Source organism: Streptomyces sp. NPDC027672 (assembly GCF_055566335.1).
Genome location: NZ_JBVHSO010000012.1, coordinates 115,344 through 226,140 on the forward strand (window position 1 = coordinate 115,344; position 110,797 = coordinate 226,140).

Consider the following 110,797-nt stretch of genomic DNA (forward strand, 5'->3'; position numbering starts at 1 on the left):
TCCGGATCGTGGACGGCGAGGTGACGGAGGAGGAGGTCACGGTCGTCGACGCCTACTGATCTCGCCCACCGGACGAAATCGGTCCGGCATGCGGAATCACACTCCGGGACCAGGAGGGGGAATCGATACGATGAGCCCATGGTTCTTCTCGACGTGGGCGACAAGGCGCCGGGCACCCTGCTCGTGGCGCGGCTCCACGTCGACCTGTGCAGGCTGAACAGCGCCATCTGTTGACCCACCCCGCTGCCGCCGTCCGGCCGTGAGCCACGGTGTCCCGCCTCCGGCGCGCGCCTGACCGAACCGACGACACTTTCCGACAGGAGCCCTGAGCCATGGCCATCGAGGTCCGCATCCCGACCATCCTCCGCCCGTACACCGACGGTCAGAAGGCGGTGGAGGGCAGCGGCGAGACCCTCGCCGAGCTGTTCGCCGACCTCGAGACCCGGCACGCGGGCATCCAGGCCCGCATCGTGGACGGCGACCAGCTGCGCCGCTTCGTCAACGTGTACCTGAACGACGAGGACGTGCGCTTCATCGACGGCATCAACACCAAGCTGGCCGACGGCGACAGCGTGACCATCCTGCCGGCCGTGGCCGGCGGCATGCGCTGATCGGCTCCCGAGCAGCGATGCGCTACGACTCCCCGCTGGCCGCGGTGGGCAACACCCCCCTGGTGCGCCTGCCGCGGCTGTCGCCGTCCCCGGACGTGCGGATCTGGGCCAAGCTGGAGGACCGCAACCCCACCGGCTCGGTCAAGGACCGCCCCGCCCTGCACATGATCGAGCAGGCGGAGAAGGACGGCCGGCTGACCCCCGGCTGCACGATCCTCGAACCCACCTCCGGCAACACCGGCATCTCCCTGGCCATGGCCGCCAAGCTCAAGGGCTACCGGATGGTGTGCGTGATGCCGGAGAACACCTCCCAGGAGCGGCGGGACCTGCTCGCCATGTGGGGCGCCGAGATCATCTCCTCGCCGGCCGCCGGCGGCTCCAACACCGCGGTGCGCGTGGCCAAGGAACTGGCCGCCGAGCACCCCGACTGGGTGATGCTCTACCAGTACGGCAACCCGGACAACGCGGGCGCCCACTACGCGACCACCGGCCCGGAGATCCTCGCCGACCTGCCCTCGGTCACCCACTTCGTGGCGGGCCTCGGCACCACCGGCACCCTCATGGGCGTCGGCCGCTACCTGCGCGAACACCGGCCGGACATCCAGATCGTCGCCGCCGAGCCGCGCTACGACGACCTGGTCTACGGCCTGCGCAACCTCGACGAGGGCTTCGTCCCCGAGCTGTACGACGCCTCCGTGCTCACCACCCGGTTCTCGGTCGGCTCGGCCGACGCGGTCACCCGCACCCGTGAACTCCTCCAGCAGGAGGGCATCTTCGCGGGCGTCTCCACCGGCGCCGCCCTGCACGCGGCGATCGGCGTCGGACGCAAGGCCCTCAAGGCGGGGCAGAGCGCCGACATCGTCTTCATCGTGGCCGACGGCGGCTGGAAGTACCTGTCCACCGGTGTCTACACGGCGGCCACCACCGAGGAGGCCATCGAGACCCTCCACGGCCAGCTCTGGGCGTAGCGGGGGATCCGGGCGCGCCGGTGGTACGTCACATCCGTACCAGCACCCCGGCAGAAAGGCGGACCCCATGCGCCGTACGACGCCCCTCGCCCTCGCGGCCGCAGCGCTGCTCCTCGCGGGCTGCGGCACGCACCAGTCCACCGGGAGCGGCGGCGACGCCCCGGCGCCGTCCGGCGGCACCCCGTCGGCCGGCCGCTCCGCCGCCTGTTCCGGCCGGGCGGAGCTGACGGCCGCCGATCACGGCCGCCAGGTCTGTGTCACCCGGGGCGGCGAGGTCCGGCTCACCCTGGACGGCACCAAGGACCGCCCCTGGAAACCGGTCACCGCCAGCGGCACGGGACTGGAGGCGGTCAACGCCGGCCTCGTCCTCCAGCCGGGTGACGCCACGGCCGCCTACCGGGCGGTGGCCGCCGGCACGGTGCGCCTCACCTCGTCCCGGCCGCCGTGCGCGGGCTGCGCGGACGGCGGAGAGGACTGGGCGGTCACCGTGCGGGTCGGCTAGGGCCTGACGCTATGGGCTGGGGCCTAGCCCGCCAAGTGTCGTACCTGGTCCCATAGGACCGGGTCGACCACGCCCACCCGGCGCCGGAAGCCGGCCACCGGCACCTCGCGCAGTTCGTCGGTCTCCAGGAAGCTGGGCCGGCCCTGCGCGTCCCCGACCGCGCCGGGCGGCAGCGGGATCACCCCGCTGCGCTCGTCGTGGTACTTGCTGGTGATCTTCGCGACCGTGGCCCGGTCGCCGCGCACGGTCAGCACCAGACAGGGCCGGTCCTTGCGCCCGGCCCGGTCCTCGTACGGGACGGCCGCCCACCAGATGTCCCCGGGCGAGGGCCGCGTCGCGTGCGCGGTGCGCGGGCCCGGCCGGCCCGGCGGCCGCAGGCGCCGCCCGGCGGGCCGGCGGCCGCGGCCCCAGCCGTCGACCAGCGCGGCGACCAGCGCGAGCAGCACCACCGCGGCGAGGGCGAGCCACCAGGACGTGTCCATACGACGACGTTACCGGCGCGCGCCGCTCAATGCGCGCCCTCTTCTGACCCTGGTGCGCCCCGCGTCCAGCCGAACCGGTGACAGCACAGGTGAGTTCGCCCACAACGGCCCCTGGCAAAGGAGCGACCCGCCCTCTCGCGCCTTACGCTCGACGGACCGCACGACCCCCGACAGCCCTCATCCCGAGTGGCCTCCCGCACCCGCCCACCGCTCTTTCCGCCAACGGAGGTTTCTGCTTCATGAAGCTCACCGTCGTCGGCTGCTCGGGGTCGTTCCCGTCCGCGGAATCGGCCTGTTCGAGCTACCTCGTCGAGGCCGACGGCTTCCGGCTGCTTCTCGACATGGGCAACGGCGCCCTGGGCGAGCTGCAGCGCCACTGCGGTCTCTACGACCTCGACGCGATCTTCCTCAGCCATCTGCACGCCGATCACTGCATCGACATGTGCGCGTACTTCGTGGCGCGCTACTACCGCCACGACGGCGGCCGGTGCGCCCCGCTCCCGGTCTACGGCCCCGAGGGCACCGAACACCGCCTCACCACGGCCTACGCGGACACCCCCTCCGCCTCCTCCATGAGCGAGGTGTTCGACTTCCACACGGTGAAGCCGTCCACGTTCGAGATCGGCCCGTTCACCGTGCACACCGAGCGGGTGCGCCATCCCGTGGAGGCGTACGGCATCCGCGTCGAGCACGGGGGCGTGTCGCTGACGTACTCCGGGGACACGGGGGTCACCGAGGCGCTGGACGGGCTGGCCCGGGACACCGACCTGTTCCTGTGCGAGGCCGCGTTCACGCACGGCAAGGAGACCATCCCCGATCTGCACCTCAACGGGCGCGAGGCCGGCGAGACGGCCGCCCGCGCCGGTGCCCGCCGGCTGCTGCTCACCCACATCCCGCCGTGGACCGACCCGGAGGTCAACCTGCGGGACGCCCGGGAGGTGTTCACCGGCCCGGTGGAACTCGCCGCGCCGCGGGTGACGTACGAGATCTGAGCCCGGACGGACCGAAGGGCCCCGGAACCTCCTCGGTTCCGGGGCCCTTCGGCATGCAGTGCCGGCCGGGTCTCACGCCTTGGTGAGGTCCTCGACCTCCTCCTCGGGCTCGCGGCCCGGGGTCTTCAGGTCGAACTTGAGGATCGCGAACCGGAAGACGGCGTAGTAGACCGCCGCGAACACCAGGCCGACCGGGATGATCAGCCAGGGCTTGGTCGCGAGGTTCCAGTTCAGCACGTAGTCGATCGCGCCGGCCGAGAAGTTGAAGCCCGCGTGGACGCCGAGCCCCCAGGTGAGCGCCATGGACACGGCCGTCAGCACCGCGTGGAGCACGTAGAGCACCGGGGCGATGAACATGAAGGTGAACTCGATCGGCTCGGTCACACCGGTCACGAAGGAGGTCAGCGCGAGCGAGACCATCATGCCCATGACGGCCTTGCGGCGCTCGGGGCGGGCGCAGTGCGCGATGGCGATCGCGGCGGCCGGCAGACCGAACATCATGATCGGGAAGAAACCGGTCTGGAAGAGACCGGCGGACGGGTCGCCGGCCAGGAACCGGGTGATGTCGCCGTGCACCATGTCGCCGGCGGCGTTCTTGTAGTCACCGAGCTGGAACCACGCCACGGTGTTGACGAACTGGTGCATGCCGATCGGGATCAGACCACGGTTGACCAGGCCGAACAGGGCCGCGCCGACGGAGCCGAGGCCCGTCATCCACTCGCCGAAGTTCGTGATGCCCTTGCCGATGGGCTCCCAGACGAGGCTGAAAAGGACACCGACCAGCGTGCCGACGAAGGCCATGATGATCGGCACCAGCCGGCGCCCGTTGAAGAAGCCGAGCCAGTCCACCAGCCGGGTGCGGTGGAACCGCTGCCACAGCACGGCGGCGAGCAGGCCCATGATGATGCCGCCGAGCACGCCGGGGTCGTTGTACGTCGCCCCGACGATGCTGCCCTTCTCGATGTGCTCCTCGGTCACCGGGAAGGCCTGGAGCACCTTGCTGTAGACGAGGAAGCCGACCAGCGCGGCGAGCGCGGTGGAGCCGTCCGCCTTCTTGGCGAAGCCGATCGCCACGCCTATGCAGAACAGCAGGGGCAGGCTGCCGGTGATGGCGCCGCCCGCGGCGTTGAAGACGGTGGCGACCTTGTCCCAGCCCAGTCCGTCCTTGCCGAAGATGTCGTCCTGGCCGAGGCGGACCATGATGCCCGCCGCCGGCAGGACGGCGATCGGCAGCTGCAGGCTGCGGCCGACCTTCTGCAGGCCCTGGAACAGGCCCGCTCCCCGCTTTTTGGCCGGCTTGGCCGCCGGGGCCGCCGTCTCGCTGGCGGTGCTCATACTTCCTCCATCGGGCAAGGCGCCGCCCGGGAACCAAGGAAGGGGACGGCAGCGTCTCTGGTCTACACCACCTGTGGTGTAGACCTGTTGTAGCACGATGAAGGCGGCGTAAGGAACCCGCGAATCCGCTACGACAACGCTACGCGCCGTATCAGACCTTGGTGACGTCCTCCACCTCCTCCGCCGGCTCCCGCCCCGGTGTCTTCAGGTCGAACCGGCCGATCGCGACCCGGAACACGGCGTAGTACACGGCGGCGAAGCACAGCCCGATCGGGACGACGGCCCACGGCCGTCTCGCCAGGTTCCAGTTGATGACGTAGTCGATCAGGCCCGCGGAGAAGCTGAAGCCGTCGTGCACCCCGAGCGCCCAGGTGACCGCCATCGAGACACCGGTGAGCACGGCGTGGACCGCGTACAGCGCGGGCGCGATGAACAGGAACGAGTACTCCAGCGGCTCGGTGATGCCGGTCACGCACGAGGTCAGCGCCACCGACAGCATCAGACCGCCGACCTCCTTGCGCCGCTCCGGACGCGCGCAGTGCGTGATGGCCAGCGCGGCGGCCGGCAGCGCGAACATCATGATCGGGAAGAAGCCCGAGGTGAACTGCCCGGCGGCCGGGTCGCCCTGGAGGAACATGTTGATGTCGCCGTGCACCACCGTGCCGTCGGGCTTGGTGTAGCTGCCGAACTGGAACCAGACGGGCACGTTCAGGAACTGGTGCAGCCCCACCACCAGCAGCGCCCGGTTGGCGAGCCCGAAGAGGCCCGCGCCCCAGGCGCCCGCGTCCCGCAGCCACCCGCTGAAGCTCTCCAGGGCGGCGCCGACGGGCGGCCAGACGAACAGGCACACCACGGCGAACAGGATCGCCACGAACGCCATGATGACCGGCACCAGCCGGCGCCCGTTGAAGAAGCCCAGCCAGTCCACCAGCCGGGTGCGGTGGTACCGGGCCCAGAAGCGGGCCGCCAGCAGGCCCATGACGATGCCGCCGAAGACGCCCGGGTTCTGGTAGGTGAACGCGGTCACCGTGCCGTCCGCCCCCTGGCAGCCCGTCGCCACCACCCTCCCGGCCGCCGGGCACCCGAGCGGGAACTGCCGCAGCACGCCGTAGTAGACGAGGAAACCCGTCACCGCGGCGAGCGCCGTCGAACCGTCCGCCTTCTTCGCCATGCCGATCGCCACGCCCACGCAGAACAGCAGCGGCAGCCCGAGCTGGCCGTCCAGCAGCGCCCCGCCCGCGCCGCTCATCACCTTGGAGACGTCCGTCCAGCCCAGGCCGTCCGCGCCGAACAGGTCCGGCTGCCCGAGCCGGTTCAGGATGCCCGCCGCCGGGAGCACGGCGATGGGCAACTGGAGGCTGCGCCCCATCTTCTGCATGGCCTGGAAGAGGCGGTGGAAGCGGGTCCGGACGGGAGGGGCCGTAGTCTCGGCGGTCATGGGTTTGGCGACCCTCCCCACGGTGGTGTAGACCAGTCGGCGGACGGTTCCGCTGTCGTGATCGCCATCATCGGACACGGACGGCATGACCGCTCGCGAAGAGGGGCCAACTGTGGGTTACTGCGACAAAGCGGTTCGGATCAGGGAGAAGGAACATGGCCAGCAAGGCTGAGAAGATCGTCGCCGGGCTCGGCGGCATCGACAACATCGAGGAGATCGAGGGCTGCATCACCCGGCTGCGCACCGAGGTGGCCGACCCCGAGCTGGTCGACGAGGCCGCCCTGAAGGCCGCCGGCGCCCACGGTGTGGTGAAGATGGGTACCGCCATCCAGGTCGTCATCGGCACCGACGCCGACCCGATCGCCGCGGAGATCGAAGACATGATGTGAGCCTCCGGTTCACCCTGAAGGGGCTCTTCCCGACGCGGGAGGAGCCCCTTCCGCCTGTGCGGCTAGGCTCGGCGCATGTCTCGCATCGACGGCCGTACGCCCGAACAGCTCCGCCCGGTCACCATCGAACGCGGCTGGAGCAAGCACGCCGAGGGCTCCGTGCTCATCTCCTTCGGCGACACCAAGGTCTTCTGCACCGCCTCCGTGACCGAAGGCGTCCCGCGCTGGCGCAAGGGCAGCGGCGAGGGCTGGGTCACCGCGGAGTACTCCATGCTGCCCCGCGCCACCAACACCCGCGGCGACCGCGAGTCCGTCAAGGGCAAGATCGGCGGCCGGACCCACGAGATCTCCCGGCTCATCGGCCGCTCCCTGCGCGCCGTCATCGACTACAAGGCGCTCGGCGAGAACACCATCGTCCTCGACTGCGACGTCCTCCAGGCCGACGGCGGCACCCGCACCGCCGCCATCACCGGCGCCTACGTCGCCCTGGCCGACGCCGTCGCCTGGGCCCGCGGCAAGAAGCTGGTCAAGGCCGGCCGGCAGCCGCTCACCGGCACCGTCAGCGCCGTCTCCGTGGGCATCGTCGGCGGCGTCCCGCTGCTCGACCTCTGCTACGAGGAGGACGTGCGCGCCGACACCGACATGAACGTCGTCTGCACCGGCGACGGCCGCTTCGTCGAGGTCCAGGGCACCGCCGAGGCCGAGCCCTTCGCCCGCGACGAGCTGAACGCCCTGCTCGACCTCGCCGTCACCGGCTGCACCGAACTGGCCGCGCTCCAGCAGGCGGCGCTGGCCGACGCGCGGGCGTAGGGCCTCTCGTCCGGATCAGGCCGGGCCCGGCGAACCCGCCCCGGTCCCGGGGCAACCCGCCCCGCCCCGCGGGCGTCCCTCAGGGTACGGGCGCGCGGCCCGCCGCCGCGCGCCCGGCCAGCCGTACCAGGGGAGGGAACCCGCCATGCCCGCCAGCCGACGCCCACGCCCACATCGGGGCCGGGCCACCGTCGTCGCCGTGGTGGCCGCCGCCGCGCTCACCGCCGGCCTGACCACCGGCTGTGACGCCGTGGACAAGGCGCTGGACTGCGTGCAGACCGCCGACACCATCGCCGACCACGTCACCGAACTCCAGCAGGCCGTGGAGAACGCCGCGAACGACCCCGCGCAGGCCGACGCCTCGCTCGACTCCATCGACAAGAGCCTGCGCGAGATCGGCGGCAAGACGGACGACGCCGACGTCGACAAGGCCGTGGACGACCTGCGCCAGGCCGTCGGCGACGTCCGTACGGCGATCCAGGACGGCGACCGGACCCCGGACGTCAGGCCGGTCACGGCCGCGGCGGGCGAACTGACCAAGGTCTGCACGGCGTAGGGCCGCCCGGGGCGGGCGCGCCGGCGGGCCGTGGGCGTGGGCTACGACAGCGCCTTCTCCGCGTACATCCGCGCGATGACCGCCTCGATGTCCGGCTCCCGCACCGACAGGTCCACCAGCGGGTACCGGGCCGCGAGATGCGCGACGACCGGCGCCGCCGACTGCCCCGCCGGGAACGCCAGCCACTGCCGCGGCCCCTCCACCCGCACCACCCGCGCCGACGGCACCTCGACCGGCGGCAGTTCCCGCTCCAGGTCCACCACCAGCGTCCGCTCGCTCCCGCCCGCCTCGTGCAGCTCCGGGAGCGAGCCGTCGTACACCAGCCGCCCGTGGTCGATCACCATCACCCGGGAGCACAACTGCTCGATGTCGGTCAGGTCGTGCGTGGTCAGCAGCACGGTCGTGCCGCGCTCGGCGTTCACCTCGCGCAGGAACTCCCGCACCTTGGCCTTCGACACGACGTCCAGGCCGATCGTCGGCTCGTCCAGGTACAGCACGTCCGGATCGTGCAGCAGCGCCGCCGCGATGTCCCCGCGCATCCGCTGCCCGAGCGAGAGCTGCCGCACCGGCACGTCCAACAGGGCGCCCAGCTCCAGCAGTTCCACCAGCCGGTCCAGGTTGCGCCGGTAACGGGCGTCCGGGATGCGGTACATGCGGTGCGCCAGCCGGTAGGAGTCGATCAGCGGCAGGTCCCACCAGAGCGTGGTCCGCTGCCCGAACACCACCCCGATCCGGTGCGCTAGACGCGTCCGCTCCCGCGCCGGGTCGATGCCCGCCACCCGCAGCCGCCCGGCGCTCGGCGTGAGGATCCCGGTCAGCATCTTGACGGTGGTCGACTTCCCGGCGCCGTTCGGCCCGATGTACCCGACCATCTCCCCGCGGGCCACGGTGAACGACAGCGAGTCCACCGCCCGCACCTCGCGCCGCTCCCGCCGCAGGAACCCGGTCCTGCGGCGCACCCGGAAGATCTTCTCCACCCGCTCCAGGACGATGAAGTCCTCGCCCGCGGCCACGTCGTCCACGCTCAGCTCCCTGTGCTGCGATACGAACGGAGTCCCGCCCGCCAGGCCAGTCCCGCCAGCGCCCCGCACCCCGCCGCCACCAGCGGCGGCGTCCACGCCACCCACCCCGGCAGCCCCAGCGGGTACGGCCGCCCCAGCACCCGGGTGGCGGGCAGCCAGTTGACGAAGGCCAGCGGCAGTACGAACGTCACCCCGCGGACCAGTTCCTTGCCGAACACCGTCGGCGGGTACTGCAACAGCGTCGTACCGCCGTAGGTGAAGGCGTTCTGCACCTCCGAGGCGTCCTGCGCCACGAACTGGAACCCGGCCCCGGCCACGAACACCGCGCAGAAGATCCCGCAGCCGCTCACCACCATCACCGGCATCAGCAGCAGCCGTTCCGCCGTCCAGTCGACGTCCACCCCGGTCAGCGACCAGCCCAGCACCAGCGCGCCCTGCGTCACCCGGCCCAGCCGGCGCAGCGCGAACCGGTCCGCCGCCACCTGCGCCAGCACCGGCACCGGCCGCACCAGCAGCGTGTCCAGCGTGCCGTCCCGCACCCGCCGGCCCAGCCGGTCCATCGACCCGATCAGCAGGTCCGCCAGCCCGAAGGAGGTCGCGGACAGCCCGTACAGGAACGCCACGTCGGGCAGCGGATAGCCGCCCAGCGCGTCCACCCGGGAGAACATCAGCATGATCGCGACGAAGTCCAGGAAGGTCGCCGCGAAGTTCCCGACCGTGGTCATGGCGAACGATGCCCGGTACGCCATCGTGGAGCGCACCCACATCGCCGCGATCAGCCGGTACGCCCGCAGCCCCTCGGCCAGTCGCCCCCGGCCCTCAGCCACCCTGCACCACCACCCGCCGCGTCGCCGCCGACTGCGCCAGCCGCCCGGCCGCCAGCAGCACCACCGCCCACGCCGCCTGGAAGAGATAGGTCGGCAGCGGGTCGCCCCGCCCCAGCAGGATGTCCGCCGGGGCCTGCAGCAGCGAGGACCAGGGCAGCAGCCGTACGACCTCGCCGAGCACGCCTGGGAACACGTTCAGCGGCAGCAGCATCCCCGAGCAGAAGAACCCCAGCAGCCACGCCATCTGCACCACTCCGGTGCCGTCCAGCAGCCAGAACGCGCTCAGCGCCACCAGGTACCGGATGCCGAAGCCGACCGGCATCGCCAGGACGACGGCGACGAGGAACGCCACCCAGGTGCCGACGTCGGACGGCAGGTACACGGGGAAGCACAGCGCGCCGAACACGAACGGCACGAGGCCCCGGCCCAGCAACTGGAACAACGCCCGGCCCAGGTCCGCCGCCAGCCACCACAACTGGAGGTCGGCCGGCCGGTACAGGTCGATCGCCACGTCCCCGGTGCGGATGCGCTCCATCAGCTCGTCCTCGACACCGCCGCCCCCGAGCGCCAGCGTCGACAGGAACGCCTGCCCGAGCCAGACGTAGGTCGTCGCCTGTGCCTGGTCATACCCGCCCAGGTGGGGTCGCTCCGACCACAACGCCTGGTAGGTGTAGACGAGGATGAGACCGAAGACGGTGTTCGTGAACACCCCTGCCGCAGTGGCGGCGCGGTAGGTCGCGTACCGTCGGAACCCCCCTGCCGCGACCGCCGCGTACAACCGTCCCGCGCCCACGCAAGTCGACCTCCTCGGACCACTCGACACCGAAGCGCAGGAGCCTAGTCCGGAGGCCCGGTGGCCGGCCACGCGTTTTCCGCCGGAAGCGTGCCGGAATCCGGGAACGGAACGCCAGGTGCGGGAGTCTCAGACAGGGGGAGCGCAGAAGCGTATGAGGCGTACGGGAACGTACGACGCGAAACAGGAGTCCGTGCACGACATGAGCGACGAGCCGCAGCCGCAGCAGCCGAACGAGGGCGTGGCACCGGAAAAGCCGCTGCCGGCTGAAGGGCCCGGGAAGCCGGGGGGCCACGAGGAGAAGTCCTCCGGACGGCCCGGGAACCGGCCCCGGCACAGGCCGGTGGCCGAAAGCCGCCCTGCCGTCCGCCCGGAAGCCGCCGAGGGCACCGAGAGCACCGGAAGCACCGGAAGCACCCGCAAGGGTGACCGGGGTGCGGGCCCGGCGGCCGGGAACGGCTCCGGACCGGCGGCCCCGGACCGGACGGCGTCCACGGCCCGCGCCGCCCGGCCGGAGGGGCAGGTGGACCGGAAGGGGACCGCGGGAGCCGGCACCGGTCCGGCGGGCGCGCAGTCCGCCGAGAGCACCCAGGTGCTGCGGCGCATCACGCCGCCCAAGGCACCCCGGACGTCCCCGGAGGAGTCCGGCCCGCCGCCGGAGACCACCCAGGTGCTCCGCCGGGTCACCGCGCCCCGCGCGGGGAAGCCGGCCGGACCGGAGAAGCAGGGCAAGCCGGCCGGGCCCACTCCGCACGCCGACGGGAACCGTCCCACGGACGGGAACCGTCCCACGGACGGGAACCGCCCTGCGGACGGGAAGCAGCCCGCCGACCGGAACCGGTCCGTCCGGTCGGCCGGTGCGGCTGCCGGTGCAGCGGCCGGTGCCCAGGGCGCCGCGTCCGCCGGTGGCGCCTCCGCGGCCGGTGCCGCCGCCGGTGCCCAGGGTGCCAAGGCCACTGGTGCCGGTGCCGCCGCGTCCGCGCCTCGCGCCGGAACGGGCGCCACGGGCGCGGAGCGTACGACCGGCGGGGCCTCCTCGTCCGCCCCGTCGTCCCCGGCCGCCGCGAGAGCGGCCCGGGCCGCCCGTGCGGCAGGCACCGCGGGCGCCGCCGGTGCCGGTGCCGCCGCCGGTGCCCAGGGCGCCCAGGCCGCCGGTGCAGCGGGTGCCGCGTCCGCCGGTGCCGCCGTGCCCGCGCCCCGCGCCGGAACGGGAGCCAAGGGCGCCAAGGGTGCCAAGGGCGTGGAGCGTACGACCGGTGCGACTCCGTCCGCCCCGTCGTCCCCGTCGTCGTCCCTTTCCTCCCCGGCTTCCTCCCCGGCCGCCGCGAGAGCCGCCCGCGCCGCCCGCGCGGCGGGCACTGCGGGCGCCGCCGGTGCCGGCGCTCAAGGCGCCCAGGCCCCCGGCGCCGGTGCCGCCGCGGAGGCGGAGGGCACCGAAGACGCGACCACCGTGCTCGCCGCCGCCGACGGTGGAGCCGGTGGCGGCAAGGGCAAGGGCGGGAAGAAGGACAAGAAGGGCAAGCGGCCCAAGCGGACCGGCTGGCGGCGGATCTTCCCGACCTGGCGCATGGTGCTCGGCACCTTGGTCGTCGGCGTCCTGCTGCTGATCGGCGTGTTCTTCGTCGGCTACTCCCTGGTCCAGATCCCGCCGGCCAACGCGTTCGCGACCAAGCAGGCCAACATCTACCTCTACGCCGACGGCTCCCAGATAGCCCGCGACACACGCGACAGCCAGGTCAACCGCGAGAACGTCGGGCTCGCCGAGATCTCCAAGGACGCCCAGCACGCGATCCTGGCCGCCGAGGACCGCGACTTCTACAGCGAGTCCGCCGTCGACCCCAAGGCGATGCTCCGCGCCGCCTGGAACACCGCGACCGGCAAGGGCAAGCAGTCCGGCTCCACGATCACCCAGCAGTACGTGAAGAACTACTACCTCGGCCAGCAGCAGACGGTCACCCGCAAGGCCAAGGAGTTCTTCATCTCGATCAAGCTGGACCAGAACAAGTCCAAGGACGAGATCCTCCAGGGCTACCTCAACACCAGCTACTTCGGCCGCAACGCCTACGGCATCCAGGCCGCCGCCCAGGCCTACTACAGCCGGGACGCCGCCGGCCTCGACCCGGCCCGCGCCGCCTACCTCGCCGCGCTCGTCAACGCGCCCAGCGAGTACGACGTCGTCGCCCACCCCGAGAACAAGAAGGCGGCCGTCGCCCGCTGGAACTACGTGCTGGACGGCATGGTCAAGAAGGGCTGGCTCAAGGAGTCCGAGCGGGCCGGCATGAAGTTCCCGATGCCCAAGGAGCAGACGATCTCCACCGGCATGTCCGGCCAGCGCGGCTATCTGGTGGAGGCGGTCAAGCAGTACCTGACCAGCAACGACATCATCGACTCCGACCACCTCGCGGCCGGCGGTTACCGCATCACCACGACCATCCAGAAGGACCGTCAGGACGCCTTCGTCAAGGCGGTCGACGACCAGCTGATCAGCAAGCTGGACAAGGAGAACCGCAAGGCCGACACCTACGTCCGGGCCGGCGGCGCCTCCGTCGACCCCAAGACGGGCAAGGTCGTCGCGATGTACGGCGGCATCGACTACGTGAAGCAGTACACCAACGGCGCGACCCGCGGTGACTTCCAGGTCGGCTCCACGTTCAAGCCGTTCGTGTTCACCTCCGCCGTGCAGAACGGCTCCACCACCCAGGACGGCCGGCGGATCACGCCGAACACCATCTACGACGGCACCAACCAGCGCACCGTCCAGGGCTGGAGCGGCACCCCGTACGCTCCCGAGAACGAGGACCAGAAGTCCTACGGCCCGATCACCGTGCGCAAGGCCACCGATCTGTCGGTGAACTCGGTGTACGCGCAGATGGCCGCCGACGTCGGCCCCGGCAAGGTCAAGGACACCGCGGTCGCCCTCGGCATCCCGGCCGACACCCCGGACCTCTACCCGTCCCCGTCCATCGCGCTCGGCACCGCCAACGCCAGCGTCCTGGAGATGGCGGAGGCCTACGCCACGCTCGCCAACCACGGCAGGCACGGCACGTACACCCTGGTCGAGAAGGTCACCAAGGACAACCGGGAAGTGCTCAAGCTGCCCGGGCAGCCGGCCAAGCAGGCCGTCAGCCGCGAGGCCGCCGACACCACCACCTCGGTGCTGCGCAGCGTCGTCGAGAGCGGCACCGCCACCGCCGCGCAGGCCGCCGGCCGCCCGGCGGCCGGCAAGACCGGCACCGCCGAGAGCGACACCGCCGCCTGGTTCGCGGGCTACACGCCCGACCTCGCCACGGTGGTCTCCGTCATGGGCCAGGACCCGGTGACGGCCAAGCACATGCCGCTCTACGGCGCCCTCGGCGCGGCCCGCATGAACGGCGGCGGCCCGCCCACCCAGATCTGGGCCCAGTACACGCACGACGCGCTGGCGGACAAGCCGGCCGCCGACTTCGACCTCCAGCTCGAACAGGGCGCCGACGAGATCCAGGAGCCGCCCGCCACCGCCACGGCCGAGCCCGGCACCGACGCCGGCCAGGGCGACGCCGGCACCACCACCACCGACGGCGGCCAGGCCACCGGCGGCGCGACCGCCACGCCGACCACCGGCGGCACCACCGGCACGCCCGCCACCGGCGGCACGACGACCGGCGGCGGCACCCCGGCCACCGGCGGCACCACCACGGACGGCGGCGCTACGGCGACCGGCGGGGACGCCGCCACCGGCGGCGCGACCACCGGCGGCGGCACCCCGGGCACCGGCGGCGCCACCACGGACGGCGGCGGTACGGCGACCGGCGGCGGCACCCCGGGCGGCGGCGGTGCCGGCACCGGCGGCGACACCGGCACGCTCGCGGGACCGGGAGGCGGCCCCGGCACCTGACGGCCCGGCTCAGTGACCGCTGGTCGCCTTCAGACCCACGACGGCGACCAGCAGCAGGCACACGAAGAAGATCCGGGCGGCGGTGACCGGCTCGCCCAGCACCACCATGCCGAGCACCGCCGCCCCGGCCGCGCCGATGCCCACCCAGACGCCGTAGGCCGTGCCGATGGGCAGGGACTTCGCGGCGTAGGACAGCAGGACCATGCTGGCGACGATGCCGGCGCCGGTGAACAGACTCGGGACCAGCCTGGTGAAACCCTCGCTGTACTTCATCCCGATCGACCAGGCCACTTCCAGCAGACCGGCGACGACGAGCAGAACCCAGGCCATGACAGACACCTTCCGGGACACGACGGCATTTCTCCGCGGGTGCGTCGTCTTTGCCTTCGACCCGGTACGGCGCGTCTCGTCGGGTTCCCTTCGAACATAGCAAGCCCACGCCGAAGAGGGCCGGTGACGATGGTCACCGGCCCTCTGGCGGTCCGCCGGGAGGGGTCCCGGTCCTACAGGTACAGCCCCGTGGAGTCCTCCGACCCCTCGAACCGGTCCGCGGCCACGGCGTGCAGATCACGCTCGCGCATGAGGACGTAGGCCACGCCCCGCACCTCGACCTCCGCCCGGTCCTCCGGGTCGAACAGGACCCGGTCGCCGGGCTCCACCGTCCGTACGTTCTGCCCGACCGCGACGACCTCGGCCCAGGCCAGCCGCCGCCCGACCGCCGCGGTGGCGGGAATCAGGATGCCGCCCCCCGACCGCCGCTCGCCCTCACCGGTCTCCTGCCGCACGAGAACCCGGTCGTGCAGCATCCGGATGGGCAGCTTGTCGTGATGGGGGGTGCTGTGCTCGTTTCTGTTGGCGCTCACGCGTCGAACCTACCTGTCCCGGTCAGTCCCGGCGCCGCCGGGCCCCGAGGGTGAGCAGCCCCACGACACCCACGACGACGAGCGCGACGGGCACGACCCGCTCCAGCCGGGGCGCCCCCTCCTCGTCGACGAACCGGGCCCGCACCTCGCTCACGACCCGGTTCACCTGCACGTACGCCCGGCCGACCGTGTGGTCGACGTTCGCGACGACCTTGGCCTTCGCATCCCCGACGATGGTCTTGGGATGCACGCGCACCCCGATCTCGTCGAGCGTCTCGGCCAGCACTTCGCGGCGGCGCCTGATGCCCGCCTCGATCTGCGCCGGGGTTCTGGTGTCCGACGTGTCCGCCACCGTACGGCCTCCGAAGTCTCTGCTGCTGTTGCGGACAGTCTGTCAGCTCACGGCCGCATCGCACCCCAAGGGCCCCCGGTTACGCTGGTCCGATGAGCGAGCGACTGCAGCCCGGGGACGTTGCCCCCGCCTTCACCCTCCCCGACGCCGACGGCAACGAGGTGTCCCTGTCGGACCACAAGGGCCGCAAGGTCATCGTGTACTTCTACCCGGCCGCCCTGACGCCCGGCTGCACCAAGCAGGCCTGCGACTTCACCGACAACCTGGAGGTCCTGGCCTTGGCCGGCTACGACGTCATCGGCGTCTCGCCGGACAAGCCGGAGAAGCTGGCGAAGTTCCGCGACCAGGAGTCCCTGAAGGTCACCCTGCTGGCCGACCCGGACAAGCGGGTCCTGGAGGCGTACGGCGCCTTCGGCGAGAAGAAGCTGTACGGCAAGACGGTCGTCGGCGTCATCCGCTCCACGGTGGTCGTGGACGAGGAGGGCAAGGTCGAACGCGCCCTGTACAACGTCAAGGCCACCGGGCACGTAGCCAAGATCATCAAGGATCTCGGCATCTGACGTCCGAGGGCGCTGCCCGGCCGCTAGCATGGCCGGGCAGCACCAGGCGGCCGTGGTGGAATTGGCAGTCACGCTGGGTTTAGGTCCCAGTGGGGTAACTCCCGTGAGGGTTCGAGTCCCTCCGGCCGCACCAGCGTTCAGCCCAGCAGCTCCCGCACGACGGGCACGAGGGCCCGGAACGCCTTGCCCCGGTGGCTGATGGCGTTCTTCTCCGCCGGACTCAGCTCGGCACAGGTGCGCGTCTCGCCCTCCGGCTGGAGGATCGGGTCGTAGCCGAAGCCGTGGGTGCCGGCCGGGGTATGCCGCAGGGTGCCGTTCAGCCGGCCCTCCACCACCCGTTCCGTGCCGTCGGGCAGGGCCAGGGCCGCCGCGCAGGCGAAGGAGGCCCCGCGGTGCTCGTCGGCGATGTCGGAGAGCTGGGCGAGCAGCAGGTCCAGGTTGGCCTGGTCGTCGCCGTGCCGGCCGGCCCAGCGGGCGGAGAAGATGCCGGGGGCGCCGTTCAGGACGTCCACGCACAGGCCCGAGTCGTCGGCGACCGCGGGCAGTCCGGTGGCCTGGGCGAGCGCGTGCGCCTTGAGCAGGGCGTTCTCGGCGAAGGTGACGCCGGTCTCCTTGACGTCGGGGACCTCGGGGAAGGCGTCGGCGCCGATCAGTTCGTGCGGCAGTCCGGCCTCGGCGAGGATCGCCCTCAGCTCGGTGATCTTTCCGGCGTTGCGGGTGGCGAGGATCAAGCGGGTCATGCCCGCCAGTATTCCTCCCCGCACCGCGTTCCCCGGCGCCCGGTCACAGCCGGGCCTGTCCCGCGCCTCGCAGCGCCCGCAGGTCGAAGACCTCCGCCATGGTGCGGTAGCCCAGGTCGGAGGGGTGCAGATGGTCACCGGAGTCGTACTCGGGGCGCAGCCGGCGCGGGTCGTAGGGGTCACGCAGGGCCCGGTCGAAGTCGACGACCGCGTCGTACACGCCGCCCGCCCGGATCAGGGCGTTGATCCGCTGCCGCACCTCCTCCCGGGCCGGCGTCCAGCCGCGGTGGCCGCGGAAGGGCATCAGGGTGGCGCCGACGGTCCGCAGGCCGCGCTCGTGCGCCCGGCGGACGAGGGTGCGCAGGCCGGCGACGATCCGGTCGGGGTCGGCGAGGGTGCGCCGGCGCAGGATGTCGTTGACGCCGAGGTCGACGACGACGACCCGGGCGCCGGTGCGGTCCAGGGCGTCCCGCCCGAAGCGGCCCAGACCGCTCTGGTTCCGGGCCGGCCGGCCGGGGCCGTCGGCGAGGACCTGGTTGCCGCTGATGCCCTCGTTGACGATGCCGTAGCGCGGCAGCCGCCGCCCCTCCGCCAGGGCGCCGCGCAGCCGTCCGGCCAGGACGTCGGGCCAGCGGCGGTTGGCGTCGGCGGTGGAGGTGATGCCGTCGGTTATGGAGTCGCCGAACACGACCACCGTGCCGTCGGCCTCGTCGCCGAACACGTCGAGGGCCGTCACGTAGCGCCAGTACGGCGTCCGTCCGGTGTACGGGGTGCCGGTCGTGTCCTCGGTGCGGTCGCCGGTGGCGGCGTACGAGGTCTGCCGGGCGTGCGGGTGGTAGGTGACCGGCCCGGACGGGGTGGGGGAGTAGGTGGTGACCAGGACGTCGGCGCCGTACGGGACGGTGAGGCGCACGGCGTCGCTCACGGCCTGCCCGCCGGCGGGTATGACCACGCCGGTGCTGCCGCCGAAGGTGAGCCGCCGCATCGTCCCCGCCTCGGCCGCGGCACCGCCGTCGCCGGCGGCCAGGGCGAGGGAGGCGTGGGTGAGGGTGAGGGCCGACCGGCCGTAGAGGTTGGACAGCGTGACCCGGGCGCCCGTCCCGCCGGCGCTGGTGTGCACCACGTTGCGGACCGAGCGGCCCGCGAGGCCGGCCGCCTCGGTGCCGGGTTCCCCGCCGACCGGCGCGGCGGCCCAGGCGGCGGCCCAGGTGCCGGTGGAGGCGGGAGCGGCGTCCGGGTGGCCGTAGGCGTCCGAGGCGAGCGTGCCGCGAGGGCTGCCGTGGCCGGCGGCGACAGCGCCGTAGATGGCGGCGGACAGGGCCACGACCAGCGCGACGAGCGCGCTCAGGACGGCATAACCATGACGCTTGGTCACGCTGAAGTTGTTCTCCTCGGAAGGGGAGCCCGAGGCTCCGGTCTTGCCGCACCCATGATGCGATACGGGCCGGGAAGCCTGACAGGACCCTGCCACCGCTCCCGTCGTACAGACGCCGGGACCCCCTGTCGCGTTCCGCGAGCCGGCCGGGAAGGGACAATTGTGGGCGGGATCACCGAACGGGTGGAGCTGATGGAACCTACCGAGACCGGAACACCGGAGCGGGCCGCGTCGTACCGCACCATGACGGCGTTCACCCCGGCCGACGAGGAACGCCGGCGCGGGGTGCGGCGCATGAAACGCACGGCGACGGGCCTGCTGCTGTGCGTCGCGGTGGTGTACGTCCTGGCGAAGACGGCCGGGAACGCGGGCGCCGGGGCGTGGACCGGCTATGTGGCGGCGGCGGCCGAGGCCGGCATGGTGGGCGCGCTCGCCGACTGGTTCGCGGTCACCGCCCTGTTCCGGCACCCGCTCGGGCTGCCCATCCCGCACACCGCGATCATCCCCACCAAGAAGGACCAGCTTGGCGTCTCGCTGGGCGAGTTCGTCGGCGAGAACTTCCTCTCCGAGGACGTCGTACGGCAGCGGCTGCGCGCGGTCGGCATCGGCGGCCGGCTCGGCGCCTGGCTGGCCGAGCCCGAGCACGCGGACCGGGTGACGGCGGAACTGGCCACCGCCCTGCGCGGGGCGCTGACCGTGCTGCGCGACTCCGATGTGCAGGCGGTCGTCGGCGAGGCCATCACCCGGCGGGCCGAGGCCCAGGAGATCGCGCCCGGCATCGGCAAGACCCTGGAGCGGATCGTCGCCGACGGCGGGCACCGGCGGGTGGTGGACCTGGTGGTGAACCGCGCGCACGACTGGCTGGTGGTGCACCGGTCCGATGTGATGGTGGCCGTGGAGGGCGGGGCGCCCGGCTGGACCCCGCGGTTCGTGGACCGCAAGGTCGGCGAGCGGGTCTACAAGGAACTGCTGCGGTTCGTCACCGAGATGCGCGACATGCCCTCGCATCCGGCGCGCGGCGCGCTGGACCGCTTCCTCACCGACTTCGCCTCCGACCTCCAGTCGGACACCGAGACCCGGGCGCGGGTGGAGCGGCTCAAGGGCGAGGTGCTGGGCCGGGGCGAGGTGCAGGACCTGATCGCGTCCGTGTGGACGGCCGTACGGTCGATGATCGTGGCCGCGGCCGAGGACGAGCGCAGCGAGCTGCGGCTGCGGGTGCGGGCCGCGCTGCTGTCGCTGGGCTCCCGGATGGCGACCGAGGCGAGGGTGCAGGACAAGGTCGACTCCTGGGTGGAGGGCGCGGCGGTGCACGTCGTGACGACCTACCGCAGGGAGATCACCTCGCTGATCACCGACACCGTGGCGGGCTGGGACGCCGAGCACACCACCCGGAAGATCGAGGCGCACATCGGCCGCGACCTGCAGTTCATCCGGATCAATGGCACGGTGGTGGGATCCCTGGCGGGACTGGCGATCTACGCCCTCTCGCGCGGGCTGGGGGCCTGACCGGACTGTTCCGGCGAGGTCAGGGCACCCGATGATCCGTCCTTCGAGGAGGAGGGAGCCCCTATGAGCACTGCTCAGACGCCGCCCGCCGAGGCCGGCCGGACGATCACCACGAACATCCCGGCCCGGCTGGACCGGCTGCCCTGGTCGCGCTGGCACTGGACGATCGTGATCGGTCTGGGCACGGTGTGGATCCTGGACGGCCTGGAGGTCACGGTCGTCGGCAACATCGCCGGCCGGCTGGCGGAGCCCGGCAGCGGCCTGTCGATCTCCTCCGGGCAGATCACCGGTGTCGCCGCGGCGCTCTATGTCGCGGGTGCCTGCGTCGGAGCCCTGTTCTGGGGCCGGCTGACCGACCGCTTCGGCCGCAAGAACCTCTTCATGATCACCCTGGCGGTGTATCTCGCCGCGACGGCCCTGACCGCCGTCTCCTGGGAGGCCTGGTGGTTCTTCCTGTTCCGCTTCCTGACCGGCTTCGGCATCGGCGGTGAGTACGCGGCGATCAACTCCGCGATCGACGAGCTGATCCCGGCCGACTACCGGGGCCGCGTCGACCTGATCATCAACGGCAGCTTCTGGCTGGGCGCCGTCGGCGGTTCCCTGCTGTCGATCGTCGCGCTGGACACGAACCTGCTGGCCGCGAACGTCGGCTGGCGGCTGACGTTCGCCCTCGGCGCCGTCCTGGCACTGGTCATCCTGCTGGTACGGCGGCACGTCCCGGAGAGCCCGCGCTGGCTGCTGATCCACGGCCGGGACCGGGAGGCGGAGGAGATCGTCTCCGCCATCGAACGGCAGGTCGAGGCGGACCGCGGCGAGCCGCTGCCCGAGGCCGAGGGCGAGCTGGAGATCCGCCAGCGCAAGAGCGTGGGCTTCCTGGAGATCGCCCGCACGGTCTTCGGCCGCTACCGCAGGCGCGCGGTGCTCGGCTTCTCCCTCTTCATCGGCCAGGCCTTCCTCTACAACGCCATCACCTTCGGCTTCGGCGCCATCCTGACCAAGTTCTTCGACGTGCCCACCGGCCGCACCGGCTATTACTTCGCGGTGATCGCGGTCGGCAACTTCTGCGGTCCGCTGCTGCTCGGCAAGCTGTTCGACACGGTCGGCCGGCGCGTGATGATCTCCTCGACCTACCTGCTGTCGGGCGTGCTGCTGTTCGGCACGGCGTACCTCTTCGACCGGGGCGCGCTGAACGCGGTCACGCTGACCGCCTGCTGGTGCGCGGTGCTGTTCTTCGCCTCGGCGGGCGCCTCCAGCGCCTACCTCACGGTGTCGGAGGTCTTCCCGATGGAGACCCGGGCGATGTCCATCGCCTTCTTCTACGCCCTCGGCACGGCGGCCGGCGGCATCAGCGGCCCGCTGCTCTTCGCCGACCTCACCGGCACCGGCCGGGTCGGCGACACGGTCCTCGCCTTCTGCGTCGGCGCGGCGCTGATGTGCGCCGCCGGTCTGGTCGCCGTGTTCCTCGCGGTACGGGCCGAACGCCGCTCCCTGGAGGACATCGCCCGCCCGCTGACGGCGGTGGCGGGCCGGGCCAAGTCGGCGGCCAAGGGCACGCGCCCGGGCTCCCAGGGCCGCGGCCCGACGGCGCCGCCGGCGGTGGGCAGGCCGTGAGCGGAGGGGGCTGACCGCGGTGACGCGGCCGGTGCCGGCAGGGTGCTGGTTCGGTGCCTGTGGTGCCGACGCCGGCCGCGTCAGGCGGACTACGGGGGGCTGCTGGGGGCTACGGCGCACTGCCGCGGGCTGCGGCGGACTGTCGCGGGCTGCGGCGGGCGCGGGCGGGCTCAGGCGCCGGTCGTGGAGCCCGGCCGTACGATCATCAGCACGGTGACGGCGGCCCACAGCAGGTTGAACAGCCCGGTGTACATCCCGAGCCGCGCGGTCGTCCGCCGGGTGCCCGCGCCGTCGAGCAGCGCCGACTGGGCGGGCAGCACCAGCGCGGCCAGGACGAGGGCGGCGAGGGCGGTCAGCGCGATCGACACGATCAGCCAGGCACTGCCGAGCACGCCCAGTCGGCTCGCGGTGGCGAACCCGAAGACCGGGACGACGACGCCGACGACGGCGTAGACCCGGCAGATCCGGTGCAGCACGTGCGGTGTTCCGGCGGCGTCGGACCCGTCCGAGAATCCGGCACCGGCACCGGCACCGGCACCGGTGGCGGTGGCGAGGGCCCGGCGCGCGGCGGGCGGGAACATGCTGGCGGCGACGGCGACGGGACCGATGGCGAGGATCGCGGCGATGACGTGGACGGCGAGCAGGAACTTGGTCACGGGCCGACGCTAGGGGCCGCGAGGATCATGGAGAACCGGCAGGACTGCCACACCCCGACGGATTCCCGCCACCCGGTACCCGCCCGGCCGCGACGGCACCCCCGCTGGTCGGCCGACTTGGCGACAACCCGTCGTACGGCTAGTTTCCCGCCATGCACACCGTGGCCGTACTGGCGCTGGACGGCGTCATCCCGTTCGACCTCTCCGCACCCGTCGACACCTTCGGCCGGGCCCGGCTGCCCGACGGCCGCGAGCCGTACCGGGTGCGGGTCTGCTCGCTGCGCGAGGAGGTGAGCGCGGGCGCCTTCACGGTCCGCGCGCCGTACGGACTGGAAGCGCTCGCCGAGGCGGACACGATCATCCTGCCCGGCGTCGCGGAACCGCCGCCGGAGCTGCCGCCCGGGGTCGCCGAGGCGCTGCGCGCGGCGGCGGCGAACGGCACCCGTATCGCGTCGATCTGCGTCGGCGCGTTCCTCTTCGCGGCGACGGGCCTGCTGGACGGACTGCGCGCGACGACCCACTGGGTGGCGGCCGGCCACCTGGCGGCGCGGTACCCGGAGGTGACCGTCGACCCGAACGTCCTGTACGTCGACAACGGCCAGTTCCTCACCTCGGCGGGCGCGGCGGCGGCCCTGGACATGTGCCTGCACATGATCCGCGCCGACTTCGGCTCGGCGGTCGCCGCGCACGCGGCCCGGATGTCGGTGATGCCGCTGGAACGGGAGGGCGGGCAGGCCCAGTTCATCGTCCACGATCTGCCCCCGGCCCCGGCCGGCGCGACCCTGGAGCCCCTGCTGCACTGGCTGGAGGACCACTGCGACCGCGATCTGACGCTGGAGGGCATCGCGGCCGAGGCCGGCATGAGCACGCGCACCCTCAACCGCCGCTTCCGCGAGCAGACCGGTACGACACCGCTGCAGTGGCTGCACCGGGCGCGGGTGCGGCGGGCCCAGTACCTGCTGGAGACCACGGACCATCCCGTGGAACGCATCGCCGCGCAGACGGGCTTCGGCTCGCCCACGGCCTTCCGGGAACGCTTCCGGAAGGTGGTGGGCACGAGCCCGCACGGCTACCGGAAGGCGTTCCGGGAGACGGTGCCGTGAACGGCGCCGCAAACGATGGCGTGAACGGTGTCGTGAACGCTGTCGTGCACGGTTGCGCGGGGGAGGGGCGGGCCGGGCGCTGCCGGTGCCGCCGCGCTCACTCCTTGCCGCGGTCGGCGACGGCCCAGGAGGCGAGGGCGACGGCGCCGGCGACACCGAGGACGGAGGGCCAGGCGCCGACCTTCTTGGCCAGCGGGTGGGAGCCGGCGAAGGCGGCGACGTACGCGGCGGTCAGCGCGCCCGCGGCCTTCCCGCCGGCCCGCGCGCGCCACTGCTGCGCCGCCGCGGCGCCCGCGACGGCCAGAACGGCCCCGCCGAGCTGCCGCTTCTTGGTCCAGCGGGCGACGCCGTAGCCGCCGACGAGCCCGGTAGCGGCGACGACCGCGCTGGGAACCCTGGCCATGAGTGCCTCCTCGTAACCCTCGTCATCCCTTATGTCTGTCGGTCCGCTCCCGAGACTAACGCGGGGGACCGGCGGAACCGACGCGGGGACCGGTGGACGGAGCGGACCTGAGTCGAGGGTTGTCAAGTTTTCGGCGGAGAGTTATATAAGAAGCCGTAGGGCATCGCACACAGCGCCTGAAGAGAGGAGTGACCTGTGATGCTCATGCGCACGGACCCCTTCCGTGAACTCGACCGGCTCGCGCAGCAGGTGCTCGGCGGCGACGCCGCCCGCCCGGCCGCGATGCCGATGGACGCCTACCGGTCCGGAGACGAGTTCCTCGTCCACTTCGACCTGCCCGGCATCGACCCCGAGACGATCGCGCTGGACGTCGAGCGCAATGTCCTCAGCGTCCGCGCCGAGCGCCGCGGACCCGCTCCCGAGGGCGCGGAGGTACTGGTCGCGGAACGGCCTACGGGCACCTTCACCCGCCAGCTGTTCCTGGGCGAAACGCTCGACACGGACCGCATCGACGCCTCGTACGACGCCGGCGTCCTCACCCTGCGCATCCCGGTGGCCGAACAGGCCAAGCCGCGTCGCATCCCGATCACCGGCGGGGGCGGCGGCCCGAGGCAACTGAGCGGCTGACCCCGCACCTTGCCGAACCGAACGCGTCCCGGAACCGGCCCGGGACCGGGACGCGACCGGCACCCACGTGCGGATGCGCCCGAGATGCCGGTGCGCCGGAGATGCCGGATGCCCCGTGCACCCCAATCCACCCGCGCACCCCCGTCCGCTCACACCCCACACCCCATGCCCCAGGCACCCCAGGCACCCCACACCCCCAGGCACATCCCAGGCCACAGGTTGGCCGAACTCCCGCTCATGCCCGCCGCGTTACGGGGTACCGGGGGTTGCGGTGCCCCGAAGCGTCCCGGAGGAGGAGCCAGCACGATGACCGTGACGACCCCGCAGCCCAGAACCACCATTCCCGCCCCGGCCTCTTCCCCGCGCCCCCGCGCCCGGGACGCGGCCGAGGACACCGGCTGGCTGAAGCTGACCGAGGCGGTAAGGGAGGCGGGCCAGTACCCGACGAGGGCGGAGGCGGAACGTATCACCCGCACCGTCCTGGCGGCCCTGGGCGGCCACGTCACCGGCGAGGAACGCGTGTCCCTGGCCCAGGCGCTCCCCCGGGAGGCGGGCCGGGTGATCGCGTCCCAGATCCCCGCGGTCCACCCGCTGACGGCACGCGAGTTCGTCGAGTCGGTGGCCACCCGCCTGGAGGACGCGACCCCGGCGACGGCCCGCTGGGACGTCAGCTCGGTCCTGAGCGTCCTGTCCACCCACATAGGCGAAACCCTGACCACCCGAGTCCTGACCCAACTCCCCCCGGGCTACGCCCTCCTGTTCGGCCGAGCGGAACTGGCGACGACGGCGTAGGCAGTACGAGGATGCTGGGCGCCGCGATATCCATGGGCGGCGCCCAAGGGAACGTTCCGAGACGTCAGCCCTTGCTCCAGAAGGCCAGAGCTTTACTGATCAGGTCACCGGCGGCATCTCCGTAGCTGGCCGCGCTGCTCAGGGCAGCGAAGGCCCTTTCGTGTAGGGCGACCTCATCAGGGTCGGTCACGTCCACGCCGGACGAGACGAGTTCGTAGTGGACTCGCTGGCCGTCGTACATGTTGAAGCCGGGCATGGGGACGACGCCCACCTCGGTGGTGGCCGGCAGGATGCCGAGATGGAGCGAGGACAGGTCCAAGTCGCGGAGCAGGCGTTCCATCTGCCCGCGCATGACCTCCGGTCCTCCGACGTTCGTATAGAGGGCCTGCTCGCCGAGGATCACGTCGTAGTGATGCTCTCCGTCGTAGAGAACTTGCTGACGCTCCATGCGTTTGGCCACCCCGGCAGCCACGTCGTCCGGCACTCCAAGGAAGGTGACGACCCTGCGGAGGATCACACTCGCGTAGGCGTCGGTCTGGAGCGTTCCCCAGATCATGCTGGGGACGTACGCCTTGCCGTGCCGCGTCTGCTGGTACCAGCGGATCACTTCGTCCTGGATGTCTTCCGTGCCGGTGGACAGTCGCTGCTGCCAGGGGATCGCGCTGGTCACGGTGTTTCTCCTTACGAGCATCCCGCCCGGGCTCAGTGGCTACAAAGGTATGCGACGAACTGTTCGGCCACGATGTGCGCGGTTCGGTTTCGAGTGCCTGTACAGCAAGAAGGATCACCGAGCACACGAACAACGCCACCACTTGCCGTCCCGGCTCCAAGACGGAGCGTCGCTCCCGCCGTGCGCGATCGGCGGGAGCCGGAACGGCAAAGGACATTGCCCAGCGAGGTGAGTCGACCCCCGCAAGCCATGTGAGTTGTCGACCTGCACGGTGCCTAGCAGCTCTGTCGATGCATCTGCTTACACAATGGTGTTTGTCTCAGGGGGACGGAATACCACATAGTGACGGGGCGATCCGGCCACGACGTCGACATCACCAAACGGACCACAATCCGGATCAGCGTGCGGCCCGGCTGATGAAGGCCAGCAGTCTACCGGAGCCACGATGCATGGCCTCGGACCGAGCGGCTCTTCGGTAGCCGGAGTGGTTATACCTGGGTTCAGTCTGATGGCAGATCCCCTGAGTGCTCTTCGGCTCTGCTGTTTAAGCCGGGTAGCTGTAGCGGCTACGGGCGCTGCCTAGCGCGCCCGATCCCGCGCTCACTGCTGAGCGGCGCTGCGGCGTACGGCTCAGCCCTCACATCAGCCCGCTCAGGGAGCGGCCTGGAGGCGCCCGTAGACGCGATGACAGGCGTCGACGCTGCCCACGTCATGTCCTTGTGGCGCTTGGTGGATCGCTGGGATGCCGCCCGGAGCGTCGGAACTGAACTGCAGCGAGCAGCAGCAAGTTCCTTTGGCGCACAGCGGTTGGCCTCACAACGCATCGGCACCCCTGTGCAGAGGAGGATACCTGAGGCTATGGTGCTTCCCGGGCAAGGGTGTTCGCCCTTGCTGGAATCTTCTAGGGCCAAGGCTCTAGGGGGAAGGGAGAGTTCATGCCTAGGTACGTACATGTGCCGACGGAAGCAACGCACCAGCTCATCCGGCAGGCATATGAGGCGGGCGGGCCCTACCAGTGGGCTAGGGAAGCGTGGAAGAACTCAGAAGAGAGCCACGCGTCGATCATCCAGTTCGGGATCGAAGAGCAAGCTGCTGAGCGCCTTGGTGTCCTGCGGCGGACGATCATGGACAACGGCGAGGGCATGGAGCCCGAAGATCTGAAGATCTTCCTCACGACCTTCGGTGGCGGGGGGAAGCCGATCGGGATGGACCAGAACTTCGGTCAAGGTTTCAAGTCGGCGGTGCTGCCTTGGAACCCCTATGGCGTGGTTGTTATCAGCTACACGCGGAATAATCCCGACGGTGCTATGTTGTGGATCTATAGGGACGGAGAGGGAAACTACGCCCTGAAGGAGTGGGCGGCGCAGGACGAGGATGGAGATTTCGTCTCCTACATGTCTACACCTCGGCCGTTCAACGACGAGCAGCACGGTTGCGACTGGGGTGCTATTCGGCCTGAGTGGATGGAAACGGGCACCATCATGGTGCTGCTCGGCCAGTCGGCGGAATCGAGTACCTGGCATGGAGATCCGGACCCTTCCCGTAACGAAAATGTCGACGGCCTGATCAGATACCTCAATGGCCGACTGCTTGATGTACCTGAACGAAACGGTGCTCCTATCGAGACCACAGTATTTGATCTCTACGAACGTAAGAGTTCGGAGAGGCGCGCCAGCAAGGACAAGACTGTGGTCCTGCCGATCGGGCAGGAGATGGTGTGGCGGCCTCGACGGATCTACGGCTTGAGGCACTTCGTTCCCGAGACTGAGATCACCGGGACCGTTATCGTCGATGAACACGGCACGAAGGCTGAGTGGTTTTACGTACCTGAGCCTGAAGATCCGGTAAAGGGTTCCAAGGACTACGTTCACCAGCGTCCAGTCGTAGCAGTTGACTATCAGGGGGAGCTGTACCACGCGGACTCCGCCAAGAGCCGATACCGACAGTTCGGTATTACCGATGAGATCCGAGGTCGGACCTGGATGATCCTGCATCCTCCTGTCTACAGCGACAGTCGGCCCATGGACTGGGGCGTCCTGACTCAAGCATCACGGAACATGCTCATGGCCAAGGGAGGCGTAGACCTTCCCTGGGAAGAATGGGGTGATGCGTTCTTCGCCCGCTTCCCTGAGGAGCTTGCCCGCGTACGGGATGAGGCGCGATCCGGCGGTCGAGGGCAACGCGACGAGTCGATGGCCAAAAATCTGTCCCGCATCTTGGATCGATTGAATCCTCGGTACAAGGCATCCAGGATCCTATCCTCGGCGGCTGGCATGGTCATGGGATCGCCCAGCGGCGCAACCGCAGGTATTTCAGGTAGCCAGCGAACTACTAGGAACACCGGAGGGAAGGGAACGACTGGTGGTCCTGGCGGCAGCGCCGGTCCCCAGCAAGTGCTCATTCCTGCTGTCGGGGGAAATGCGACCGGACGGCCATCGCGAATCAAAGGTGGGTTCCCGGCGTATGACTGGGGGAAGTTCGAGCTGGATGAGGCGAAGTTCCTGGCTCGATATGACCAGAACGACACAATGACCTTGCCTGACGGACTGGTGTCTCATGGCGTCGTCTTTTTGAACGAGACTCATCCCGTCTTCGTTCAAGAGTGCAATTACTGGGTGAACAGCGTGTGGCCTAAAGCAGATCCAAAACAGGTCCAAGCTCTAGTTCACAGGGTGTACGGTGAGGAAGCAGTGGCCCATGTGGTGCATGCCCAAAGGCTCAACGGGACCATAGTTGCCAACGATGGCGGAAAGCCGGAAGTGATCAGCGAAGACGATGTCCAACGCCTACTAGAGCCGATCGCCTTGTCTTCTGCTCTGCTTGGATTGGTGAACGTCGAGCAGCGGATTCTAACACAGGGCGGTGGACTTTTCGGCAGCCGAGCAAACGCTCAATAGGGCTTGTATTTCACATTGTGCTGGCGTCTTCGAGAGATCAAAGATGCCAGCACAGGTGTTCTGGCTCATATGGCGTCGTTTGCGGCCAGGTGGTGATGAATGTGCCTGGCCAGTTGCTCCGCTAGACCGACCGGAACTGCATTGCCGATCTGCCTGGCAATCTGCACTTTAGTGCCGCACCACTTGTAGTCCTCGGGGAAGCCCTGGATCAACGCAGCCTCGTAGTGTGTGATTGGGCGATTCAGGGTGGGGTGTAGGTAACGGCCTTTCTCCGGCTTGAAGAACTCTGTGCGGATGGTCACGGACGGCGCATTGATACGAAGCCGGCCCATGACATCCCCAGTGCCGGTGTTATGGCGATCCCAGCTTTCGGTTGACAGGGAGACGACTTCACCGTCGATTACGGCAGTCTTACCGCGTAGATCCTTGCGGTTGCCGCCTTCCGGGATAGCTGCGTACCTAGCGATCGAGAGAGGGGTGGGATTCCTCCCGATGTGGAGTTCGCTGGTTCGATAGACTCCGGGAATAATGCGCCCGAGAATCTTGGCCTCCCTTGAAGGGAGTGAATTTGTGAGTGGCACTGCCGGGCTCTTCGAAAAGATCTCCTCGACGGTTACCCATGGCAAGCGATTAGGGGATTCGAAAAGTGCTGAATACCCCTTGGGTTCCCTTTCGTGGGTGGGGATCGGGTTAGTCAGCGGAGGCAAGTCTTTGTGTGTTGCAATCACGATTGCGCGTTTACGTGCCTGAGGAACACCGAAGTCTGCGGCGTTCAGCACGTTTCGCACGGAAAGATTGTAGCGGCGCAGCAGGCCTTGCTTATTCGATGCGAGAAGGGCGCGATATTCGGGCGAGTTGAAGAAGCGGTCAACGTTTTCGATCACGAACATCTTTGGCTCGATCGCAGCAACCACTCGAACGTACTCGCGCCACAACTTGTTTCTCGGGTCGAGCGGGTTTTCTTCTCCAAGCCCGGAAAATCCCTGGCAGGGCGGACCGCCGAGTATTAGATCTACTTGACCTCTATACGGACTTGGATCCCACTTCTTAATGTCGTCCGCAAAAACCTCACAGGCCGTTTCGGTTTCTTCGCCAAAATTGGCTGCATACGTTGCTGCGGCGGCCTTGTCGAACTCGACAGCCGCCACCGACCGATACGGGGAAACCTGGCCAGGCGTGGGCTTGTACGAGTGAAACCCTTGAGTGAAGCCGCCGCAGCCAGCAAACAGGTCGACGACGTTGATCGTGGCAGTGTTGCGGGCGGTCATGGCGGACAGACTACAGACTCTCCAGGCTCCCTCGCGTGCAGGGCGGGAGGGAGCAGACTGCCGTCCGCGGCGCTGGACCCCGCTTGCATCTTACGCGGCCTCCGTTGCTGGGGAGTCTAGAAGGACTTCGGCTATCGCTGCCGCGACGGCTTGAGCCACCGGTGGGGGGAAGGCGTTGCCGATCTGTTTGTACCGAGCCGTCCGGCTCCCGGCGAAGACCCAGTCGGCGGGGAAGCCTTGAAGCAGGGCAACTTGCTCGGGAGTGAGCTTCGGATAGCCCTTCCATCCCCCTCTGCCGACGCCGTGGCGGAGGACGAAGTCGGGGTCGGGTGCCTCAGCCGCTGTCGAGTCGCCGTTGACGGCCAGTTGACCCCATCGCTGCTTCGCCCGGTCGGGTCCGAGGTCTCCGCCGCCATGCTTTTCTGAGCCGCCGACGATGGTAGGGGCAATTCCATTGGCGAGATCGGCCCACTCGTCCGCACCGGCCCAGCCCCTTGCTTTCATTGAATCCCTCAATGTCTCGCCCACTGTCTGCGCTAGTTCCCAGGATCCCATTGGCCATTGAAAATGTTTGAGGCCCTGCTGTACGGCGACTATCAGTGTTCTTTTCCTGGCCTGAGGAACGCCGAAATTTTGGGCATCTAGGACTTGAAATTGTACATCATACCCCAAATCGCCGAGTGTGTTCTCGATGTGCTGCCGGACACCAGCGAAACTTTGACTGCTGGCTAGAGTTTTTACGTTTTCAAGCATGACCGCCCGGGGGCGAAGTTTCTCAGTCAGCTGCAGCGCCGCTGGAAGAAGATCGCGCTCGTCGCCAGCGCCTTTTCGTAGTCCCGCGATCGAGTATGGAGTGCATGGCACACCTCCTGCCAGCAGATCCACAGTGGCGAGGCCAGCATCTCGTTCCGGTTCGAAGTCCCGTAGATCCTTCTCGAACACCCTCCAGGAGGGTCGATTGAGACGCAGCGTTGCGCATGCATGCGGGTTGCGTTCGACCAGTGCAACGTGCTGGAAACCCGCTCGTTCGACCCCGATGGCCTGCCCGCCGCCACCTGCGCAGATCTCAAGTGAAGTCAAAGCCCCACTGCTCAGCAAGATCATCCCTCCCCAGTCAGACGACTCTGGTGAGAGAGAGTAGACGATGAGTCTGACAATCGTTCAGGGGGACGTCGCTGACAGAGTCATGAGGTGTCCTGCACGATGGGCCGACCGCTCAATCCCCTAGCTGCTGGCGCTCTCGGACAAGTTGAATGATCTGCGCAGCCGTCTCTTCTGGTGGAGTGTGCTCCCAGAATCGGAGGACGAGCCAGCCTGCCCTGCGTAGTCGATTGTCTGTGTCGCGGTCACGTGCGATGTTGCGAGCCACCTTCTCGGACCAGTACAGGGGATTAGTCCTGGGGGAAACGTAGTGCTCCGGGCATCCGTGCCAGTAGCAGCCATCGATGAACACTGCAACCTTGACCGGGCGGAATACCATGTCGGCTGTACGGCGAAGATCGGGAACGGGTCTCTGAGCGACGCGGTAGCGCAAGCCGTTGGCGTGCACCAGGCGGCGAACAAGAAGTTCTGGCTTGGTATCTCGGCTGCGTACCGCCTGCATGTTGCGCCGCTTGGCAGCGGAAGAGGCCCAAGAGCCCTCGGGCGGGGTCCAGGGCTCGGGCTCTTCTGTTATTTTCCTCCGCGACATGGCGTCCTACAGGCTGGGTCTACGGCCGTGGCAGAAGGCAACGCTAGCCGATTGGGCGTTGCTCGGCTGCGGCAGAGCTGGACGAAACGGTTGCCCCGTGACACCCCCCGTACTGCTTCCCCGACTCGCACCAGCACTCCGCCCCCCGTTCCGGTGGCCAGGCTGTTGCTCGGCCTCGGGAGGCCAGGGTCGTCGCGTACTGCGGGAGCAGGGTGGCGTCCGTCGGAGGGGTGGCCTCCGAGGCGGCGAAGGCCTCGTAGGACGGGACCGTGCCGGTGACGATGCCGAGGTTGGGGGTGCCGGAGGCGGCGAGTTCCCGGAGGGCGGACTCTATGGTCGCCAGGTGCTCGGAGTGGGACGGGTACTCCGTGGACAGCGCCGGGTACGCCGACACCAGTTCGGTCAGCTCCGGGGCCGGCCAGTGCAGGACCGCCACCGGGAACGGGCGGGACAGGGCCTCCCGGTAGGCGCCCAGTTCGGCGCGGAGGCGGGAGATCTCCGCCTCCAGTTCCGCCGGGTTGTCCGAGCCCAGGGACCACACCCGTTTCGGGTCGTGGAGTTCGTCCAGGGAGACCGGGGCCGTGTGGAGGGTGTCCGCCAGGGTGTCCCAGTCGTCGTGCGGCAGCCCGAGCATGCGGCGGACGCGGTGGCGGCCGTAGAGGACGGGGTGGGTGGCGGGGGCCGGGTTCGCGGAGTCCGGCAGCAGCAGGCGCGCGGCCTCCGTGAACGTCTGCTCCGCCGCCTCCAGCTCGTCGTGCGACTCCAGGGCCTCGGCCACGATCACCCAGGGCGCCGGGTCGCGCGGTGCCGTGGTGCGGACGCCCTCGATGATCGCCCGCGCCTCCGCCTCGTGGCCGTACTCCCACAGGTTCGACGCCTTCAGGGCGCGGACCAGGGCGGGGTTGTCCAGCTCTCCGGCGGAGGCCAGCAGGCGGTCGTAGAGCGTGGTCGCCGCGGGGCGGTCGCCGGACAGTTCCAGGTGGGCCGCCGCCCGCAGCAGAAGGGTCTCGGCGTCCTCGGGATACAGGCCGGCGGTCCGCTCCAGGCGTGCCGCTTCTGCGGTGTGGTCGACGTTCTCGGCAGGCGTGTCGGGGCGCATGGGGGACACCGTACTGCCGGCCGGTGACAAACGGGCGGTGCGGAGGGGGTGGGAGGCGGCGCCTACACCGTGACGCCGTCGATCTGGAGTGTCTGGACCGACTTCGCCGCGAAGGGGACCGACACCGACCTGCCGTTCAGGTAGGTGTCCGCGTGGGCCGTGTAGCGGTCGCCGCCGGTCGTGACCGTGTTCCAGCGCGGGACCAGGCCGCCCGGGCCGCCGGTGACGGCGGAGAAGCGGGAGAGGTCGAAGGTCAGGGTCTGGGCGGCGGCGGAGGTGTTCGCGGCCACGATCACCAGGCGTCTCGCCGTACGGTCCAGGGCCGCGGCCGCAGAGCCGGCACCGGTGTCCAGGATCGTCATGCCGGGGCGGATGTGGCGGGTGAACTGGGCGAGGACGTAGTACTTCGTCTGCACCGCGCCCGGCCGGAGCGTGCCCGGGTCGTAGGCGATCGCCGCCCAGCCCGGGCTCGGGTCCATCACCTGCCAGTACACCCAGGCGGTGGGGTGCAGCCAGCGGAAGTCGTAGAGGAGGTTGCCGGCCGTCGTCAGGCCGGTGGCGTCGCCGTCGCCGGTCTCCGAGTTCCACAGCGCCTTGCGGGCCGTGGAGACGACGTCCGTGTACAGCAGGTCGCGGCGGCCTCCGGAGCCCTGGTAGCCGTGCACGCCGACCCGGTCGACGTAGCCCTTCGTCGTGGCGGAGAAGGAGTTCCAGGTGGTGCGGGCCAGGTCGTAGCTGGTCTCGTCCGACGCGGCGATCCGGGTGCCCGTCAGACCGCGCTTGTCCAACTCCGCGCGCAGATACGGCAGTACGGCCGCCTGCACGCTCGCGTCGACGTGGCAGCCCTCCTGGGTGCCGGTCGCCGTCCACCAGGACGAGGACGGCTCGTTGAAGGCCTCGACCGTCGCGAAGGTCACGCCCCAGTGCTGTTTGGCGTACAGGGCCACGGCGGCGAGGTGGGCGGCGTGCTGGCGGTGGTTCCAGGACTGGAGGTTGTTGCCGCCGTCGGCCGCACCGGACGGATTGTGGTTGGCGCACATCCACCACATCGGGGAGTTGGCGAACAGCTCCGAGGTCGCGCCGCGTCGGGTGGCCTTCACCAGCATGGCCCGCTGGGCGGCGTCCGCCGTCCACTTCCAGGCCGCGGAGGCGGGGTCCTCGTTCGTCCAGTCCTGCCAGTAGCCCTCGATCTGCTTGTAGGCGGGGATGTTCGGGGAGACGGCCATCGACGCGCCGTTCACGCTGTTCCAGCCGCACCCGCCCAGGTTGTACCGGGCGATGTTCAGCCCGAGGCCGGGCAGCGTGGTGCCGTTGTACGTCGTGTTCCCGGTCGTGAAGAAGATGTCGGCGAAGTCGTCGCGGGCGCCGAAGACGTTCGCCCACCAGGCCAGGGAGGTGCCCCAGCCCTCCCACGTGCCATAGGTGGCGGCCGGGTTGACGGCGATGGTCGCGTCCGCCCGGGCCGTGCCCGTGGCCAGGGCGCTGCCGAGGAGGCCGCCGCCCGCGGCGGCCAGGAGTGTTCTGCGTCGGATCATGGGTCGTTCGCTGCCTCTCCGTACGGCTTTCGGCACCGCGTTCCCGAGAGCGGTGCCGACGCGTCCCCCGGCATGCCAACAGGCAGCATCGAGCCGCCGCAGGAGGTTGTCGAGAGTGATGTCGGCCCTTCCGCCGCCCAGTTGAGCAAGTCGGTCCGCAGACTCGCGGGCCCGGGTGTCTGGCAGACTGGGGCAGTCGGAGAAGGAGGGGGGAGCGGCGATGCGCGGTAGTGCCGTCACGCGTCCCCTCGCCCTGCTGCTGTTCCTCGCGCAGGTGTCGGTGCTCCAGGCCGCGCTCCTCGGCGCCGGCGGCCTCACCACCGCCGTCGCCCTCGCCGCGACCGCCACCGCCGCCGCCACGCTCACCGTCTGCACCCTGCTGGCCGCGCGCAGCGTGCCCGCCGTACCGCCGACCCGGGTCCGCACCGCCATCCGCGACCGGGCCCGCCGTACGGCCTTCCTGCCACAGCGCGATCCCGACGCGCCCGGCCGGCGGCGGCCCAGGGCACCCGGACGGGCCGGTCCGGCGACCGCCGCGTAGGGCACCTCCGCACCACAGCGCCGACGTGTGACCCGCGCGGGTCGTCATGCCGTTCCCGATCTTCCGGCACGACGAGACCCCCTCGGAGGGCTCACCCATGTCCTTTTCCGCTGTCTTCTCCGTCTTCGCTTCCCTGGTCGAGCACCTCGCCGGCCTGCTGACCCCGCTCTTCCACGCCTCCGCGGCGGCCGCCGCGATCGTGCTGTTCACCGCGCTGGTACGGCTCCTCGTGCACCCGCTGTCCCGGGCCGCCGCGCGCGGCCGGCGCGCCCGCACCGCGCTCCAGCCCCGCATCGACGCGCTGCGCGCCCAGCACGCCAAGGACCCGCAGCGGCTCCAGCGGGCGGTGCTGGAACTGCACGCCCAGGAGAAGGTGTCGCCGCTGTCCGGCTGCCTGCCCAGCCTGCTCCAACTGCCCGCCTTCTTCCTGCTGTACCACCTCTTCTCCAGCACCACGATCGGCGGCGAGGGCAACAGCCTGCTCGGTCACCGGCTGCTCGGGGCGCCGCTCGGCGGGCACTGGACCGACGCGCTCGCCGACGGCGGGGCGTTCGGTCCGGCCGGACTGGTCTACCTCGCCCTGTTCGCCCTCGTCGCGGCCGTCGCCACCGTCAACTACCGGCGTGCCCGGCGGACGACGGCCGGACAGCCCGCCCCGGCCGTCGGCGGCGAGCAGGTACCCGGACTCGCCGCGGTCACCCGGGTCGCCCCGCTGATGTCCTTCTTCACCCTCGTCACCGTGGCGGTCGTCCCGCTGGCCGCCGCGCTGTACGTCGTCACGAGTACGGCGTGGAGCGCGGCGGAACAGTCCCTGCTGTACCGCTGACTACTGACCGCTGACCGCTGACCGCTGACCGCCGAGCCGGGCGGCCCGGTTACGGTCCAGTAGCTGAACAAGGTCTTGCGGAGTGGACAGGGGAATTGGAGGATCAGCCAGTCCTCCGATGGCCGCACACATCCGGCGGGCGACCGCGACCGAGGGAGATGGTGACCATGAAGCTGCTGCGAGTCGGTACGGCCGGGGCCGAGCGTCCGGCACTGCTCGACGCCGGGGGGACGCTCAGGGACTTGTCCGGCCTCGTGGACGACATCGACGGCGCGTTCCTCGCCGACGACACCGCGCTCGGCCGGGTACGGGCGGCGGCCGAGGCCGGCGAGCTGCCCGCGCTGGACCCGGCCGGACTGCGGACCGGGCCCCCGGTCGGCCGCATCGGGAAGGTCGTGTGCATCGGGCTGAACTACCACGACCACGCCCGCGAGACCGGGGCCGAGGCGCCCGGGGAGCCGGTCGTCTTCCTCAAGGCGCCGGACACGGTCGTCGGGCCGCACGACACGGTGCTGGTGCCGCGTGGCTCGGTGAAGACCGACTGGGAGGTCGAACTCGCGGTCGTCATCGGCCGTACGGCCCGCTATCTGCGCTCGGTGGACGAAGGGCTCGCGCATGTCGCCGGGTACGCGGTGGCGCACGACGTCTCCGAGCGGGAGTACCAGATCGAGCGGGGCGGCACCTGGGACAAGGGCAAGAACTGCGAGACGTTCAACCCGCTGGGCCCGTGGCTGGTGACCGCCGACGAGGTGGCCGACCCGCAGAACCTGCCGCTGCGCCTGTGGGTGAACGGGGAGCTGAAGCAGGACGGCACGACGGCCGAGCAGATCTTTCCCGTGGGCGAGGTCGTGCGGTACCTCAGCCACTTCATGACCCTGTACCCCGGTGACGTGATCAACACGGGGACGCCGGCGGGAGTGGCCATGGGGCAGCCCGAGCCCAAGCCGTATCTGCGCGCCGGCGACGTGGTCGAGCTGGAGATCGAGGGGCTCGGCCGGCAGCGGCAGGAGCTGAAGGACGCGTAGTCGGTTCGGGAGCGGGAGTGGTGGCGGGGGCGGCCGCGGCGGAATCGCCGCGGTCTCGCTTCCGGGCGCGGGCGGTGCGCGGCCGGAAGCGAAGCAAGCGGAGCCGCGGTTGCTCCCGCCTCCCGGCGGTCCGGGTGACCGAGCCGGGTCAGCCGGGTCGGGTGACCGAGCCGAGCCGGGCCGGCCGAGTCGGGTGACCTGAGCGCCGGTCAGCCGGGCCTGGTCATCCGAGCGGAGGCCGAGCCCGCGCCCGGTCACCCGAGTCAGGTGACCCGAGCGCCGGTCACCCGTGTCCGCGCACCCGAGCGCCGGTCATCCGTGTCCGGTCAGCCGGGCGCCGGTCAGCCGAGCAGGGAAGCCAGGCGGCGCCAGCCCTCGCGTGGCAGCACCTCGCCCGTGTTCTCCGTCACCACCTGGAGGGCCACATGGTCCGCGCCCGCCTCGTGGAAGGCGGCGATCCGCGCGCGGATCCGGGACTCCTCGCCCCAGGCGAAGACCGCGTCGATGAGCCGGTCGCTGCCGCCGTCGGCGACGTCGTCCTCGGTGAAGCCGGTGCGCAGGAAGTTGTCGGTGTAGTTCGGCAGTCGCAGATAGCGGCCCAGGTAGCCGCGGGCGGTCTCGCGGGCGGTGGCCGGGTCGGACTCCAGGACCACCTTCAGCTCCGGGGCCAGCAGCGGACCGTCGCCCAGGATCTCCCGGGCCCGCGCGGTGTGTTCGGGCGTGACCAGATACGGGATCGCGCCGGCCGAGCGGTCACGGGACAGCTCCAGCATCCTGGGGCCCAGCGCGGCCAGGACCCGGCGGTCGGCGGGCACGCCCGCCTTGTCCAGCTCGTCGAGGTAGCCGACCATCGCCGCGTACGGCCGGCTGTAGTCCTTCACCAGCGGGCCGTGGCTCACGCCCAGGCCCAGCGCGAAGCGGCCGGGATGGGCCGTCTCCACCTCGATGAAGCCGGCCGCCGACGTGGCGGCGTCCTGCTGCCAGATGCTCTGGATGCTGGTGCCGACGACGAGGTGCCGCGTCGCGCCGATCAGCGGGGCCGCGTGGTCGGCGGTGCTGTTGCCGCCCAGCCAGATCGCGCCGTACCCGAGTTCCTCCAGCTCGGCGGCGGCCTCGTCCAGTTCGCCGCGCCGGTCCGGGTCCTCGGCGCGCAGCTCGACGCTCCAGACGCCGTACCGGCCGACGGCCTGCTTCAGTGGGGTGGTCATCGGGGTGATCCCTCCGGTGGTGGGCCTGCCATGATCATCGGTCCTCGGCCAGTGCCAACCGGAGGGCGTCCCGGGTGATTCCCGCCGTTCCCTCAGTCGGCCGAACGGCCCAGGAACTCCTCCAGCGCCTCCACCACGAACCGGTGGTCCTCGAGCTGCGGCAGACCGGAGACGGTCACCGCGCCGATCACGCCGGCGCCCTCCACCGTGAGAGGGAAGGAACCGCCGTGGGCCGCGTACGTGTCGGGGTCCAGCCGGGAGGAGTCCTCGAAGGTCGTGCCCTTGGCGCGGAAGCGGGCGCCGACCAGGTAGGACGGGGCGCCGTAGCGCTCCACCACCCGGCGCTTGCGGGTGATCCAGGCGTCGTTGTCCGGGGCGGAGCCCGGCAGGGCGGCGTGGAAGAGCTGCTGGCCGGCGCGGTGGATGTCGATGGCGACCGGCGCCCGCCGCTCCCGGGCCCGCTCGACCAGGAGGCAGCCGAGGTCCCAGGCGTCCTCGTGGGTGAACCGCCGGAAGACCAGGCGCCGCTGCTGCGCCTCCAGTTCGGCCACGGACGGGACCGGCTCGGACGGGGGACCGGGGGTGGCCCCGGACGGGGTACCGGGGGTGGTCTCAGGGGTGGTCCGGGTCATCAGAGGGTCACCGTCACCTTGTCTCGGGCGGACCTGCGGGCCGCTTCCAGTACGTCGAGCGCGGCGGCCGCCTCCAGGGCGGTCACCGGGTTGGGGCCGGCGCCGCGCAGGGCGGCGGCGACGGCGGCGTAGTAGGCGGGGTAGTCGCCCGGCAGGGTCGGGACGGGGGTGCCGCCGCCGGACAGCGGCGACTCCCCGGAGCCGATCCGGCCCCACAGCGACTCGTCCTCCGCGCCCCAGTCGGCGAGGGCGGCGGGGCGGCTGCCCTCGCGCAGGGCCGCCTCCTGCGGGTCCAGGCCGTACTTGACGTAGCCCGCGCGGGAGCCCAGCACCCGGAAGCGGGGGCCGAGCTGGGCGGTCGTCGCGGAGACATGGAGGTGGGAGCGGACACCGTTCGCGTGGGTGAGCGCGAGGAAGGTGTCGTCGTCGGCCTCGGCGCCCGGGCGGCGCACGTCCGTCTCGGCGTAGACCTCGGTGACCGGGCCGAAGAGGACCAGGGCCTGGTCGACCACGTGGCTGCCGAGGTCGTAGAGCAGACCGCCGATCTCCGCCGGGTCGCCGGACTCGCGCCAGCCGCCCTTGGGCTTCGGCCGCCAGCGCTCGAAGCGGGACTCGAAGCGCCAGGCGTCGCCGAGCGCGCCGTCCGCCAGCAGCTTGCGCAGGGTGAGGAAGTCGTTGTCCCAGCGGCGGTTCTGGAAGACCGACAGCAGCAGGCCGCGCTCCTCGGCGAGGGCGGCGAGCTGCCGGGCCTCGGCCGCGGTGCCGGCGACCGGCTTGTCCACGACCACCGGCAGGCCCGCTTCGAGGGCGGCCGTGGCCAGCGGGACGTGCGTCTTGTTCGGGGCGGCCACGACGACGAGGTCCAGCTCGTCCGCGCGGTCGAACAGCTCCTCGGCGGTGGCCGCGAGCCGCACGTCCGGGAACTCGGCGCGGGCCTGCCCCTGCCGCTCCGGGTTGGCGGTGACCACGGTGTCCAGGGCCAGGCCCTCGGTGGCGGCGATCAGCGGTGCGTGGAAGACGGAGCCGGCGAGGCCGTAGCCGATCAGGCCGACGCGGAGGGGAGTAGCAGTCATGCGCTCCACTTTGGCAACGCTGTTGCGAAAGTGCAAGCGGTGGGGAGAATGGTGGCGTGGACAGGACGAGGCCGACGGCGGGCACGACGGCGAGTACGGCAGACACGACGGCGAGTGCGGCAGGCACGACGGCGAGTACGGGGGCGAGTGCGGCGCCGGGTACGGCGGCGCGCGCGACGGGGAAGACGGGCACGGCACGGGCCGCCGGGGCGAACCTGGGTCTGGTGCGCAGCCACAACACCGCGCTGGTGCTGGGGCTGCTGCGGGACGCCGGCCCGGAGGGCATCAGCCGGCTGGAGCTGGCCGAGCGCACCGGGCTGACCCCGCAGGCCGTCAGCAAGATCAGCGCACGGCTGCGCGAGGCCGGACTCGCGGCGGAGGCCGGCCGGCGGGCGTCGACCGGGGGCAAGCCGCGGACCGTACTGCGGCTGGTGCCGGCGGCCGGACACGCGGTCGGCGTGCACCTGGACCGCGACGAGCTGCGCGTGGTCCTCGTCGACCTGGACGGGACCGTGGTCGGGGAACGGCGCGGCGCGCTGGATCTGGGGGCCGGGGCGGAGGCCGTGCTCGGGGCGGTGTGCGCGGCGGTCCGGGAACTGGCCGGGGAACTGGCGGACGCGGGACGGGCCGGTGCGGCGGGGCTTCCCGGCGCCGGCGGAGTCGCTTGGGCCGGGACCCTGCTCGGGGTCGGGGTGGCGCTGCCCGGGCCGCTGGACCACACGCGGGGCGTGCTGCACCGGGTCACCGGGTTCCCCGAGTGGGACGGCTTCCCGTTGCGGGACGCACTCGCCGGACGGCTCGGGGTGCCGGTGGTGGTGGACAAGGACACCAACGCGGCGGCGCTCGGGCTGGCGACCGGCGCGCCGGACGTGGCGGGCGGATCGTTCGCCTACCTCCACCTCGGCACCGGGCTCGGGGCCGGTCTGGTGATCGACGGCGGTGTGCACCGCGGGGCGCGGACCGGGGCCGGGGAGTTCGGACACCAGGTCCTCCAACTGGACGGACCGCTGTGCGAGTGCGGGAACCGGGGCTGCGTGGAGGTGCTGTGCCTCGGCGCGGCGGCACGGGGCGAGACCGGCGAGGCGGCGCGGGTGCTGGGAGTGGCGGCGGGGAACCTGGTGGGCCTGCTGGACATCGACGTGGTCCTGCTCGGCGGACGTACGGTCGCCGAGGCACCGGAGGTGTACGTACGGGGCGTCGCGGAGACCCTGGCCGCACGGGCCCGGCGGGTCGCTCCGCGAGGCGAGCCGGTGCCGGTCCGGGCCGCACCACGCGGGGAACGACTGGTGGCCGAGGGAGCCGCGCAACTGCTACTGGCACCAGTGTTCGGGCGGGGAAGGTGAGGAGGCGGACATCCATCCGGCCGACACCGGAGCTGGGCGGTGCCGCTGCCGTCCGGGATGGGACGACCGGTCCCCGAGCGGGCAGGGTGCCGTGGCCCCGAGCGGTGACGGGACGATCAGCCCCGGGGAGGGCAAGCCGCCCCGGCCGAACCGGGGCCGTGGTCGCTCCTGCCTGCAAGCGGGCGAGGTTCTGGCCCTTTGGTCAGCTTGGCCAGCGACGGGTCCGGATGAGGATGCCCGCGAGGCGGAGGGCGGTCTGGTACGACCGCCTGCACGAGCAGTGTGGCCGCGCTGCGCCGCCCGTCGGCGGCAGCAGGGCGATCGCCGCGGCCGGCAGCAGCGCGCGGGGGTCGGTGAAGTCGACCGCACCGAAGACGCTGTACAGCACGTCATAGGTGCCGGCCGCGTCCCGCAGGTGCCGCACGGCGTCGGAGCGGAGGATGCGCAGGCGCGGTGCCAGGTGGCCGGACAGATCGGTGGCCATGGCGTACTGCGCGGGCGAGGCGTCGACGGCGTCGACGCGGGCGGGGGTGTGGCGGGCAGCCAGACAGGCGGCCTGCCAGGCGGCGCCGGCGCCGAGGTCACCGACGACGCCGCCGGTCAGGTCGCCCAGGACCTCCGGGCCGGGTCCGCCGTCCTGGCTCCAGCTCCAGTGAAAGGTCCTCGGGACGGCGCGGTCGCGTCCGGCGCGGGTGCGGCCGTAGTGGTGCCAGAGGTCTGGGGTGGTCGACACCCGCGGCATCCTGGCAGGCGCAGCCCGGGACCGGGGCGACTCCGCAGAATTTCGTCCCTGCGAGGAGCCGGGTCCGCGACCGGCCACCGGTAGGCCCGGCCGATGTCGTCCACGGCCAGGACGGCGTGCCCGCCGCGTCGCCGTTGCCCCCGCTGTTCGAGGGGACTTCCCGGAGGGATCGGCATGGCGTCGGCGTTCGTCCGGTTCGTCCGGCATGGTCATGTGTTCATGCGACTGTGCACGCCCCTGTCCCTCTGCCTCGCCGCAGCCGCCGCCACCGTCGTCGTCCCCGTGTCGCCGGGAGCCGCCCAGGCCGACGCGGGCCCGTCCTGTGCCGGTGCCGACGTGGGGACCTTCCCGCTGGCCGGCCGGATCCGGGGCGGTCCCGCTTCCTACGAGGCCGGCGGCGGCTACGGCACCTGGTACATCGACCTCACCAACACCACCCGCCGGAGCTGCGCCGGCATCCACCCGGTCGTGGTCCTCGTCGACGACGCACGCGCGCTGCGGCCGGGCCAGCCCCGGCTGGACTTCTACGAAGGCTCCCGGGTCCGGCCGGTCACCTTCGAGGCCACCGACGCGCAGGAACTGGTCGGTGTGCTGGACGGCGCCGGCTTCGCCGGGTTCACCGTGCCGCCCGGCCGGACCGTCAGCGTCCGCGTCCGGCTCTCGTTCACCTCCGAGGCCGTACCCGGCCGGGTCACCGCCAACGCCGCCGTGGTCCAGCGGCGGGGCGAGGACGGGGACTGGGTCGGCGCGTCCGGCGCCTACCGCTTCCAGGTCACCCGCGACGGGGACGGGCCCCCGCAGCGCACCGGGGACCCTCGCAGGACCCCGGACCCCCACGACACCCGGGACCCCCGGGGCACCGACACCCCGCAGGACGCCGAAGGTACGCAAGACCCGGACGCCGAAAGCACCCGCGACCCGGATACCGCAGGTACCCAGGACCCGCAGGGTGCCGAGCCCACCCCCAATTCCCTGGACGCCGCGGCCGTACCCCCCGCCCCGGCCTCCGCCGCCCCCTCGGCCCCCGCCGGCACCGGCGCCGCGGACCCGTCCCCCGACTCCTCACCGCACTCCCCGCACTCCGACTTCCCCCTCGCCCGGGAGGCGCGGGACGCCGGGGAGCGGCCGCACGAGCTGGCGCGCACCGGCGGGCTGGGACTCGCCCAGGGGCTGCTCGCCGCCGTCACCGCCCTGATCGCCATCGGCACCACCGCCTACCTCCGCTCCCGCGCCCGCCGCTGACCCCGTTCCCGCCCCCGCCCCCGGCCCGCCATCCGCGCCCGCCTGACCCCGCGCCCGCCGCTGACCTGCCGCCGCCTACCCGTTCCCGCGGCCGCCACTGAACCCGATCCGCCCCCCCAGCCCGCCACCCGCGCCCGCCGCTGACCCCGACCCGCCCCCGCCCCCGGCCCGCCACCCCCGTCTGCGACGATCCCTCCCGTGGACTACCCGAACGACCAGGCCCCCGGTGCCCCCGTCCGTGCCGGCATTCCCGAGCACGGGCGCATTCCCAAGTACTACGCGGTGAAGGCGCGGATCGCCGCGCTGCTGGAGGAACTGGGGGAGGGGGGTCTCATCCCCACGGAGCGGGACCTCGCCGAGCGGTACGACGTGGCGCGGGAGACCGTGCGGCAGGCCGTGCGGGAGCTGGTGCTGGAGGGGCGGCTGCGGCGCCAGGGCCGGGGCACGGTGGCCGCCGGGCCCAAGCTGGCCCAGCCGCTGTCCCTGGCCAGCTACACCGAGGGCGTGCGCCGGCAGGGGCGGACGCCCGGCCGTACCCTCGTCACCCTGGACCGGTTCCCGTGCCCCGAGGCGCTCGCCGCCGAGACCGGGCTCACCCGGGGCGAACCCGTCTGGCACCTGGAGCGCGTGCTGCTCGCCGACGAGGAGCGGGTCGGCCTGGAGAGCACGTACGTCGCCGTCGCGCGGGTGCCCCGGCTGGACCGCGACTTCGACCCGGACTCGTCCTTCTACGGCTATCTCGCCGCCCAGGGCATCTCCTTCGGGGACGCCGACGAGCGGATCGAGACCGTGCTGGCCACGCCCCGCGAGGCCCTGCTCATCGGCACCCCGCCCGCCCTGCCCATGCTGCTGATCCACCGGGTGTCCCGGGACACCGGGGGCCGCCCGCTGGAGCGGGTGCGGTCGCTGTACCGGGGCGACCGGTTCTCCTTCACCGCCCATCTCACGGGCTGAACCGTCCGCGTATGGCCGGGAATCACCCCTCCCGGAACATCACGAAAACGTAACGGGTCTAGCCCAAACTTGCGAGGTCGTTCACGCTCTCGTCGTCAGCCGGATGTCTCCGGTTCCCGGACAGCGAGGAGCGTTGCCGCCGTGAGAGTGACAGTCGTCGGAGCAGGCGTGGTGGGCACCATGCACGCCTGGCACGCAGTGGAACGCGGCCACCAGGTCGTACAGATCGAGCGCGAGGCCGAGGCGCGCGGCGCCTCGCTGCGCAACTTCGGGCAGATCTGGGTCAGCGGGCGCGCCGCCGGCGCGGAGCTGGAGGCCGCGCTGCGGGCGCGGGAGCTGTGGGAGGGGATCGGCGGCCGGGTCCCGGCGCTGGGGTTCCGGGCCAACGGCTCGCTGACCCCGGTCCGCGGACCGCTGGAACTCGCCGTCGCCGAGGCCGCCGTGGCCCGCGCCGACGCCGCCGCCCGGGGCTACAAGCTGCTCACCCCGGCCGAGGCCCGCGCCCTCAACCCCGCCCTGCGCGGCGACTTCACCGCCGCCCTGTACTGCGAGCGGGACGCGGCCGTCGAACCCCGCACCGCCCAGCTCGCCCTGCGCGCGGAGCTGCTGAAGTCCCCCGCCTACACGTTCCTGCCCGGCCGGGAGGTGCGCGAGGTGACCGGCCCCGGCACCGTGCGCGACGACCACGGGGACGTGCACCGGGCCGACGCCGTCGTGCTGTGCACCGGCGCCTGGCTCGGCGGCCTGGTCCGCGAACTGGCCGGGCCCGCACTGCCGGTGCGCCGGGTGCGGCTGCAGATGATGCAGACCGACCCGCTCGGCGAGCCGCTGACCACCTCGGTCGCCGACGCCGACAGCTTCCGCTACTACCCGGCCTACGCCTCCCCGGCGCTGGACGAGCTGAACGTCCGGCAGCCGCAGCCGGAGACCGCCGCCGCGCACCGGATGCAACTGCTCATGGTGCAGCGCGCCGACGGCGGCCTGACCATCGGCGACACCCACGAGTACGAGCACCCCTTCGCCTTCGACACCGTGGAGGAGCCGTACGAGCACCTCACCGGTGTCGTGGAATCCCTCCTCGGCCGGCCGCTGCCGCGCGTCCGGCGCCGCTGGGCGGGCGTGTACGCGCAGTGCACCGAACCCGGCAAGGTCGTGCACCGCCAGCGGGTGCACGACGGGGTGTGGCTGGTCACCGGGCCCGGCGGGCGCGGCATGACCTGCGCCCCCGCCATAGCCGAGACCACCGCGAACGAACTGGGCTGGTGAGCACCGACATGACCCCCGTCACCACCGACATCCGGCTCGTCGTCCTCGACATGGCGGGCACGACCGTCGCCGACGGCGGCCTGGTCGAGCGCGCCTTCGCCGCGGCCGCCGCCGAACTGGGCGTCGAGCCCGGCTCCCCCGAGCACGCCGATCACCTGGCCTACGTCCGCGCCACCATGGGCGAGTCCAAGATCTCCGTCTTCCGGCACCTGTTCGGCGACGAGGACCGCGCCCGGCGCGCCAACACCGCCTTCGAGAAGGCGTACGGCGCCCTGGTCGACGACGGTCTGATCGCCCCGGTGCCGGGCGCCCGCGAGGCCATCGAGGAACTGTCCGCCGGCGGCCGCACCGTCGTGCTGACCACCGGCTTCGCCCGGGTCACCCAGGACGCCATCCTGGACGCCCTCGGCTGGCGCGGCCTGGTGCCGCTCACGCTGTGCCCGGCCGACGCCGGCGGGCGCGGCCGGCCGTACCCGGACATGGTGCTGGAGGCGTTCCTCCGGACCCGGGCCGCGCAGGACGTACGGCAGGTCGCCGTGGCCGGGGACACGTCGTACGACGTGCTCAGCGGCGTACGCGCCGGGGCCGGCCTGGTCGCCGGGGTGCGCACCGGCGCCCACGGGGACGCGGAGTTCACCGCCGCCGGCGCCACCCATGTCCTCGACTCCGTCGCCGGCCTGCCCGGTCTGCTCGCCGGAGCCCGCTGACATGAGCATCCGCTTCGACTCCGTCACGGTCGCCTACGACGGCCGGGTCGTCCTCGACTCCCTCGACCTGACCGTCGAGCCCGGCGAGGTCATGGCGCTCCTCGGGCCGTCCGGATCCGGCAAGACCACCGCGCTGCGGGCGGTCGCCGGGTTCGTCCGGCCCGCGTCCGGGCGGGTGTACCTCGGCGGCGAGGACGTGACGGACCTCCCGCCGTACCGGCGCGGCATCGGCATGGTCGTGCAGAGCTACGCCCTCTTCCCGCACCTGCGCGTGGAGGACAACGTGGCCTTCGGGCTGAAGGCCCGCCGGACACCCCGGGCCGGGATACGGCAGCGGGTCGCCGAGGCGCTGGAGCTGACCGGCATGGCCGGCCACGCCCGCCGCTACCCGCGCGAGCTGTCCGGCGGGCAGCAGCAGCGCGTCGCCATCGCCCGCGCGCTCGCCATCCGGCCCCGCGTACTGCTCCTGGACGAACCGCTGTCCGCGCTGGACGCCCGGCTGCGCTCCGGGATGCTCGCCGAACTGGCGCGGCTGCACCGCGAGCTGCCGGACGTGTCGATGCTGTACGTCACCCACGACCAGATCGAGGCGCTCACCCTGGCCGACCGGATCGCGGTGATGGACACGGCACGACTGCGGGCGTGCGGGACCCCGCGGGAGCTGTACCGGGCGCCCGCCGACGAGTTCACCGCGTCCTTCGTGGGCGGCGCCAACCTGCTGCCGGTCACGGTGGCGGCCCGGGGCGTCGACTTCGCGGGGACCGGGCTGGAAGCCGACACCGGGGACGCGGCCGCGGGAGCGCGGGCCACGCTGTGCGTACGGCCGCATCTGGTCGGGCTGGGGGAGGGGCCCAACCGGATCAGCGGCACGGTCACCGACATCCAGTGGCGGGGCGCCACGCACCGGCTGTACGTGCGGGTCGCGGGCCACTCCGTCATGGCGGACGTGCGGGAGCTGAAGGACCCGCCGGCCCACGGCGACCCGGTGACCCTGCACTTCGCCCCCGAGGACGCGGTGCTGCTGCCGGCCGGGGTCTCCGCATGACCCGGCGCGTCCTGTGGGCCCTCCCCCCGGCCGCCCTGCTCGGCCTCTTCTTCCTCTACCCGCTCGCCCTCGTCGTCCGGCAGTCCCTGCGCCCCGACACCGGCGGCACCTCCGTGCGGCCGTACACCGACGTCTTCGCCTCCGGGGCGTTCCGGCACGCGCTGTGGACCACCGTGTGGCTGGCGCCGGCCGCCACCGCCGGCTGTCTGGTGCTCGGCTTCCTGCTGGCGCTGGTCATCGCCTTCGTACCGTTCCCGGGCGCGAAGGCGGTGGCGCGGTTCGTCGACGTGTACCTGTCCTTCCCGTCCTTCCTCATCACGCTGGCGCTGCTGTTCCTCTACGGCACCACCGGCATCCTCGGCTCCGTCCCGTTCCTCACCACCCCGTGGGGCGTGCTGCTGGCCGAGGTCACCTACTTCACTCCGTTCGTGATGCGCCCGCTGCTCGCCGCCTTCGCGCAGCTCGACACCGCCCTGCTGGAGGCGGCCGGTTCGCTGGGCGCGCGGGCGCCGCGCGTGGTCCGGCAGGTGATCCTGCCCGAGGCGCTGCCCGCGCTCGCGGCCGGCGGCAGCCTCGTCCTGGTGCTGTGCCTCAACGAGTTCGGGATCGTGCTGTTCACCGGCGCGAAGGGCGTCACCACCCTGCCGACGCTCGTCTACAGCAAGGCGATCCTGGAGTCCGACTACCCGGGCGCCTGCGCGGTCGCCGTCGTCAACGTCCTGATCTCCGTGGGCCTGTACGGCCTGTACCGGGTGGTGAGCCGTCGTGCTGGTGCATAGCCGCAAGGCCCGGTGGGCCGTGTGGGCCGTCTTCCTCGTCCTCTTCCTGCCGCTGTTCGCGCTGCCCCTCCTCGTCGTCCTGGGCGCCTCCTTCGCCACCCACTGGTCCGGCGCCCTGCCCTCGGGCCCGACCATCGCCCACTACCGTGCCGCCACCCGGGGCGAGTCCCTCCAGGCGCTCACCACCAGCCTGCTCACGGCCGCCGCCGCCAGCCTGCTCGCGCTGACCGCCGGCACCTGGGCCGCGCTGGCCGGAGCGGCCCTGCGCAAGCGCCACCGCCGGGTGCTGGACGCCCTGTTCGTGCTGCCGGTCGCGGTGCCGTCGGTGGTGGTCGGGCTGGCGGTGCTGGTGGCGTTCTCCCAGCCGCCGCTGCTGCTCAACGGCACCCGGTGGATCGTGATCACCGCGCACACCGTGCTGGTCACCGCCTTCGCCCACCAGTCGGTGTCGGCGGCCCTGACCCGCCTGGACCCGGCCTACGAGCAGGCCGCCGCCTCCCTCGGGGCCCGGCCGGCCACCGTCCTGCTGCGGGTGCGGCTGCCGCTGCTGCTGCCCTCGCTGACCGCCGCCGCCGGTCTGTGCTTCGCGCTCTCCATGGGCGAGCTGAGCGCCACGATGATGCTCTACCCGCCCGACTGGACCCCGCTGCCCGTCCTGGTCTACGCGGCCACCGACCGCGGCGCCCTGTTCACCGGCTCCGCCGTCGCCGTGGTCCTCATGGCCGCGACGCTGCTCGTCCTGTTCGCCGTCTCCCGGGTCCGCACCCGGGCGTCGTACCGCTGACCCACCCCGGTCCTTCCCGCCACCACGCCAGGAGTCCGTCCCGCCATGCCCAGAACCCGTCCCGCGCTCGCCGTGGCCCTCGCCCTCCTCGCCGCTCCCGCGCTGTCCGCGTGCGGCGGCTCCTCCGCCGCCTCCGACGCGAAGGTCGTCACCGTCTACAGCGCCGACGGCCTCAAGGGCGAGAACGGCGACGGCTGGTACGACCAGGTCTTCGAGGACTTCGAGCGGCGGACCGGCATCAAGGTCGCCTACGTCGAGGGCGGCTCCGGCGAGATGGTGCAGCGCGCCGTCCGGGAGCGGAGCAACCCGCAGGCCGACGTGCTGGTCACCCTGCCGCCGTTCATCCAGCAGGCCGCCGGCAAGGGCCTGCTCCAGAAGTACGTCCCCCGCGGCGCCGACCAGGTCGCCGGCGCGGACAAGGCCGCCGACGGCACCTGGACCTCGGTCGTGAACAACTACGTCGGGTTCGTCTACAACAAGAAGGAGCTGAAGCAGCCCCCGAAGACCTGGGACGACCTGCTCGGCCCCCGCTACAAGAACAAGCTCCAGTACTCCACGCCGGGCGTCGCCGGCGACGGAACGGCCGTACTGATCAAGGCGATCCACGACTTCGGCGGCAAGGACCGGGCCCTCGCCTACCTCAAGCGGCTCCAGGCCAACAACGTCGGCCCGTCCGCCTCCACCGGCAAACTGGCGCCCAAGGTGGACAAGGGCGAACTCCTCGTCGCCAACGGCGACGTGCAGATGAACCACGCCCAGACCAAGACCCTGCCGAACCTCGGCATCTGGTTCCCGGCCGGGCCCGGCGGCAGGCCCACCACCTTCGCCCTGCCCTACGCGGCCGGCCTGGTCACCAAGGCCCCGCACAGCGCGAACGGCAGGAAGCTGCTCGACTTCATGCTCGCCCGCAAGCAGCAGCAGGAGGCCGGTCCGGTCGGCGGCGGCTTCCCCGTCCGCCGGGACGTCGGGGCCGCCGGCGCGGGCGCCGCCGAGCTGACCCGGCTGATGGACGGCGTCGAGGTGTTCCAGCCCGACTGGGACGACATCGAGGAGAACCTCACGTCGTACGTCGAGGACTGGAAGTCCGCCACCGGCAGCTGAGCCGGCGGCGGTCCACCGGCCCGGCAGGTCCCGCCCCGCCGCCGCGGCCGGCCGCGCGACTCCCCGCGCCCCAGGGGCGGCACCGCACGCACCGCACCGCCCCTGGCACCACCGGGGGCGGTGGCACGACCGCAGCGCTCCGCACGCCCGCCCTTCCCCGGAGGTCCTCCGTGCCCCTGTCCCGTCGTACCCTCCTGCTGTCCGCCGCCGCGGCGGCCGCGTCCGCCGGTCCGCTCGCCGCCGTCGCCCGCGCGGCCGCCCGCACCCCCAAGGTCCTGGTCATCGGCCTGGACGGCGCCCTGCTCGGCCGGATCAAGGAGGCCGACGCGCCGAACCTGGACGCCCTGATGGCGGCCGGTCTCACCGCGCCCAGCAGCATCTACGCCAACCCGCTCGCCCCGACCCTCTCCGGGCCCGGCTGGTCGACCATCCTCACCGGGGTCTGGCCCGACAAGCACAACGTCAAGGACAACAGCTTCACCGGCTCCCGGTTCGACCGGTACCCGGACTTCCTCACCCGCGTCGAGACGGCCAGGCCGGCCCTGTCCACGTACGCCGTCTCCTCCTGGGCGCCGCTCACCGACACCGTGTTCTCCGCGAAGGTCGACACCCGCGTCTCCACGCCCGGCGCCGAGTACGACACCGGCACCACCGCCCGCGCGGTCGCCCGGCTCCGCGACGCGAATCCGGACGCGGTCTTCGTCCACCTGGACAACATCGACCACGCCGGCCACACCTACGGCGCCGCCTCCTCGCAGTACCTGGACGCCATCCACGGCGCCGACGCGCAGGTCGGGCAGCTCGTGGCCGCCGTACGGGCCCGGCCCGGGTACGCCGCCGAGGACTGGCTGATCATGGTCACCGCCGACCACGGCCACACCGACGCCGGCGGCCACGGCGGCTCCACCCTCCAGGAACGGGGGACCTTCCTCATCGCCACCGGCACGGCGCTCGCGCCCGGATCGGTGCGCCACGACGTGAAGATGCCGGACGTCGCCGCCTCCGCCCTGGCCCACCTCGGCATCCCGCTCGACCCCGCCTGGGACCTGGACGGCCGCCCGGTCCAGCGGCCCGCGCCCGACGACTTCGACGCCCTGCGCGGCTCCCTGGGCACCCGCGTGGACGAGACGGGCATCCCGGCGGCCACCGTGGGCTTCACCCACACCCCGCCGCCCGGCTGGTCCGTCGACGACTCCGCGATGGGCGGCGGCGGGGTCACCGAGTGGCGCGGCTGGACCTTCACCACGGACGAGTTCTGGACCCAGGCCCAGCGCGACCAGAACCGCGAGGGCAACATCCGGGCCCGGAACGTCTTCGCGGTGGCCGACGGCGACGAGTGGAGCGACAAGGCGGTCACCGGCACCTTCGACTCCACCCTGGTCAGCCCCGCCTACCCGGTCACCGGCGGCGGCCCGGCCGTCCTGACGTACACCACCTACTACCGGCACGAGGCCCCGCAGAAGGGCCAGGTCCTCGTCTCCTACGACGGCGGCACCCCGGTCACCGTGCGCACGTACACCGCCGACGTGCCCTCGCGCACCGAGACCGTCGCCCTCCAGGTGCCGGCGGGCGCGAGCAGCGCCCGGGTCCGCTTCCGGTACACCGGCGGCAACAACTGGTACTGGGTGATCGACGGGGTCGGGATCGAGCGGGCTTGATTAGGGTGGGGGCGTCGGTACGCCGTGGTTCCGGCGCCCCCGTTCCCGACCGCTGACACGCCAGGAGACGCAACACATGGCAGACCGCAAGCCCATCGAGTCGTGGCTCACCGACATGGACGGCGTCCTGATCCACGAGGGCGTGCCCATCCCCGGCGCCGACGCCTTCTTGAAGAAGCTGCGCGAGTCCGGCCGGCCCTTCCTGGTGCTCACCAACAACTCCATCTACACCGCCCGCGACCTGCACGCCCGGCTGCGCCGGATGGGCCTGGACGTGCCGGTGGAGAACATCTGGACCTCGGCCCTGGCCACCGCCCAGTTCCTGAACGACCAGCGGCCCGGCGGCAGCGCCTACGTCATCGGCGAGGCCGGCCTGACCACCGCGCTGCACGACATCGGCTACATCCTCACCGACCACGAGCCCGACTTCGTGATCCTCGGCGAGACCCGCACCTACTCCTTCGAGGCCCTGACCAAGGCCGTCCGGCTGATCAACAACGGGGCCCGGTTCATCGCCACCAACCCCGACAACGTCGGCCCCTCCACCGAGGGCGACCTGCCCGCCACCGGCTCGGTCGCCGCGCTGATCACCGCCGCCACCGGCAAGAAGCCGTACTTCGTGGGCAAGCCCAACCCGCTGATGATGCGGGCCGGACTGAACGCGATCGGCGCGCACTCCGAGTCCTCGGCGATGATCGGCGACCGGATGGACACCGACGTCCTCGCGGGCCTGGAGGCCGGGATGCGCACCTTCCTGGTGCTGACCGGCGTCACCCGGCCCGCGGACGTCGACCGCTACCCCTTCCGCCCGTCCCGGGTCGTCGACTCCATCGCGGACCTGGTCGACCTGGTCTGAGCGCGGTCGGCCGGCGGAACCGGCCTCACCCGATCGGAGCACCGGGCGCCTCCCGAGGATGCGGGGGCGCCCGGTGCGGGGGAGCCTCCTGGTAACTGGAGGTTCACGATGGGCTCAGCACGCCTCACTGTCCGCACCGCACTGTTCGCCGCCGCGCTCACCGCGGCCGCTCCCGCGGCCCACGCGGCGGACGGCGGCGCGGTCGCCGTGACCCCGGCCTCCCCGGCGCCGGGCGCCGACATCACGCTGACGGCCGACGGCTGCGCCGGCGACCAGGGCACCGCCGTCTCGGCCGCCTTCGTCTCCGACGCCCGGCTGACCGGCACCCCGGGCGCGCTGAGCGGGCAGACCCGCGTCCGGTCCGGTCTTCCGCCGGGCGCCTACCCCGTGAAGGTGACCTGCGCCGGCCGCATGCTCACCGGCAGCCTCACGGTGGGCGGCCCGGCGGGCGCCCGGATCGCGGCGCCCGCCGGCCCGCCCACCGCGCCCGCCTCGCCGGTCGCCCCGGTGCCCGCGGGCGGCGGCGGCAGCGCGCACTTCGCCACCGTGGCCACCGGCGGCTCCGGGCCCGCCACCGGCCAGGCGGTGACCGGACTGGCCCTCGCCGGGATCGCCGCGGTCGCGGTCGGGCTGCGCGCCCGCCGGAGCCGCGGGACCCGCTGACCGCCCGTGTCCGACGACGACCGGGAGCGCGGCGCCGGCTCCGGGCGGCTGGCCGCCGGCCTGGTCTGGACGCTGCTGCTGTGCGGGCTGTGGCTGTGGGGACGGGCCGCCACCGACGTGCCGCCGAGCGGGGACGGCCCCGCCACGGGTGACGTCTTCGCCGTGGGCCGCGCCGCCGACGGCACCCGGCTGCCGCGCGCGGTACGGCCGCTGTCCGGCGCGGTGCCCCAGCGCGTGGACATCCCGGCCCTGGGCGTCCAGGCCCCGGTGGTGGCCCGCGGCCTGGACGCCCACGGCGCCGTCGACCCGCCGCCCTACGACCAGCCGGGCGTGGTCGGCTGGTACGGAGCCGGTCCCCTGCCCGGCGCCGCCGGACCGGCGCTGCTGGTGGGCCACGTCGACACCGCGTCCCGGCCCGCGGTGTTCCACCGGCTCGGCAGCCTCAGGCCCGGCCGGCGGGTCCGGGTGTTCCGCGCGGACGGCAAGGTCGCCGAGTTCACCGTGGACGACGTCCGCGTCCTGCCCCGCGAGGGCTTCGACGCCCACCAGGCGTACGGTCCCCGGGAGCCGGGCCGCGCCGAACTCCGCCTGATCACCTGCGGCGGCACCTTCGACCGCGCGAGCCGCAGCTACACCGCGAACGTGGTCGTCTCCGCGTACCTCACGGGCCTGACGGGGGCGGTGGGACCGGCCGGGTGAGCGGGTCCGGTCAGCGGTCGGCGGCGGCCACCCGGGACAGCCGGGCGCGGAGGTGGCCGAAGTGGTCCCGGATGGCCCGCTCCGCCCGCAGCGAGTCCCCGGAACGCACCGCGTCCAGGATCTCCCGGTGCTGGCGGCAGGTGACCCGCGGATCCTGCGGCGCGGCCACCAGATCCCGCTGCACCCGGTGGAAGGCGTCCCAGAACGCCTCCAGCACCTCGCCCAGCAGCACGTTGTCCAGTCCCCGGTAGAGCGTGGCGTGGAAGGCGCGGTCGGTGGCGGCGAGCCCGGTGCCCTCGGCGGCCTCCCGCTCCATCCGCTCCACCAGCGCCTCCAGCGCCACCAGGTCCGCCTGCGGCAGCCGCCCGGCCAGCCGGGACACCAGTCCGGTCTCCACGGCCTCGCGCAGCTCCAGCAACTGGAGCAGGGAGTCCTCGCCGCGGTAGTGGCCGGCGACGGTCCGGAAGGCCAGCCCCTCGATCATCGGCGCGAACGACATCGAGCCGACGTACGTCCCGAACCCGTGCCGGATCTCCACGATGCCCATCGCCTGGAGCGCCTTCAGGGCCTCGCGCACCGAGTTCCGGCTGGCCCCGAGGAGCCGCATCAGCTCCGGTTCGGTGGGCAGCGGGGCCCCCGAGGGCAGCCGCTCGTCCACGATCAGTCTCTTGATCCGCTCCTGAAGGTCCCGGGCTGCCATGGCCAGAGCGTAACCGGCCGTTCGGGACTCCGGGCAGACGAAAAGCCCCCCGCTCGCGCGAGGGGCTTCTTTCGTCGGTGCGCCGCCAGGGACTCGAACCCCGGACCCGCTGATTAAGAGTCAGCTGCTCTAACCAACTGAGCTAGCGGCGCCTGCTGACAGGGAAAACTCTACCCGAATCCCAGGGGTGCTCCGCACCACCTCCGGGCGGGTCCGTCCGGCGTCCGGGGGGCCCGCGTACATCATTCGGACCGTCAGAATGCGCGTTCCGAACGCGGTTGGGAAACTGATCAACGTGCACCCTCGCGGACACGTCCCCCCCGAATGTGAGGCAGATCGCATGACCGCTCCGATGTTCGAGGAAATCGATCCCGCGAGCGACTGCGACTGTCCCGGCTGCCACCGCACCCGGCGGACGCCCCCTCCGGCCCGGCCCGGCCGCGGCCACCCGGCGGCCCGGTCGGTGGTGGTCGTGGCCGCCGCCTCCGCCGCCCTCGGCGCGGCCCCGGCGGCCGCGGCCGCCGCCCCCGGCCACGCCCCGCACCGCGAGGCCCGGCCCGGCGACGGCGTGCCCGCCACCCCGCAGGGCCCCAGGGCCCCGCTGCACGGCCCGGCGGGCAGCCCCGCGAAGTCCCCGGCCGTCCCGACCCCCGCCACCACCCGCACCGAGATCATCAACCGGGCCAAGACCTGGGTCGCCGCCAAGGTGCCGTACAGCATGTACGCCTTCTGGTCCGACGGTTACCGGCAGGACTGCTCGGGCTATGTCTCCATGGCCTGGGGCCTGCCCGACAACGAGTGGACGGGCAGCCTCGGCTCGTTCGGCGTGAAGATCACCAAGGCGGAGCTGCAACCCGGGGACATCCTGCTGTACCACAACCCCGACAACCCCGAGAAGGGCTCGCACGTGGTGATCTTCGGCGGCTGGACGGACCACACGCACACCTCCTACACGGCCTACGAGCAGACGCCCCCGCACGCCCGGCGCCAGTCCACCCCGTACCCCTACTGGAACAACACCGGCAAGTACGTCCCGTACCGCTACAAGGGCCTGCCCAAGGGCGCGGCCGGCGCCCGGGCGGCCCGGCCGGACCAGGGCGCGGCCGGCACGGAGGGACGGCCCGCCTCGCACGGGGTGCCCGGCTATCCCGGCCGGCACCACTTCCGGCCGGGCGCCGCCGGCGACCACGTCACCCGGCTCGGCGCCCAGTTGGTGCGCAAGGGCTTCGGCCGGTTCTACCCGCTGGGCCCGGGCCCGCGCTGGGGCGACGCGGACCGGCGGGCCGTCGAGGCGTTCCAGCGCACCCAGGGCTGGCGGGGCGGCGCGGCGGACGGCTATCCGGGGCCGGAGACCTGGCGCCGGCTGTTCGCCTGACCGGTCCGGCCGCCGCCCCGGCCGGCCCCGGCACCTTCCCGCACATCCCACCCCCCTTTCATGACGCGTCTGGCGCGGAGGCTGGAGCACGCATGAGTACGACCACATCCCACACGCCGTCCGGTGCCGAGGGGCAGTCGGACGGTTCCGGGGCCGGTCCCGGAGTCCGGCCGGCCCGTCTGATCCAGAACGAGGCGACCACCGAGATCCCCGTCCACCTGCTCTTCCGGGACGATCCCGACCCGGTGGCGATGCCGCTGAGACCGGCCGTGGTGGCCCGCCGGCAGGGCACCGGAGAGCAGCCCCGGCTGCGCCGCCCGGCGGCGGTGCGCAGACGGCCGCTGCCCCGGGCCGACCCGGAGCTGGCGGAGCGCCCGGCGCGGGTGCTGCCGGGGGCGGCCGGGCTGCTCGCCGGGGTGTGCGGACTCACCGGCTGCGCGGCCACCACCTGGTGGGCGGGGCTGCTGCCGGCCGGGGCGCTGGGACTGCCGGCGCACGCGGGCGCGGGCCTGGGACCGGCGCAGTGGGCCGCGTACGCCGGGGCCGGGCTGCTCGGGGCGTTCGGCCTCGGCGGGCTGACCCGGGGGCTGACCGGGCGGGCCTGGGTGCTGGGCCTGTTCGGGCGGTACCGCGGCACGGTCCGGCGCACGGGGCTGCTGTGGGTGAACCCGCTGGTGCCGCGCCGCCGGGTGGACGTGCGGCTGCGGCACTGGCGCAGCGAGACCATGCCGGCCACCGATCCCGACGGGCTGGCGCTGCGGGTGGTGGTGCTGGTGGTGTGGCGGGTGCGGGACACCGCGCGGGCGCTGCTCGGCGTCGACGACCACGAGACGTATCTGCGCGAGTGCGTGGAGGCGGCGCTGGCCCGGGTGCCGGTGGAGCCGGCGGGCGGGACGCGGGGCGGGACGACGGCGGCCGGGGACGCGCTGACCCGGCTGGTGGCGGAGGAGACGGCGCCGGTCGGCGTGGAGGTGTTCTCGGTGCAGCCGGTCCGGGTGGAGTACGCCCCGGAGGTGGCCGCCGCCGTGCACCGGCGCCGGATCGCCGCGCTGGACGCCCGGCAGCGGGCCAGCATGCTCGGCTCGGTGGTGGACTCGGTGGAGGACACGGTGACCCGGCTGACCGTGCGGGGGCTGGTCGAACTGGACGACTACGAACGCAAGGTGCTGGTCCGCGATCTCACGGTGGCGTTCTGCTCGGGGCGCGGGGAGCCGGTGTAGGGAGGGTGCGCGGCAGCCTCACGTTTGGTATGGACATGTTCATCTAGCGGCCATAATCTGTGGCTTGGTCTAGACCTACCGGCACGGCTCACCGAACTCCTCACCTCCTCCAGGAGCGGCAGCATGCGCACCAAGACCAAGTTGTCCGCGGTCGTCCTCGGCGCGGTCACCGCCGGAGCCTTCGCGCTCTCCACCGGCGGCGCCAGCGGCCACGGCTACACCGACCTCCCCATCAGCAGGCAGAAGCTCTGCCAGAACGGCACCGTGGCGAACTGCGGCCAGATCCAGTGGGAGCCGCAGAGCGTCGAGGGCCCCAAGGGCTTCCCGGCCGGCGGTCCCGCCGACGGCCAGATCTGCAACGCCGGGCTGGGCCAGTTCGCCCCGCTCAGCGCGCCGAAGACGCCGTCCGGCACGGACTGGCCCACCACCAGGGTGACCGGCGGCCAGTCGTACACGTTCCGCTGGCAGTTCACCGCCATGCACGCCACGACGGACTTCAGGTACTACATCACCAAGCAGGGCTGGAACCAGAACCACAACCTGTCCCGCTCGGACCTCAACCTCACGCCGTTCCTGACGGTGCCCTACAACGGCCAGCGCCCGCCGTCCACGCTCAGCCACAGCGGCACCCTGCCGTCCGGTCTGAGCGGGCACCACGTCATCGTCTCGGTGTGGACGGTCGCCGACACGGGCAACGCGTTCTACGCCTGCTCGGACGTCACCTTCTGACCGGTACGCCGAAGGGCCCCTCGCACCGGCGAGGGGCCCTTCGATCACGTGCGCCGCCAGGGACTCGAACCCCGGACCCGCTGATTAAGAGTCAGCTGCTCTAACCAACTGAGCTAGCGGCGCATGACTCCCGCCGACCGCGGACTTCCTGCTCCCGCGGCTGGCGACGAAGAAAATACTACCCGGTCCCGAGGGGTGCTCGTGACCGCCCCGGACGGCCCCGGACGGGTCTAGAGCGTCAGCGAGAGCAGCACCGGCGCCGCGTGGCGGTTCAGGGTGTCCGCGGCCCGCTTCAGCCGGTGCGCGTGCGCCACCGGCAGGGACAGGGCCAGGCAGCCGGCCGAGGAGCCCGCGGTGAGCGGCACGGCCGCGCAGACCGTGCCGACCGCGTACTCCTGGAGGTCGAGCACCGGCACCGAGGGCGGCTGGCACTCCAGCCGGGACAGCAGCAGCTTGTCGCTGGTGATGGTGCGCGAGGTGAGCCGGGCCATCCGGTACCGGGCGAGATGGTCGCGCCGGGCCTCGTGGTCCAGCTGGGTCAGCAGGCTCTTGCCGAGGGCGGTGGCGTGGGCGGAGCAGCGGAAGTCCACCCATTCGTTGACCGCCGGGGTGGCCGGCCCCGCCGCGTACTGGGTGACCCGGACCTCGCCGTCGACGTACCGGCTCAGGTAGACGGCCGCGCCGACCGCGTCGCGCAGCCGGTCCAGGAGGTGCTGGAGCTGGTCGTGCAGGGCCCGCTCCCGGTCGTGCGCCGAGGTGAGCCGGCGCAGGGTGGCCCCGGTGACGTAGGCGGCCTCGTCGACCTGCTCGACGTAGCCCTCCCGGCGCAGCATCCGCAGCAGGCCGGCGAGCCGCTCGGGGCCCAGGCCGGTGCGGCGGGCCAGCTCGGTCACGGTGGCGCCGGCGGGGTGCCTGGCCACGGTCTCCAGCACGCGCAGCGCGTCCTGGGCGGAGTCGTACGGGGCGGTCGGCTCGATCCTCATTCGGTCCCCCTGGGCCGCGATCCGGTCGGCGGATCGTGCCCACGATAGCCGGGAAGGGGCGGCCGGGGAGAGGGGGTCGGCGCGATCCCGTCCTGCCCACCGGGACGGAGATCCCTGGGCATATGCCCCCAGCATGGGCCGGCGCCGAACCCCGGCCGGCCTGCGCCCAGGGGACTTCGCTGAGGCACTCCGGGGACCTCCGCCGCGTCCGTGCGCGGCCGGGCCGGGCTCAGTGGCCGGGCACGTACCCGCGCGTCTTGTCGACCACGTTCGGCAGCGGCCTGCCCACCGCCCAGCGGTCGTACAACTCCACGAACTGCGCGGCCAGTTCGTCCCGCAGGCCGACCGTGCCACCGCTCATGTGCGGGGACACCAGCAGCCCCGGCAGCTCCCACAGCGGACTGTCCGGCGGCAGCGGTTCGGCCGCGAACACATCGAGCGCGGCGCCCGCGATCCAGCGCCGGGACAGGGCGTGGACGAGCGCGTCCTCGTCGACCAGGGCGCCCCGGCCGACGTTCACGAAGAACGCCGACGGCTGCATCACGTTGAACCGGTGCGTGTCGAACATGCGGTACGTCCGCTCGGTCAGCGGCGCCGCGGCGATCACCCAGTCCGCGCGGGAGAGCAGCCGGTCCAGGTCGTCCGGGCCGTGCACACCGGTCCGCGGCACCCGTCCGACCAGCGCCGTCGTCATCCCCAGGGCCTTCAGCGTGCGCGTGACGGCCCGGCCGACCGGACCCGAGCCGACCACGCACGCGTACGTGCCCGCCACCGGCCGGGTCTCCCGGGGCCGCCAGCTCCGCTCCCGCTGCGCCGCGAGGGTGCGCGGCAGGTCCTTAGCGGCGGCCAGCACCAGCGCCGCCACGTACTCGGCGACCGGCTGCTCGAAGATCCCGCGCGCGGTGGTCACCACCGTGTCCGACGCGACCAGTTCCGGACCCAGCAGATGGTCCACGCCCGTGCTCGCCGTGTGCACCCAGCGCGGCCGGGGACCGCCGCCGGGCCACGCCTCGCGCACGGCCTGGGAGGCGACGTCCCACACCAGCAGCACGTCCGCGCCGGGCAGCCGCTCCGCCAGGTGCGCCGCGTCCGTGCGCACGATCCGGGCGCGTCCGGTGAGGCGGCCGAGCCGGGGCGGCGGGTCGGCGTCGAGGACCACGACGGTGGGGTGCGGCGGCGTCATGCGGGGCGGCTCCCGGCGTCCGGCCTGAACGGATGGTGCGCGGGCTGTGCGCGGTGGGCGCGCGGAGCACGCGTGGGGCGCGCGTGGCCGGACCACGCTCGCACCCGCGCCCACCCCCGTCAACCAGGCCGTACGGCGGGTACGGGGTTCTCGGCCAACCGGGGCAGCGGGCCGGGGAGCACCCGGGTGCGCGGGTTCCCGGCCAGCCGGGACCCGCGGGTTCTCGGCCAACCGGGGCAGCGGGTGGGCGGCGCCGCGCGGGCGGGGTACCCGGAACACCGGGCCGTCCCGGGGCGCCGCCGGACGGCGCTGCCCGGAACCCGGCCCGCACCGCCGGAAGCGACAGCAGGAAGGCTGGACATGACCGCACTCGGATTCCTCTACCCGGGCCACTTCGCCGAGGACGACTATCCGCGCATCGAGCAGCTCCTGGGCAGCGACATCCGGGTGGACCTGAGCCACACCGACCTCGGCGAGGACGCGTACGGCCCGTCGGCGCCGCGCGGGCCGGGCTCCGCCGAACGGCTCGCCGAGGAGGTGGCGGGGCTGCGGCTGGCCGGTGCCGAGACGCTGGTGTGGGCGTGCACCAGCGGCGGCTTCGCGCACGGCTGGGACGGCGCCCAGGACCAGGTGCGGACCCTGGCTCGGCTGGCCGGGATGCCGGCCTCCTCGACGTCGTTCGCCTTCGTGCACGCGGCCCGGGAGATCGGCGCCCGCCGGGTCGCGGTCGGCGCGCCCTACCCGGAGGACCTCGCCGCGCTGTTCGCGGACTTCCTGCGGGCCGGCGGCCTGGAGGTGACCGGGGTGCGGGCCTCCGGGCACGTCACCGCGGCGGAGGTCGGCACCTGGGACGAGGAGGACGTGCTCACCCTGGCCCGCGCGGCGGACACCGCGGACGCCGAGGCCGTGCTGCTGCCGCACACCGCCCTGCACACCGCCGCGCACCTCGGGCTGCTGGAGAAGGCCCTGTCCAAGCCGGTGCTCACCGCCAGCCAGGTCACGGTCTGGGAGGGCCTGCGGCTGGCGGACCGCCGGGTGAACGCGCCGGCCCTGGGCGCCTTGTTCACCCGGGAGCCGCTGGTGCAGGGATAGAGCCGCCGCCTCCTCACCCGGGGACCTCGCCGCCTCCTCACCCCGGGGCCTTCCCGCCTCCCCACCCCGGGGTCTCCCCGCCTCCTCACCCGGGGCCTCTTGCGCGGGCGCGGGACAATGGACGGTGGCCCACCCGAAGGCGGTGCCCGTGAACCGGTACGAGGAGGAGACCAGACATGGCGGAGCCCACGCCGCGTCACCACGAACCGCGGCTACGCCCCGCGCCCCTGCTCTTCGAGCCCGCGGAGGCGGCCGCCGATCCCGAGCACTTCTTCGACCTGGAGTCGATCGAGGATCCGCGGGAGCTGCTGGCCCGGGCGACGGAGCTGGCCCAGGCCTTCCGCGCGGCCGCCGACCGGGCCGTGGAGTTCCAGGCCGTCGCGGCGGCCCAGCTCGCCGACCCGCGCCGGTTCGACCGGCTGACCCCGGCGGACATCGCCGAGCGCGCGGAGTGGACCGAGGACTACGCGAAGAAGATGGTCGAGTTCGGCCGGGACCTGATGCGCGGCGACGGCGACGACCGCACCCCGGCCGACCTGCGCTAGCGGCCCGGAGCCCGGGCCGCGGCGCCGATCCGGGCCCGGCGTCCGGGCCGCGGTGCCGACCCGGGCCCCGGCGGCCGGTCAGGCCCCCGCTCCGGCGGTGGCCGAGTCGTCCGGCATATGCCAGGCGGGCAAGATACTCCACCCGAGTCCCCTCTGTCCTCGTTTTCGGCAACTCAGGAGAACCGGATGCTCACGCACGGTAGACATGGGTGTCATGACCAGCGCCCCGAACGTCCTCCGTGCCGGCTCCGACGGCGTCGCCTGGCTCGCCTCGGCGGCCAGCCACCCGCGCAGCACCCTCGCCCTGTGGCGGGAGCGCCCGGACGCCCCCGTGGTGCTGCCCTGCGGCACCGTCTTCGACGTGGTGAGCGCCCCGGTGCCGTTCGGGTGCCGCATGCTGGAGCGGCTGTGGAGCGAGGGCGCGGCGGTGGGCCCGGTCGCGGTGTTCCGGGGCCGGACGCTGCTCTTCGCCGCCCCCGGCACGGCCCAGCGGCTGCCCTCGCTGCTGGCCTGGGAGGACCGGGGCTCCCGGCGGGCGCGGGCGGTGCCGCCGCTGCTGTGCCACGGCCCGGGCGACGCGGTGACCGTCCCGTCCCCGGCCGCCCCGACCGGCGACGACGCGCCCGGAGCCGCCCGCTGGCTGATCGCCCCGGACAGCCGGAATCCCCGGCTGCCCGGTCCCGAGGTGCTGCTCTGGGCGGCCGTGGGCGCGGCCCGGTCCGCCGTGCGGAGGTCGATTTCTCCTCCCGCCGACCAGGATGCTAAGGTCTACGACGTCAGCAGGCGCCGCTAGCTCAGTTGGTTAGAGCAGCTGACTCTTAATCAGCGGGTCCGGGGTTCGAGTCCCTGGCGGCGCACGCGAAGGAAACGGCGGGTCCGGTTCGAAAGAATCCGGCCCGCCGTTTTCGTATACGCCCGCCGCCCCGCTCGGCCCCGCGCCAGCCGTCCCGCTCAGTCCCCCACGCCCGGTGTGATCGACACCGTCCACGCCCCCGAGGCCGTCCTGTCCTCCACCGCCACCCGCACGTCCTCCCCGGGCACGGTGAAGCTCTCGCCGAGGAAGACCGGCGCGTCGGCGAGGGGCGGATAGACCGAGTTCTCCCAGCAGGCCTCGCTGTGCGGGTGGGCGTCCACCACCCGGACCGGGCCGTCGCCGGACGGGGCGCCGCCGCGCACCCGGTACACCAGGATGCCCTGGCGGCAGACCGCGCGGTCGGCGCCGGCCGCGCCGCGCGCCTCGAAGGCGAGGGCGCTGTCCGGGCCCGTGCGCACCACGGCCAGCTTCACGCCGTGGCCGAGCCCGAAGGCGGGCGCGCCGGCCGTGTCCCGCACCGGGACGCCCGGCCCGGCCGCCAGGGGCTCCAGGGTGAGGCGGGCCGGCGTGGCGCCGCGCACGCACACCACCTGCCGCGGATCCAGCCAGCCCAGTCTCCACTTGTGCCAGGCCAACAGATCGGGGGCCAGACCGAACTGGCTGCCCATCAGGTCCCAGTCGCCGACATGGGTGTCCCAGTCGCCCTTGCCGTCGGCCGGGCGGTGGTAGAGGTCGGGCAGGTCGAAGACATGGCCGGTCTCGTGGGCGAGAACCAGCCGGTCCGGTGGATGGTGCTCGAACACGGTGACCACCCGGCGGATGCCGGCGCCGTCCACCCGCAGGGGCGTGTCCAGGTTGACGACTTTCGTGGCGTCGGAGTCGACGCCGGGCGCGTCCGGGTCGGCGACGAGGTAGACCACCTGGTAGCGGGAGAAGTCGACCTCCTCGTCGGCCACGGCGAACGCGTCCCGCAGGTAGGCGGCCCGGTCCTCGGCGTTCCAGTCCCGCCGCATGGCGTACGCCGTCGACGGGCGCGGCATGCGCAGCCAGCGCCCGAGCGGATGCGGGCGGAGGGTGAACCTGCCGTAGGACGACTGTTCGTAGAAGCGGCTGGTGGCGGGGAAGTGGTCGGCCGTCAGTTGGGCCGGGGTGGTGCGCGGGGCGGCGTCCGGGAAGGACAGGAAGACCAGGACGGCGTCGAGCGCGCCGGCCGGGTGCGGATAGGCGGGGCTCCAGGTGTCCACGCCCTCCGAGTGGTGGGCCTCGGTGCGGTGCAGGGCACAGGGCTCCGGGGAGAAGGGCCCGGCGGCCGAGGGGCCGGTGAGGATCGAGGTCGCGGCGAGCGCCGACATCGTGGTGAACACGGCGGCGGTGCTGCGCAGCTTGGGCACGGACATGACCTCCGGATGCGGTTCGCGGGACCCGCACCCAGATTGCTGGTATTCATTGGTTTATGCCCTGTTTGTCTGCACCGGAAGAGTGAGCGCGCCCCCGCCGGGCGCCGGCGCACCCCGGCTCTCGACCTCCCGAAACATTCACGGAACGTCACAACTGGTCGGCAGGCCGAAGAACCCGTCCAGGTGCGGGCAGAAACGATCTGTCAGAACCGGTGCCCGGTCCGGGACACTGGAGAGTGGCTGGAAGGGCCCGGGGCCAGCCTCTATGATCGGCACACTTTCCGGCACGGACTTCAGATCGAGTGCACGCGGGAGCGAGCGGTGAGCGGAACGTCCGAAGGGCCGACGCCCGCGGCAGACCTCGACCGGTCAGCCGTCACAGAAAGTCACCACACCACCTATCATCGTGTCTTCGCGAACGCCCCGCTCGCCATGGCGGTCGTGGGCCCCGAGGGCTGTGTCGTCACGGCCAACAGCGCCCTCGGCGAACTGCTCGGCATCGACCCGGACACCCTCGTCGGGCGGGTCGCCGCCGACCTGGTCGACCTGGGCTCGGACCCGCGCAGCCGGCACGCCTACCACGAGGTGCTGCGCGGCCGGCGGGCCCGGCTGCGCTGCACCCGCCGGATCAAGCACCCCGCGGGGCACTCGGTGTGGGCGCAGGTCACCATCGCCCCGCTGAGCGGCGACGACCCCGGCGTCCTGCTGTCCGTCACCGACATCAGCGCCCGCCGCGAACTCCAGGCCCGGCTGCGGCACTTGCAGATGCACGACCCGGTGACCCGGCTGCCCAACCGCACCCTGTTCTTCGAGCGGCTCACGGCCGCGCTGGAGGCGGAGTCGTACGAGGAGAGCGGCACCGGCCGGATCGGCCTGTGCTACCTGGACCTGGACGGCTTCAAGGCCGTCAACGACACCCTCGGCCACCGGATCGGCGACCGGCTCCTGGCGGCCGTGGCCGAACGCCTCACCAGGGTCGCCGACGAGGCCGGGTACGCCCGGGCCGCCACGCCCCTGGTGGCCCGGCTCGGCGGCGACGAGTTCGCCCTGCTGGTGGAGGACTCCACCGGCACCGAACAGCTCGCCGACCTCGCCGAGTCCGCGCTGAAGGCACTCCAGGAACCGTTCGACCTGGCCGGCCGCCGGCTGTCGCTGACCGCCTCGATCGGAGTGGTCGAACGGCACGCGGCGGGCACCACCGCCACCGGTCTGATGCAGGCCGCCGATACGACGCTGTACTGGGCGAAGGCCGACGGCAAGGGCCGCTGGACCCTGTTCGACCCCGAGCGCAACGCCCACCGCATGACCCGCCAGGCGCTGTCCTCCACGCTGCGCCCCGCCATCGACCGCGGGGAGTTCGCCCTCGAATACCAGCCGCTGGTGGCCATGGAGGACGGCCGGCTCAACGGCGTCGAGGCGCTGATCCGCTGGCACCACCCGCAGTTCGGCACCCTCACGCCGAATCGGTTCATCGGACTGGCCGAGGAGGACGGCTCGATCGTGCCGCTGGGCCGCTGGGCGCTGGTCACCGCCTGCCGGCAGGCCCGCCGCTGGCAGCTCGACCGACCCGGCGAGCCGCCCATCTTCGTCAGCGTCAACGTGGCCGTACGGCAGGTGTGGGACTCCGACCTGGTGGCCGACGTCGCCGAGACCCTCGCCGAGACCGGGCTCGCCCCGCACCTGCTCCAGCTCGAGCTGACCGAGTCCGCGGTGATGGGCTCCGCGGGCCGCCCCATCCAGGCCCTCCAGGCGCTCAGCGACATGGGCGTGCGGATCGCCATCGACGACTTCGGCACCGGCTACTCGAACCTCGCCTACCTCAGCCGCCTGCCGGTCTCCACGCTGAAACTGGACGGCTCCTTCGTGCGCGGTTTCCAGTACGAGGAGACCGCCAAGGGAGCCGTGCCCAACCCCGCCGACGAGGTCATCGTGGAGGCGATGATCCAGCTCGCCCACCGGCTGGGCCTGACCGTCACCGCGGAGTGCGTGGAGACCGCCGCGCAGGCCACCCGGCTGCGCCGGATCGGCTGCGACACCGGCCAGGGCTGGCTCTACTCCCGTCCGGTGCCGCCGGACCGCATCTCCGAGCTGCTGGGGACGCGGACCTACGCGGTCGGCAATCCGTAGGCGTCCGCGATCAGTTCGTAGGAGCGCAGCCGGGTCTCGCCGCGGTGCGCGTGCGAGGTGAGCATCAGCTCGTCGGCCCCGGTGCGCTTCTGCAGCTCGTCCAGGCCGGCGCGGACCTCGTCGACCGTGCCGTGCACGATGTTCGCCGTCCAGCTCGTGGCGAACTCCTCCTCCATCGGGCTGAACTCGTACCGCTCGGCCTCGTCCGGGTCGGGGAACAGCCCCGGCCGGCCGGTGCGCAGCCGGATCATGTTCAGCGCCAGCGCCCGGGCCTGCCGGCGGGCCTCGCGCTCGTCGTCCGTGGCGAGCGTGTTGACGCCGATGAGGGCGTACGGCTCGGACAGGACGGCGGAGGGCCGGAACGTCTGCCGGTACAGGTCCAGGGCCGGGAGGGTGTTCTGCGCGGAGAAGTGGTGCGCGAAGGCGAACGGCAGACCGAGCAGACCGGCCAGCCGGGCGCTGAAGCCGGAGGAGCCGAGCAGCCAGACGGACGGGCGGTGCGGGGACTGCACGCCGCCGGGCGAGGTGCCCTGCACCGGACCCGGGATCGCGTGGATCCGCCGGTACGGATGCCCGTCCGGGAAGTCGTCGTCCAGGAACCGGGTCAGCTCGGCGAGCTGCTGCGGGAAGTCGTCGGCGCCCTCGTTGAGGGTGTCGGTGCGGCGCAGGGCGGCGGCGGTGGCCCCGTCCGTGCCCGGCGCCCGCCCCAGCCCCAGGTCGACGCGGCCCGGCGCGAGCGCCTCCAGCGTGCCGAACTGCTCGGCGATCACCAGCGGGGCGTGGTTGGGCAGCATGACACCGCCCGAGCCGAGCCGGATGCGGCCGGTGTGGGCGGCGAGGTGGGCGAGGATCACGGCGGGCGAGGAGGAGGCCACCCCGGGCATGGAGTGGTGTTCGGCCACCCAGTACCGGTGGAAGCCCCGGGCTTCCGTGAGCCGGGCGAGCGCCACGCTGGTGCGCAGGGCGTCACTCGCCGTGCTGCCCGCTCCGACGGTCACCAGGTCCAGCACGGACAGGGGCACGGGCGCGGTCCCGTGCGCGGTGCCCCGGATCTCGTCTGCCTCGTCTGCCGCCACGGTATGGCCTCCTGTCACCGGTCCTGGACTGTCCTCCGCGCCCCAACAGGAGGCGATCTCCGTTTATTCCGGCGCCGGCCGCGCGCCGGGCCGTTCACGGCCGCCAGCTCACCCTGTGTTCCGCCAGGTGGGACAGGACCGCGTGGTTCGCCTCCCAGCCGTCCGGGAACTTCACCAGGGTGCCCAGCCGGACCGGTTCCGTGGACGGGTAGTCGTCCAGGAGGTCGCTCACCCCGGCGCGGCAGACCATGATGCAGGCGTGGCGGTGGCGGGAGGCCAGGACGCACAGGCGGCCCGTCTCCAGGTGGAACGCCGTGGCGTCGGGACGGCCGGAGAGCGGGTGCAGGACCACCGTGATGTCGTACTCACGGCCCTGGAGGCGGTTCGCGGTGTCGACCGTGACGCCCGGGACGCCCAGCTCGGCCAGGGCCGCGCGGACCGCCGCCGCCTGGTCGCGGTGGGCCGTGCCCACGGCGACGCGGTCGGCGGTGACGGGCGCGGGCGCCGGGGACCGCTCGGAGAGCGCCGCGCCGCCCCGGTCCAGCAGCCGGCGCACCACCGCCGCGACCGCGCGCACCGCCTCCGGGTCCGTGCGCGGCGTGTGCCGGGCGGGCAGCTCCAGCAGGCCCCAGCCGGACTCCGCTGCCTCGTCGAGCACCCGGTCCGGCGCGGAACCGTCCGAGGGCACGGCGAAGCTCAGCCGGCGCTCGCCGTGGAGCGTGCCGCTGCGGAAGGGCGTGTACGGGTAGAAGGCGTCCGAGACCAGGGGCGCCGCCGAGGCGGGCAGCCGCCAGGACACCGGCAGGCGGTGCTGCGGCAGGCCCGGGTTGTGCGCCAGCAGCGTGGTCACGGCCGACGCCGACGGGTCGTACGACAGCCCCGCCCACTGCTCGCTGCCCACGAGGGAGAACGGGTCCAACTGGCCGGGGTCGCCCACGAACAGCGCCCGCTCGAACAGGCCGGCCACGGCGAGCAGCGAGTCCGAGCGCATCTGGTACGCCTCGTCCACGATCGCGTGCCGCCACGGCTCGTCCGTCTTCACGTGCGCCCACTTCGCGGCGGTGGACAGCACCACCGGCAGACCGGCCAGGTCGGCCGCCTTCGCCGAGGTGCGGACCTGCGGCAGCTCGTCCAGCGCCTTGTCGTACGCGTCGGTGTCGCTGCTGTGCAGCCGGCCGACGGGCAGCTCCCCGTTCCGCTCGGCCAGCCGCAGGACCAGGTCGTCGACCTGGGCGTTCGTCTGCGCCACCACCATCAGCGGGCGGCCCGCCTCCGCCAGTTCCAGCGCCGCGCGGACCACCAGCGTGGACTTGCCGGCGCCGGGCGGGGAGTCCACCACCACGCCCCGCTCGGTGCCGTGCAGCGTGTCGTGCAGGATCGCCTCGGTGGCGCGGCCCGCCGCGGCGGCGGGGTCGAAGCCGACGGTCGTCACAGCACGTCCTCCTCGGTGACGGGATCGGGCGTCTCCGGTACCGGTTCGCCCGGCGGGCCGCCGTGCGTCCACGGGGTCTCCTCCGGGTCGGGCAGCTTCGCGCCGCCGCGCTGCTCGTGCTCGAACAGCGTGAAGCAGACCCGGTCGCCCGGGTCCGGCACCGAACCCGGCTCCGGTTCCTTGCCGCGGCCCATCTTGTCCAGCACGCGCAGCGTCAGCACCCCGTCGGCCTCGTACCCGACGAACTCCGCCGACTGCGGTCTGCCCTCCAGCGACCGGAACACCCGCGCCCGCTCCGCCAGGTGCGGCCGGTCCTCCGTGCGGACCGTCACCAGCGGGCGCGGGCTCGGCCGCCGGCCCTCGGAGTACGCCATCACCACCTCGGTCACCTCGCCCGCGAACGCCTCCCCGGCCAGCCGCCGCCCGGCCATCACCAGTGGATCGTCCAGGGCCTCCTGGGCCTCCAGCCGGGCCTGTTCCCGCTCGCGGGTGGCCAGCTTGTTCGCCGCCGTCACCGCGTCGTCCCGGCGCGGCTGCGGCGGTTCGCCGGCCCGCACCCGGTCCCGGTGCGCGGTGAACGACCAGCGGTCCCGGGTCCACCGCTCCGCCACGTGCGCGCCCGGCGGCAGCTCCCGCAGCAGGTCAAGTCCCCGCCACACCGCGTCCCAGGTGGGCCGGGTGCGGCTCTCGACCAGATCGCGGACCTCCCGCTCGGCCCGGGTGAGCGCGGCCAGCCGGCCGTCCGCCTCCAGCGGGTCCTCGGCGGCGGCCAGCGCCGTGCGCGCGCGGTCGTAGCGCTCGATCGCCGGGGCCAGCAGCTTGTTGTCGAACGCCGGGTCGGTGGCGGGTCCGGCCGGCGGGCACAGCAACTGCCCGGCCGCGTCCCGGGCCAGCTCCGCCCGGCGGGCGGCCCCGGCGCCGGACAGGCCCTCGGGCGGGTCGATCCAGGCGAGCAGCGCCCCCAGGTGCTCGTCCTCCAGGCCGGACTGGCCGGTCACCCAGTGCCGGGACAGCACGTCGGTCAGGGCCAGCAGCAGCGAGGAGCCGGGCACCCTGGAACGCTCGCCGTAGTGGGTCAGCCAGCGGCCGAGCAGCGGCACCCGGGGCGGCGCCGGATAGGGCGCGTCCGGGTCCTGCTCGGCGGTGCGCCGGAACCGCATGGAGCGGCCCAGCAGCCGGACGAAGTCCAGGCCGGTGCGGCTCGGCACGATCAGCTGCGGCGCGTCCGCGCACAGCTCGGCCTCCACCTTGACCCGCTTGCCGGTCTCCGGGTCGGTCTCGGTGCGCTCGGCGGCCTCCACGGCGTCCGCGTACGCGTCGATGTGCGGCAGGACCACACCGGCCAGGTCGGCCAGGAACGTGAACCGCAGATCGCGGTCCCGGGGCTGCGGCACGACCAGCAGCCGGGGCGCGTCCCGGTCGGTGCCGACCAGCGCGCCGAGCGGGGCGCCGGTCTCACCGGCGGTGGTCAGCGGCACGAACACCAGCGGACGGTCGGACAGATGCCGGTGCCGGACGGTCGCGGCCGGCTGCGCCCGGCCCCGGTCGACGGCCTCCAGCCGGGCGAGGGCGGTGATCAGCGACACGCCGGCACCTCCCGGACGGACGCCGGCGCCGCACCGCGCGGGGCGGGCAGTTCCCCGGCGGCCGCCGGTGCCTGCGCGCGCGCCGCGGCCGCCTCGCCGGCCGCCCGCAGGGCCTCCGCGCGCAGCGCCGCCGCCCGGCGCAGCGCGGCCACCGCCGGGTCGTCCGGGTCGCCGCTCTCGCCGCGGGCCGCCGCCAGCACCTCCCCGACCGTGGCCAGGCCGCCCAGCTCGGCCCGCAGGGGCCGGCCGAGCGGGGTGACCGCGCCGGCCGCGCGGGAGCGCTCACGGCAGTGGAAGGCCAGTTCACAGGCGGACAGGCACTCGGGCGCATAGGCCGCGGGCACCGCCTCCACGGCCGCCGTCAGCTCCTCGGCGGGCCGGTCGGGCGCGAAGCACGTGCCCTCGGGCAGCGTGTCGGCGATCTCCTCGACCCGGGTCAGCCGGGCCAGCTGGCGGGCGGTGACCGCGCGCTGCTTGCGGACGTCCACCGCGGAGCCCGCCGGCAGGTTCGAGAAGTCCCGCGGGCACACCAGCAGCACCCGGTGACGCACGACGGGCACCCGGGCACCCGGCTCGCGGGTCGCTCCGGCGGACTCAGGGTCGCGCGGCGCCTCGGCCGTTGTCCGGGCGTGGGGCGCCTCGGTGGGCTCCGGGGTGAGGTGCCCCGCGGCCGGTTCCGGTTCCGCGCCGAGCCGTGCGGCGACCTCCTCCAGCGCCAGCACGTACACCGCCGCCTGGCGGGCCGCCGCGCCGACCTTCGCCGGGTCCGCGACGCCGTCCACCATCGGGAAGGACTTGATCTCCACCACCGACCAGCTGCCGTCCGGGTGCACCACTACCGCGTCCGGCTCCAGGAAGGCGAGGGAACCCGCCACGTCCAGGGCGAGCATCGGATGGTCCAGCAGTGTCCAGCCGCCGGCCCGCGTGGCCTCGCGCAGCGCCAGCGCCGTACGCGCCGTACGCCCCTCGGGGCCGTGCGCCGTCAGGTCGGGCACCGCCGCGCCGGCGGGCGGCTCGGCGCGCGGATCGAGCCGGGCGTGCACCAGGCGCAGCAGCTCCGCGCCGCCGTCCGCCTTCACCCGCGCCTCGAACGCGTTGCCCCGGGTCAGCGCGAACTGCGACTGCCCGAAGCCGGACGGCGCGCCCAGCGCGGTGGCCAGCCGGGCCTTGTCCACCCCGGCGCCGTCCAGTATCGCCCGCCGTGCGCACCCGGGGTTCGCGGCGAGCGCCGCGAGGGCGCGCGCGTCCAGGGCCTTGGCCGGTACCTCGGGTCCGCGCAGCTCAGCGAGCCGGTGCCGCAGCCCCTTCCCCCGCGTCGGTGGGGGAGGGGTCCGGTCCGGCCGCGGGGTCGAGCCGCGACTCGCGCTGGCGTGGAATTCGCTCACCCGCGGAAGTCTGGCATCCGGCACTGACAATCGGGGAACGGGCGACATCGGCGACCGCCGGGGTACGGCGCGCGGCCCGGGTCCGCAGCAGGTTCCCGGCGCGCAGCACGTACGGCGCCAGCAGCAGTCCGACGCCCATCACGGCGACGCCCGCGACCGCGTCCAGCAGATAGTGGTTGGCGGTGCCCATGACCACGATCGCGGTCACCAGCGGGTAGCCGACGCCGACGGCCTTGGCCAGCCGGGTGTTGCCGTGCCGCCAGAGCATCACACCGCACCACAGCGCCCAGCCCACGTGCAGGCTCGGCATCGCCGCGTACTGGTTGGTCATGCCGCCCATGCCGCGCGGGGCGCTGGCCTCGCCGCCCCACCAGCCGTACGAGCTGTACTGCGCCATGGTGTCCACGAAGCCGTGGTCGGCGGCCAGCAGCCGGGGCGGGCAGGTCGGCAGCAGGGTGAAGCCGATCAGGCCGATGAAGGTGGAGGTCATCAGCCAGGTGCGGGCCGCGCGGTAGTGCCGGGCACGCGCGCGGAACAGCCAGACCAGGACGGCGGGCGTGACCAGGTAGTGCAGCGAGGCGTACCAGAAGTCGGCCGGGACCCCGAGCCAGGCCTCCTGGGTGAACAGCCGGTTCAGCGGGTGCTCGGCGTTCAGGCGCAGGGCCTTCTCGATGCGCAGCAGCGCCAGACCGTGATCGACGGCGCCGGAGACGTCACCGCGCGCGAGGAGCCGGCCGGCCGAATAGCAGCTGTAGACCAGCACGATCAACGGCAGCTCGGTCCACCAGCGCAGCCGGGTACGGGGGGCCACCTCGGTGCCCGGTGTCTCGGTCTGCGGCAATCCGATCGCCCTCCCCTTCGGCGCGCTGCGCGGTGCGCCCCCGGCGGGCGACCGTGCCACTTTACGTGTCCCCGCGTCGCCCGTGCGGGCCGCCGGGGTCCCGCCCGGACGCGGGCTCAGCCCTCGAAGACGCCGGGATCGCCCGCCGGGTTGCCTGTCCGTGGGGTGCGCGATGATGGAGGGACCGCAGTCAGCCGTCGTTTCCGTGACGTCCTCGTGGCGTCACCCTCCCGGAGAGGTCTCCCATGGCACCGCGCATCCTGCTGGCCCGGCACGGACAGACGGCGTGGTCGCTGTCCGGTAAACACACCGGCAGGACCGATGTGCCCCTGCTGGAGGAGGGCCGGCGCGGGGCCAAGCTGCTCGGCGAGCGGCTGCACCGCGCCCCGCTGGACGGGCTGGCGGACGCGGAGGTGCGCACCAGCCCGCTGGCACGCGCGCGGGAGACCTGCGAACTCGCCGGGTTCGGCGAGCGCGCCGAGCACTGGGACACGCTGCTGGAGTGGGACTACGGCGCGTACGAGGGGATGACCCCGGCCGAGATCCGCGCGGCCCGGCCGGGCTGGCTGATCTGGCGGGACGGGGTGCCGGAAGGGGAGACCGTCGCCGAGGTCACCGCGCGCGCGGACGAGGTCGTCTCCTGGGCCCGCTCGGCCGACCGGGACGTCCTGGTCTTCGCCCACGGGCACATCCTGCGGTCCATCGGCGCGCGGTGGCTGGGCCTGCCGCTGGACTTCGCCGCGCGGATACGGCTGCACCCGACCTCGCTGTCCGTCCTGGGCTGGGCCTACGGCGAGCCGGCGATCGAGAGCTGGAACGACCTGGGCCACCTGACCCTCTGACGCGGCCACCGCCGGCCACCCACTGACGCGGCCATCGCCGTCCATGGGAACCCACTGACGCGACCACAGCCGTCCCCGGGGAACCCGCGCCGGCCACCACGCGCCATCCGGCGCCCACGGACCCGCCCGCCACCGGGGACGACGGCCACGGCCACGGCCCCCGGTGGGTCCGGTCCGGTGACCGCTCCTGCCCGCCCCCTCCCGGCGCCGGCCGGCTAGGTCCGGCGGGGCAGGGACGCGTGACGGTTCAGGAACTCCGATACGCCCGAGGCCCGCCGGTGCGGCAGCAGTACCCTCGCCGTGCCCGCCAGCATGTTCTGGATGCGGGAGGACTGGACCTGGTCCAGCAGCGCCAGCACCCGCAGCCCCGCCTGTGCCGCCTCGTCGGGACGGCCCTCGCGGGCCAGGTCGTCGGCCAGTTCCGCGGTGTACAGCGCGATGTTGCGGGTGAAGTGCGGATCCTGCAGCCGCGCCGCCCGCCGCGCGTGCCGGGACGCCCGGCGCCAGTCGCCCAGCGTGGACCAGCACTGCGCCTCTAGCCCCGCCAGCTCGGCCTCGCCGTAGAAGCTCATCCACTCCGGGTCGGCGTCCGCGTGGCCCCGCTGGAAGAGGGCCTGCGCCCGGGCGAGCGCCCGCTCGCAGCCGGTGCGGTCGGCGAGCCCCGCCCAGCCGCCCGCCTCTCGCAGCGCGAGCAGGGACATCAGCCGGGCCGAGCCGAGCGGCCGGGCGGCGCGCTGCGCGGCCTGCGCGGCCCTGACCGCCTCCCGGGGCCGGCCCGCGTCCCGGGCGAGGAACGCGGTGTTGCAGAAGGCGTGCGCCTCCAGCCCCGGATCGCCGGTCATGCGCGCGGTGGCCAGCGCCTCCGCGTAGTGCGAGCGCGCGTCGTCGAAGCGGCCGGAGTCGTGGGCCAGCCAGCCGACGGAGATGGCCAGTTCACCGGCGCCCGTGTGCAGCCGGTCGGCGGTGGCCTGCCGGGTGGCGCCGGCGTCGAGCAGCGCGTAGGCGGCGCGCAGCGGGGCCGCCGCGCGCCGGTACAGGCCGTCCGCGCCGTGCCGGTCGTCCAGCAGCCGGATACGGCGGACCGCTTCCTCCAGTGCCGCCGCCTCGGCGGTCCCGGCCCGCCGCGGCGGCCGGTCCGCCGCCCGCGCACCGGTGGTGAGCCCCAGCGGGGCCAGCGTGGCGGCGGCCATCGTGGCGCCTGAGCCGGTCATGAATGCGCGACGCAGCACGTCGCTCTCCTCGTGGTTCGGGGGGTGTTCCTCTTGCGGGTCCAGCGGGTCGTACGGCTCGACGGCCCCGGACGACTCACCGGGTGCCCTGCCGGACACGGACGCCTCCGGCGCCTCCGGGGCCGTACGCGCCGCCCGGCCGCGGACGGACGAACGGGGCGCGAACCCCAGATCGGTGAGCGTGCGGCCGGGAAACATGTGCAGGAACACCCGTTCGTACGCGTAGTTGGGACAGCGGATCTCGCCCGCCTCGACCCGGCCGATGTAGCGCGCGTCACAGCTCACCCGCTCACCGATCTCGCGCGCGGCCCGTCGTACCAGTGCCGCGAACTCGGCCGGTGAGCGCCGGCCGCGCAGCCGCCGGAAGGCGAGATTCGGCCGGGCCGGCCGCTCGGGCTGTGACGAGGTCACCGTGGACGACGCCATGGCCGGGTCCTCTCGTGCGAACCGTCGAACCATGCCGGAACCGGGGCGATTCCGGACGAGCCGCCCGGATGACGCCTTGGTTCCGGCGGGCATGAACGTACCTGTTGTGAAGGGCTCGCCACGCGGTGTTTGGCCACAAAGCGGATACCTCCTCCAGGATCTGCCATGAAGTGCCATCCTTTGCGGCGCACTTGCGCCGTAGCCGTTGACGCGCTCGCGCGTTGGACATCACGGACCGCAACGGGGCTGTGTGGTGGAGGCCAGGCATGGACACCAGCCGGAGCAACGAACCTTGTACGTCACCGTCACCGTCACCGTCACCGCCGTCGGCCGCGCCCGCACCCGCGGCGGGCGACCCGGCGTGCGACCTCGTGACGGTGCCGGCCCGGCAGGGGCTGGAGGCGGTCGACATCCTGCGGCGCGGAGCCGCGGACGCGGTGGGACCCGTCCTGCACGACGACGGCCGCGACACCCTCGGCTTCCTGGTGCCGCCCGGCACCGCGGCCGGCTGGGACGTGCCCGGCAGCACCTGCACCGAGACGAACGGGCGCGGGCTGAGGCTGGACCCCGGGCCGCCGATGGAGGGCTCCGCCTGGCTGCTGCCGCCCGGCGACGCCGACGCCGCCACCGACCCGGCGGTGCTGCGCCGGGCCCTGGACGAGGCGGCCCGGCTGATCGAGGTGGCCGACAACTGCTGCTGAGGCCGTCCCCGCGGGCCACCGCCGGTCACTCCGGGGTCGCCGCCGGACGCTCTGAGGCCGTCCCCACGGGCCGCCGCCGGTCGCTCTCGGGTCGCCGTCGGTCACTCTCAGGGCGTCCCACGGGTCTGCGCCCGCCCCCGGCGCGCCCCCTCGCGGAGGCTGCGAAAATGGGCGGATGGGCAGGTCAAGGAATACCCGGCGCAGATCGGCCGCGGCCGTCGAGGAACCGGTCGACGGCGGGCTCGCGCAGCTCGTCCCCGACCCGGACCGCGACCGGGCCTGGACGCTGCTGATCGACGGGGCGCCGCAGTCGCACGTGGACCTGGACGACCCGGCGTACCTCTCCTTCGAGTACCAGCGCCGCCTCGGCCACGTCATCGACCTCGTCGCCCCGCCCGGCCGGCCCGTGCACGCCGTGCACCTCGGCGGCGGCGCGTTCACCCTCGCCCGGTACGTCGCCGCGACCCGGCCCCGCTCCACCCAGCAGGTCGTGGAGCGGGACGCGAGCCTGGTCGAACTGGTCCGCCGGGAACTGCCGCTGGACCCCGGCGCGCGCATCCGGGTGCGCGCGGCGGACGCCCGCGCGGGTCTGGCCAAGGTGCCGGACGGCTGGGCCGACCTGGTCGTCGCCGACGTCTTCAGCGGCGCCCGCACCCCCGCCCACCTCACCTCCACCGAGTTCCTGGGCGAGGTCCGCCGCGCCCTGAAGCCCTCCGGTGTCTACGCGGCGAACCTGGCCGACGGCCCGCCGCTCGCGCATCTGCGCGGCCAGATCGCCACCGCCGCCGCCCGGTTCGGCGAACTCGCGCTGATCGCCGACGCGGCCGTGCTGCGCGGCAAGCGCTTCGGCAACGCCATCCTGGCCGCCTCCGACGCGCCGCTGCCGCTCGCCGAACTCACCCGCCGCGCCGCCTCCGACCCGCACCCCGGCCGGGTCGAACACGGCAGCCGGCTCACCGACTTCACCGGCGGCGCGGCACCCGTGACGGACGCGGCCGCGGTCGCCTCCCCGGCCCCGCCGCCCTCGGTGTTCCGCTAGAACCCTGGTCCAGGACCCCGGCTCGCGCCGGCCGGCGGTCTGGTGGTCGGTTACGTCACCACCTAGACCCGCGCCGGACCGTCGTGGATGTCAGTACGTCACCACCTCGACCCGCGGCGGCCCGTCGTGCCAGGTACAGAAGACCGACACCCGGTCCGCGTCCCGGCTGAACTCCACCCGGATCCAGCGCTCCGTCTTCCACACCTGCATCGACCAGCCGGCCCCCGGAGCCGCCGAGACGAGCGTCGCGGCGGCCGGACCGAGGTCGAACACCGCCCGGCCGCCGTCCGTGTCGTAGGCCCTGACCCGGCCGGACGCGGTGGCAGTGGCAGCAGGAGCGGTGGCCGGGGCGGTGGGGGACGGGGGCCGGGAGCGGGCGGAGGCGTGCGCGGGCGTGGGGGCCGGCGCCGGCCGGACCGGCCGTGTCCGCGCCGGGGACGGGGAGGGCGAGGGCGCCGGGGACGCCGAATCCGCCTGCGTGGCCGCCGCGTCGGCCGCCGTGACCGGCAGCGCGCGCGGCGGGTCGTAGACCGTGCCCGCCATCACCGTGTGCACGCCCCACCACGACAGCGTGGCCGCCGCTCCCGTCGCCGACAGCCAGGCCAGTACGTGTACGAGTCCTCTGCGCATCGGCGTCATACTGCCTCACCGGCCACACCGGTTGTCCACAACCGCGCGGTCGTCCACAGGCCCCGGCCGGTCCGGACCACATGGCGTACGGTGCGGCGCATGGCAAGTGTGCTCGTGGTCGAGGACGACCAGTTCGTACGCTCGGCGCTCATCCGGCATCTGACCGACGCCGCACACCTCGTGCGCAGCGTCGGTACGGCGCTGGAGGCGCTGCGCGAGGTCGCCCATTTCCGCTTCGACCTGGTCATCCTGGATCTCGGACTGCCCGACCTGGACGGCTCCGAGGCCCTGAAGATGCTCCGCGGCATCACCGACGTGCCGGTCATCATCGCCACCGCCCGGGACGACGAGACCGAGATCGTCCGGCTGCTCAACGCCGGGGCGGACGACTATCTGACCAAGCCGTTCTCCGTGGAGCACCTCGCCGCCCGGATGGCGGCCGTGCTGCGCCGGTCCCGGGGCGGCGGCGCGGAGGCCGCGCCGCCGTCCGTGCTCCGGGTCGGCGGCCTGACCGTCGACCCGCTGCGCCGCCAGGCCGAACTGGACGGCGTCCGGCTGGACCTGACCCGCCGCGAGTTCGACCTGCTCGCCTTCCTCGCCGGCCGGCCCGGCGTCGTCGTCCCGCGCCGGGAACTGCTCGCCGAGGTCTGGCAGCAGTCCTACGGCGACGACCAGACCATCGACGTCCATCTGTCCTGGCTGCGCCGGAAACTGGGGGAGACGGCCGCCCGGCCGCGCTATCTGCACACGCTGCGGGGCGTCGGCGTGAAGCTGGAACCGCCCGCGGAGGGGGAGCCGCGATGAGGTGGGCGCTGGTCAAGGTCTGTCTCGCGGTCACCACGATGGTCGTGGTCGCCTTCGCCGTCCCGCTCGGCCTGGTCGTCAAGGAGATGGCCCGCGACCGCGCCTTCGCCCGCGCCGAACGGCAGGCCGCCGCGGTCGCGCCCGCCCTGTCCATCACCACCGACCGGGACAAGCTGGAGCGCGTGGTGGCCGCGGCCGGCACCGGCTCCCGGATGACCGTCCACCTGCCGGCCGGCACCGGCCGCCCCCCGCTCGACCTCGGCCGGCCGCGCGCCACCGCCCGGGACGTCCAGGCCGTCCGCAGACTCGGCCGCGCCTCCACCGCCACCGTGCCCGGCGGCTCCGCCCTGCTCCAGCCGGTCGCCCTCGGCTCGACCGCGATCGCGGTGGTCGAGGTGTACGTCCCGGAGTCCGAGATGACCAACGGCGTCGGCACGGCCTGGGCGGTGCTCGCCGCCGTCGGCCTGGCGCTGACCGTCGGCTCGGTCGCGGTCGCCGACCGGCTCGGGGTGCGCATGGTGCGCCCGGCGCGGCGGCTGGTCGAGGGCGCGCACGAGCTGGGCGAGGGCAGACTGGGCGCCCGTGTCCCGGAGGACGGGCCGACCGAACTGCGGCTCGCGGCGGTCGCGTTCAACTCCATGGCCGACCAGGTCGTCCAGCTCCTCGCCAACGAACGCGAGCTGGCGGCCGACCTCTCGCACCGGCTGCGCACCCCGCTCACCGTGCTGCGGCTGAACGCGGCCTCGCTCGGGGCGGGACCGGCCGCCGAGCAGACCCGGGCCGCCGTCGCCCAGTTGGAGCGGGAGGTCGACACCATCATCCGGACGGCCCGGGAGGCCAAGCCGCAGACGGCCGCCGCCGGGCCCGGCGCCGGCTGTGACGCGGCCGAAGTGGTCCGCGAGCGCATGGAGTTCTGGTCCGCGCTCGCCGAGGACGAGGGCCGCAGATGGCGGGTGGCCGGCGTGGAGCGGCCGGTGAGGCTGCCCGTGGCACGGGCCGACCTGGCCGCCGCGCTCGACGCCCTGCTCGGCAACGTCTTCCGGCACACCGCCGAGGGCACCGCCTTCGCGGTCGACGTGCACCACGCCGGGGACGCGGTGATCGTGCTCGTCTCCGACGCGGGCCCCGGCATAGCCGACCCGGCGGCGGCGATGGCCCGCGGCCGGGGCTCGGGCCACACCGGCTCCACCGGACTCGGCCTCGACATCGTCCGCCGGCTCGCCGAGTCCACCGGCGGGGACGTCCGCATCGGCTCCTCGGTGCTGGGCGGCACGGAGGTGCGGATCTGGTTCCAGCTCGACGGAGGCGGGCAGGCCGGGCGCGGCCGGCGGGGCCCGGTGCGCAGACGGCGGGCGCGCAGACCGGCCGTCACCTTTAACCGCCCCCGATCGCTCCCTTAAGCGAATCCTAAGGACGGCGCCCGGCACCCCGAAGAAGCGGTTTGTCCCTTTGCGGATCGCTAGCGTGCTCCCGCACCCCACCCCCGTGAACAGCGAAGGCAGGCACGCGCATGAGCACGCACCGGCGCAGGATCAGCGGCAGGAACAAGGCGATAGGCGGTCTGCTGGCCGCGGCCGTGATCGGCGGGGGCGCGGTCCTGCTCACCGGCACCGCCAACGCGGCCGGGGTGAACGCCGCGTACACGAGGACCAGCGACTGGTCCACGGGCTACACCGCCCAGTACGTCGTCACCAACAACACCGGCCAGGCGGAGAAGACCTGGACGCTGGAGTTCGACCTGCCCGCGGGCGCCACGCTCTCCTCGCTGTGGAACGGCGAGTCCAGCGTGAGCGGCCGGCACGTCACCGTGCGGCCCGCCACCTGGGACACCAGCGGCCTGGCCCCCGGCACGTCGGTGACGGTCGGCTTCGTGGTCAACGGCAGCGGTGACCCGGCCGGCTGTCGCATCGACGACGCCCCGTGCTCCGCGGACGGCGGCGCCACCCCCGAGCCGAGCGGCCGTCCGACCCAGACCACCCCGTCGCCGGACCCCACGCCCACCAGGACGGCCACCCCGACCGCCACCCCGACCCCGACCCAGAGCACGGGCACCGGCACCGGCACCACCGCCGGTTTCGCGCCCTACGTCGACACCTCCCTCTACCCGGCCTTCGACCTGCTCGGCGCGGCCGACGCGACCGGTGTGAAGACCTACCACCTCGCCTTCCTCACCGACGGCGGCGGCTGCACCCCCAAGTGGGGCGGCGTCACGGACCTCACCGGCGACGCCGTGGCCGCGCAGATCGGCGCGCTGCGCGCCAAGGGCGGTGACGTGCGGGTCTCCTTCGGCGGCGCCTCCGGCTCCGAGCTGGCCACCACCTGCTCCTCCGCGGACACGCTCGCGGCGGCCTACGGCAAGGCGGTCGACGCGTTCAAGCTGACCAAGGTCGACTTCGACGTCGAGGGCGGGGCACTGCCCGACACCGCCGCCAACACCCGCCGCGCCCAGGCCATCGCCAAGCTGCAGGCCCAGCACCCGGACCTGGACGTCTCCTTCACCCTGCCGGTGATGCCCGAGGGCCTCACCCAGGACGGCGTGAACCTCCTCGCCGACGCCAAGTCCCACGGCGTGCGGATCGGCGCCGTCAACATCATGGCGATGGACTACGGCGCCTCGTACAGCGGTGACATGGGCACCTACGCCGAGCAGGCCGCCACCGCCACCCAGGCCCAGGTCAAGAGCGTGCTCGGGCTGTCCGACTCCGCCGCCTGGAAGACCGTCGCCGTCACACCGATGATCGGTGTCAACGACGTCTCCTCCGAGGTCTTCACGGTCGACGACGCCGCCCAGCTGGCCGGCTTCGCCCGGTCCAAGGGCCTCGGCTGGCTCTCCATGTGGTCCGCGGCCCGCGACAAGAGCTGCGCGGGAGGCCCCAAGCCCACCGCCGACGCCACGTGCAGCTCCGTCGCCCAGACCCCGTTCGCCTTCATGAAGGCGTTCGCCGCCCGCTCGTAGCGCACGCCCGGCACCGGCCGGATACGGCGAAGGACGCGGCCCGTCCCCCCACGGCAGGCCGCGTCCTCCGGGCTAGATGGACGGGAGCGGCGGCAGCACTCCCGTGCGAGCCGTCTCCCCGTACCAGCGGGCACTCGACTTGGGTGTCCGTTCCAGCGTGGCGTAATCCACGTAGACCGCGCCGAACCGCTTCTCGTAGCCGTACGCCCACTCGAAGTTGTCCAGCAGGGACCACAGGAAGTAGCCGCGGACATCGGCGCCGTCGGTGAGCGCGCGGCGCACCTCCGTCAGATGGCCGTGCAGGTAGGCGATGCGTTCCGGGTCGTGGACGCGGCCCTCGGGGTCGGGCTTGTCGTCGTAGGCCGCGCCGTTCTCGGTGATGTAGAGCGGCAGGCCCGGCGCCTCCCGGGTGTAGCGCATGATCAGGTCGTACAGGCCGGTCGGGTCGACCGTCCAGCCCATCTGCGTCCGCTCGCCCGGCGTCTGGTGGAAGACGATGTCGGCGGCGCACGGCCATGGCGAGTGCTCGCTGGAACCGTGGCCGTCGGCCCGCGGGGCCTTGGCGCCGGCGGACGCGGCCGAGACCAGCGCCGGCGTGTAGTAGTTCAGGCCCAGCGCGTCCAGCGGGGCGTTGATGGTGGCGACGTCGCCGTCCAGGACGTAGGACCAGTCGGTCACCGCGCGGGTGGCCTCGAACAGCGACTCCGGGTAGGCGCCGTGCAGGATCGGCCCGTGGAAGACGCCGTTGGCCAGATCGTCGATCCGGCGGGCGGCGGCCAGGTCGGCCGGGTCCTGGGTGAGCGGCCGTACGACCGCGGAGTTGAGGCTGATCGCGATGTTGCGGCCGGCCGGCAGCGCCGTCCGCAGGGCCGAGGTGGCCAGCCCGTGGCCCAGGTTGAGGTGGTGCGCGGCGCGCAGGGTGGCCGCATGGTCGGTGCGGCCGGGCGCGTGCACCCCGGAGCCGTAGCCCAGGAAGGCGCTGCACCACGGCTCGTTGAGGGTCATCCAGTCTTCCACCCGGTCGCCCAGGGCCTCGCCGACGAGCTGCGCGTACTCGGCGAACCGGAAGGCGGTGTCCCGCTCCGGCCAGCCGCCCGCGTCCTCCAGCTCCTGCGGCAGGTCCCAGTGGTAGAGGGTGAGCGCCGGCTTGATGCCGTGCGCCAGCAGCTCGTCCACCAGCCTGCGGTAGAAGTCCAGGCCGCGCTGGAGCGCCGGGCCACGGCCCGCCGGCTGCACCCGGGGCCAGGAGACGGAGAAGCGGTACGCGGTCAGGCCCAGCTCCGCCATCAGCGCCACGTCGTCGCGGTAGCGGTGGTAGTGGTCGACCGCGGTGTCCCCGGTCTCGCCGCCGGCCGTCTTGCCCGGCGTATGGCTGAAGGTGTCCCAGATCGACGCGGTGCGGCCGTCCTCCCGCACCGCTCCCTCGATCTGGTACGCCGAGGTCGCGGCGCCCCAGCGGAAGGCCGGCGGAAAGGCCACGGTCATCGGTTCGGGCATGGGGACTCTCCCACGGGTCGGGTGCTTGCATTATGCATGGGAGCGCTCCCACAAGGGAAGGGGGTACCCGCGCCCGATGGGTGCCGGCGCCTCTCGGTGCCCGCCCCCGCCGGACGTCCCGCCCTCGCCGGCGTCACGCCTCCACCGGCACCCTGCCCGCACCGGCGCCCCGGCACAACCACCCGGCGGGAGAACGGCCGGTGCGCCGGCGGGAGTACGCCCCCTCAGGCCGACTCGCGCACCACCAGTTCCGTCGGCAGGACCACCCCGCGCTGGCCGGTGCCCCGCTGGGCGATCTCCTCCAGCAGCAGGCTCGCCATCGTGCGGCCCATGTCCGCCAGCGGCTGGCGGACGCTGGTCAGCGGCGGGTCGATGTGCCGGGCCACGATCGAGTCGTCGAAGCCGACCAGCGCCACGTCCCGAGGGATCCGGCGGCCCGCCGCGCGCAGTTCCAGCACCGCGCCGGAGGCCATCACGTCCGAGGCGGCGAACACGGCGTCCAGATCCGGGCGCCGGGCCAGCAGCTCCCGCATGGCCGCGCGGCCGCCCTGCTCCGTGAAGTCGCCCGCCGCGATCAGCTCCTCCTCGACGGCGACCCCGGCCTCCCGCAACGCCTCCCGGTAGCCGTCGAGCCGCGCCCGCGCCACGTCCATGTCCATCGGCCCCGTGATGGTGGCGACGGACCGCCGGCCGCCCGCCAGCAGATGCCGGACGGCGAGCCGGGCACCGCCCCGGTTGTCCGAGCGGACATGGCCGAGCCGCTCGCGGTCGCTGCGGCGCCCGGCCAGCACGGTGGGCACGGCCAGCTCCGCCAGCCGGTCGGGCAGGGTGTCGTCGGCGTGCACCGCCATCAGCAGCACGCCGTCCACCCGTTGCGCGGCGAGATAGCCGGCCAGCCGGGCGTGCTCCGTCTCGTCGCCGGTGAGGACCAGCAGCAACTGCATCCCGGCGCTGGCGAGTCCGGCGGAGACGCCGAGGATGATCTCCGAGAAGTACGGCTCGGAGAAGAGCCGGCTCTGGGCGTCGGGCACGACCAGCGCGACCGAGTCCGTGCGGCGGGTGGCCAGGGAGCGGGCGGCGCGGTTCGGGACGTAGCCGAGTTCCGCGATCGCCTGCTCGACGGCCGCCCGGGAGCGGTCGCTGACCTTCGGGGAGCCGTTGATCACCCGCGAGACCGTGCCGCGGCCCACGCCGGCCAGGGCCGCCACGGCGTTCAGGGTCGGGCGCCGCACGTCCGCCGGTCCGGGCGGCTGCGGCTGTTCGGGAGGACTCATCGTTCACCTTCCAGCGGGTCCGTGGGAGGGGGCCTTCATTCTGTCCCAGGAATTCCGGCAACCGTCCCGCGCCGGCGCGCAGTTGTCCGGTCACGGGGATTGACCCGCCGGTGACCTGCCCCGACGCTGGAGACAGCAGCCGGATCAGGGGCCGGTGGCGGCCTGGCGCGCGACACGTTCCCGTGACGTACGGAACACGCTTGCGCAACAACGCCGACTTCAAGTCTTGACACCCGGCCCGGCACCAACGAGTCTTCCGGCATGCCTCGTGGGAGCGGTCCCACGGGGTGACCGGGGTCTCTCTTCCGTTCGGACAGAACCACCCATGGCCTTCCCCTCTACCTTGCATGGCACACCGTTGACCAGCACTTTCAACCGCACGACGCGTGCTGTTGGCCAGCCGCTGCTCGTACCGAGAGGGCAGGTCCGGGCCGCCGGGTCCGGCGGTCCGATTCCTGAGGTCCCGTTCCCCACTGGAACAAGGAGTAGTGGAATGCGCATCACCCGTACCGGCGGCGGTCACGGCCGCAGAGCAGCGGCCGTCACCACGACGGTCCTCACGGCATCCGCCCTGCTGTTGACCGGTTGCAGCAGCGACGACGACTCGGGCAGCACGGACGCCAACGGGAACATCACCCTCACGCTGGCCGACTACGGGCAGTTCGGCTACAAGGAGGCCGGCCTGTTCGCCAAGTACCACGAACTGCACCCGAACATCACGGTCAAGGAAGAGACCACCGCCAACGAGCAGGACTACTACCCGAAGCTCCTTCAGCAGCTGAACTCGGGCAGCGGTCTGGCGGACGTCACCGGCATCGAGGTGGGGCGCATCAAGGAGGTCGTCGACACCCAGGCGGCCAAGTACGCCGACCTGAGCAAGACGATCAACGTGGCCGACTGGGTCTCCTGGAAGGAGAAGCAGGCCACCGCCAAGGACGGCACGGTGGTCGGCGCCGGCACCGACATCGGCCCGATGTCCCTGTGCTACCGCAAGGACCTCTTCCAGAAGGCGGGCCTGCCCACCGACCGCGAGGCCGTCGCCAAGGCCGTCGCCGGCGGCTGGGAGGACTACCTGAAGCTGGGTGAGCAGTACAAGAAGAAGGCGCCGTCCGGCACCTACTTCATGGACTCCGCCTCCGCCATGTACAACGCGGTCGTCAGCTCCTCCGCGCAGCAGTACTACGACGCCGACGGCAAGGCGGTCTACAAGGACAGCCCGTCCGTGAAGCAGGGCTGGAACCTGGCCGCCGAGGCCGCCCAGAAGAAGCTGACCCAGGGCCTGCCCCAGTTCACCGACGCCTGGAACGCGGCGCTGCGCAAGGGCTCCGTGGCCACCGTGGCCTGCCCCGCCTGGATGGCCGGCCAGATCTCCACCAACTCCGGTGACGGCTACAAGGGCAAGTGGGACATCTCCCGCGCCCCCGGCTCGACCGCGGCCAACTGGGGCGGCTCCTTCCTCGCCGTCCCCAAGAGCGGCGACCACGTCAAGGAGGCCACCGAGCTGGTCAAGTGGCTGACCGCCCCGGAGCAGCAGGCCGCGGTGTTCAAGGCGATCGGTGTCTTCCCGTCCAACAAGGGCGCCTACGAGCTGGCCGACGTGAAGGACGCCAAGCTGCCGTACTTCAGTGACGCCCCCGTCGGCCAGATCTACGCCGAGGAGGCCAAGTCCATCCCCGAGGCGGTGCTCGGCGCCAAGGACGCCACGATCAAGGACACGATCTCCAACCAGATCAACAACATGGAGCAGCGGGGCACGTCGCCCGACGACGCCTGGAAGGCCGCGACCGACACGGTCGACAAGGCGCTCGGCTAGCCGGACCGGGTGCGGGGGCCCGTCGGCCGCCCGCACCCCGCCCGCGCGCCGGCTCCGCACCGGGTACGCACGACGGGTACCCGGCCCGGGGCCCGCGGCCCGGGCGGACACCATCCGACGGCGTGCGCGGTGCCCCGACCGGGGCGCCGCCGCGGCGTCACCCGGCGGGACCGGCAGCCGACGGCCGGTCTTCCGCCTCATACGCACGTCAGGCCGCGGCGTGGGCCGTCCGCCACCGCACCGGTCCGCGCGGGGAGCGGCGGACCGGTCCCCGGTCCCCGAACGCCCCCGCGCCCGCACCCGGCCGAAACCTTCAGGGAAGGACTCCCTCCGTGGCAACGACAACCCCCGCCCGGGGTGCCTACACCCCGCCGCCCGGCGGCAGCGGCGCCGCGTCACCCGGACGCCGCTCATGGCGCACCCGGCTGTGGCGCTTCGACGACAAGGCGTCGCCGTACGCCTACATCGCCCCCTTCTTCCTGGTCTTCGGCGCCTTCGGGCTCTACCCGCTGCTCTACACCGGCTGGATCGCCCTGCACCGGGTGGAGATGACGGCCCTCGACCAGTCCGAGTGGGTCGGCTGGGACAACTTCACCAGGATCCTCCAGGACTCCGAGTTCTGGACCGCCGTCACCAACACGTTCGTCATCGGCGTCATCTCCACCGTCCCGCAGCTCCTGGTCGCCCTGGGCCTGGCCCACCTGCTGAACTACAAGCTGCGCGCCAGCACCTTCTGGCGGACCGTCATCCTCACGCCGTACGCCACCTCGGTGGCCACGGCCGCGCTGGTCTTCGCGCTGGTCTTCCGCGCCGACGGCGGCATCCTCAACTGGGTGCTGCACTTCTTCGGCGCCGGCAACATCAACTGGGGCAACGGGGAGTGGACCTCCAAGATCGCCATCTCGGTCATCGTGATCTGGCGGTGGACCGGCTACAACGCCCTCATCTACCTCGCGGCCATGCAGTCGGTCCCCGCCGACCTGTACGAGGCCGCCTCCATCGACGGGGCGACACGCTGGCAGCAGTTCCGCAAGGTGACCATCCCCTCGCTGCGGCCGACGATCCTGTTCACCATCGTCATCTCCACCATCGGCTCGATGCAGTTGTTCGGTGAGCCGCTGCTGCTGCAGGGCGGCACCCTGGGCTCGATCGGCGGCAGCGAGCACCAGTACGAGACGCTCAGCATCTACCTCTTCAACTACGGCTGGAAGCTGGGCCATCTGGGACCGGCCGCCGCCGTGGCCTGGGCCATGCTCGTCCTGCTGCTGCTCATCGCCCTGATCAACTGGATCGTCGGCCGGTTCACGCGCAAGAACGCGGCCTGACGGGAGCGACCTCGATGACCACCACCAGTCCCACCACGACCTCCCCGGACCTCGTCCCGGTACCGCCCCTCGCCGCCCCCCGCAAGACCCGCAGCCGCCTGCGCATGGGCGCCGGACAGCAGTTGCGGGGCGGCCCGTTCACCTACGTCGCCCTGATCGTCGTCGGCCTCGGCTCCGTCTTCCCGCTGTACTGGACGCTGGTGGCCGCCTCCCACGACCAGCAGCGGGTGCTGGACAGCCCGCCGCCGCTGGTGCCGGGCGGCAGGCTGTGGAGCAATCTGCAGGCGGCCTGGGACCAGGCGCACCTGGGCAAGGCCATCGTCAACAGCGTGATCGTGGCCGGCTGCATCACCGCCGCCACGCTGTTCTTCTGCACCCTGGCCGGATACGCCTTCGCCAAGATGCGCTTCCGCGGCCGGAACGTGCTGATGACCGCGGTCATCGCCACCCTGACGATCCCGCCCCAGCTCAGCGTCGTACCGCTGTTCATGATGGTGTCGGACATCGGGTGGAACGGAAAGCTGGAGTCGGTGATCTTCCCGACCCTGGTCGGTGCCTTCGGCGTCTTCTTCATGCGCCAGTACCTGATCGAGGCGCTGCCGTACGAGCTGATCGAGGCGGCCAAGGTGGACGGCGCGAGCAACATCCGCATCGTGTGGAGCGTGGTCCTGCCCGTGGCCCGGCCCGCGATGATGGTGCTGGGCATGCTCACCTTCGTCCAGGCCTGGAACGACTTCTTCTGGCCCTTCCTCGCGCTGAACCAGGAGAACCCCACCATCCAGGTGGCGCTGGGCCAGCTCAGCGCCGCCTACACGCCCGACCAGAGCATCGTCATGGCCGGCGCGCTGATCAGCACCCTGCCGCTGCTGCTGGTCTTCGTGATCTTCGGCAAGCAGATCGTCGGGGGAATCATGGCGGGTGCGGTCAAGGGCTGAGCCGTCCCCGCCGCCGGGCCGGCCGCACGCGCCGGCCCCGCACCCGCGGCCGGCGCGCGCCTCGCCGCGCCGGCCCCGCCCTCGTGCCCGGTCCGGTACGCACCCGCCTCCTCCAGCCGCCCCGCGGCGGGCCGTACCGGACCGGGCACCCACCACCGGGGCAGGCACCGTCCGTCCGGCGCCGCCCCCGTCCGCGGGCCGCGCCCGGTTCCCCGCCCGCACTCCCCGTACCTCCCGGACCGCCGTCCGGCGTCCGTCGACTTCACCTCGCTTTGGGAGCGCTCTCATATGACCGCCGTACGACCCGAGACCACGGCCCAGCCGGCCCTGGACGCCTCCTTCCCGACCGGCTTCGTCTGGGGTGCCGCCACCGCCGCCTACCAGGTGGAGGGCGCCGCCGCCGAGGACGGCCGCACGCCTTCCATCTGGGACACCTTCAGCCACACGCCCGGCAAGATCCGCAACGGTGACACCGGGGACATCGCCGCCGACCACTACCACCGGTACCGCGACGACGTGGCGCTGATGAAGGACCTCGGCCTGAAGGCCTACCGGTTCTCCCTCTCCTGGACCCGGATCCAGCCCACCGGACGCGGCCCCGCCGTCGAACGCGGCCTGGACTTCTACCGCCGCCTCACCGACGCCCTCCTGGAGGCCGGGATCACCCCGGTCGCCACCCTGTACCACTGGGACCTGCCGCAGGAGCTGGAGGACGCCGGCGGCTGGCCGAACCGCGACACCGCCCACCGGTTCGCCGACTACGCCGACCTGGCGGCCCGCGCCCTGGGCGACCGGGTCGGCCTGTGGACCACCCTCAACGAGCCCTGGTGCTCGGCGTTCCTGGGCTACGGCTCCGGCGTGCACGCCCCGGGCCGGACCGACCCGGCCGCCACGCTGCGCGCCGCGCACCACCTCAACCTCGGCCACGGCCAGGCCGTCGGCGCGCTCCGCGCGGCCCTGCCCTCGTCCGCGCAGACCTCCATCACCCTGAACCTGCACCAGGTGCGCCCGCTCACCGACAGCCCCGAGGACGCCGACGCCGCCCGCCGCATCGACGCCGTCGGCAACCGGATCTTCACCGGCCCGCTGCTCGACGGCGCCTACCCCGAGGACCTGCTGCGCGACACCGCGCACGTGGTCGACTGGGCGGAGCTGGTGCGCGACGGGGACCTGGCGGAGATCTCCCGCCCCCTCGACATGCTCGGCGTCAACTACTACGCGCCGACCGTGGTCTCCCGGCCCGCCGACGGTGTCGGCGCCACCCGGAACGACGGCCACGGAGCGAGCGACCACTCGCCGTGGACCGGCTCCGAGGACGTCGCCTTCCACCTCGCCAACGACAACCTGACCGCGATGAACTGGGCCATCGACGCCGGCGGTCTGCACACGCTGCTGACCGGGCTCGCGGCCGCGCACCCGCGGCTGCCCCTGATGGTCACCGAGAACGGCGCCGCGTTCGACGACTACGTCTCGCCCGAGGGCCGGGTCGAGGACCCGCAGCGCATCGCCTACCTGCACGCCCACCTGGACGCCGTCCGCCGCGCCATCGCCGACGGCGCCGACGTGCGCGGCTACTTCCTGTGGTCCCTGCTGGACAACTTCGAGTGGTCCTACGGCTACTCGAAGCGTTTCGGCGCGGTCTACGTCGACTACGCCACCCAGCGCCGCATCCCCAAGGCCAGCTCCCGGTGGTACGCCGAGGTGATCCGGAACAACGCCCTGCCCGCCTGACCGGCGCGCGGGCGGCGGCCCCGGCACCCGGCCGGGCCCGCCGCCCGCGGAATCGAGGGCGCCGCCGTCCCGCTGTTACATTCCTGGCCTGTACATTCCTGGCCTGACGGCGGTGAACGGAAGGCGGCGACCATGGCGGGCAGCGGTGTGAGAGGCCGGGGCGGCCGACGGCCGACCCTGGAGGAGGTCGCCGCGCGGGCCGGGGTCGGGCGGGGCACGGTCTCCCGGGTGATCAACGGTTCGCCCCGGGTCAGCGACGCGACCCGCGCGGCCGTCGAGGCGGCCGTAGCCGAGCTGGGCTATGTGCCCAACACCGCCGCCCGCGCCCTCGCGGCGAACCGGACCGACGCCATCGCCCTGGTCGTCCCCGAGCCGGAGACCCGGTTCTTCGCCGAGCCCTACTTCTCCGACATGCTGCGCGGCGTCGGCGGCGAACTCTCCGACACCGAGATGCAGCTACTGCTGATCTTCGCGGGCAGCGACCGGGAGCGGCAGCGGCTGGCCCAGTACCTGGCGGCCCACCGCGTGGACGGCGTCCTGCTGGTCTCCGTCCACGCCGACGACCCGCTGCCCGACCTGCTGGCCGGACTGGAGATCCCGGCGGTGATCAGCGGCCCGCGCTCGGCGGCCGAAACGCTCACCTCGGTGGACTCGGACAACTACGGCGGCGCCCGCTCGGCCGTGGAGCACCTGCTGTCCCGGGGCCGCCGCCGGATCGCGCACATCACCGGCCGGCTGGACGTCTACGGCGCCCAGCGCCGCGCCACCGGCTACCGCGAGGCCCTGCGTGACGCGGGCCACCCGGAGGACGAACTCCTCATCGAGCCGGGCGACTTCACCGAGGAGGGCGGCCGGCGCGCGATGGCGACGCTGCTGTCCCGCCGGCCGGATCTGGACGCGGTCTTCGCCGGTTCGGACGTGATGGCGGCGGGCGCCCGCCAGGTGCTGCGCGAGGCGGGCCGCCGCATCCCCGACGACGTCGCGCTGGTCGGCTACGACGACTCCGCCATCGCCCGGCACATGGACCCGCCGCTCACCAGCGTCCGTCAGCCCATACAGGAGATGGGCCGGGTGATGATCGACCTGCTCCTCACGGAGATCGCCGACCGCCCGCCGGCCTCCCACGGCCCGCGCCGGGCGGTCCTGCCCACGGAACTGGTGGTCCGGGCGTCCTCCTGACCCGCCGCCCCGGACCCCGGCCCGATCCAGGGCCGGGGTCCGGGCGCTTCGGCGGACCGGCGGGCCGCCGGATCAGGACAGGCGAAAACACATCAGCCGGTGATGTCGTCTTTCGACGACATCACCGGCTGATGTTCAAGGGTGAGTGACGGGACTCGAACCCGCGACATCCTGGACCACAACCAGGTGCTCTACCATCTGAGCTACACCCACCACGACCGGCGGTGGAACGTTCGTTTCCCCGACCGGCCGAGAAGAAGTCTACAGGGTCCGAAGGGGTGCTCGCGCACGCGTTTCCGTGCGGGCCCGGCGGGCGGGCCCGCACGGACGGTCACCCGGCGGGCAGCACGTGCCGGGCGGCGATCGCCTTCGCGGTCTCGGAGTCGGGGCCGGGCTGCGGCACGAAGACGGCCTCGCGGTAGTAGCGCAGTTCGGCGATCGACTCGCGGATGTCGGCGAGGGCCCGGTGGTTGCCGTTCTTCTGCGGGCTGTTGAAGTACGCCCGCGGGTACCAGCGGCGGGCCAGCTCCTTGACCGAGGACACGTCGACGATCCGGTAGTGGAGGTAGCCCTCCAGGGCCGGCATGTCCCGCAGCAGGAAGCCCCGGTCGGTGCCCACCGAGTTGCCGCACAGCGGCGCCTTGCCGGGCTCCTTCACGTGCTCCCGTACATACGCGAGGACCTGCTCCTCGGCGTCGTGCAGGGTCGTGCCCCGGTCCAGCTCGGCGAGCAGCCCGGACGCGGTGTGCATCTGACGCACCACCTCCGGCATCGTCTCCAGGGCCCGGGCCGGCGGCCGGATGACGATGTCCACCCCCTCGCCGAGTACGTTCAGCTCGGAGTCGGTGACGAGGGCGGCCACCTCGATGAGCGCGTCGTCGGACAGCGAGAGGCCGGTCATCTCGCAGTCGATCCACACCATGCGATCGTTCATGTGTCTCACCTTACGGTGAGCCGCGCCGAGCGGGACCGGCCGTGCGCCGGCCCGCCCGGCGCACGGACACGGCGAAGGGGGCGGAGTCGGGCTCCGCCCCCTTGTCGTGCTGTCCGCCGGGCGCCGGTCAGCCGGCGCCGCGCGGTCCCGGCAGCAGGCCCACCGCGCCCGCCGGGGCGCGCCGGCTCTGCATCGGCACCCCGCCGTCCCGGTGGTCGTACAGCGAGGCCGGGGCCGGCCCGGCCGGTCCGGCTCCGGACAGGCCCGCGGGCACGCCCGGCTGGCCGGAGACCGGCATCGGCGGTTCCGCCTCACCCGGCTTCTCGCCCTGCGGCCGGCGGGCCCGGTAGGCGGCCCGGTAGGCGGCGGGGGAGGAGCCGAGCTGGCGGCGGAAGTGGCCGCGCAGGGCCACCGGGGAGCGGAAGCCGCAGCGGCCCGCCACCTCGTCCACCGAGTAGTCCGACGTCTCCAGCAGCCGCTGGGCCTGGAGGACCCGCTGCGTGATCAGCCACTGCAGCGGCGCGCTCCCGGTCAGCGAGCGGAACCGGCGGTCGAACGTGCGGCGGCTCATATAGGCGCGTGCCGCCAGTGTCTCCACGTCGAACTGCTCGTGGAGGTGTTCCAGCGCCCAGGCGACGACCTCGGCGAGCGGGTCGGCGCCGATCTCCTCGGGTAAAGACCGGTCGAGGTAGCGCTCCTGCCCGCCGGTCCGGCGCGGTGGGACGACCAGGCGCCGGGCGAGCGCGCCGGCCGCCTCGTTGCCGTGGTCGGTGCGCACGATGTGGAGACAGAGATCGATCCCGGCCGCCGTGCCCGCCGACGTCAGCACATCGCCGTCGTCGACGAACAGCTCTCTCGGATCGACGTGCACCGACGGATAGCGCTTGGCCAGCGTCGGCGCGTACATCCAGTGGGTGGTCGCCGGGCGGCCGTCCAGCAGTCCGGCCGCCGCGAGCACGAAGGCGCCCGTGCACAGCCCGACGATGCGGGCGCCTTCCTCGTGTGCCCGGCGCAGCGCGTCGAGTGCTTCCTCCGGTGGCGGCGAAGTGATCGAACGCCAGGCCGGTACGACGACCGTCCCGGCGCGCGAGATCGCCTCCAGCCCATGCGGCGCCGTGAGTTCCAGGCCCCCTGTGGTCCGCAGCGGGCCCTCCTCGCCGGCACACACCAGCAGGCGGTAGCGCGGCACGCCGGCGTCCTGGCGGTCGATGCCGAACACCGACAGCGGGATGGAACTCTCGAAGATGGGGCCGCCGCTGAAGAGCAGCACCGCGACGATCTCCTTGCGGCGCCGCCCGGACAGTTTCCGGGCTGCGGCATCCTGCACGGCAGTGGAGTCGTGGCTCATACTGCTAAGCCCCCCTCGGTGGTCGCGGCTCCTCGGTTGTGTCGCTCCTGCACGTTTCCCCTCGGTCCTGCACGAGTCCCCCGCCGTAAGACAGTCAAGATCGAATCTACTGGCTCCCGCGATCACGGGGTGGCCGGTTAGACACGCCGGACATTGTCGACATGACAACTTGGCGTGAAGCATTCGATCACGAAGCGTTGCACTCACGAGGCGTGCAGGGAAGTGCGCCTTGTCGCCGTGGCCAAACCGCGTAGGGTGCACGCCGGCCTCCGGACCCTTTCCGTGCAGGTGGAACGGGGGTTGGGGGGCGGGTCGGACCCCTCTTGGCCGATATCGAGAAGTTGGCTGAAAAGCAGCGTTCGGAAGCGCGAAAACAGGTCAGTCGACCGGTGTCTGGCCCCGGGTGTGCCGTCCGCCGCTCCGGGCGGCGCACCGCGCGCGGCACCGCTCGGAGCGGCGCAGCAGCATGCGGCACACGGCCGTGACGGCCGCCAGACCCAGTGCGGTGCCGGTGGTGCCGGCGAGCGAGCTGCCGTACCAGAGCAGGACGACCGGTACGAGTACGCAGCAGAAGACCGCCCAGCGGATCACATCACCGACCGTGTCCGGCGCGGGGGTCGGGTCGGGGCCGGGTCCGGGTGCGGGCATCTCGTACTCCCTGAAGTGGTGGCTCACCCGGTTCAACGTCCGGGATACCGGACAGTCACCACCGGTACACCTGAGCGGGCCGCGCAAACCGCCTGTACGGGGCAGCAACCATTGCGTTACGGGCGCGGCTCGTGCATGCTCCGGTGAACCCCTGCGGATGCCGGGGGGACCGCTCACGGAGCGTGCGCGGGATCTGGGCGCGGGAGGCGTGCCGCCGTACCCTTGGGGGTATGGGCTTGGGAAGATGTTTCCCGGACACAGCTCCGCTGCACACGGTCATCCCTTCCCATAAAGGATCACAACGCCGAGACAGCCATGGCCGGTCACGAATTCTTCGAACCCGCGGACCGCAAGCGGCCGGTCGCCGACCCCACGGCGGCCGATCCCCTGGCGGCGGAAGAGGCACGTCCCTCCTGCGACCCCGCCTTCCGGCACGGTGTCGTCGTCGGCTTCGACGGCTCCACCTCGAGCGAGCGCGCCCTCGCCTACGCGATCGGCATGGCCCACCGCTCCCAGTCCGGTCTGATCATCGTGCATGTCGCGAACCGTCTGCCCACCACGGTGTGGGCCGGCTGCGAGCCGCCCGTCTTCGTGGACGTCCCGGACCACCGCACCGAGGTGCTGGGGCTGGAGCTGGCCTGTGCGGACTATCTGGCCGAGGTGCCCTGGATCCTGGTCGAGCGGGGCGGGGACATCTGCCACGAGCTCGAAGAAGTCGGCCGGGAGTACGAGGCGGACGCGATCGTCGTCGGCTCCACGCACGGCATCGTCGGCCGCATCTTCGGCTCCGTCGCGGGACGGCTGGCCAAGCGCGCGCGGCGGCCCGTGATCGTCATCCCCTGATCGCCTCACGCTCCGTCAACTTCCGCCCTGCGCACCGGACTACTGGCGCGTAGGAGGTGTCCGCGCCCTGGTGGAGGGCATATACCGGTCATCTCCGCGTGCCGCCGGCCGGGGGGTGACGGCCGCCGGCCGGACCCAGCGGCATGGGAAGGACCCCCGCGTGTCCGGTGGCACACGCGGGGGTCCCCTCCGCCGGGCGGCTACTCGACCGTCACGGACTTCGCGAGGTTGCGCGGCTTGTCGATGTCCCGGCCCAGGGCCTTCGCCGTGTGGTAGGCGAGGAGCTGGAGCGGGATGCCCATCAGGATCGGGTCGAGTTCGTCCTCGTTCTTCGGGACGATGATCGTCTGGTCCGCCTTCTCCTGGTGCCGGTGGGCCACCGCCAGGATCTTGCCCTCGCGGGCCTTGATCTCCTCCAGGGCCGCGCGGTTCTTCTCCAGCAGGTCGTCGTCGGGGACGATCGCGACCGTGGGCAGGGCCGGCTCGATGAGGGCCAGCGGGCCGTGCTTCAGCTCGGAGGCGGGGTAGGCCTCGGCGTGGATGTAGGAGACCTCCTTCAGCTTCAGGGAGGCCTCACGGGCCACCGGGTAGCCCCGGACGCGGCCGATGAAGAGCATCGAGCGGGCGTCGGCGTAGCTCTCCGCCAGCTCCTTGACGGCCTCTTCCTGCTTGAGGATCTCGGTGATCTGCTGCGGCAGCCGGCGCAGGCCCTCGATGATCCGCTTGCCGTCGCGCACCGAGAGGTCGCGGGTGCGGCCGAGGTGCAGCGCGAGCAGGGCGAAGGCGACCGTGGTGTTGGTGAAGCACTTGGTGGAGACCACGCACACCTCGGGACCGGCGTGCACGTAGACGCCGCCGTCGGCCTCGCGGGCGATCGCCGAGCCGACCACGTTGACCACGCCGAGCACCCGCGCGCCCTTGCGCTTCAGCTCCTGTACGGCGGCCAGCACGTCGTAGGTCTCACCGGACTGGGAGACCGCGATGTACAGGGTGTCGGGGTCGACGACCGGGTTGCGGTAGCGGAACTCGGAGGCGGGCTCGGCGTCGGCGGGGATGCGGGCCAGCTCCTCGATCATCTGGGCGCCGATCATGCCCGCGTGGTACGAGGTGCCGCAGCCGAGGATCTTCACGCGGCGGATCCGCCGGGCCTCGCGGGCGTCCAGGTTGAGCCCGCCGAGGTGCACGGTGGAGAACCGCTCGTCGATGCGGCCGCGCAGCACGCGGTCGACGGCGTCGGCCTGCTCGAAGATCTCCTTGTGCATGTAGGTGTCGTGGCCGCCCATGTCGTAGGACTCGGCCTCCCACTCCACCGTGGTGGGCTCGGCCGTCGTCCGGGTGCCCTCGGTGGTGTAGGTGCGGAAGTCGTCGGCCTTGAGGGTGGCCATCTCGCCGTCGTCCAGGGTCACTATCTGGCGGGTGTGGGTGACCAGGGCGGCGATGTCGGAGGCGACGAACATCTCCTTCTCGCCGATACCGAGGACGACCGGGGAGCCGTTGCGGGCCACCACGATCCGGTCGGGGAAGTCGGCGTGCAGGACGGCGATGCCGTAGGTGCCCTCGATCAGCCGGACCGCCTGGCGGACCTTGTCCTCCAGCTTCTCCGCGCCCGAGCGGGCGATGAGGTGGGTGAGGACCTCGGTGTCGGTCTCGGAGAGGAACTCGACCCCGTCCGCCTCCAGCTTGCGGCGCAGGTCGGCGGCGTTGTCGATGATGCCGTTGTGCACGACCGCGACCTTGCCGTCGCCCGACATGTGCGGGTGGGCGTTGACGTCGGAGGGCGCGCCGTGGGTGGCCCAGCGGGTGTGGGCGATGCCGGTGGTGCCCTTGAAGCGCGCCGGGACCCTGGCCTCCAGGTCCCGCACCCGCCCCTTGGCCTTGACCATCTTCAGGCCGGGCGTCTTCGGGGAGGTGACGACGATGCCCGCGGAGTCGTAGCCGCGGTACTCCAGGCGCTGGAGGCCCTCCAGGAGGAGCGGAGCGACATCACGCTTCCCGATGTATCCGACAATTCCGCACATGTATAGAGGTATCCCTTGGGTGTCGCTGGTCCGGTCCGGCCGCTTGTCAGCCGTAGACCATGCGGCGTAGCTGCCTGAGCGTCAGCTCCGGCGGCGCCACCGCCCGGTAGGTCAGGTCCGCCTCGATCCGCTGGAAGATCTCCGCGTTCACCAGGCCCTGGGCCTGGAGTTCGCGGTGGCGGCGGCGGACGAACTCCTGGGTCGTCTCGTCGAAATAGGCGAGCACGTCCTGTATCACCCGCATCGCCTCGCCCCGGTTCAGGGGCGTGGACCGCGTCAGATGATCAACAAGTTCGTCGTGCACCCGGTAGATCCTGGGGTACCGGAGCCGGTTTCGCAAGAATCGTGCCCGATTCCGGGCAAGCGGCTGTTGAATCTCTTATGGCGCTCTGTTCGCCGTCCGTCCATCCCGTGTCCGGTATCCCGTTGCCCGAGCCGACCAGTTTCAGACGCCATGGACATTCCTCGTATGGGCGTACCCGAGAAGCTGGCCGAGCGCATGAGCATGGCCGAGCAGCATGAATACCTGCGGGCCAGGTTCTCGCGGCGCAGCGTCTTCCGGGGCGGCGCCGTCACGCTCGGCGCCGTCGCCGGCGGCGCGTTCGTGCCGGGCGCCACCGCCCAGGCCGCCGCGCCCGCCGGGCACACCGCCCCCGCCGCCGAACGCGTCGACGGCGCCTTCGTCGCGCCCTTCGGCCGCCACCTCGCCTGGGGCAACGACCCGCGCACCGAGATCTCCGTCTCCTGGCAGGTCCCGGTCGCCGTGCGCAAGCCCTTCCTCCGCGTCGGCGCCCACCCCTGGGACCTCTCCCGGAAGATCGAGGCCGAGGTCCGCACCCTGCACACCCCGGCCGGCGTCGGCGCGAGCGGCGACCACACCCAGTACTACCTGCACGCCAAACTCACCCACCTGCGACCCGGCAGGACGTACTACTACGGTGTCGGCCACCAGGGTTTCGACCCGGCCGCGCCGCACCTGCTCGGCACCGTCGGCACGTTCACCACCGCGCCCGCGCACAAGGCGCCGTTCACCTTCACCGCCTTCGGCGACGAGGGCGTCGGCTACCACGGCCTGGCCAACAACAGCCTCCTCCTCGGCCAGAACCCGGCCTTCCACCTGCACGCCGGCGACATCGCCTACGCCGACCCCGCCGGCGCGGGCAAGACCACCGACAGCGGCTTCGACGCGCGCACCTGGGACTCCTTCCTCGCCCAGACCGAGACGGTCGCCAAGCAGGTCCCGTGGATGCCCGCCTACGGCAACCACGACATGGAGGCCTGGTACTCGCCCAACGGCTACGGCGGCGAGGACGCCCGCTGGAACCTCCCGGACAACGGCCCCGACCCCCGGAACCTGCCGGGCGTCTACTCCTTCGTCTACGGCAACACCGCGGTCATCTCGCTCGACGCCAACGACATCTCCTTCGAGATCCCGGCGAACCTGGGTATCTCCGGCGGAACCCAGACCAAGTGGCTGGAAACCCAGTTGAAGAAGTTCCGCGCCGCCAAGGACGTGGACTTCGTCGTCGTCTTCTTCCACCACTGCGCCTACTGCACCTCCACCGCCCACGCCTCCGAGGGCGGAGTGCGCCAGGAATGGGTGCCGCTGTTCGAGAAGTACACCGTGGACCTGGTCATCAACGGCCACAACCACCAGTACGAGCGCACCGACGTCATCAAGGCCGGCCGGGTCACCAGGAAGCTGCCGGTCGGCGGCACCGCCTACCCGGAGACCGACGGCGTGGTCTACGTCACCGCGGGCGCGGCCGGCCGCAGCCTGTACGCCTTCTCCGCCCCCGACTCCTACGAGGGCCACGAGCACGAGACCGACTCCGTCGCCTCCTTCGTCAACACCAAGGACGGCAAGGCGAACGAGACCGTCACCTGGTCCCGGGTGCGCTACCTCGACTACTCCTTCCTGCGCGTGGACGTCACCCCCGCGCCGAAGGGCCGCCAGACCACGCTGACCGTGTCGGGCATCGCCGAGACCGGCGACCGCATCGACCACTTCACCGTGTCCCGCACGGCCAAGTAGCCGACCCCGGCGCGGGTGGTCCCGGGGCCGCTTTCCGCCGGGCGGGGGACCGTTCCGCCCGATCTGCGGGACAGTGGTGCCGACCGGACCGGGCGGCCGACTCCGCCCGGCGGTCGGCCACTTGGAAGGGAGCGCATGTGAGACGGCACCACGGCACCACTCCCCGGACCGCCCGCGTCCTCGGTTCGCTGCTGCTGATCGCGGCGGCCGGCGGCCTCACCCTCGGCGCGGCCCCCGCGGCGCGCGCCGCCGCCCCGGTCCCGCTGGACCGGATCGTCCCGGCACCCGTCTCGGTCACCCCGGGCGGCACGCCGTACCGCGTCACCCGCGCCACCGGCATCCACGTCGACGGCCCCGCCGAGGTCCACCGGATCGGCACCTACCTGGCCGGGCTCCTGCGGCCCGCCACCGGCTACCCGCTGCCGGTCACCGACCACGGCGACGGCGGCATCCTGCTCCGGCTCACCCAGGGCGACTACGGCGCCGAGGGCTACCGGCTGCACAGCGGCGCCGACGGCGTCACCCTCACCGCGCGCACCCCCGCCGGCCTCTTCCACGCCGTGCAGACCCTGCGCCAGCTCCTCCCGGCGGCCGTCGAGCGCCCGACCGTCCAGCGCGGCCCCTGGCAGATCGCCGCCGGCACCCTCCAGGACCGCCCCCGCTACGCCTACCGGGGCGCCATGCTGGACGTCGCCCGGCACTTCTTCACCGTCCCCCAGGTCAAGCGCTACATCGACCAGCTCGCCCTCTACAAGATCAACGAGCTGCACCTCCACCTCAGCGACGACCAGGGCTGGCGCATCGCGGTCGACTCCTGGCCGCGCCTGGCCTCCTACGGCGGCGCCGGCGAGGTCGGCGGCGGCCGGGGCGGCCACTACACCAAGGCCGACTACCGGGAGATCGTCCGCTACGCGGCCTCCCGCTACCTGGAGGTCGTGCCCGAGATCGACATGCCCGGGCACACCAACGCGGCCCTCGCCTCGTACGCCAAGCTGAACTGCGACGGCGTGGCACCCCCGCGGTACACCGGCACCCAGGTCGGCTTCAGCTCGCTGTGCGTGTCCAAGAAGGCCACCTACGACTTCGCCGCCGACGTGATCCGGGAGCTGGCCGCCCTCACCCCGGGCCGCTATCTGCACCTCGGCGGCGACGAGGCCCACTCCACCGCCCACGCCGACTACGTCCGGTTCATGGACCGCGTCCAGCCGCTCGTCGCCCGGTACGGCAAGACCATCATCGGCTGGCACCAGCTCACCGGCGCCCACCCGGCCAAGGGCGCCCTCGCCCAGTACTGGGGCGTGGACGGCACCGGCGCCGCGGAGAAGGCACAGGTCGCCGCGGCCGCCCGGAACGGCACCCACCTGATCCTGTCCCCGGCCGACCGGGTCTACCTCGACATGAAGTACACCGCACGCACCGGGCCGGGCACCAAGTGGGCCGGCCTGGTGGAGGTGCACCGGTCCTACGACTGGAACCCGGGCGCCTATCTCGCCGGGGTGCCCGCCTCGGCGGTCCGGGGCGTCGAGGCACCCCTGTGGTCGGAGACCGTGAAGACCTCCGCCGGCATCGAGTACCTGGCCTTCCCGAGGCTCGCCGGGGCGGCCGAGCTGGGCTGGTCGCCGGCGGCCCGCCACGACTGGAGCGCCTACCGGAAGCGGCTCGCCGCGCAGGGCCCCCGCTGGGACGCCCTCGGCATCCACTACTACCGGTCGCCGCAGGTCCCCTGGCCGGCGCGCTGACCCCGGGCCGGCGGGCACCCCGGAGGACCGTACTCCCGGGTGCCCGCCGCGTCCGCGCGGCCGTCAGAACCCGGCGATCGGGTTCTTCAGGGTCCCGACGAGCTGGAGCGCGCCGGACGGGTCGGCCAGGTCCACCATCTGCCGGTTGTCGCGCAACTGGAGCCGGTTGAGGCAGGACAGCGCGAACTCGGGCGCGAACACGTCGTACCGGCGGAACCGGTCGGCCAGCTCCGGGTTGGCCCCCTGGTACGCGCGGGTGACCTCGGCGACCGTGCGCCAGAAGCCGTCCTCCTCCAGGATTCCCTCGGCGGCCAGACGGGCGGCCAGGAAGCGGAAGAAGCAGTCGAACACGTCCGTGAAGACGGACAGCAGCTTCTTGTCCTCGGGGACCTCCACGCGGATCCGCCGCACCTCGGGCGGCAGGTCCGCGTCCGGGTCCATGACGGCGATCTCCTCGGCGATGTCCTTGTAGACCGCCCGCCGCACCACGCCGTCCTCCAGCACCAGGATCACGTTCTCGCCGTGCGGCATGAACACCAGGTCATAGGCGTAGAAGCAGTGCAGCAGCGGGACGTAGTACGCCCGCAGGTACCGCCGCAGCCACTCCCGCGGGTCCAGCCCCGACCGCTCGATCAGCGCGCCCGCGAAGGAGGCGCCCTCGTGGTCCACGTGCAGCAGGGACGCCATGGTCGCCAGGGACTCGCCCTCCCGCAGCGAGGGCACCGGGCTCTCCCGCCACAGCGCGGCCAGCATCTTGCGGTACGGGGAGTAGCGGTCGGTGGCCCGCTCGTACTCCAGGTGCCGGTAGCCGACGGCGGCCCGCTCCCGGATGACGGACAGACCGGTGGACTTCAGCACCGGATCGCCGTCGACCAGCCGGGCCAGCCAGTCGTTGATGGCCGGGGTCGCCTCCATGTAGGCGGCCGACAGACCCCGCATGAAACCCATGTTGAGCACCGACAGGGCCGTCTTCACATAGTGCTTGTGCGGGGCGCTGGTGTTGAAGAAGGTCCGGATGGACTGCTGGGCCAGGTACTCGTCGTCGCCCTCGCCGAGACAGACCAGCAGGTTGCGCGCCACCTCGGCGGCGAAGGTGACGCTGAGCTTGTTCCACCACTGCCAGGGGTGGACCGGGATGAACAGGTAGTCCGCCGGGTCCAGGCCACGGCCGGTGAGGACGGCACGGAACCGCTCCACGGCCGCCGCGCCCAGCTCCGCGCGCAGGAACGACTCGTACTCGATGCCCGCCCCGGCCGTGAACGCCGCGCGCGAGCGGTGCGCGGCCAGCCACACCAGCCGCACCGGGCTCGCCGTCTCGGGCGCGTACGACAGGTACTCGTGGACGCCGAAACCGAGCCGCCCGTTGTTCGCGACGAAGCACGGGTGGCCCTCGGTCATCCCGGTCTCGATGGCCTGGAAGCCGCCGCGGGCCAGCTCCGCGGAGGTCACCGGTTCCTTGGCCAGCTTGTAGCAGGTGCCCGACAGGGTGGAGGAGATCTCCTCCAGGTAGACGGGCAGGATTTCGTCGCTCAGCCCCAGGGACCCCTTCAGCTCGATGAAGAAGTCCAGTGCGGCGAGCGGCAGTTCGCTGCCGTCGCGGTGCCGGGTGATCGAGCCGGGGTCGACCTCCCAGTGGTCCAGGGCCCGGCGCACGGCGCGGAACCGGTAGCCGGTGAGCCCGTCGTCACTGCGGACGACGTACCCGCCGCCGTCCTCCTCCGGGGTGATCAGCCGCTCGTGCGCGAACTCGGCGAGCGCCTTGGCCAGCAGCAGCCGGTTGGCGGTCGCCCAGCGCTCGGGGGACAGATGGGACACGGCGTCGGCGAGGGTCACGCGGTCACCGCCTTCTCGAACTGTTCACGGGTGCAGAAGCTGAGCAGGGCCCGCTTCTCCGGTTTGTCGATCTCGCGTTCGGCCACGAAGCCGACGGCCGCGTTCAGCGCGTGCACGGCCGTGTTGCGGACGTCCGGCTCCACGACGACCCGCTCCACGGCCGGGTCCGCGAAGAGCCGGTCCATGATCGCGGTGAGCACCGCCCGGGTGAAGCCGTGCACGGGCGTGTCGGTCGCCGGCACCAGGAAGTGCATGCCGACGTCCCCCGGCCGCGCCTCGTACAGCCCTGCCAGCTCCCGGTGCGCCGGGTCGTACCGCTCCATCAGGAAGACGGGCCTGCCGTCCCTGAGCCCGAGCAGCGCCTCGTGGTGCTCGTCGGCCGCTATCTCCCCGTAGGCACGCGCGACGTCCTCCGGCCGCGCGTCGCCCATCATCCAGAAGGCCGCCTTGGGATGGGTGACCCAGGAGTGCAGCAACGCGGCGTCGGCCGGGGGGTCTACGGGGCGGAAGGTGAAGGTCATACGGCGAACTCCTGGAAGGCGATGGTCTTTTCCACCGGGTAGTACTCCGTGCCGAGCAGCTCGCGGATGATGTACGCGTTCCGGTAGGCGCCCATGCCGAGGTCGGGGCTGGTGACGCTGTGGGTGTGGACGCCGGCGTTCTGGAGGAAGACGCCGCGGCCGGTGGTGTCGATGGAGTAGTTGCGGGCGACGTCGAAGCGGCCGTGGCCGTCGAAGCGGAGGCGCTCGCGGACCGGGGCGAGGAAGTCCGGCGGGGTGTAGTGGTAGCCGGTGGCCAGCACCAGGCCCTCGGTGCGGAGCGTGAAGTCCTTGTCCTGCTCGTCCTGGTGGAAGCCGAGGGTGTACGCGCCGTCCTGGTACGCCGCCGTGCGCAGCGTGGAGTTGGTGAGCAGCCGGGTGGGCACCGGGCGGTCGCCGCTCTCGACGTTCTTCTGGTACAGCAGGTCGAAGATCGAGTCGATCAGGTCCGCGTTGATGCCCTTGAACAGGCCCTTCTGCTGCTTCTCCAGCCGGTAGCGGGTCTCCTCGGGCAGCGCCCGGAAGTAGTCGATGTAGTCCGGGGAGGTCATCTCCAGGGTCAGCTTGGTGTACTCCAGCGGGAAGAACCGCGGGGAGCGGGTGACCCAGTTGAGCTGGTAGCCGTGGCTGTCGATGCCGGCGAGCAGGTCGTAGTAGATCTCGGCGGCGCTCTGGCCGCTGCCGACCACGGTGACGGACTTCTTCGTCAGCAGCTCCGCTTTGCGGTGCGTGTACTGCGAGGTGTGCAGGAGGTCCCCGTCCAGCCCCCGGCAGGCCGGCGGGACGTAGGGCGCGGTGCCGGTGCCGAGGACCAGGTGCCGGGCCCGGTAGGTGTCCCCGGCCGCAGTGCGCACGACGTACAGCTCGTCCTGGTACGTCACCTCGGTGACCGTGGTCCCGAAGCGGACGCAGCTCAGCTTCCCGGCCGCCCAGCGGCAGTAGTCGTCGTACTCGATCCGCAGCGGGTAGAAGTTCTCGCGGATGTAGAACGAGTACAGTCTGCCCTTCTCCTTCAGGTAGTTGAGGAAGGAGTACGGCGAGGTGGGGTCGGCCAGGGTGACCAGGTCCGACATGAACGGGGTCTGCAGGTGCGCGCCGTCCAGGAACATGCCGGCGTGCCACTCGAAGTCCGGCTTGGACTCCAGGAAGACGCCGTCGAGCCCGGCGATCGGCTCGGTCAGGCAGGCCAGGCCGAGGTTGAAGGGGCCGAGTCCGATCCCGACGAAGTCGTGGGTCTTGGTCGGGTTCTCAGGACGCGCGGTCAAGGGACACTCCCAGGTACTGCTCGGCATGGCCGGCGATCAGGTCGAGGACGGCGGCGATGTCGGCCGTCCGGGTCTCGGGGTTGAGCAGGGTGAACTTCAGGTAGTGGCGGCCGGCCACCGTGGTGCTCGCCACCACGGCCTCGCCGGAGGCGAACAGGGCCTTGCGGGCGGCGAGGTTGGCGCGGTCGGTCTCGGCGGGGTCGGTGACGGCCGCCGGGAGATAGCGGAAGACGAGGGTGGACAGGCTGGGCTCGACGACGACGTCGTAGCGGGGGTCGGCGTCCAGCAGCCGCCAGCCCTCCCGGGCCAGGTCGCAGACCTCGTCGAAGAGCTGTCCGATGCCGTCGGCACCCATGGTGCGCAGGGTCAGCCACAGCTTGAGGGCGTCGAAGCGGCGGGTGGTCTGGAGGGACTTGTCCACCTGGTTGGGGATACGTTCCTGCACCATGCGGCGCGGGTTGAGGTAGTCGGCGTGGTAGGTGGCGTGCCGCAGGGTGGCCCCGTCCCGGACCAGCACGGCGGAGGAACTGACCGGCTGGAAGAAGGACTTGTGGTAGTCGACGGTGACCGAGTCGGCGCGCTCGATGCCGTCGATGCGGTCGCGGTACTTCAGGGAGGCCAGCAGCCCGCAGCCGTAGGCGGCGTCCACGTGCAGCCACGCGCCGTACTGCGCGCACAGCCCGGCGATCTCCGGCAGCGGGTCGATGGAGCCGAAGTCGGTGGTGCCGGCGGTGGCGACGACGGCCATCGGGACCAGGCCGTCGCGCGCGCAGCGCTCCAGTTCGCGGGCGAGGGCGACCGTCTGCATGCGCTTGTCGTGGTCGACGGGGATCGTGACGACGGCGTCCGGCCCGAGGCCGAGCAGTTTCGCGGACTTGCGCACGCTGAAGTGGCCGGCCTCGGAGGCGAAGATGCGCAGTTTCCCGGGCGCGTCGCTCTTGGCCTCCTCCCGGGCGAGCAGCAGCGCCTGGAGGTTGGACTGGGTGCCGCCGGAGGTGAACACGCCGTCGGCGGCCGGGCCGAGGCCGATGCGGGCGGCCGTCCAGTCGATGAGCTTGCGCTCGATGAGGGTGCCGCCGGCCGACTGGTCCCAGGTGTCCAGCGAGGAGTTGACCGCGGAGAGCACCGCCTCGCCGAGCACCGCCGGGATGACGACCGGGCAGTTGAGGTGGGCGAGGTAGCGGGGGTGGTGGAAGTAGACGGCGTCCCGGAGGTAGACGTCCTCCAGCTCGTCCAGGACGGCACCGGTGTCGCCCAGCGGGCGGTCGAGGTCGATCGCGTCGATCGCGGGAGCGAGCGCGTCCGGGGTGACGCCGGTGAACGGACGGTCGGTGGTGGCGAGTTTGGCCGCCACCCGCTCGACTCCTTCGGTCACGGAGCGGCGGTAGTGCTCCGCGGTGAGGCCATTGAGCAGGTGCGAGCGCATGGGGGGATCCTCCGAGGGACGGTCCGGAGCGGATAACTTAGGTTAGCCTAACCTAAGTTGATCTGACCAGGGCACGCCCCTCCCTTTCGCCGGGCTTTCGCCGGGCGGCGCCGGGTCACCCGCCCGCGGCGCGCAGTTGCTCCTCCGTCATGCCCTGCCGCCAGTAGCCGACGAAGGTGACGCACCGCCGGTCCACCCCGCGCTCGCCGACGAAGTGCCGCCGCGCCGCCTTCACCTGGCCGGACTCCCCGGCGATCCACACGTACGGCCGCTCGGCGGCCGGCAGCCGGGCGGCCCGTACGGCGTCCACGGCCACGGGGGAGCCGTCGTGCCGCACCAGCCAGGTGATCTCCGCGTCCGCCGCGGTGCGCACGTCCTGGATGTCCCCGGCGTGCGGCACCTCCAGCCAGGCCCGCACCCGGGTGCCGGCGGGCAGCGCTTCGAGGATGGCGGTCGCGGCCGGTACGGCCGTCTCGTCGCCGCACAGGACGACGAGATCGGTCCCCTCGGGCGGGCGGAAGCGGATCGCCCGGTTGTCGGCGACCGCCGGCCCGAGCAGCAGCACCCGGTCGCCCGCGGCGGCCCGCGCGGCCCAGCGGGAGGCCGGGCCGGCCGGCAGCGAGGCACCGGGGCCGACGCCGTGCAGGGCGAAGTCGATGTCGATCTCGTCCGGGTCGCGCCGCAGCGCCCGCAGCGTGTACGAGCGCATCACGGCCCGCACGGTGTCCGGGAGTTCCCGCCACCCCTGCCACCAGCCGTCGCCCAGTTCCAGCGGCACGACGGGCTCGCTCTGCCCCGGCTGCGGCAGGAACAGCGACAGGGACTGGTCCCGCCCGGCGGAGTGGAAGGCGTGCAGGTCGGGACCGGTGAAGGTGATGCGGAGCAGAGACGGGCCGAGCCGCCTCGTCCGTACGACCTGAAGGGGGAAGAAACGGAACGGGGCGGCTACGGCCGTCGTCATGTGTGGCTCCTGAGGGGATGGTTCAGGGCGTTGTCGGGGCTTCGGCCCGAGGTCAGGCGACCTTCTCGGCCTGCTCCAGGGCCTCGGCCAGGTGGGTCAGCAGCGGCACGCACTTGTCGTACGACAGGATCGGCTCGGGGGAGCGGGGAATCACCTGGCCGGCCTTGACCGCCGGCAGCTTCTTCCAGGTGGCCTTGGTGATGTCGGCCGGCTGGATGGCCGAGGTGCGGTCGTCCATCATGATGATGTCGGCCGGGTACTTGTCGACGTTCTCCCAGCTCAGCGACTCGTACCAGCCGCCGCCCTGCTTCTTGGCGCTCTCCGGGGGCTCCACGAAGTTCACGCCGAGCGCCTTGAAGTACTCCAGGTCCACGGAGAGGTTGCTGCCGGAGACGTAGAAGAGCTGGTCGCTGGCGCTGCCCGCCATCACCCTGATGCCGGGCTTGGCCTTGGCGGCGGCGTGCAGCCGGGCGGCGGCGGCCTCGAACCGCTTCTTGGCGTCGGTGACCTTGGCGGCCTTCATGTCCGCGCCGAGCGACTCGGCGAGGTCCCACACGCGCTGGAGCGGCCGGGTGAGCTGACGGTCGTAGACGGAGACGCCGACGCTGGGCGCGAGCCGGGCGATCTTGTCCTTCGACTCCTCGGGCACGTACCAGAGGGTGCCGGCGCCGTCGAACATCGTCGTGATGAGGACGTCCGGGGCGAGCGAGGCGTACTTCTCGATGCTGAACTGGCCCCAGGTGTTGCCGAGGACCGTCACCTTGCTGATGTCCATGTCGCCGGCCTGGACGTCCGCCTTGCCGGCGCTGGTCCTGGTCGGGCCGAAGACGCCCTTCACCTGGATGCCGTAGTCGTACAGCGCGGCGCCGACACCGGTGAACGCGACGATGTTCGCGGGCACCTTGTCCAGCTTCACGGTCGTACCGCGGTCGTCCTTGAACGACCAGGGACCCGAGGCGCCCGCCCCCGAGCCCGCGCCGGACCCGCCGTCTTTGCCCTCGCCGTCCCCGCAGGCGGCGAGCGCGGCACCGAGGCCGAGGACGCCGCCTGCGGCGAGCAGTCCGCGGCGGGTGAGGTGGGTGGCACGGGCATGGGACATGGGTATGACTGCTTTCGACCGGGGCGAAGCGCCCGCCGGACACGTTCCAAGGTAGGTTAGCCTAACCTCAGTAGAAGTCCAGGGGCGGGCACCGGTCTCCGGCCGCCGCGGGCGCGGCCCGTGTCAGCCCGTCAGGCCCAGTTCTCGGGCGATCAGCATGCGCTGGACCTCGCTCGTGCCCTCGCCGATTTCCAGGATCTTGGAGTCGCGCCACATGCGGGCCACCGGGTACTCGTTCATGAAGCCGTAGCCGCCGTGGATCTGGGTGGCGTCGCGGGCGTTGTCGACGGCGACCGTGGAGGAGTGCAGCTTGGCCACGGCCGCCTCCTTCTTGAAGGGCTCGCCCGCCACCAGGCGGGAGGCCGCGTCGCGCCAGGCCAGGCGGGCCGTGTGGGCCTTGGTCTCCATGTCGGCGATCTTGAACTGGATGGCCTGGTTGGCGCCGATCGGGCGGCCGAAGGCGTGACGTTCCTTCGCATACTTGATCGATTCGTCCACGCAGCCCTGGGCCAGGCCCGTCGCGAGGGCCGCGATGGCGATCCGGCCCTCGTCCAGGATGCGCAGGAACTGCGCGTAGCCGCGGCCCTGTTCGCCGAGCAGGTTGGCGGCCGGGACCCGGACGTCCTGGAAGGACAGCTCGCGGGTGTCGGAGGCGTTCCAGCCGACCTTCGAATAGGGCGGCGCCACCGTGAAGCCCGGGGTGCCGGACGGGACGATGATCGCCGAGATCTCCGGCCGGCCGTCCGGCTTGCGGCCGGTGACGGCGGTGACCGTGACCAGAGCCGTGATGTCCGTGCCCGAGTTGGTGATGAAGCACTTGGTGCCGTTGATCACCCACTCGTCGGTGTCCGGGTCCAGGCGGGCCGTGGTGCGGGTGGCCCCGGCGTCGCTGCCGCCGTCCGGCTCCGTGAGCCCGAACGCGCCCAGCACCTCGCCGGCGCACAGCCGGGGCAGCCACTCCCGCTTCTGCTCCGGGGTGCCGAACAGGTGCAGCGGCATGGCGCCCAGAGAGACGCCCGCCTCCAGGGTGATCGCCACCGAGGAGTCCACCCGGGCCAGCTCCTCCAGGGCGATGCCGAGGGCCAGATAGTCGCCGCCCATGCCGCCGTACTCCTCCGGGAACGGCAGCCCGAACAGGCCCATGCGGCCCATCTCGCGGACGATCTCGTACGGGAACTCGTGCCGCTCGTAGAAGTCACCGATCTTCGGCGCCACGACGTCGTGCGCGAACTCCTCCACCGTACGGCGGAGTTCCTCCAGCTCAGGGCTGAGACGGTGGTCCATGCTGATCACTGTTCCTTGTGGGAGAGAGCGCGGACGGTACGGGACGGACTGGGCCTGCCCAGCTGTTCGGCCATCCACACGCTGGTCGCGGTCAGGCGGCCGAGGTCGACGCCCGTCTCGATGCCGAGCCCGTGCAGCATCCAGACGAGGTCCTCGGTGGCGAGGTTGCCGGTGGCGGACTTGGCGTACGGGCAGCCGCCGAGCCCGCCCGCGGAGGCGTCCACGGTGGTGACGCCGTGCTGGAGGGCGGCCAGGGTGTTGGCGAGCGCCTGGCCGTAGGTGTCGTGGAAGTGCACCCCGATCACGTCCGTCGGCACGCCCTGCTCGTTCAGCAGGGACAGCAGCGCGCGGACGTGGCCCGGGGTGGCCACCCCGATGGTGTCGCCGAGGCTCAGCTCGTCGCAGCCCATGTCCCGCAGGGCCGTGCAGACCCGCGCCACCTGGGGGAGCGGCACCGGGCCCTCCCACGGGTCGCCGAAGCACATCGACACATAGCCGCGCACCCGCACGCCCGCGTCCTTCGCGTGCCGGACCACCGGCTCGAACACGGCGAGCGACTCCTCCAGCGTCCGGTTGAGGTTGGCCTTCGCGAAGGACTCGGTGGCGCTGGCGAACACGGCGATCCGGTCGGCGCCGAGGGCCAGCGCCCGGTCCAGGCCCCGCCGGTTGGGCACCAGCACCGGAAGGGCGACGCCCGGCAGGTCCCTGACCCTCGGGAACAGCTCTTCCGCGTCGGCGAGCTGGGGCACCCACTTGGGATGCACGAAGCTGGTCGCCTCGATCGTGGTCAGGCCCGCGTCGGCCAGCCGGCGGATGAACTCCGCCTTGACCGGCGTCGGGACGGCCGCCTTCTCGTTCTGCAGCCCGTCGCGCGCGCCGACCTCGTGGATCCGCACCCGGGCGGGCAGCTCCGGGGACGGTACGGCCATGGGCAGTCCGGGGGCGGTCACCGGGCCGCCTCCTCGTGCGGCGCGACCACGGCCAGCACCTGGTCCATGGCGACCGTGGCGCCGGGCGTCACGTCCAGCTCGGCGACCGTGCCGGCGTGCGGGGCGGAGATGACGTGCTCCATCTTCATCGCCTCCAGCACCAGCAGGGTCTGGCCCGCGGTGACCTCCTCGCCGACGGCCGCCTTGACCACCGTGACCGTGCCGGGCATCGGGGCGGTGAGCGAGTCGGCGCCCGCGTGGACCGCGCCGCCCAGCGACGCGGCGACCGGGTCGTGGTCGCGGACGTGCCAGGCGTCGCCGTCCCGGCCCAGCCAGTCGCCGGCGCGGCGGAAGGTGTGCCGGACGCCGTCCAGGGTGACGTCGACCCGGTCGCCGGTGACGGTGTGGGTGCCGCGCGGGGTGTACGTCACCGGCTCGCCGGCCCGCAGGTGGAACGCGGGCGGCTTCGGGGTGCCGCCCAGCCGCCAGCCGCTCGGCACCGAGAACGGATCGGTCCAGCCGTCCCCGCGCGGGCGCAGCGCCTCCAGACGGACGGCGGCCGCCGCCTCGTACACCTCCTCCGGTACGTCCGTGGGGACCAGGTCGTCCATCACCCGCTCCACCAGGCCCGTGTCCAGCTCGCCGGCCACCACCGCCGGGTGGGCCAGCAGCCGGCGCAGGAAGCCCGCGTTGGTGGGCACGCCCAGCGTGACCGTCTCCGCCAGGGCCGCCCGGAGCCGGCGCAGCGCCGTCTCCCGGTCGGGGCCGTAGGCGATCACCTTGGACAGCATCGGGTCGTACAGGCTGCCGACCTCGGTGCCCCGGCTGAGCCCGGAGTCGGTGCGGACGCCCTCGCCCCGGGGCTCGTCCAGCAGCAGCACCGTGCCGCCGGAGGGCAGGAAGCCACGCGCGCCCTCCTTGACGGACACGGTCTCGGCGCAGATCCGGGCCTCGACCGCGTGCCCGGTGAGCGTGACGCCGGACTGGGCGAAGCCGAGCCGTTCCCCGGCCGCCACCCGCAGCTGCCACTCCACCAGGTCCAGCCCGGTGATCAGTTCGGTGACCGGGTGCTCCACCTGGAGCCGGGTGTTCATCTCCATGAAGTAGTACTGCGAGGGGTCGCTGCCCGGCACGATGAACTCCACCGTGCCCGCGCCCCGGTAGCCGCACGAGCGGGCCGCCTGCACGGCCGCCTCGCCCATCGCGGCCCGGGTCTCCTCGTCGAGGAGCACGCTCGGCGCCTCCTCGATGATCTTCTGGTGGCGCCGCTGGAGCGAGCACTCCCGCTCGCCGAGGTGCACCACGTTCCCGTGGCCGTCGGCCAGCACCTGGATCTCGATGTGCCGGGGCCGGTCGACCCACCGCTCCACCAGCAGGGTGTCGTCGCCGAAGGAGGCGCGGGCCTCGCGGCGGGCGGCGGCGATCTCCTCCTCCAGCCGGCTCATGTCCCGCACCAGGCGCATGCCCTTGCCGCCGCCGCCGGCGGACGGTTTCAGCAGCACGGGCGCGCCCAGTTCGCGGGCGGCCTCGGCCAGCTCGG

Annotated in this window: 103 protein-coding genes, 5 tRNA genes, 1 pseudogene and 1 riboswitch (2 of these 110 only partly in view); of the genes and pseudogenes, 56 read left to right on the top strand and 53 right to left on the bottom strand. The window is 72.7% G+C overall.

The features are described 5' to 3' along the window. From ACZ4SV_RS27135 to ACZ4SV_RS27155, 5 genes are all read left to right on the top strand, one after another. A protein-coding gene (locus ACZ4SV_RS27135) for a M67 family metallopeptidase (protein WP_365876670.1) crosses the window boundary here: on the top strand, positions 1 to 59 show its 3' portion. It extends 364 nt beyond the left edge of the window; the window shows 59 of its 423 coding nt (coding positions 365–423); its start codon lies beyond the left edge, outside the window; it ends in the stop codon at positions 57 to 59. Between the two features lie 79 nt (positions 60 to 138). Beyond that, positions 139 to 234, top strand: a complete 96-nt coding sequence (locus ACZ4SV_RS27140) for a putative leader peptide (protein ID WP_313895875.1) — start codon at positions 139 to 141, stop codon at positions 232 to 234. A 98-nt stretch (positions 235 to 332) separates the two neighbouring features. Then, positions 333 to 611: a MoaD/ThiS family protein gene (locus tag ACZ4SV_RS27145; RefSeq protein WP_365876668.1), complete on the top strand. Its 279-nt coding sequence runs from the start codon at positions 333 to 335 to the stop codon at positions 609 to 611. 17 nt (positions 612 to 628) lie between these two features. Next, positions 629 to 1,579, top strand: coding sequence for a PLP-dependent cysteine synthase family protein (locus tag ACZ4SV_RS27150; protein ID WP_365876666.1), 951 nt, complete (start codon positions 629 to 631; stop codon positions 1,577 to 1,579). A gap of 67 nt (positions 1,580 to 1,646) precedes the next feature. Beyond that, a complete protein-coding gene (locus tag ACZ4SV_RS27155) occupies positions 1,647 to 2,081 on the top strand; it encodes a hypothetical protein (RefSeq protein WP_468007147.1) in 435 nt (144 codons plus the stop codon). 23 nt (positions 2,082 to 2,104) lie between these two features. Here ACZ4SV_RS27155 and ACZ4SV_RS27160 read toward each other — a convergent pair whose 3' ends face one another. Continuing rightward, positions 2,105 to 2,563, bottom strand: coding sequence for a type II toxin-antitoxin system PemK/MazF family toxin (locus tag ACZ4SV_RS27160; protein WP_468007149.1), 459 nt, complete (start codon positions 2,561 to 2,563; stop codon positions 2,105 to 2,107). A gap of 239 nt (positions 2,564 to 2,802) precedes the next feature. Between ACZ4SV_RS27160 and ACZ4SV_RS27165 the strand changes: the two genes are divergently transcribed. Beyond that, positions 2,803 to 3,555, top strand: a complete 753-nt coding sequence (locus ACZ4SV_RS27165; RefSeq protein WP_365876660.1) for an MBL fold metallo-hydrolase — start codon at positions 2,803 to 2,805, stop codon at positions 3,553 to 3,555. Between the two features lie 72 nt (positions 3,556 to 3,627). On the opposite strand, the gene ACZ4SV_RS27170 is transcribed toward ACZ4SV_RS27165, so the two are convergent. Together ACZ4SV_RS27170 and ACZ4SV_RS27175 are read right to left on the bottom strand one after the other, a co-directional pair. Continuing rightward, positions 3,628 to 4,890, bottom strand: coding sequence for a PTS transporter subunit EIIC (locus ACZ4SV_RS27170; protein WP_365876658.1), 1,263 nt, complete (start codon positions 4,888 to 4,890; stop codon positions 3,628 to 3,630). Positions 4,891 to 5,041: 151 nt separating this feature from the next. Further along, entirely contained in the window at positions 5,042 to 6,328 is a 1,287-nt protein-coding gene (locus ACZ4SV_RS27175) for a PTS transporter subunit EIIC (protein WP_468007152.1), read from the bottom strand. A gap of 155 nt (positions 6,329 to 6,483) precedes the next feature. Between ACZ4SV_RS27175 and ACZ4SV_RS27180 the strand changes: the two genes are divergently transcribed. The 3 genes from ACZ4SV_RS27180 to ACZ4SV_RS27190 all read left to right on the top strand — a co-directional run bounded on the left by ACZ4SV_RS27180 (position 6,484) and on the right by ACZ4SV_RS27190 (position 8,083). Continuing rightward, positions 6,484 to 6,717, top strand: coding sequence for a PTS sugar transporter subunit IIB (locus tag ACZ4SV_RS27180; protein WP_365876654.1), 234 nt, complete (start codon positions 6,484 to 6,486; stop codon positions 6,715 to 6,717). Between the two features lie 75 nt (positions 6,718 to 6,792). After that, positions 6,793 to 7,527 carry a ribonuclease PH gene (gene rph / locus ACZ4SV_RS27185; RefSeq protein WP_365876652.1) on the top strand — a complete coding sequence of 245 codons (735 nt, stop codon included), beginning with the start codon at positions 6,793 to 6,795 and terminating at the stop codon, positions 7,525 to 7,527. Between the two features lie 145 nt (positions 7,528 to 7,672). Continuing rightward, the gene (locus tag ACZ4SV_RS27190) at positions 7,673 to 8,083 is read left to right on the top strand and encodes a hypothetical protein (RefSeq protein WP_468007154.1); all 411 of its coding nucleotides are present in this window, start codon (positions 7,673 to 7,675) and stop codon (positions 8,081 to 8,083) included. A gap of 41 nt (positions 8,084 to 8,124) precedes the next feature. Here ACZ4SV_RS27190 and ACZ4SV_RS27195 read toward each other — a convergent pair whose 3' ends face one another. Genes ACZ4SV_RS27195 through ACZ4SV_RS27205 form a run of 3 tightly spaced genes read right to left on the bottom strand, consistent with a single transcriptional unit; the run spans position 8,125 to position 10,725 of the window. Then, positions 8,125 to 9,105 carry an ABC transporter ATP-binding protein gene (locus tag ACZ4SV_RS27195; protein ID WP_365876648.1) on the bottom strand — a complete coding sequence of 327 codons (981 nt, stop codon included), beginning with the start codon at positions 9,103 to 9,105 and terminating at the stop codon, positions 8,125 to 8,127. 2 nt (positions 9,106 to 9,107) lie between these two features. After that, on the bottom strand, positions 9,108 to 9,872 hold the full coding sequence (locus ACZ4SV_RS27200; protein ID WP_397947412.1) for an ABC transporter permease: 765 nt from the start codon (positions 9,870 to 9,872) through the stop codon (positions 9,108 to 9,110). 52 nt (positions 9,873 to 9,924) lie between these two features. Next, positions 9,925 to 10,725: an ABC transporter permease gene (locus tag ACZ4SV_RS27205; protein ID WP_468007156.1), complete on the bottom strand. Its 801-nt coding sequence runs from the start codon at positions 10,723 to 10,725 to the stop codon at positions 9,925 to 9,927. A gap of 1,450 nt (positions 10,726 to 12,175) precedes the next feature. Between ACZ4SV_RS27205 and ACZ4SV_RS27210 the strand changes: the two genes are divergently transcribed. Beyond that, positions 12,176 to 14,599: a transglycosylase domain-containing protein gene (locus ACZ4SV_RS27210; protein WP_468007349.1), complete on the top strand. Its 2,424-nt coding sequence runs from the start codon at positions 12,176 to 12,178 to the stop codon at positions 14,597 to 14,599. 9 nt (positions 14,600 to 14,608) lie between these two features. Here the strand turns inward: ACZ4SV_RS27210 and sugE are convergent, their stop codons facing one another. The 3 genes from sugE to ACZ4SV_RS27225 all read right to left on the bottom strand — a co-directional run bounded on the left by sugE (position 14,609) and on the right by ACZ4SV_RS27225 (position 15,814). After that, a complete protein-coding gene (sugE, locus tag ACZ4SV_RS27215; protein ID WP_365872232.1) occupies positions 14,609 to 14,929 on the bottom strand; it encodes a quaternary ammonium compound efflux SMR transporter SugE in 321 nt (106 codons plus the stop codon). A 38-nt stretch (positions 14,930 to 14,967) separates the two neighbouring features. Next, positions 14,968 to 15,030, bottom strand: a riboswitch (guanidine-III (ykkC-III) riboswitch). Positions 15,031 to 15,102: 72 nt separating this feature from the next. Next, positions 15,103 to 15,462, bottom strand: a complete 360-nt coding sequence (locus tag ACZ4SV_RS27220; protein WP_014672972.1) for a GroES family chaperonin — start codon at positions 15,460 to 15,462, stop codon at positions 15,103 to 15,105. A 22-nt stretch (positions 15,463 to 15,484) separates the two neighbouring features. Beyond that, the gene (locus tag ACZ4SV_RS27225; RefSeq protein ID WP_468007159.1) at positions 15,485 to 15,814 is read right to left on the bottom strand and encodes a DUF3618 domain-containing protein; all 330 of its coding nucleotides are present in this window, start codon (positions 15,812 to 15,814) and stop codon (positions 15,485 to 15,487) included. Between the two features lie 92 nt (positions 15,815 to 15,906). Here ACZ4SV_RS27225 and bcp point away from each other — a divergent pair, with 92 nt between their 5' ends. Together bcp and ACZ4SV_RS27235 are read left to right on the top strand one after the other, a co-directional pair. Continuing rightward, the gene (gene bcp / locus ACZ4SV_RS27230) at positions 15,907 to 16,374 is read left to right on the top strand and encodes a thioredoxin-dependent thiol peroxidase (RefSeq protein ID WP_468007161.1); all 468 of its coding nucleotides are present in this window, start codon (positions 15,907 to 15,909) and stop codon (positions 16,372 to 16,374) included. A gap of 46 nt (positions 16,375 to 16,420) precedes the next feature. Further along, positions 16,421 to 16,507, top strand: a tRNA-Leu gene (locus ACZ4SV_RS27235). 4 nt (positions 16,508 to 16,511) lie between these two features. Here ACZ4SV_RS27235 and rdgB read toward each other — a convergent pair. Further along, entirely contained in the window at positions 16,512 to 17,114 is a 603-nt protein-coding gene (rdgB, locus tag ACZ4SV_RS27240; RefSeq protein WP_365872238.1) for an RdgB/HAM1 family non-canonical purine NTP pyrophosphatase, read from the bottom strand. 43 nt (positions 17,115 to 17,157) lie between these two features. Beyond that, positions 17,158 to 18,489, bottom strand: a complete 1,332-nt coding sequence (locus ACZ4SV_RS27245) for an SGNH/GDSL hydrolase family protein (RefSeq protein WP_468007163.1) — start codon at positions 18,487 to 18,489, stop codon at positions 17,158 to 17,160. Between the two features lie 192 nt (positions 18,490 to 18,681). On the opposite strand from ACZ4SV_RS27245, the gene ACZ4SV_RS27250 reads away from it, so the two are divergent. Beyond that, positions 18,682 to 19,995 carry a DUF445 domain-containing protein gene (locus tag ACZ4SV_RS27250; RefSeq protein ID WP_468007165.1) on the top strand — a complete coding sequence of 438 codons (1,314 nt, stop codon included), beginning with the start codon at positions 18,682 to 18,684 and terminating at the stop codon, positions 19,993 to 19,995. 63 nt (positions 19,996 to 20,058) lie between these two features. Further along, a complete protein-coding gene (locus ACZ4SV_RS27255) occupies positions 20,059 to 21,606 on the top strand; it encodes an MFS transporter (RefSeq protein ID WP_468007167.1) in 1,548 nt (515 codons plus the stop codon). A gap of 170 nt (positions 21,607 to 21,776) precedes the next feature. Here ACZ4SV_RS27255 and ACZ4SV_RS27260 read toward each other — a convergent pair whose 3' ends face one another. Next, positions 21,777 to 22,262 (bottom strand): hypothetical protein, encoded by a 486-nt coding sequence (locus tag ACZ4SV_RS27260; RefSeq protein WP_468007169.1) that lies wholly within the window; start codon positions 22,260 to 22,262, stop codon positions 21,777 to 21,779. A 152-nt stretch (positions 22,263 to 22,414) separates the two neighbouring features. On the opposite strand from ACZ4SV_RS27260, the gene ACZ4SV_RS27265 reads away from it, so the two are divergent. Next, positions 22,415 to 23,365: a GlxA family transcriptional regulator gene (locus ACZ4SV_RS27265; protein ID WP_468007171.1), complete on the top strand. Its 951-nt coding sequence runs from the start codon at positions 22,415 to 22,417 to the stop codon at positions 23,363 to 23,365. Between the two features lie 97 nt (positions 23,366 to 23,462). Here ACZ4SV_RS27265 and ACZ4SV_RS27270 read toward each other — a convergent pair whose 3' ends face one another. After that, complete coding sequence (locus ACZ4SV_RS27270) at positions 23,463 to 23,768, bottom strand: hypothetical protein (protein WP_397941140.1); 306 nt, start codon at positions 23,766 to 23,768, stop codon at positions 23,463 to 23,465. Between the two features lie 198 nt (positions 23,769 to 23,966). On the opposite strand from ACZ4SV_RS27270, the gene ACZ4SV_RS27275 reads away from it, so the two are divergent. After that, positions 23,967 to 24,395, top strand: a complete 429-nt coding sequence (locus ACZ4SV_RS27275; protein WP_468007173.1) for an Hsp20/alpha crystallin family protein — start codon at positions 23,967 to 23,969, stop codon at positions 24,393 to 24,395. A 306-nt stretch (positions 24,396 to 24,701) separates the two neighbouring features. Further along, positions 24,702 to 25,187 (top strand): DUF2267 domain-containing protein, encoded by a 486-nt coding sequence (locus ACZ4SV_RS27280; protein WP_468007175.1) that lies wholly within the window; start codon positions 24,702 to 24,704, stop codon positions 25,185 to 25,187. A gap of 64 nt (positions 25,188 to 25,251) precedes the next feature. On the opposite strand, the gene ACZ4SV_RS27285 is transcribed toward ACZ4SV_RS27280, so the two are convergent. Further along, on the bottom strand, positions 25,252 to 25,857 hold the full coding sequence (locus ACZ4SV_RS27285; RefSeq protein ID WP_468007177.1) for a Scr1 family TA system antitoxin-like transcriptional regulator: 606 nt from the start codon (positions 25,855 to 25,857) through the stop codon (positions 25,252 to 25,254). A 953-nt stretch (positions 25,858 to 26,810) separates the two neighbouring features. Between ACZ4SV_RS27285 and ACZ4SV_RS27290 the strand changes: the two genes are divergently transcribed. Then, entirely contained in the window at positions 26,811 to 28,754 is a 1,944-nt protein-coding gene (locus ACZ4SV_RS27290; protein WP_468007179.1) for an ATP-binding protein, read from the top strand. Positions 28,755 to 28,819: 65 nt separating this feature from the next. On the opposite strand, the gene ACZ4SV_RS27295 is transcribed toward ACZ4SV_RS27290, so the two are convergent. The 5 genes from ACZ4SV_RS27295 to ACZ4SV_RS27315 all read right to left on the bottom strand — a co-directional run bounded on the left by ACZ4SV_RS27295 (position 28,820) and on the right by ACZ4SV_RS27315 (position 34,346). Further along, positions 28,820 to 30,022 carry a DNA cytosine methyltransferase gene (locus ACZ4SV_RS27295; protein ID WP_468007181.1) on the bottom strand — a complete coding sequence of 401 codons (1,203 nt, stop codon included), beginning with the start codon at positions 30,020 to 30,022 and terminating at the stop codon, positions 28,820 to 28,822. 90 nt (positions 30,023 to 30,112) lie between these two features. Then, entirely contained in the window at positions 30,113 to 31,126 is a 1,014-nt protein-coding gene (locus ACZ4SV_RS27300) for a DNA cytosine methyltransferase (protein ID WP_468007183.1), read from the bottom strand. A gap of 112 nt (positions 31,127 to 31,238) precedes the next feature. Further along, on the bottom strand, positions 31,239 to 31,712 hold the full coding sequence (locus ACZ4SV_RS27305; protein ID WP_468007185.1) for a very short patch repair endonuclease: 474 nt from the start codon (positions 31,710 to 31,712) through the stop codon (positions 31,239 to 31,241). Positions 31,713 to 31,755: 43 nt separating this feature from the next. Then, entirely contained in the window at positions 31,756 to 32,811 is a 1,056-nt protein-coding gene (locus tag ACZ4SV_RS27310; RefSeq protein ID WP_468007187.1) for a tetratricopeptide repeat protein, read from the bottom strand. Positions 32,812 to 32,873: 62 nt separating this feature from the next. Then, a complete protein-coding gene (locus tag ACZ4SV_RS27315; protein WP_468007189.1) occupies positions 32,874 to 34,346 on the bottom strand; it encodes a glycoside hydrolase in 1,473 nt (490 codons plus the stop codon). A 220-nt stretch (positions 34,347 to 34,566) separates the two neighbouring features. Here ACZ4SV_RS27315 and ACZ4SV_RS27320 point away from each other — a divergent pair, with 220 nt between their 5' ends. The 3 genes from ACZ4SV_RS27320 (at position 34,567) to ACZ4SV_RS27330 (ending at position 36,738) form a co-directional block, all read left to right on the top strand. Beyond that, on the top strand, positions 34,567 to 34,887 hold the full coding sequence (locus tag ACZ4SV_RS27320) for a DUF6412 domain-containing protein (protein WP_468007191.1): 321 nt from the start codon (positions 34,567 to 34,569) through the stop codon (positions 34,885 to 34,887). 97 nt (positions 34,888 to 34,984) lie between these two features. Further along, entirely contained in the window at positions 34,985 to 35,713 is a 729-nt protein-coding gene (locus tag ACZ4SV_RS27325; RefSeq protein ID WP_468007193.1) for a YidC/Oxa1 family membrane protein insertase, read from the top strand. Positions 35,714 to 35,880: 167 nt separating this feature from the next. Continuing rightward, positions 35,881 to 36,738 carry a fumarylacetoacetate hydrolase family protein gene (locus tag ACZ4SV_RS27330; RefSeq protein WP_365872278.1) on the top strand — a complete coding sequence of 286 codons (858 nt, stop codon included), beginning with the start codon at positions 35,881 to 35,883 and terminating at the stop codon, positions 36,736 to 36,738. Positions 36,739 to 37,079: 341 nt separating this feature from the next. Here the strand turns inward: ACZ4SV_RS27330 and ACZ4SV_RS27335 are convergent, their stop codons facing one another. The 3 genes from ACZ4SV_RS27335 to ACZ4SV_RS27345 form a co-directional block, all read right to left on the bottom strand. Beyond that, positions 37,080 to 37,946, bottom strand: coding sequence for an LLM class F420-dependent oxidoreductase (locus ACZ4SV_RS27335; protein WP_468007195.1), 867 nt, complete (start codon positions 37,944 to 37,946; stop codon positions 37,080 to 37,082). Between the two features lie 92 nt (positions 37,947 to 38,038). Further along, positions 38,039 to 38,578, bottom strand: a complete 540-nt coding sequence (locus ACZ4SV_RS27340; RefSeq protein WP_468007197.1) for a heme-degrading domain-containing protein — start codon at positions 38,576 to 38,578, stop codon at positions 38,039 to 38,041. After that, on the bottom strand, positions 38,578 to 39,651 hold the full coding sequence (locus ACZ4SV_RS27345) for a Gfo/Idh/MocA family protein (RefSeq protein WP_468007199.1): 1,074 nt from the start codon (positions 39,649 to 39,651) through the stop codon (positions 38,578 to 38,580). Before ACZ4SV_RS27345 ends, ACZ4SV_RS27340 begins: the two co-directional genes overlap by 1 nt. Positions 39,652 to 39,866: 215 nt before the next feature. On the opposite strand from ACZ4SV_RS27345, the gene ACZ4SV_RS27350 reads away from it, so the two are divergent. After that, a complete protein-coding gene (locus ACZ4SV_RS27350) occupies positions 39,867 to 40,994 on the top strand; it encodes an ROK family transcriptional regulator (protein ID WP_468007351.1) in 1,128 nt (375 codons plus the stop codon). 307 nt (positions 40,995 to 41,301) lie between these two features. Here the strand turns inward: ACZ4SV_RS27350 and ACZ4SV_RS27355 are convergent. Next, positions 41,302 to 41,727, bottom strand: a pseudogene (locus tag ACZ4SV_RS27355) (class I SAM-dependent methyltransferase); the annotation flags it as partial. A 183-nt stretch (positions 41,728 to 41,910) separates the two neighbouring features. Between ACZ4SV_RS27355 and ACZ4SV_RS27360 the strand changes: the two are divergent. The 12 genes from ACZ4SV_RS27360 (at position 41,911) to ACZ4SV_RS27415 (ending at position 53,490) form a co-directional block, all read left to right on the top strand. Further along, positions 41,911 to 42,978: a hypothetical protein gene (locus ACZ4SV_RS27360; protein ID WP_468007201.1), complete on the top strand. Its 1,068-nt coding sequence runs from the start codon at positions 41,911 to 41,913 to the stop codon at positions 42,976 to 42,978. 198 nt (positions 42,979 to 43,176) lie between these two features. Continuing rightward, a complete protein-coding gene (locus ACZ4SV_RS27365) occupies positions 43,177 to 43,932 on the top strand; it encodes a GntR family transcriptional regulator (RefSeq protein ID WP_468007203.1) in 756 nt (251 codons plus the stop codon). Positions 43,933 to 44,073: 141 nt separating this feature from the next. Beyond that, positions 44,074 to 45,198, top strand: coding sequence for a TIGR03364 family FAD-dependent oxidoreductase (locus ACZ4SV_RS27370; RefSeq protein ID WP_468007205.1), 1,125 nt, complete (start codon positions 44,074 to 44,076; stop codon positions 45,196 to 45,198). An 8-nt stretch (positions 45,199 to 45,206) separates the two neighbouring features. Further along, on the top strand, positions 45,207 to 45,905 hold the full coding sequence (locus tag ACZ4SV_RS27375) for a phosphonatase-like hydrolase (RefSeq protein WP_468007353.1): 699 nt from the start codon (positions 45,207 to 45,209) through the stop codon (positions 45,903 to 45,905). Between the two features lies 1 nt (position 45,906). After that, a complete protein-coding gene (locus ACZ4SV_RS27380; protein ID WP_468007207.1) occupies positions 45,907 to 46,950 on the top strand; it encodes an ABC transporter ATP-binding protein in 1,044 nt (347 codons plus the stop codon). Beyond that, positions 46,947 to 47,729 carry a 2-aminoethylphosphonate ABC transporter permease subunit gene (locus ACZ4SV_RS27385; RefSeq protein ID WP_365872296.1) on the top strand — a complete coding sequence of 261 codons (783 nt, stop codon included), beginning with the start codon at positions 46,947 to 46,949 and terminating at the stop codon, positions 47,727 to 47,729. The genes ACZ4SV_RS27380 and ACZ4SV_RS27385 overlap by 4 nt, the downstream gene beginning before the upstream one ends. Beyond that, positions 47,716 to 48,513, top strand: coding sequence for an ABC transporter permease (locus ACZ4SV_RS27390; protein ID WP_468007210.1), 798 nt, complete (start codon positions 47,716 to 47,718; stop codon positions 48,511 to 48,513). Before ACZ4SV_RS27385 ends, ACZ4SV_RS27390 begins: the two co-directional genes overlap by 14 nt. Before the next feature lie 45 nt (positions 48,514 to 48,558). Continuing rightward, the gene (locus ACZ4SV_RS27395; protein WP_468007211.1) at positions 48,559 to 49,614 is read left to right on the top strand and encodes a 2-aminoethylphosphonate ABC transporter substrate-binding protein; all 1,056 of its coding nucleotides are present in this window, start codon (positions 48,559 to 48,561) and stop codon (positions 49,612 to 49,614) included. Positions 49,615 to 49,784: 170 nt separating this feature from the next. Then, positions 49,785 to 51,272, top strand: a complete 1,488-nt coding sequence (locus ACZ4SV_RS27400; protein ID WP_468007213.1) for an alkaline phosphatase family protein — start codon at positions 49,785 to 49,787, stop codon at positions 51,270 to 51,272. A 76-nt stretch (positions 51,273 to 51,348) separates the two neighbouring features. After that, positions 51,349 to 52,128: an HAD-IIA family hydrolase gene (locus ACZ4SV_RS27405; RefSeq protein ID WP_365872304.1), complete on the top strand. Its 780-nt coding sequence runs from the start codon at positions 51,349 to 51,351 to the stop codon at positions 52,126 to 52,128. 108 nt (positions 52,129 to 52,236) lie between these two features. Continuing rightward, positions 52,237 to 52,791, top strand: coding sequence for a hypothetical protein (locus ACZ4SV_RS27410; RefSeq protein ID WP_468007216.1), 555 nt, complete (start codon positions 52,237 to 52,239; stop codon positions 52,789 to 52,791). 6 nt (positions 52,792 to 52,797) lie between these two features. Next, entirely contained in the window at positions 52,798 to 53,490 is a 693-nt protein-coding gene (locus ACZ4SV_RS27415; RefSeq protein WP_468007218.1) for a class F sortase, read from the top strand. 10 nt (positions 53,491 to 53,500) lie between these two features. On the opposite strand, the gene ACZ4SV_RS27420 is transcribed toward ACZ4SV_RS27415, so the two are convergent. Both ACZ4SV_RS27420 and ACZ4SV_RS27425 read right to left on the bottom strand, forming a co-directional pair. Beyond that, positions 53,501 to 54,190 (bottom strand): FadR/GntR family transcriptional regulator, encoded by a 690-nt coding sequence (locus ACZ4SV_RS27420; RefSeq protein ID WP_397947335.1) that lies wholly within the window; start codon positions 54,188 to 54,190, stop codon positions 53,501 to 53,503. A 78-nt stretch (positions 54,191 to 54,268) separates the two neighbouring features. Continuing rightward, positions 54,269 to 54,342 (bottom strand) — tRNA-Lys (locus ACZ4SV_RS27425). A gap of 188 nt (positions 54,343 to 54,530) precedes the next feature. On the opposite strand from ACZ4SV_RS27425, the gene ACZ4SV_RS27430 reads away from it, so the two are divergent. The 3 genes from ACZ4SV_RS27430 (at position 54,531) to ACZ4SV_RS27440 (ending at position 57,514) form a co-directional block, all read left to right on the top strand. Then, positions 54,531 to 55,565 (top strand): peptidoglycan-binding protein, encoded by a 1,035-nt coding sequence (locus ACZ4SV_RS27430; protein WP_468007220.1) that lies wholly within the window; start codon positions 54,531 to 54,533, stop codon positions 55,563 to 55,565. A 92-nt stretch (positions 55,566 to 55,657) separates the two neighbouring features. Continuing rightward, positions 55,658 to 56,785 carry an SPFH domain-containing protein gene (locus ACZ4SV_RS27435; RefSeq protein ID WP_468007222.1) on the top strand — a complete coding sequence of 376 codons (1,128 nt, stop codon included), beginning with the start codon at positions 55,658 to 55,660 and terminating at the stop codon, positions 56,783 to 56,785. Between the two features lie 123 nt (positions 56,786 to 56,908). Beyond that, positions 56,909 to 57,514 (top strand): lytic polysaccharide monooxygenase auxiliary activity family 9 protein, encoded by a 606-nt coding sequence (locus tag ACZ4SV_RS27440; RefSeq protein ID WP_365883723.1) that lies wholly within the window; start codon positions 56,909 to 56,911, stop codon positions 57,512 to 57,514. Positions 57,515 to 57,563: 49 nt separating this feature from the next. Here ACZ4SV_RS27440 and ACZ4SV_RS27445 read toward each other — a convergent pair. The 3 genes from ACZ4SV_RS27445 to ACZ4SV_RS27455 form a co-directional block, all read right to left on the bottom strand. Continuing rightward, positions 57,564 to 57,637: transfer RNA gene (locus ACZ4SV_RS27445), tRNA-Lys, on the bottom strand. 107 nt (positions 57,638 to 57,744) lie between these two features. Next, entirely contained in the window at positions 57,745 to 58,497 is a 753-nt protein-coding gene (locus ACZ4SV_RS27450) for an IclR family transcriptional regulator (protein ID WP_468007224.1), read from the bottom strand. Between the two features lie 229 nt (positions 58,498 to 58,726). Next, positions 58,727 to 59,680 carry a D-2-hydroxyacid dehydrogenase gene (locus ACZ4SV_RS27455; protein ID WP_468007226.1) on the bottom strand — a complete coding sequence of 318 codons (954 nt, stop codon included), beginning with the start codon at positions 59,678 to 59,680 and terminating at the stop codon, positions 58,727 to 58,729. A 360-nt stretch (positions 59,681 to 60,040) separates the two neighbouring features. Between ACZ4SV_RS27455 and ACZ4SV_RS27460 the strand changes: the two genes are divergently transcribed. The 4 genes from ACZ4SV_RS27460 (at position 60,041) to ACZ4SV_RS27475 (ending at position 62,174) form a co-directional block, all read left to right on the top strand. Next, on the top strand, positions 60,041 to 60,772 hold the full coding sequence (locus ACZ4SV_RS27460) for a maleate cis-trans isomerase family protein (protein ID WP_397980812.1): 732 nt from the start codon (positions 60,041 to 60,043) through the stop codon (positions 60,770 to 60,772). A 176-nt stretch (positions 60,773 to 60,948) separates the two neighbouring features. After that, complete coding sequence (locus ACZ4SV_RS27465; RefSeq protein WP_365875944.1) at positions 60,949 to 61,317, top strand: hypothetical protein; 369 nt, start codon at positions 60,949 to 60,951, stop codon at positions 61,315 to 61,317. 214 nt (positions 61,318 to 61,531) lie between these two features. Further along, a complete protein-coding gene (locus tag ACZ4SV_RS27470; protein ID WP_468007228.1) occupies positions 61,532 to 62,110 on the top strand; it encodes a bifunctional DNA primase/polymerase in 579 nt (192 codons plus the stop codon). Next, positions 62,101 to 62,174 (top strand) — tRNA-Lys (locus tag ACZ4SV_RS27475). Before ACZ4SV_RS27470 ends, ACZ4SV_RS27475 begins: the two co-directional genes overlap by 10 nt. A 94-nt stretch (positions 62,175 to 62,268) precedes the next feature. On the opposite strand, the gene ACZ4SV_RS27480 is transcribed toward ACZ4SV_RS27475, so the two are convergent. After that, entirely contained in the window at positions 62,269 to 63,528 is a 1,260-nt protein-coding gene (locus ACZ4SV_RS27480; RefSeq protein ID WP_468007230.1) for a M6 family metalloprotease domain-containing protein, read from the bottom strand. Positions 63,529 to 63,849: 321 nt separating this feature from the next. Between ACZ4SV_RS27480 and ACZ4SV_RS27485 the strand changes: the two genes are divergently transcribed. Next, complete coding sequence (locus ACZ4SV_RS27485; RefSeq protein WP_397967741.1) at positions 63,850 to 65,655, top strand: putative bifunctional diguanylate cyclase/phosphodiesterase; 1,806 nt, start codon at positions 63,850 to 63,852, stop codon at positions 65,653 to 65,655. Here ACZ4SV_RS27485 and ACZ4SV_RS27490 read toward each other — a convergent pair. The 5 genes from ACZ4SV_RS27490 to ACZ4SV_RS27510 form a co-directional block, all read right to left on the bottom strand. Next, complete coding sequence (locus ACZ4SV_RS27490; protein ID WP_365875936.1) at positions 65,634 to 66,731, bottom strand: LLM class flavin-dependent oxidoreductase; 1,098 nt, start codon at positions 66,729 to 66,731, stop codon at positions 65,634 to 65,636. The genes ACZ4SV_RS27485 and ACZ4SV_RS27490 overlap by 22 nt on opposite strands. Positions 66,732 to 66,825: 94 nt before the next feature. After that, positions 66,826 to 68,163 (bottom strand): AAA family ATPase, encoded by a 1,338-nt coding sequence (locus ACZ4SV_RS27495; RefSeq protein ID WP_397939631.1) that lies wholly within the window; start codon positions 68,161 to 68,163, stop codon positions 66,826 to 66,828. Next, positions 68,160 to 69,749 carry a hypothetical protein gene (locus ACZ4SV_RS27500; protein ID WP_468007234.1) on the bottom strand — a complete coding sequence of 530 codons (1,590 nt, stop codon included), beginning with the start codon at positions 69,747 to 69,749 and terminating at the stop codon, positions 68,160 to 68,162. Before ACZ4SV_RS27500 ends, ACZ4SV_RS27495 begins: the two co-directional genes overlap by 4 nt. Beyond that, the gene (locus tag ACZ4SV_RS27505) at positions 69,740 to 71,134 is read right to left on the bottom strand and encodes a hypothetical protein (RefSeq protein ID WP_468007236.1); all 1,395 of its coding nucleotides are present in this window, start codon (positions 71,132 to 71,134) and stop codon (positions 69,740 to 69,742) included. The genes ACZ4SV_RS27500 and ACZ4SV_RS27505 overlap by 10 nt, the downstream gene beginning before the upstream one ends. Beyond that, positions 71,031 to 71,975, bottom strand: coding sequence for a phosphatase PAP2 family protein (locus ACZ4SV_RS27510; protein ID WP_397947320.1), 945 nt, complete (start codon positions 71,973 to 71,975; stop codon positions 71,031 to 71,033). Before ACZ4SV_RS27510 ends, ACZ4SV_RS27505 begins: the two co-directional genes overlap by 104 nt. Before the next feature lie 245 nt (positions 71,976 to 72,220). Between ACZ4SV_RS27510 and ACZ4SV_RS27515 the strand changes: the two genes are divergently transcribed. After that, a complete protein-coding gene (locus ACZ4SV_RS27515) occupies positions 72,221 to 72,817 on the top strand; it encodes a histidine phosphatase family protein (RefSeq protein WP_468007239.1) in 597 nt (198 codons plus the stop codon). 215 nt (positions 72,818 to 73,032) lie between these two features. Here the strand turns inward: ACZ4SV_RS27515 and ACZ4SV_RS27520 are convergent, their stop codons facing one another. Continuing rightward, the gene (locus ACZ4SV_RS27520; protein ID WP_468007241.1) at positions 73,033 to 74,472 is read right to left on the bottom strand and encodes a hypothetical protein; all 1,440 of its coding nucleotides are present in this window, start codon (positions 74,470 to 74,472) and stop codon (positions 73,033 to 73,035) included. Positions 74,473 to 74,738: 266 nt separating this feature from the next. Here ACZ4SV_RS27520 and ACZ4SV_RS27525 point away from each other — a divergent pair, with 266 nt between their 5' ends. After that, positions 74,739 to 75,173, top strand: a complete 435-nt coding sequence (locus tag ACZ4SV_RS27525; RefSeq protein WP_468007243.1) for a hypothetical protein — start codon at positions 74,739 to 74,741, stop codon at positions 75,171 to 75,173. Positions 75,174 to 75,348: 175 nt separating this feature from the next. After that, entirely contained in the window at positions 75,349 to 76,212 is an 864-nt protein-coding gene (locus ACZ4SV_RS27530; RefSeq protein WP_468007245.1) for a spermidine synthase, read from the top strand. 90 nt (positions 76,213 to 76,302) lie between these two features. Here the strand turns inward: ACZ4SV_RS27530 and ACZ4SV_RS27535 are convergent, their stop codons facing one another. Further along, entirely contained in the window at positions 76,303 to 76,842 is a 540-nt protein-coding gene (locus ACZ4SV_RS27535; RefSeq protein ID WP_468007247.1) for a hypothetical protein, read from the bottom strand. Between the two features lie 99 nt (positions 76,843 to 76,941). On the opposite strand from ACZ4SV_RS27535, the gene ACZ4SV_RS27540 reads away from it, so the two are divergent. The 3 genes from ACZ4SV_RS27540 to ACZ4SV_RS27550 all read left to right on the top strand — a co-directional run bounded on the left by ACZ4SV_RS27540 (position 76,942) and on the right by ACZ4SV_RS27550 (position 80,602). Continuing rightward, positions 76,942 to 77,646, top strand: a complete 705-nt coding sequence (locus tag ACZ4SV_RS27540) for a response regulator transcription factor (RefSeq protein WP_365875916.1) — start codon at positions 76,942 to 76,944, stop codon at positions 77,644 to 77,646. Continuing rightward, positions 77,643 to 79,046, top strand: a complete 1,404-nt coding sequence (locus tag ACZ4SV_RS27545; protein ID WP_468007249.1) for a sensor histidine kinase — start codon at positions 77,643 to 77,645, stop codon at positions 79,044 to 79,046. The genes ACZ4SV_RS27540 and ACZ4SV_RS27545 overlap by 4 nt, the downstream gene beginning before the upstream one ends. A gap of 110 nt (positions 79,047 to 79,156) precedes the next feature. Beyond that, positions 79,157 to 80,602: a glycoside hydrolase family 18 protein gene (locus ACZ4SV_RS27550; RefSeq protein WP_468007251.1), complete on the top strand. Its 1,446-nt coding sequence runs from the start codon at positions 79,157 to 79,159 to the stop codon at positions 80,600 to 80,602. Between the two features lie 72 nt (positions 80,603 to 80,674). On the opposite strand, the gene ACZ4SV_RS27555 is transcribed toward ACZ4SV_RS27550, so the two are convergent. Both ACZ4SV_RS27555 and ACZ4SV_RS27560 read right to left on the bottom strand, forming a co-directional pair. Further along, positions 80,675 to 82,099: a GH1 family beta-glucosidase gene (locus tag ACZ4SV_RS27555; RefSeq protein WP_468007253.1), complete on the bottom strand. Its 1,425-nt coding sequence runs from the start codon at positions 82,097 to 82,099 to the stop codon at positions 80,675 to 80,677. Positions 82,100 to 82,323: 224 nt separating this feature from the next. Continuing rightward, on the bottom strand, positions 82,324 to 83,373 hold the full coding sequence (locus tag ACZ4SV_RS27560) for a LacI family DNA-binding transcriptional regulator (protein WP_365875909.1): 1,050 nt from the start codon (positions 83,371 to 83,373) through the stop codon (positions 82,324 to 82,326). A gap of 493 nt (positions 83,374 to 83,866) precedes the next feature. Here ACZ4SV_RS27560 and ACZ4SV_RS27565 point away from each other — a divergent pair, with 493 nt between their 5' ends. The 5 genes from ACZ4SV_RS27565 (at position 83,867) to ACZ4SV_RS27585 (ending at position 90,356) form a co-directional block, all read left to right on the top strand. Then, the gene (locus tag ACZ4SV_RS27565) at positions 83,867 to 85,186 is read left to right on the top strand and encodes an ABC transporter substrate-binding protein (RefSeq protein WP_365941465.1); all 1,320 of its coding nucleotides are present in this window, start codon (positions 83,867 to 83,869) and stop codon (positions 85,184 to 85,186) included. A gap of 332 nt (positions 85,187 to 85,518) precedes the next feature. Next, positions 85,519 to 86,511: a carbohydrate ABC transporter permease gene (locus ACZ4SV_RS27570; protein WP_365884238.1), complete on the top strand. Its 993-nt coding sequence runs from the start codon at positions 85,519 to 85,521 to the stop codon at positions 86,509 to 86,511. A gap of 14 nt (positions 86,512 to 86,525) precedes the next feature. After that, the gene (locus tag ACZ4SV_RS27575; RefSeq protein ID WP_365884239.1) at positions 86,526 to 87,446 is read left to right on the top strand and encodes a carbohydrate ABC transporter permease; all 921 of its coding nucleotides are present in this window, start codon (positions 86,526 to 86,528) and stop codon (positions 87,444 to 87,446) included. 288 nt (positions 87,447 to 87,734) lie between these two features. Then, on the top strand, positions 87,735 to 89,177 hold the full coding sequence (locus tag ACZ4SV_RS27580; RefSeq protein ID WP_468007257.1) for a GH1 family beta-glucosidase: 1,443 nt from the start codon (positions 87,735 to 87,737) through the stop codon (positions 89,175 to 89,177). A 132-nt stretch (positions 89,178 to 89,309) separates the two neighbouring features. Further along, a complete protein-coding gene (locus ACZ4SV_RS27585) occupies positions 89,310 to 90,356 on the top strand; it encodes a LacI family DNA-binding transcriptional regulator (RefSeq protein ID WP_365941466.1) in 1,047 nt (348 codons plus the stop codon). A gap of 140 nt (positions 90,357 to 90,496) precedes the next feature. Here ACZ4SV_RS27585 and ACZ4SV_RS27590 read toward each other — a convergent pair. The 4 genes from ACZ4SV_RS27590 to ACZ4SV_RS27605 form a co-directional block, all read right to left on the bottom strand. Further along, positions 90,497 to 90,569, bottom strand: a tRNA-His gene (locus ACZ4SV_RS27590). A gap of 118 nt (positions 90,570 to 90,687) precedes the next feature. Further along, positions 90,688 to 91,290 carry an oligoribonuclease gene (gene orn, locus ACZ4SV_RS27595; protein ID WP_468007259.1) on the bottom strand — a complete coding sequence of 201 codons (603 nt, stop codon included), beginning with the start codon at positions 91,288 to 91,290 and terminating at the stop codon, positions 90,688 to 90,690. 127 nt (positions 91,291 to 91,417) lie between these two features. Next, on the bottom strand, positions 91,418 to 92,638 hold the full coding sequence (locus ACZ4SV_RS27600) for a helix-turn-helix domain-containing protein (RefSeq protein ID WP_365874409.1): 1,221 nt from the start codon (positions 92,636 to 92,638) through the stop codon (positions 91,418 to 91,420). Positions 92,639 to 93,016: 378 nt separating this feature from the next. After that, positions 93,017 to 93,286 (bottom strand): hypothetical protein, encoded by a 270-nt coding sequence (locus tag ACZ4SV_RS27605; protein ID WP_365874407.1) that lies wholly within the window; start codon positions 93,284 to 93,286, stop codon positions 93,017 to 93,019. Between the two features lie 315 nt (positions 93,287 to 93,601). Here ACZ4SV_RS27605 and ACZ4SV_RS27610 point away from each other — a divergent pair, with 315 nt between their 5' ends. After that, complete coding sequence (locus ACZ4SV_RS27610; RefSeq protein ID WP_365874406.1) at positions 93,602 to 94,129, top strand: universal stress protein; 528 nt, start codon at positions 93,602 to 93,604, stop codon at positions 94,127 to 94,129. Between the two features lie 200 nt (positions 94,130 to 94,329). Here the strand turns inward: ACZ4SV_RS27610 and glmS are convergent, their stop codons facing one another. Next, entirely contained in the window at positions 94,330 to 96,147 is a 1,818-nt protein-coding gene (glmS, locus tag ACZ4SV_RS27615) for a glutamine--fructose-6-phosphate transaminase (isomerizing) (RefSeq protein ID WP_397939657.1), read from the bottom strand. Positions 96,148 to 96,193: 46 nt separating this feature from the next. After that, complete coding sequence (locus ACZ4SV_RS27620; RefSeq protein ID WP_365874402.1) at positions 96,194 to 96,451, bottom strand: hypothetical protein; 258 nt, start codon at positions 96,449 to 96,451, stop codon at positions 96,194 to 96,196. 165 nt (positions 96,452 to 96,616) lie between these two features. Here ACZ4SV_RS27620 and ACZ4SV_RS27625 point away from each other — a divergent pair, with 165 nt between their 5' ends. Both ACZ4SV_RS27625 and ACZ4SV_RS27630 read left to right on the top strand, forming a co-directional pair. After that, positions 96,617 to 98,182 carry a purple acid phosphatase family protein gene (locus tag ACZ4SV_RS27625; protein ID WP_468007263.1) on the top strand — a complete coding sequence of 522 codons (1,566 nt, stop codon included), beginning with the start codon at positions 96,617 to 96,619 and terminating at the stop codon, positions 98,180 to 98,182. Between the two features lie 137 nt (positions 98,183 to 98,319). Further along, complete coding sequence (locus ACZ4SV_RS27630) at positions 98,320 to 99,921, top strand: beta-N-acetylhexosaminidase (RefSeq protein ID WP_468007265.1); 1,602 nt, start codon at positions 98,320 to 98,322, stop codon at positions 99,919 to 99,921. A 63-nt stretch (positions 99,922 to 99,984) separates the two neighbouring features. Here ACZ4SV_RS27630 and ACZ4SV_RS27635 read toward each other — a convergent pair whose 3' ends face one another. The 9 genes from ACZ4SV_RS27635 to ACZ4SV_RS27675 all read right to left on the bottom strand — a co-directional run. Further along, entirely contained in the window at positions 99,985 to 101,754 is a 1,770-nt protein-coding gene (locus ACZ4SV_RS27635) for an IucA/IucC family protein (protein ID WP_468007267.1), read from the bottom strand. Then, a complete protein-coding gene (locus ACZ4SV_RS27640; RefSeq protein ID WP_468007269.1) occupies positions 101,751 to 102,275 on the bottom strand; it encodes a GNAT family N-acetyltransferase in 525 nt (174 codons plus the stop codon). Before ACZ4SV_RS27640 ends, ACZ4SV_RS27635 begins: the two co-directional genes overlap by 4 nt. Beyond that, positions 102,272 to 103,558 (bottom strand): lysine N(6)-hydroxylase/L-ornithine N(5)-oxygenase family protein, encoded by a 1,287-nt coding sequence (locus ACZ4SV_RS27645; RefSeq protein ID WP_468007271.1) that lies wholly within the window; start codon positions 103,556 to 103,558, stop codon positions 102,272 to 102,274. The genes ACZ4SV_RS27640 and ACZ4SV_RS27645 overlap by 4 nt, the downstream gene beginning before the upstream one ends. After that, complete coding sequence (desA, locus tag ACZ4SV_RS27650; protein WP_468007273.1) at positions 103,542 to 104,984, bottom strand: lysine decarboxylase DesA; 1,443 nt, start codon at positions 104,982 to 104,984, stop codon at positions 103,542 to 103,544. Before desA ends, ACZ4SV_RS27645 begins: the two co-directional genes overlap by 17 nt. A gap of 115 nt (positions 104,985 to 105,099) precedes the next feature. Continuing rightward, positions 105,100 to 105,945: a siderophore-interacting protein gene (locus ACZ4SV_RS27655; protein ID WP_397939670.1), complete on the bottom strand. Its 846-nt coding sequence runs from the start codon at positions 105,943 to 105,945 to the stop codon at positions 105,100 to 105,102. Positions 105,946 to 105,997: 52 nt separating this feature from the next. Further along, positions 105,998 to 107,044 carry an ABC transporter substrate-binding protein gene (locus ACZ4SV_RS27660; protein ID WP_468007275.1) on the bottom strand — a complete coding sequence of 349 codons (1,047 nt, stop codon included), beginning with the start codon at positions 107,042 to 107,044 and terminating at the stop codon, positions 105,998 to 106,000. Positions 107,045 to 107,167: 123 nt separating this feature from the next. Beyond that, positions 107,168 to 108,328 (bottom strand): acyl-CoA dehydrogenase family protein, encoded by a 1,161-nt coding sequence (locus tag ACZ4SV_RS27665; protein ID WP_397939673.1) that lies wholly within the window; start codon positions 108,326 to 108,328, stop codon positions 107,168 to 107,170. A gap of 5 nt (positions 108,329 to 108,333) precedes the next feature. Beyond that, positions 108,334 to 109,278, bottom strand: a complete 945-nt coding sequence (locus ACZ4SV_RS27670; protein WP_468007278.1) for a hydroxymethylglutaryl-CoA lyase — start codon at positions 109,276 to 109,278, stop codon at positions 108,334 to 108,336. Then, positions 109,275 to 110,797: the 3' portion of an acetyl/propionyl/methylcrotonyl-CoA carboxylase subunit alpha gene (locus ACZ4SV_RS27675; protein ID WP_468007280.1), read on the bottom strand. The gene runs 409 nt beyond the window's last position; only the last 1,523 of its 1,932 coding nucleotides appear in the window; its start codon lies beyond the right edge, outside the window; it ends in the stop codon at positions 109,275 to 109,277. The genes ACZ4SV_RS27670 and ACZ4SV_RS27675 overlap by 4 nt, the downstream gene beginning before the upstream one ends.

Excerpts from the sequence above, each read along its gene's own strand:
- ACZ4SV_RS27140 (WP_313895875.1), top strand. The coding sequence starts at position 139 with ATGGTTCTTCTCGACGTGGGCGACAAGGCGCCGGGCACCCTGCTCGTG.
- ACZ4SV_RS27145 (WP_365876668.1), top strand. The coding sequence starts at position 333 with ATGGCCATCGAGGTCCGCATCCCGACCATCCTCCGCCCGTACACCGAC.
- ACZ4SV_RS27150 (WP_365876666.1), top strand. The coding sequence starts at position 629 with ATGCGCTACGACTCCCCGCTGGCCGCGGTGGGCAACACCCCCCTGGTG.
- ACZ4SV_RS27155 (WP_468007147.1), top strand. The coding sequence starts at position 1,647 with ATGCGCCGTACGACGCCCCTCGCCCTCGCGGCCGCAGCGCTGCTCCTC.
- ACZ4SV_RS27160 (WP_468007149.1), bottom strand. The coding sequence starts at position 2,563 with ATGGACACGTCCTGGTGGCTCGCCCTCGCCGCGGTGGTGCTGCTCGCG.
- ACZ4SV_RS27165 (WP_365876660.1), top strand. The coding sequence starts at position 2,803 with ATGAAGCTCACCGTCGTCGGCTGCTCGGGGTCGTTCCCGTCCGCGGAA.
- ACZ4SV_RS27170 (WP_365876658.1), bottom strand. The coding sequence starts at position 4,890 with ATGAGCACCGCCAGCGAGACGGCGGCCCCGGCGGCCAAGCCGGCCAAA.
- ACZ4SV_RS27175 (WP_468007152.1), bottom strand. The coding sequence starts at position 6,328 with ATGACCGCCGAGACTACGGCCCCTCCCGTCCGGACCCGCTTCCACCGC.
- ACZ4SV_RS27180 (WP_365876654.1), top strand. The coding sequence starts at position 6,484 with ATGGCCAGCAAGGCTGAGAAGATCGTCGCCGGGCTCGGCGGCATCGAC.
- rph (WP_365876652.1), top strand. The coding sequence starts at position 6,793 with ATGTCTCGCATCGACGGCCGTACGCCCGAACAGCTCCGCCCGGTCACC.
- ACZ4SV_RS27190 (WP_468007154.1), top strand. The coding sequence starts at position 7,673 with ATGCCCGCCAGCCGACGCCCACGCCCACATCGGGGCCGGGCCACCGTC.
- ACZ4SV_RS27200 (WP_397947412.1), bottom strand. The coding sequence starts at position 9,872 with ATGTGGGTGCGCTCCACGATGGCGTACCGGGCATCGTTCGCCATGACC.
- sugE (WP_365872232.1), bottom strand. The coding sequence starts at position 14,929 with ATGGCCTGGGTTCTGCTCGTCGTCGCCGGTCTGCTGGAAGTGGCCTGG.
- bcp (WP_468007161.1), top strand. The coding sequence starts at position 15,907 with ATGAGCGAGCGACTGCAGCCCGGGGACGTTGCCCCCGCCTTCACCCTC.
- rdgB (WP_365872238.1), bottom strand. The coding sequence starts at position 17,114 with ATGACCCGCTTGATCCTCGCCACCCGCAACGCCGGAAAGATCACCGAG.
- ACZ4SV_RS27250 (WP_468007165.1), top strand. The coding sequence starts at position 18,682 with ATGGAACCTACCGAGACCGGAACACCGGAGCGGGCCGCGTCGTACCGC.
- ACZ4SV_RS27255 (WP_468007167.1), top strand. The coding sequence starts at position 20,059 with ATGAGCACTGCTCAGACGCCGCCCGCCGAGGCCGGCCGGACGATCACC.
- ACZ4SV_RS27265 (WP_468007171.1), top strand. The coding sequence starts at position 22,415 with ATGCACACCGTGGCCGTACTGGCGCTGGACGGCGTCATCCCGTTCGAC.
- ACZ4SV_RS27270 (WP_397941140.1), bottom strand. The coding sequence starts at position 23,768 with ATGGCCAGGGTTCCCAGCGCGGTCGTCGCCGCTACCGGGCTCGTCGGC.
- ACZ4SV_RS27275 (WP_468007173.1), top strand. The coding sequence starts at position 23,967 with ATGCTCATGCGCACGGACCCCTTCCGTGAACTCGACCGGCTCGCGCAG.
- ACZ4SV_RS27280 (WP_468007175.1), top strand. The coding sequence starts at position 24,702 with ATGACCGTGACGACCCCGCAGCCCAGAACCACCATTCCCGCCCCGGCC.
- ACZ4SV_RS27295 (WP_468007181.1), bottom strand. The coding sequence starts at position 30,022 with ATGACCGCCCGCAACACTGCCACGATCAACGTCGTCGACCTGTTTGCT.
- ACZ4SV_RS27300 (WP_468007183.1), bottom strand. The coding sequence starts at position 31,126 with ATGATCTTGCTGAGCAGTGGGGCTTTGACTTCACTTGAGATCTGCGCA.
- ACZ4SV_RS27305 (WP_468007185.1), bottom strand. The coding sequence starts at position 31,712 with ATGTCGCGGAGGAAAATAACAGAAGAGCCCGAGCCCTGGACCCCGCCC.
- ACZ4SV_RS27310 (WP_468007187.1), bottom strand. The coding sequence starts at position 32,811 with ATGCGCCCCGACACGCCTGCCGAGAACGTCGACCACACCGCAGAAGCG.
- ACZ4SV_RS27315 (WP_468007189.1), bottom strand. The coding sequence starts at position 34,346 with ATGATCCGACGCAGAACACTCCTGGCCGCCGCGGGCGGCGGCCTCCTC.
- ACZ4SV_RS27320 (WP_468007191.1), top strand. The coding sequence starts at position 34,567 with ATGCGCGGTAGTGCCGTCACGCGTCCCCTCGCCCTGCTGCTGTTCCTC.
- ACZ4SV_RS27325 (WP_468007193.1), top strand. The coding sequence starts at position 34,985 with ATGTCCTTTTCCGCTGTCTTCTCCGTCTTCGCTTCCCTGGTCGAGCAC.
- ACZ4SV_RS27330 (WP_365872278.1), top strand. The coding sequence starts at position 35,881 with ATGAAGCTGCTGCGAGTCGGTACGGCCGGGGCCGAGCGTCCGGCACTG.
- ACZ4SV_RS27335 (WP_468007195.1), bottom strand. The coding sequence starts at position 37,946 with ATGACCACCCCACTGAAGCAGGCCGTCGGCCGGTACGGCGTCTGGAGC.
- ACZ4SV_RS27340 (WP_468007197.1), bottom strand. The coding sequence starts at position 38,578 with ATGACCCGGACCACCCCTGAGACCACCCCCGGTACCCCGTCCGGGGCC.
- ACZ4SV_RS27345 (WP_468007199.1), bottom strand. The coding sequence starts at position 39,651 with ATGACTGCTACTCCCCTCCGCGTCGGCCTGATCGGCTACGGCCTCGCC.
- ACZ4SV_RS27360 (WP_468007201.1), top strand. The coding sequence starts at position 41,911 with ATGGCGTCGGCGTTCGTCCGGTTCGTCCGGCATGGTCATGTGTTCATG.
- ACZ4SV_RS27375 (WP_468007353.1), top strand. The coding sequence starts at position 45,207 with ATGACCCCCGTCACCACCGACATCCGGCTCGTCGTCCTCGACATGGCG.
- ACZ4SV_RS27380 (WP_468007207.1), top strand. The coding sequence starts at position 45,907 with ATGAGCATCCGCTTCGACTCCGTCACGGTCGCCTACGACGGCCGGGTC.
- ACZ4SV_RS27385 (WP_365872296.1), top strand. The coding sequence starts at position 46,947 with ATGACCCGGCGCGTCCTGTGGGCCCTCCCCCCGGCCGCCCTGCTCGGC.
- ACZ4SV_RS27395 (WP_468007211.1), top strand. The coding sequence starts at position 48,559 with ATGCCCAGAACCCGTCCCGCGCTCGCCGTGGCCCTCGCCCTCCTCGCC.
- ACZ4SV_RS27405 (WP_365872304.1), top strand. The coding sequence starts at position 51,349 with ATGGCAGACCGCAAGCCCATCGAGTCGTGGCTCACCGACATGGACGGC.
- ACZ4SV_RS27410 (WP_468007216.1), top strand. The coding sequence starts at position 52,237 with ATGGGCTCAGCACGCCTCACTGTCCGCACCGCACTGTTCGCCGCCGCG.
- ACZ4SV_RS27420 (WP_397947335.1), bottom strand. The coding sequence starts at position 54,190 with ATGGCAGCCCGGGACCTTCAGGAGCGGATCAAGAGACTGATCGTGGAC.
- ACZ4SV_RS27430 (WP_468007220.1), top strand. The coding sequence starts at position 54,531 with ATGACCGCTCCGATGTTCGAGGAAATCGATCCCGCGAGCGACTGCGAC.
- ACZ4SV_RS27435 (WP_468007222.1), top strand. The coding sequence starts at position 55,658 with ATGAGTACGACCACATCCCACACGCCGTCCGGTGCCGAGGGGCAGTCG.
- ACZ4SV_RS27440 (WP_365883723.1), top strand. The coding sequence starts at position 56,909 with ATGCGCACCAAGACCAAGTTGTCCGCGGTCGTCCTCGGCGCGGTCACC.
- ACZ4SV_RS27450 (WP_468007224.1), bottom strand. The coding sequence starts at position 58,497 with ATGAGGATCGAGCCGACCGCCCCGTACGACTCCGCCCAGGACGCGCTG.
- ACZ4SV_RS27455 (WP_468007226.1), bottom strand. The coding sequence starts at position 59,680 with ATGACGCCGCCGCACCCCACCGTCGTGGTCCTCGACGCCGACCCGCCG.
- ACZ4SV_RS27460 (WP_397980812.1), top strand. The coding sequence starts at position 60,041 with ATGACCGCACTCGGATTCCTCTACCCGGGCCACTTCGCCGAGGACGAC.
- ACZ4SV_RS27465 (WP_365875944.1), top strand. The coding sequence starts at position 60,949 with ATGGCGGAGCCCACGCCGCGTCACCACGAACCGCGGCTACGCCCCGCG.
- ACZ4SV_RS27470 (WP_468007228.1), top strand. The coding sequence starts at position 61,532 with ATGACCAGCGCCCCGAACGTCCTCCGTGCCGGCTCCGACGGCGTCGCC.
- ACZ4SV_RS27480 (WP_468007230.1), bottom strand. The coding sequence starts at position 63,528 with ATGTCCGTGCCCAAGCTGCGCAGCACCGCCGCCGTGTTCACCACGATG.
- ACZ4SV_RS27515 (WP_468007239.1), top strand. The coding sequence starts at position 72,221 with ATGGCACCGCGCATCCTGCTGGCCCGGCACGGACAGACGGCGTGGTCG.
- ACZ4SV_RS27520 (WP_468007241.1), bottom strand. The coding sequence starts at position 74,472 with ATGGCGTCGTCCACGGTGACCTCGTCACAGCCCGAGCGGCCGGCCCGG.
- ACZ4SV_RS27525 (WP_468007243.1), top strand. The coding sequence starts at position 74,739 with ATGGACACCAGCCGGAGCAACGAACCTTGTACGTCACCGTCACCGTCA.
- ACZ4SV_RS27530 (WP_468007245.1), top strand. The coding sequence starts at position 75,349 with ATGGGCAGGTCAAGGAATACCCGGCGCAGATCGGCCGCGGCCGTCGAG.
- ACZ4SV_RS27535 (WP_468007247.1), bottom strand. The coding sequence starts at position 76,842 with ATGCGCAGAGGACTCGTACACGTACTGGCCTGGCTGTCGGCGACGGGA.
- ACZ4SV_RS27540 (WP_365875916.1), top strand. The coding sequence starts at position 76,942 with ATGGCAAGTGTGCTCGTGGTCGAGGACGACCAGTTCGTACGCTCGGCG.
- ACZ4SV_RS27545 (WP_468007249.1), top strand. The coding sequence starts at position 77,643 with ATGAGGTGGGCGCTGGTCAAGGTCTGTCTCGCGGTCACCACGATGGTC.
- ACZ4SV_RS27550 (WP_468007251.1), top strand. The coding sequence starts at position 79,157 with ATGAGCACGCACCGGCGCAGGATCAGCGGCAGGAACAAGGCGATAGGC.
- ACZ4SV_RS27555 (WP_468007253.1), bottom strand. The coding sequence starts at position 82,099 with ATGCCCGAACCGATGACCGTGGCCTTTCCGCCGGCCTTCCGCTGGGGC.
- ACZ4SV_RS27560 (WP_365875909.1), bottom strand. The coding sequence starts at position 83,373 with ATGAGTCCTCCCGAACAGCCGCAGCCGCCCGGACCGGCGGACGTGCGG.
- ACZ4SV_RS27565 (WP_365941465.1), top strand. The coding sequence starts at position 83,867 with ATGCGCATCACCCGTACCGGCGGCGGTCACGGCCGCAGAGCAGCGGCC.
- ACZ4SV_RS27575 (WP_365884239.1), top strand. The coding sequence starts at position 86,526 with ATGACCACCACCAGTCCCACCACGACCTCCCCGGACCTCGTCCCGGTA.
- ACZ4SV_RS27580 (WP_468007257.1), top strand. The coding sequence starts at position 87,735 with ATGACCGCCGTACGACCCGAGACCACGGCCCAGCCGGCCCTGGACGCC.
- ACZ4SV_RS27585 (WP_365941466.1), top strand. The coding sequence starts at position 89,310 with ATGGCGGGCAGCGGTGTGAGAGGCCGGGGCGGCCGACGGCCGACCCTG.
- orn (WP_468007259.1), bottom strand. The coding sequence starts at position 91,290 with ATGAACGATCGCATGGTGTGGATCGACTGCGAGATGACCGGCCTCTCG.
- ACZ4SV_RS27600 (WP_365874409.1), bottom strand. The coding sequence starts at position 92,638 with ATGAGCCACGACTCCACTGCCGTGCAGGATGCCGCAGCCCGGAAACTG.
- ACZ4SV_RS27605 (WP_365874407.1), bottom strand. The coding sequence starts at position 93,286 with ATGCCCGCACCCGGACCCGGCCCCGACCCGACCCCCGCGCCGGACACG.
- ACZ4SV_RS27610 (WP_365874406.1), top strand. The coding sequence starts at position 93,602 with ATGGCCGGTCACGAATTCTTCGAACCCGCGGACCGCAAGCGGCCGGTC.
- glmS (WP_397939657.1), bottom strand. The coding sequence starts at position 96,147 with ATGTGCGGAATTGTCGGATACATCGGGAAGCGTGATGTCGCTCCGCTC.
- ACZ4SV_RS27625 (WP_468007263.1), top strand. The coding sequence starts at position 96,617 with ATGGGCGTACCCGAGAAGCTGGCCGAGCGCATGAGCATGGCCGAGCAG.
- ACZ4SV_RS27640 (WP_468007269.1), bottom strand. The coding sequence starts at position 102,275 with ATGACCTTCACCTTCCGCCCCGTAGACCCCCCGGCCGACGCCGCGTTG.
- desA (WP_468007273.1), bottom strand. The coding sequence starts at position 104,984 with ATGCGCTCGCACCTGCTCAATGGCCTCACCGCGGAGCACTACCGCCGC.
- ACZ4SV_RS27655 (WP_397939670.1), bottom strand. The coding sequence starts at position 105,945 with ATGACGACGGCCGTAGCCGCCCCGTTCCGTTTCTTCCCCCTTCAGGTC.
- ACZ4SV_RS27660 (WP_468007275.1), bottom strand. The coding sequence starts at position 107,044 with ATGTCCCATGCCCGTGCCACCCACCTCACCCGCCGCGGACTGCTCGCC.
- ACZ4SV_RS27665 (WP_397939673.1), bottom strand. The coding sequence starts at position 108,328 with ATGGACCACCGTCTCAGCCCTGAGCTGGAGGAACTCCGCCGTACGGTG.